This window comes from Pseudomonas sp. PAMC 26793 (assembly GCF_000313235.1).
GTDB lineage: Bacteria > Pseudomonadota > Gammaproteobacteria > Pseudomonadales > Pseudomonadaceae > Aquipseudomonas > Aquipseudomonas yamanorum.
Genome location: NZ_AMXG01000036.1, coordinates 284,680 through 400,022 on the forward strand (window position 1 = coordinate 284,680; position 115,343 = coordinate 400,022).

General features: G+C 59.6%; 96 protein-coding genes (1 of these 96 running past the window's edge). 36 read left to right on the forward strand and 60 right to left on the reverse strand.

Translation table 11 applies throughout. From position 1 onward, the window contains the following. Positions 1 to 10: 10 nt before the first annotated feature. A complete protein-coding gene (gene katB, locus D109_RS0116425; RefSeq protein ID WP_017477839.1) occupies positions 11 to 1,552 on the reverse strand; it encodes a catalase KatB in 1,542 nt (513 codons plus the stop codon). 286 nt (positions 1,553 to 1,838) lie between these two features. Here katB and mscL point away from each other — a divergent pair, with 286 nt between their 5' ends. Then, on the forward strand, positions 1,839 to 2,255 hold the full coding sequence (gene mscL / locus D109_RS0116430) for a large-conductance mechanosensitive channel protein MscL (protein ID WP_003215816.1): 417 nt from the start codon (positions 1,839 to 1,841) through the stop codon (positions 2,253 to 2,255). Positions 2,256 to 2,297: 42 nt separating this feature from the next. Here the strand turns inward: mscL and D109_RS0116435 are convergent, their stop codons facing one another. Continuing rightward, entirely contained in the window at positions 2,298 to 3,074 is a 777-nt protein-coding gene (locus tag D109_RS0116435) for a ferredoxin--NADP reductase (RefSeq protein ID WP_017477840.1), read from the reverse strand. 403 nt (positions 3,075 to 3,477) lie between these two features. Here D109_RS0116435 and D109_RS0116440 point away from each other — a divergent pair, with 403 nt between their 5' ends. Next, positions 3,478 to 4,188 (forward strand): LuxR family transcriptional regulator, encoded by a 711-nt coding sequence (locus D109_RS0116440; RefSeq protein WP_017477841.1) that lies wholly within the window; start codon positions 3,478 to 3,480, stop codon positions 4,186 to 4,188. Between the two features lie 128 nt (positions 4,189 to 4,316). Beyond that, on the forward strand, positions 4,317 to 5,441 hold the full coding sequence (locus D109_RS0116445) for a methyltransferase (RefSeq protein WP_017477842.1): 1,125 nt from the start codon (positions 4,317 to 4,319) through the stop codon (positions 5,439 to 5,441). A 41-nt stretch (positions 5,442 to 5,482) separates the two neighbouring features. Here D109_RS0116445 and D109_RS1000000132905 read toward each other — a convergent pair whose 3' ends face one another. From D109_RS1000000132905 to D109_RS0116460, 3 genes are read right to left on the reverse strand one after another with little or no spacing between them, the layout of a single operon-like run. Then, positions 5,483 to 5,650, reverse strand: a complete 168-nt coding sequence (locus D109_RS1000000132905; protein WP_017477843.1) for a DUF2474 domain-containing protein — start codon at positions 5,648 to 5,650, stop codon at positions 5,483 to 5,485. 12 nt (positions 5,651 to 5,662) lie between these two features. Further along, a complete protein-coding gene (gene cydB / locus D109_RS0116455; protein ID WP_008432810.1) occupies positions 5,663 to 6,670 on the reverse strand; it encodes a cytochrome d ubiquinol oxidase subunit II in 1,008 nt (335 codons plus the stop codon). 3 nt (positions 6,671 to 6,673) lie between these two features. Then, positions 6,674 to 8,113 carry a cytochrome ubiquinol oxidase subunit I gene (locus D109_RS0116460; protein ID WP_017477844.1) on the reverse strand — a complete coding sequence of 480 codons (1,440 nt, stop codon included), beginning with the start codon at positions 8,111 to 8,113 and terminating at the stop codon, positions 6,674 to 6,676. A gap of 1,110 nt (positions 8,114 to 9,223) precedes the next feature. Between D109_RS0116460 and D109_RS0116465 the strand changes: the two genes are divergently transcribed. Together D109_RS0116465 and D109_RS0116470 are read left to right on the forward strand one after the other, a co-directional pair. Continuing rightward, positions 9,224 to 10,462 (forward strand): MFS transporter, encoded by a 1,239-nt coding sequence (locus D109_RS0116465; protein ID WP_017477845.1) that lies wholly within the window; start codon positions 9,224 to 9,226, stop codon positions 10,460 to 10,462. Between the two features lie 146 nt (positions 10,463 to 10,608). Beyond that, complete coding sequence (locus D109_RS0116470) at positions 10,609 to 13,104, forward strand: membrane-targeted effector domain-containing toxin (RefSeq protein WP_256219510.1); 2,496 nt, start codon at positions 10,609 to 10,611, stop codon at positions 13,102 to 13,104. A gap of 62 nt (positions 13,105 to 13,166) precedes the next feature. Here the strand turns inward: D109_RS0116470 and D109_RS0116475 are convergent, their stop codons facing one another. The 4 genes from D109_RS0116475 to D109_RS0116490 all read right to left on the reverse strand — a co-directional run bounded on the left by D109_RS0116475 (position 13,167) and on the right by D109_RS0116490 (position 17,410). Further along, on the reverse strand, positions 13,167 to 15,350 hold the full coding sequence (locus tag D109_RS0116475; protein ID WP_017477847.1) for a xanthine dehydrogenase family protein molybdopterin-binding subunit: 2,184 nt from the start codon (positions 15,348 to 15,350) through the stop codon (positions 13,167 to 13,169). Continuing rightward, a complete protein-coding gene (locus tag D109_RS0116480) occupies positions 15,347 to 16,336 on the reverse strand; it encodes a xanthine dehydrogenase family protein subunit M (RefSeq protein WP_017477848.1) in 990 nt (329 codons plus the stop codon). Before D109_RS0116480 ends, D109_RS0116475 begins: the two co-directional genes overlap by 4 nt. After that, a complete protein-coding gene (locus D109_RS0116485) occupies positions 16,333 to 16,857 on the reverse strand; it encodes a (2Fe-2S)-binding protein (protein ID WP_017477849.1) in 525 nt (174 codons plus the stop codon). Before D109_RS0116485 ends, D109_RS0116480 begins: the two co-directional genes overlap by 4 nt. 106 nt (positions 16,858 to 16,963) lie before the next feature. Further along, positions 16,964 to 17,410, reverse strand: a complete 447-nt coding sequence (locus tag D109_RS0116490; RefSeq protein ID WP_017477850.1) for a DUF4879 domain-containing protein — start codon at positions 17,408 to 17,410, stop codon at positions 16,964 to 16,966. A 200-nt stretch (positions 17,411 to 17,610) separates the two neighbouring features. Between D109_RS0116490 and D109_RS0116495 the strand changes: the two genes are divergently transcribed. Together D109_RS0116495 and trmA are read left to right on the forward strand one after the other, a co-directional pair. After that, positions 17,611 to 18,906, forward strand: coding sequence for an NCS2 family permease (locus D109_RS0116495; protein WP_003215557.1), 1,296 nt, complete (start codon positions 17,611 to 17,613; stop codon positions 18,904 to 18,906). Then, a complete protein-coding gene (gene trmA, locus D109_RS0116500; protein ID WP_017477851.1) occupies positions 18,903 to 19,982 on the forward strand; it encodes a tRNA (uridine(54)-C5)-methyltransferase TrmA in 1,080 nt (359 codons plus the stop codon). Before D109_RS0116495 ends, trmA begins: the two co-directional genes overlap by 4 nt. A 163-nt stretch (positions 19,983 to 20,145) precedes the next feature. Here trmA and D109_RS0116505 read toward each other — a convergent pair whose 3' ends face one another. From D109_RS0116505 to D109_RS0116535, 7 genes are all read right to left on the reverse strand, one after another. Then, a complete protein-coding gene (locus D109_RS0116505) occupies positions 20,146 to 21,474 on the reverse strand; it encodes a TolC family outer membrane protein (RefSeq protein WP_017477852.1) in 1,329 nt (442 codons plus the stop codon). Further along, the gene (locus D109_RS0116510; protein ID WP_017477853.1) at positions 21,471 to 22,802 is read right to left on the reverse strand and encodes an HlyD family type I secretion periplasmic adaptor subunit; all 1,332 of its coding nucleotides are present in this window, start codon (positions 22,800 to 22,802) and stop codon (positions 21,471 to 21,473) included. Before D109_RS0116510 ends, D109_RS0116505 begins: the two co-directional genes overlap by 4 nt. Continuing rightward, the gene (locus tag D109_RS0116515) at positions 22,799 to 24,541 is read right to left on the reverse strand and encodes a type I secretion system permease/ATPase (RefSeq protein ID WP_017477854.1); all 1,743 of its coding nucleotides are present in this window, start codon (positions 24,539 to 24,541) and stop codon (positions 22,799 to 22,801) included. Before D109_RS0116515 ends, D109_RS0116510 begins: the two co-directional genes overlap by 4 nt. Positions 24,542 to 24,628: 87 nt before the next feature. After that, positions 24,629 to 25,249 (reverse strand): heme acquisition protein HasA, encoded by a 621-nt coding sequence (locus D109_RS0116520; protein ID WP_017477855.1) that lies wholly within the window; start codon positions 25,247 to 25,249, stop codon positions 24,629 to 24,631. A gap of 81 nt (positions 25,250 to 25,330) precedes the next feature. Beyond that, the gene (locus D109_RS0116525; RefSeq protein ID WP_017477856.1) at positions 25,331 to 27,991 is read right to left on the reverse strand and encodes a TonB-dependent receptor; all 2,661 of its coding nucleotides are present in this window, start codon (positions 27,989 to 27,991) and stop codon (positions 25,331 to 25,333) included. A gap of 134 nt (positions 27,992 to 28,125) precedes the next feature. After that, entirely contained in the window at positions 28,126 to 29,115 is a 990-nt protein-coding gene (locus D109_RS0116530; RefSeq protein WP_017477857.1) for a FecR family protein, read from the reverse strand. 63 nt (positions 29,116 to 29,178) lie between these two features. Beyond that, positions 29,179 to 29,700, reverse strand: coding sequence for an RNA polymerase sigma factor (locus D109_RS0116535; protein ID WP_017477858.1), 522 nt, complete (start codon positions 29,698 to 29,700; stop codon positions 29,179 to 29,181). Between the two features lie 205 nt (positions 29,701 to 29,905). Between D109_RS0116535 and aroQ the strand changes: the two genes are divergently transcribed. Further along, complete coding sequence (gene aroQ, locus D109_RS0116540; RefSeq protein ID WP_017477859.1) at positions 29,906 to 30,346, forward strand: type II 3-dehydroquinate dehydratase; 441 nt, start codon at positions 29,906 to 29,908, stop codon at positions 30,344 to 30,346. Beyond that, the gene (locus D109_RS0116545) at positions 30,343 to 31,203 is read left to right on the forward strand and encodes a shikimate dehydrogenase (RefSeq protein WP_017477860.1); all 861 of its coding nucleotides are present in this window, start codon (positions 30,343 to 30,345) and stop codon (positions 31,201 to 31,203) included. The genes aroQ and D109_RS0116545 overlap by 4 nt, the downstream gene beginning before the upstream one ends. 157 nt (positions 31,204 to 31,360) lie before the next feature. Here D109_RS0116545 and D109_RS0116550 read toward each other — a convergent pair whose 3' ends face one another. Together D109_RS0116550 and quiC are read right to left on the reverse strand one after the other, a co-directional pair. Continuing rightward, positions 31,361 to 32,026: a TetR/AcrR family transcriptional regulator gene (locus D109_RS0116550; protein ID WP_017477861.1), complete on the reverse strand. Its 666-nt coding sequence runs from the start codon at positions 32,024 to 32,026 to the stop codon at positions 31,361 to 31,363. A gap of 71 nt (positions 32,027 to 32,097) precedes the next feature. After that, positions 32,098 to 33,996: a 3-dehydroshikimate dehydratase QuiC gene (gene quiC, locus D109_RS0116555; RefSeq protein ID WP_017477862.1), complete on the reverse strand. Its 1,899-nt coding sequence runs from the start codon at positions 33,994 to 33,996 to the stop codon at positions 32,098 to 32,100. A gap of 255 nt (positions 33,997 to 34,251) precedes the next feature. Between quiC and D109_RS0116560 the strand changes: the two genes are divergently transcribed. Beyond that, entirely contained in the window at positions 34,252 to 35,586 is a 1,335-nt protein-coding gene (locus D109_RS0116560) for an MFS transporter (protein WP_017477863.1), read from the forward strand. Between the two features lie 5 nt (positions 35,587 to 35,591). On the opposite strand, the gene D109_RS0116565 is transcribed toward D109_RS0116560, so the two are convergent. After that, positions 35,592 to 36,470 carry a DMT family transporter gene (locus tag D109_RS0116565; protein WP_017477864.1) on the reverse strand — a complete coding sequence of 293 codons (879 nt, stop codon included), beginning with the start codon at positions 36,468 to 36,470 and terminating at the stop codon, positions 35,592 to 35,594. Between the two features lie 186 nt (positions 36,471 to 36,656). Between D109_RS0116565 and D109_RS0116570 the strand changes: the two genes are divergently transcribed. The 3 genes from D109_RS0116570 (at position 36,657) to D109_RS0116580 (ending at position 39,060) form a co-directional block, all read left to right on the forward strand. Beyond that, positions 36,657 to 37,073: a hypothetical protein gene (locus D109_RS0116570; protein WP_017477865.1), complete on the forward strand. Its 417-nt coding sequence runs from the start codon at positions 36,657 to 36,659 to the stop codon at positions 37,071 to 37,073. Positions 37,074 to 37,188: 115 nt separating this feature from the next. Beyond that, positions 37,189 to 38,082, forward strand: coding sequence for a neutral zinc metallopeptidase (locus D109_RS0116575; protein WP_017477866.1), 894 nt, complete (start codon positions 37,189 to 37,191; stop codon positions 38,080 to 38,082). Further along, complete coding sequence (locus tag D109_RS0116580) at positions 38,083 to 39,060, forward strand: hypothetical protein (protein ID WP_017477867.1); 978 nt, start codon at positions 38,083 to 38,085, stop codon at positions 39,058 to 39,060. A 134-nt stretch (positions 39,061 to 39,194) separates the two neighbouring features. Here D109_RS0116580 and D109_RS0116585 read toward each other — a convergent pair whose 3' ends face one another. Genes D109_RS0116585 through D109_RS0116595 form a run of 3 tightly spaced genes read right to left on the reverse strand, consistent with a single transcriptional unit; the run spans position 39,195 to position 41,259 of the window. Next, positions 39,195 to 39,782: an HAD family hydrolase gene (locus tag D109_RS0116585; protein ID WP_017477868.1), complete on the reverse strand. Its 588-nt coding sequence runs from the start codon at positions 39,780 to 39,782 to the stop codon at positions 39,195 to 39,197. Continuing rightward, positions 39,779 to 40,648, reverse strand: coding sequence for an acyl-CoA thioesterase II (tesB, locus tag D109_RS0116590; RefSeq protein WP_017477869.1), 870 nt, complete (start codon positions 40,646 to 40,648; stop codon positions 39,779 to 39,781). Before tesB ends, D109_RS0116585 begins: the two co-directional genes overlap by 4 nt. 41 nt (positions 40,649 to 40,689) lie before the next feature. Then, positions 40,690 to 41,259 (reverse strand): GNAT family N-acetyltransferase, encoded by a 570-nt coding sequence (locus D109_RS0116595; protein ID WP_017477870.1) that lies wholly within the window; start codon positions 41,257 to 41,259, stop codon positions 40,690 to 40,692. Positions 41,260 to 41,335: 76 nt separating this feature from the next. Here D109_RS0116595 and D109_RS0116600 point away from each other — a divergent pair, with 76 nt between their 5' ends. Both D109_RS0116600 and D109_RS0116605 read left to right on the forward strand, forming a co-directional pair. After that, positions 41,336 to 42,256, forward strand: coding sequence for a histone deacetylase (locus D109_RS0116600; protein WP_017477871.1), 921 nt, complete (start codon positions 41,336 to 41,338; stop codon positions 42,254 to 42,256). A gap of 172 nt (positions 42,257 to 42,428) precedes the next feature. Next, complete coding sequence (locus tag D109_RS0116605) at positions 42,429 to 43,661, forward strand: TIGR03862 family flavoprotein (RefSeq protein ID WP_017477872.1); 1,233 nt, start codon at positions 42,429 to 42,431, stop codon at positions 43,659 to 43,661. A gap of 117 nt (positions 43,662 to 43,778) precedes the next feature. Here the strand turns inward: D109_RS0116605 and D109_RS0116610 are convergent, their stop codons facing one another. Both D109_RS0116610 and yedA read right to left on the reverse strand, forming a co-directional pair. After that, positions 43,779 to 45,110: a DEAD/DEAH box helicase gene (locus D109_RS0116610; RefSeq protein WP_017477873.1), complete on the reverse strand. Its 1,332-nt coding sequence runs from the start codon at positions 45,108 to 45,110 to the stop codon at positions 43,779 to 43,781. Between the two features lie 48 nt (positions 45,111 to 45,158). Next, positions 45,159 to 46,055 (reverse strand): drug/metabolite exporter YedA, encoded by an 897-nt coding sequence (gene yedA / locus D109_RS0116615; RefSeq protein WP_017477874.1) that lies wholly within the window; start codon positions 46,053 to 46,055, stop codon positions 45,159 to 45,161. A 160-nt stretch (positions 46,056 to 46,215) separates the two neighbouring features. On the opposite strand from yedA, the gene D109_RS0116620 reads away from it, so the two are divergent. Continuing rightward, positions 46,216 to 46,677, forward strand: coding sequence for an Lrp/AsnC family transcriptional regulator (locus D109_RS0116620; RefSeq protein ID WP_017477875.1), 462 nt, complete (start codon positions 46,216 to 46,218; stop codon positions 46,675 to 46,677). 464 nt (positions 46,678 to 47,141) lie between these two features. Beyond that, positions 47,142 to 47,435 (forward strand): DUF6124 family protein, encoded by a 294-nt coding sequence (locus tag D109_RS0116625; RefSeq protein ID WP_017477876.1) that lies wholly within the window; start codon positions 47,142 to 47,144, stop codon positions 47,433 to 47,435. Positions 47,436 to 47,555: 120 nt separating this feature from the next. Here the strand turns inward: D109_RS0116625 and D109_RS0116630 are convergent, their stop codons facing one another. Beyond that, a complete protein-coding gene (locus D109_RS0116630; RefSeq protein WP_026078018.1) occupies positions 47,556 to 48,029 on the reverse strand; it encodes an Lrp/AsnC family transcriptional regulator in 474 nt (157 codons plus the stop codon). A 145-nt stretch (positions 48,030 to 48,174) separates the two neighbouring features. Between D109_RS0116630 and D109_RS0116635 the strand changes: the two genes are divergently transcribed. The 3 genes from D109_RS0116635 (at position 48,175) to pbpC (ending at position 57,006) form a co-directional block, all read left to right on the forward strand. Further along, a complete protein-coding gene (locus D109_RS0116635; RefSeq protein WP_017477878.1) occupies positions 48,175 to 48,804 on the forward strand; it encodes a LysE family translocator in 630 nt (209 codons plus the stop codon). Positions 48,805 to 48,884: 80 nt separating this feature from the next. Next, complete coding sequence (locus tag D109_RS0116640; protein ID WP_026078019.1) at positions 48,885 to 54,728, forward strand: alpha-2-macroglobulin; 5,844 nt, start codon at positions 48,885 to 48,887, stop codon at positions 54,726 to 54,728. After that, positions 54,709 to 57,006: a penicillin-binding protein 1C gene (pbpC, locus tag D109_RS0116645; protein WP_017477880.1), complete on the forward strand. Its 2,298-nt coding sequence runs from the start codon at positions 54,709 to 54,711 to the stop codon at positions 57,004 to 57,006. The genes D109_RS0116640 and pbpC overlap by 20 nt, the downstream gene beginning before the upstream one ends. On the opposite strand, the gene D109_RS0116650 is transcribed toward pbpC, so the two are convergent. The 5 genes from D109_RS0116650 to D109_RS0116670 all read right to left on the reverse strand — a co-directional run bounded on the left by D109_RS0116650 (position 57,007) and on the right by D109_RS0116670 (position 65,324). Next, a complete protein-coding gene (locus D109_RS0116650) occupies positions 57,007 to 58,173 on the reverse strand; it encodes a hypothetical protein (protein WP_017477881.1) in 1,167 nt (388 codons plus the stop codon). Further along, entirely contained in the window at positions 58,170 to 58,751 is a 582-nt protein-coding gene (locus D109_RS0116655) for a LemA family protein (protein ID WP_017477882.1), read from the reverse strand. Before D109_RS0116655 ends, D109_RS0116650 begins: the two co-directional genes overlap by 4 nt. A 135-nt stretch (positions 58,752 to 58,886) precedes the next feature. Then, complete coding sequence (locus D109_RS0116660) at positions 58,887 to 59,555, reverse strand: class I SAM-dependent methyltransferase (RefSeq protein ID WP_017477883.1); 669 nt, start codon at positions 59,553 to 59,555, stop codon at positions 58,887 to 58,889. Positions 59,556 to 59,645: 90 nt separating this feature from the next. After that, entirely contained in the window at positions 59,646 to 63,989 is a 4,344-nt protein-coding gene (locus D109_RS01000000131970; RefSeq protein ID WP_017477884.1) for a glycosyltransferase, read from the reverse strand. A 213-nt stretch (positions 63,990 to 64,202) separates the two neighbouring features. Then, on the reverse strand, positions 64,203 to 65,324 hold the full coding sequence (locus D109_RS0116670; RefSeq protein ID WP_017477885.1) for a DegT/DnrJ/EryC1/StrS aminotransferase family protein: 1,122 nt from the start codon (positions 65,322 to 65,324) through the stop codon (positions 64,203 to 64,205). Positions 65,325 to 65,988: 664 nt separating this feature from the next. On the opposite strand from D109_RS0116670, the gene D109_RS0116675 reads away from it, so the two are divergent. Further along, the gene (locus tag D109_RS0116675; protein ID WP_017477886.1) at positions 65,989 to 66,645 is read left to right on the forward strand and encodes a NeuD/PglB/VioB family sugar acetyltransferase; all 657 of its coding nucleotides are present in this window, start codon (positions 65,989 to 65,991) and stop codon (positions 66,643 to 66,645) included. A 252-nt stretch (positions 66,646 to 66,897) separates the two neighbouring features. On the opposite strand, the gene glmS is transcribed toward D109_RS0116675, so the two are convergent. From glmS to mnmG, 16 genes are all read right to left on the reverse strand, one after another. Continuing rightward, a complete protein-coding gene (gene glmS, locus D109_RS0116680; RefSeq protein WP_017477887.1) occupies positions 66,898 to 68,730 on the reverse strand; it encodes a glutamine--fructose-6-phosphate transaminase (isomerizing) in 1,833 nt (610 codons plus the stop codon). A 10-nt stretch (positions 68,731 to 68,740) separates the two neighbouring features. Continuing rightward, a complete protein-coding gene (locus D109_RS0116685; protein ID WP_026078021.1) occupies positions 68,741 to 69,508 on the reverse strand; it encodes a DeoR/GlpR family DNA-binding transcription regulator in 768 nt (255 codons plus the stop codon). 228 nt (positions 69,509 to 69,736) lie between these two features. After that, a complete protein-coding gene (gene glmU / locus D109_RS0116690) occupies positions 69,737 to 71,104 on the reverse strand; it encodes a bifunctional UDP-N-acetylglucosamine diphosphorylase/glucosamine-1-phosphate N-acetyltransferase GlmU (RefSeq protein ID WP_017477889.1) in 1,368 nt (455 codons plus the stop codon). Positions 71,105 to 71,219: 115 nt separating this feature from the next. Continuing rightward, positions 71,220 to 71,645, reverse strand: a complete 426-nt coding sequence (locus tag D109_RS0116695) for a F0F1 ATP synthase subunit epsilon (RefSeq protein ID WP_008439541.1) — start codon at positions 71,643 to 71,645, stop codon at positions 71,220 to 71,222. A gap of 44 nt (positions 71,646 to 71,689) precedes the next feature. Further along, on the reverse strand, positions 71,690 to 73,069 hold the full coding sequence (gene atpD, locus D109_RS0116700) for a F0F1 ATP synthase subunit beta (protein ID WP_003213545.1): 1,380 nt from the start codon (positions 73,067 to 73,069) through the stop codon (positions 71,690 to 71,692). A 27-nt stretch (positions 73,070 to 73,096) separates the two neighbouring features. Continuing rightward, complete coding sequence (atpG, locus tag D109_RS0116705) at positions 73,097 to 73,957, reverse strand: F0F1 ATP synthase subunit gamma (protein ID WP_003213547.1); 861 nt, start codon at positions 73,955 to 73,957, stop codon at positions 73,097 to 73,099. A 50-nt stretch (positions 73,958 to 74,007) separates the two neighbouring features. Continuing rightward, positions 74,008 to 75,552 carry a F0F1 ATP synthase subunit alpha gene (gene atpA, locus D109_RS0116710; RefSeq protein ID WP_003213549.1) on the reverse strand — a complete coding sequence of 515 codons (1,545 nt, stop codon included), beginning with the start codon at positions 75,550 to 75,552 and terminating at the stop codon, positions 74,008 to 74,010. Positions 75,553 to 75,573: 21 nt separating this feature from the next. Continuing rightward, positions 75,574 to 76,110 carry a F0F1 ATP synthase subunit delta gene (locus tag D109_RS0116715; protein WP_003213551.1) on the reverse strand — a complete coding sequence of 179 codons (537 nt, stop codon included), beginning with the start codon at positions 76,108 to 76,110 and terminating at the stop codon, positions 75,574 to 75,576. A gap of 12 nt (positions 76,111 to 76,122) precedes the next feature. Then, on the reverse strand, positions 76,123 to 76,593 hold the full coding sequence (locus tag D109_RS0116720) for a F0F1 ATP synthase subunit B (protein WP_008439543.1): 471 nt from the start codon (positions 76,591 to 76,593) through the stop codon (positions 76,123 to 76,125). A gap of 56 nt (positions 76,594 to 76,649) precedes the next feature. Further along, a complete protein-coding gene (atpE, locus tag D109_RS0116725) occupies positions 76,650 to 76,907 on the reverse strand; it encodes a F0F1 ATP synthase subunit C (RefSeq protein ID WP_002555987.1) in 258 nt (85 codons plus the stop codon). Positions 76,908 to 77,040: 133 nt separating this feature from the next. Continuing rightward, a complete protein-coding gene (gene atpB / locus D109_RS0116730) occupies positions 77,041 to 77,910 on the reverse strand; it encodes a F0F1 ATP synthase subunit A (RefSeq protein WP_017477891.1) in 870 nt (289 codons plus the stop codon). A 16-nt stretch (positions 77,911 to 77,926) separates the two neighbouring features. Further along, the gene (locus D109_RS0116735; protein ID WP_017477892.1) at positions 77,927 to 78,334 is read right to left on the reverse strand and encodes a F0F1 ATP synthase subunit I; all 408 of its coding nucleotides are present in this window, start codon (positions 78,332 to 78,334) and stop codon (positions 77,927 to 77,929) included. 148 nt (positions 78,335 to 78,482) lie between these two features. Then, positions 78,483 to 79,355 carry a ParB/RepB/Spo0J family partition protein gene (locus D109_RS0116740; RefSeq protein ID WP_017477893.1) on the reverse strand — a complete coding sequence of 291 codons (873 nt, stop codon included), beginning with the start codon at positions 79,353 to 79,355 and terminating at the stop codon, positions 78,483 to 78,485. A gap of 9 nt (positions 79,356 to 79,364) precedes the next feature. Then, on the reverse strand, positions 79,365 to 80,162 hold the full coding sequence (locus D109_RS0116745; RefSeq protein ID WP_017477894.1) for a ParA family protein: 798 nt from the start codon (positions 80,160 to 80,162) through the stop codon (positions 79,365 to 79,367). Between the two features lie 18 nt (positions 80,163 to 80,180). Further along, positions 80,181 to 80,825, reverse strand: a complete 645-nt coding sequence (gene rsmG / locus D109_RS0116750) for a 16S rRNA (guanine(527)-N(7))-methyltransferase RsmG (protein ID WP_003213561.1) — start codon at positions 80,823 to 80,825, stop codon at positions 80,181 to 80,183. Further along, entirely contained in the window at positions 80,822 to 82,720 is a 1,899-nt protein-coding gene (mnmG, locus tag D109_RS0116755) for a tRNA uridine-5-carboxymethylaminomethyl(34) synthesis enzyme MnmG (protein ID WP_017477895.1), read from the reverse strand. Before mnmG ends, rsmG begins: the two co-directional genes overlap by 4 nt. Before the next feature lie 579 nt (positions 82,721 to 83,299). Between mnmG and D109_RS0116760 the strand changes: the two genes are divergently transcribed. The 3 genes from D109_RS0116760 (at position 83,300) to D109_RS0116770 (ending at position 87,285) form a co-directional block, all read left to right on the forward strand. Next, positions 83,300 to 83,806: a sigma-70 family RNA polymerase sigma factor gene (locus D109_RS0116760; RefSeq protein WP_017477896.1), complete on the forward strand. Its 507-nt coding sequence runs from the start codon at positions 83,300 to 83,302 to the stop codon at positions 83,804 to 83,806. Continuing rightward, a complete protein-coding gene (locus tag D109_RS0116765) occupies positions 83,806 to 84,750 on the forward strand; it encodes a FecR domain-containing protein (protein ID WP_017477897.1) in 945 nt (314 codons plus the stop codon). Before D109_RS0116760 ends, D109_RS0116765 begins: the two co-directional genes overlap by 1 nt. Before the next feature lie 93 nt (positions 84,751 to 84,843). Next, complete coding sequence (locus tag D109_RS0116770; RefSeq protein WP_026078022.1) at positions 84,844 to 87,285, forward strand: TonB-dependent siderophore receptor; 2,442 nt, start codon at positions 84,844 to 84,846, stop codon at positions 87,283 to 87,285. Positions 87,286 to 87,313: 28 nt separating this feature from the next. Here the strand turns inward: D109_RS0116770 and mnmE are convergent, their stop codons facing one another. The 5 genes from mnmE to rpmH all read right to left on the reverse strand — a co-directional run bounded on the left by mnmE (position 87,314) and on the right by rpmH (position 91,243). Further along, positions 87,314 to 88,684 (reverse strand): tRNA uridine-5-carboxymethylaminomethyl(34) synthesis GTPase MnmE, encoded by a 1,371-nt coding sequence (gene mnmE, locus D109_RS0116775; protein WP_017477899.1) that lies wholly within the window; start codon positions 88,682 to 88,684, stop codon positions 87,314 to 87,316. 80 nt (positions 88,685 to 88,764) lie between these two features. Then, positions 88,765 to 90,447 carry a membrane protein insertase YidC gene (gene yidC / locus D109_RS0116780; RefSeq protein WP_003213572.1) on the reverse strand — a complete coding sequence of 561 codons (1,683 nt, stop codon included), beginning with the start codon at positions 90,445 to 90,447 and terminating at the stop codon, positions 88,765 to 88,767. A 2-nt stretch (positions 90,448 to 90,449) separates the two neighbouring features. Continuing rightward, positions 90,450 to 90,695: a membrane protein insertion efficiency factor YidD gene (gene yidD / locus D109_RS1000000132915; RefSeq protein ID WP_003213574.1), complete on the reverse strand. Its 246-nt coding sequence runs from the start codon at positions 90,693 to 90,695 to the stop codon at positions 90,450 to 90,452. Continuing rightward, on the reverse strand, positions 90,688 to 91,092 hold the full coding sequence (rnpA, locus tag D109_RS0116785) for a ribonuclease P protein component (RefSeq protein ID WP_026078023.1): 405 nt from the start codon (positions 91,090 to 91,092) through the stop codon (positions 90,688 to 90,690). Before rnpA ends, yidD begins: the two co-directional genes overlap by 8 nt. Before the next feature lie 16 nt (positions 91,093 to 91,108). Then, positions 91,109 to 91,243, reverse strand: a complete 135-nt coding sequence (rpmH, locus tag D109_RS1000000132920; RefSeq protein WP_003213577.1) for a 50S ribosomal protein L34 — start codon at positions 91,241 to 91,243, stop codon at positions 91,109 to 91,111. Positions 91,244 to 91,828: 585 nt separating this feature from the next. Between rpmH and dnaA the strand changes: the two genes are divergently transcribed. The 4 genes from dnaA to gyrB are packed head-to-tail and all read left to right on the forward strand — an operon-like array spanning position 91,829 to position 98,044. Continuing rightward, on the forward strand, positions 91,829 to 93,349 hold the full coding sequence (dnaA, locus tag D109_RS0116790) for a chromosomal replication initiator protein DnaA (protein ID WP_032868695.1): 1,521 nt from the start codon (positions 91,829 to 91,831) through the stop codon (positions 93,347 to 93,349). Positions 93,350 to 93,388: 39 nt separating this feature from the next. Next, positions 93,389 to 94,492, forward strand: a complete 1,104-nt coding sequence (dnaN, locus tag D109_RS0116795; protein WP_017477901.1) for a DNA polymerase III subunit beta — start codon at positions 93,389 to 93,391, stop codon at positions 94,490 to 94,492. A 20-nt stretch (positions 94,493 to 94,512) separates the two neighbouring features. Beyond that, positions 94,513 to 95,616 (forward strand): DNA replication/repair protein RecF, encoded by a 1,104-nt coding sequence (recF, locus tag D109_RS0116800; protein ID WP_003213585.1) that lies wholly within the window; start codon positions 94,513 to 94,515, stop codon positions 95,614 to 95,616. A 4-nt stretch (positions 95,617 to 95,620) separates the two neighbouring features. Beyond that, on the forward strand, positions 95,621 to 98,044 hold the full coding sequence (gene gyrB / locus D109_RS0116805; protein WP_017477902.1) for a DNA topoisomerase (ATP-hydrolyzing) subunit B: 2,424 nt from the start codon (positions 95,621 to 95,623) through the stop codon (positions 98,042 to 98,044). Between the two features lie 317 nt (positions 98,045 to 98,361). On the opposite strand, the gene D109_RS0116810 is transcribed toward gyrB, so the two are convergent. From D109_RS0116810 to D109_RS0116845, 8 genes are all read right to left on the reverse strand, one after another. After that, on the reverse strand, positions 98,362 to 98,934 hold the full coding sequence (locus D109_RS0116810; protein WP_017477903.1) for a TetR/AcrR family transcriptional regulator: 573 nt from the start codon (positions 98,932 to 98,934) through the stop codon (positions 98,362 to 98,364). A gap of 109 nt (positions 98,935 to 99,043) precedes the next feature. After that, the gene (locus D109_RS0116815) at positions 99,044 to 99,754 is read right to left on the reverse strand and encodes an SDR family oxidoreductase (protein WP_017477904.1); all 711 of its coding nucleotides are present in this window, start codon (positions 99,752 to 99,754) and stop codon (positions 99,044 to 99,046) included. Further along, positions 99,741 to 100,061 carry a Dabb family protein gene (locus D109_RS0116820; RefSeq protein WP_017477905.1) on the reverse strand — a complete coding sequence of 107 codons (321 nt, stop codon included), beginning with the start codon at positions 100,059 to 100,061 and terminating at the stop codon, positions 99,741 to 99,743. The genes D109_RS0116815 and D109_RS0116820 overlap by 14 nt, the downstream gene beginning before the upstream one ends. Then, complete coding sequence (locus tag D109_RS0116825; protein ID WP_017477906.1) at positions 100,054 to 100,926, reverse strand: sugar transporter; 873 nt, start codon at positions 100,924 to 100,926, stop codon at positions 100,054 to 100,056. Before D109_RS0116825 ends, D109_RS0116820 begins: the two co-directional genes overlap by 8 nt. 10 nt (positions 100,927 to 100,936) lie before the next feature. Next, positions 100,937 to 102,658, reverse strand: coding sequence for a thiamine pyrophosphate-binding protein (locus D109_RS0116830; protein WP_017477907.1), 1,722 nt, complete (start codon positions 102,656 to 102,658; stop codon positions 100,937 to 100,939). Further along, the gene (locus D109_RS0116835; protein ID WP_017477908.1) at positions 102,655 to 103,848 is read right to left on the reverse strand and encodes an enolase C-terminal domain-like protein; all 1,194 of its coding nucleotides are present in this window, start codon (positions 103,846 to 103,848) and stop codon (positions 102,655 to 102,657) included. Before D109_RS0116835 ends, D109_RS0116830 begins: the two co-directional genes overlap by 4 nt. After that, entirely contained in the window at positions 103,835 to 104,713 is an 879-nt protein-coding gene (locus D109_RS0116840) for an alpha/beta hydrolase (RefSeq protein WP_017477909.1), read from the reverse strand. The genes D109_RS0116835 and D109_RS0116840 overlap by 14 nt, the downstream gene beginning before the upstream one ends. Positions 104,714 to 104,728: 15 nt before the next feature. Continuing rightward, positions 104,729 to 106,384 (reverse strand): GH3 auxin-responsive promoter family protein, encoded by a 1,656-nt coding sequence (locus tag D109_RS0116845; RefSeq protein WP_017477910.1) that lies wholly within the window; start codon positions 106,382 to 106,384, stop codon positions 104,729 to 104,731. Between the two features lie 314 nt (positions 106,385 to 106,698). On the opposite strand from D109_RS0116845, the gene D109_RS0116850 reads away from it, so the two are divergent. The 5 genes from D109_RS0116850 to D109_RS0116870 all read left to right on the forward strand — a co-directional run bounded on the left by D109_RS0116850 (position 106,699) and on the right by D109_RS0116870 (position 111,567). Next, on the forward strand, positions 106,699 to 107,685 hold the full coding sequence (locus D109_RS0116850; RefSeq protein WP_017477911.1) for an aldo/keto reductase: 987 nt from the start codon (positions 106,699 to 106,701) through the stop codon (positions 107,683 to 107,685). A gap of 21 nt (positions 107,686 to 107,706) precedes the next feature. Beyond that, the gene (locus tag D109_RS0116855) at positions 107,707 to 108,861 is read left to right on the forward strand and encodes a hypothetical protein (RefSeq protein ID WP_017477912.1); all 1,155 of its coding nucleotides are present in this window, start codon (positions 107,707 to 107,709) and stop codon (positions 108,859 to 108,861) included. Between the two features lie 10 nt (positions 108,862 to 108,871). After that, complete coding sequence (locus D109_RS0116860) at positions 108,872 to 110,251, forward strand: MFS transporter (RefSeq protein WP_017477913.1); 1,380 nt, start codon at positions 108,872 to 108,874, stop codon at positions 110,249 to 110,251. A 40-nt stretch (positions 110,252 to 110,291) separates the two neighbouring features. Further along, positions 110,292 to 111,122 (forward strand): phytanoyl-CoA dioxygenase family protein, encoded by an 831-nt coding sequence (locus D109_RS0116865; protein ID WP_017477914.1) that lies wholly within the window; start codon positions 110,292 to 110,294, stop codon positions 111,120 to 111,122. 61 nt (positions 111,123 to 111,183) lie between these two features. Then, positions 111,184 to 111,567, forward strand: coding sequence for a hypothetical protein (locus D109_RS0116870; RefSeq protein WP_017477915.1), 384 nt, complete (start codon positions 111,184 to 111,186; stop codon positions 111,565 to 111,567). A 268-nt stretch (positions 111,568 to 111,835) separates the two neighbouring features. On the opposite strand, the gene D109_RS0116875 is transcribed toward D109_RS0116870, so the two are convergent. After that, positions 111,836 to 112,558, reverse strand: coding sequence for a response regulator transcription factor (locus tag D109_RS0116875; RefSeq protein ID WP_017477916.1), 723 nt, complete (start codon positions 112,556 to 112,558; stop codon positions 111,836 to 111,838). A 171-nt stretch (positions 112,559 to 112,729) separates the two neighbouring features. On the opposite strand from D109_RS0116875, the gene D109_RS0116880 reads away from it, so the two are divergent. The 3 genes from D109_RS0116880 to D109_RS0116890 form a co-directional block, all read left to right on the forward strand. Beyond that, a complete protein-coding gene (locus D109_RS0116880) occupies positions 112,730 to 112,981 on the forward strand; it encodes a hypothetical protein (RefSeq protein ID WP_017477917.1) in 252 nt (83 codons plus the stop codon). Between the two features lie 266 nt (positions 112,982 to 113,247). Next, the gene (locus tag D109_RS0116885; protein WP_032868698.1) at positions 113,248 to 114,243 is read left to right on the forward strand and encodes a FecR domain-containing protein; all 996 of its coding nucleotides are present in this window, start codon (positions 113,248 to 113,250) and stop codon (positions 114,241 to 114,243) included. Between the two features lie 18 nt (positions 114,244 to 114,261). Further along, positions 114,262 to 115,343: the 5' portion of a CHASE2 domain-containing protein gene (locus D109_RS0116890; RefSeq protein ID WP_017477919.1), read on the forward strand. 1,210 nt of this gene lie beyond the right edge of the window; only the first 1,082 of its 2,292 coding nucleotides appear in the window; the start codon lies at positions 114,262 to 114,264; its stop codon lies beyond the right edge, outside the window.

A 115,343-nucleotide genomic window follows, 5' to 3' on the forward strand; every position in this document is an offset into this window, starting at 1 on the left:
ACGGGGCCAATCAGTCAGTCAGCTTTTCAGCCAGCGCCTTGACGCGGGCCAGGTCGCCCTTGGCAACTTTGGTCACGCCAGTGCCGTACTCCGGATCCGCCTTGTAGAGGAACGACAGGATGATGTGTTTGCTCTCGTCATCGGTGGTGGCCAGGGAGCCGCCGAAGTTGTCGATCAAGTCCTGACGCTCTTTCTTGTTGAACGAGCGGTACAGGTCGCCGGCCTGCTTGAAGTTCTGCTCACGCTGGATCTTCGCCTGCTGGGTACTGCCCGACAGGGCCGACTGGCTGTAACGCGCGGTTTGCGGCTCTTCCCGTGGCAGCAGGCGGCTTGGCTGGTAGTTCACGCCGGTGGTGGTCTTGCCGAAGTTCATCGCGCCGTCCTGGTTACCGTTGTTGACGGTCACCCGGGGTGCATTGATCGGCAGTTGCAGGGCGTTTGGCCCCAGGCGGTACATTTGCGTATCGGCATAGGAGAACACCCGGCCTTGCAGCAGGCGGTCTTCCGACGGCTCGATGCCCGGCACCAGGTTGGCCGGTGCCATGGCCACTTGCTCGGTTTCCTGGAAGACGTTGGCCGGGTTGCGGTTCAGCACCATCTGCCCGACTTTGCGCTCTGGTACGTTAGGCCAGATCTTGGTGGCGTCCAGCGGGTCAAAATCAAACTTGGCCAAGTCTTCAGGTTTAAGTACTTGCACATACAAGTCCCACTTGGGGAAGTCGCCCTTGTTAATGTGCGTGACCAAGTCATTGGTCATATGGCTGTAATCACGCCCTTGGACTTCAGTGACCTGTTTTGGATCAAGGTTCTTGATGCCTTGCAGGCTCTTCCAGTGGAACTTGACGTAGTGCACTTCGCCCTTGGCGTTAATCAACTTGTAGGCGTGCACACCATTACCGTCCATTTCCCGGTAACTGGCAGGCGTGCCGGAGTCCGAATACAACTCGGTCAACGTACGAGTGGACTCCGGAACATGGGAGAAGAAATCAAAACGACGGGAATCGTCATCCAGGTTAGTGCGCGGGTCTGGTTTAAAGGCGTGAACCATGTCCGGGAACTTGATCGCATCGCGAATAAAGAACGTCGGGAAGTTATTACCGACCAAGTCCCAGTTACCTTCGGCGGTGTAGAACTTGGTGGCGAAGCCGCGTGGATCACGCAGGGTTTCCGGCGAATGGTTGCCGTGAACGACCGCAGAAAACCGCACAAATACCGGCGTGGCTTCACCGGCGGCAAATACCTTGGCCTTGGTCAGGTCGCTGAGGTTGTCGGTGACGGTGAACGTACCGTGGGCGCCGGTGCCTCGGGCATGTACAACACGCTCTGGAATACGCTCACGATCAAAGCGCTGTAGTTTCTGGATCAGTTGCACGTCTTGCAACAGGACCGGGCCATTGGCCCCGGCGGTTTGCGAGTTCTGATTGTCACCAACCGCTGCACCATTATCACGGGTGAGGTTGGCGGCGTGTACGGACAGCGAAAGAAGACTGGCGCTCACTACAAACAGCACCTGTCGCGCAGAAATAGGCCCGCGGCTAATAGGGTTTTTCATCGAGGTATCCTCTGGTTTTTTTAGTGCACATTGAGTTGTGCTTGCCAGAGGCTAGTGACCCGGGAGTCAGAAGATAAATAGAAAAGCCGTACCAACCCGATTAAGAAAATAGTGTGGTAACCCCCTGAAATAGCGGGTATTCCGCGCGCGATTGGTGGCACTTTGCAAACTATTTGCGATTTAATGTGTCGATAAAAACGGACACTGTAAGCAGTTGTGTCGCGCAAGCCGCGCCACACTGTCTTACACTGGCTTCTACCTCCTCATCTGTAACAAGGAATAACCTATGGGCGTGTTAAGTGAGTTCAAGGCCTTCGCGGTCAAAGGTAATGTGGTCGACATGGCCGTCGGTATTATCATCGGCGCCGCCTTCGGCAAAATCGTTTCCTCCTTTGTAGGCGACGTGGTGATGCCGCCCATCGGCCTGTTGATCGGAGGGGTCGATTTTGGCGACTTGGCCGTGACGCTCAAGGCCGCCCAGGGCGATGCGCCTGCCGTGGTGCTGGCGTACGGCAAGTTCATCCAGAGCGTGATCGACTTTGTGATCGTTGCTTTTGCGATCTTCATGGGCGTGAAGGCCATCAACCGCCTGAAGCGCGAAGAGGCCGTGGCGCCTAGCCTGCCGCCGGTCCCGACCAAGGAAGAAGTGCTGCTGGGGGAGATCCGCGATCTGCTCAAGGCACAGAACAGCAAGCCCGAGTAAGCTCGGCAAATAAAACAAAGGCGCCTTCAGGGCGCCTTTGTTTTACCAGTAGTTTTCTACCGCGACCTGGCCTGGGCGGCGGGTCAGGCTCAGTTGCATGTCACGCTGTTTCAGCAACTGGCGCGTGTCGTCGATCATCTGCGGGTTGCCGCAAATCATTACTCTGGAATGCTCAGGGGTCAGCGCCACACCTGCGGCGCGTTCCAGTTCACCGTTCTCGATCAGCGTAGTAATCCGGCCATTCAGCGCGCCCGGATGCTGCTCGCGGGTGACGATGGGAAGGTAAGTGAGCTTGTGGACGTGCTCCGCCAGGTACTCACGCTCACCCAATTCATGGATCAACGACTGGTAAGCCAACTCTTGGGCTTCGCGGGCGCTATAGACGAGAATAATCCGCTCGAATTTCTCCCAGACCTCGAAGTCCTGCAGGATCGATAGAAACGGCGCAATGCCGGTACCGGTACCCAACAGCCACAGATCGCGACCATCCACAAACCGGTCCAGGGTCAAAAAGCCCGTGGCCTGGCGCTCCACCAGCAGGGTATCGCCCTTGCGCAGGCGGCTGAGCTCACTGGTGAACTCACCACCCGGCACGACGATAGAGAAGAAATCCAGGTGCTCGTCAAAGGGCGACGACACCACCGAATAGGCCCGCCACACAATGCTGCCATCGGCCTTGGTCACCCCCAGGCGCACGAATTGCCCGGCGCGAAAGCGAAAGCCCGGATCTCGGGTAGTGCGCAGGGTAAACAGGCTGGGGGTCAGCGATTGCACGTCGAGCAAGGTCTGGCGGGTGTATTTTTCAGCACTGGCCGTCATGGGAAACTCCATTTGCAGAGGCCCCTAGTGTCCCCCAAAGCGCCGCCTGGAAACACCGATGGTTTGTGCTGGCATTGCCGCTACACACATGGGCAACCGCTGGGCGGTACTAAATATTTGGCTATTAGCAGTCTTCCAACAAGCCATTAGATGACAGAATGTAACTAAACATTAAAAAGCTGCATTCATAGCAAGTCCTTAAAAAAAATAGAAAAAGCTTATCGAGCGCCTGAAACTTGTACACCGCAGCTCGGTTGTACAAATGTTATTGGCCTAACGCCCGACTGAACATAACCATTTTTTTATTTCGAGCTGTAGCCGTTGTCCTACACTATTTTTTCATGTCGTAACCGGGGACCTTGGAAGTACCCCATGTAAAAAACGTGCACATGGAGAGTTACCGATGGTCAACTGGCACAACACTCGCTTGCCCAAACTTGAAGGGGAAAGCGAAATAACCAGTATGTACGAAGCAGCCCTCAACCTGACTTACGAGCTTGGCTTCCAATACTGCGCATTCACCCTGAGTTCTCATCTACCCAACAACCAAACGAAAACCTTCAACCTCAACAACTATTCAAATGAATGGAATACGCTGTACAGGCAAGAGCACTACTTCGACCTCGACCCTGTAGTTGCGCATTGCAAACGCTCGGTTCTACCGATCGTATGGGACGAGAAAACCTTTTCCTCGGTACCGGACTTATGGGCTCATGCCCAGTCCAACGGATTGAATTTCGGATGGACCCAATCTGTTCATGACTTCCAGGGTGTTTTCAGCATGCTGAACCTGGGGCGCACCATCGGCCCAGTGGGCCCTGAAGAACTCTATGAAAAAGCCGGACAAGTACTCTGGATTTGCCACGCCATGCACGCGGTGGTGGCTAAAAAATATGCAAACGAGCCCAGTCCGCATGCGCCCAGCAAATTGACCCCGCGTGAAACCGAAATCCTGCAATGGTCGGCCATGGGCAAGACCGCCTCGGACATCGCCACCATCCTGTGCCTGTCCGAACGCACGGTCGGCTTCCATATCAGCAGTGCGATGAAGAAGCTGGGAGTCAGTAACAAGATTGCCGCAGTGATCACGGCAGTGAAATGCGGGTTGTTTTAAACACCGCATGTAATCCAGGGGAAAAAAAAGTAACATTTGCGGCCAGTTCCGGGTGATGACGCGAGCCCCTGATGCGCCTCGCGTCGCCGCTCACCCCGATGGTTCGCTTACCCAGAGTCTCCCCCGCCATGCCCCTGCTCGACAGCCCCTTCGCCCAACTCGACCTGATCCGTCAGCCAGAACAGCACAACGACCCGCTACAAGCGTTTGATGCAGCCGATGAGTATTTGCTCAGCTACCTGGCGGAACAGCAGCCGACGCTTGCGACCCGCGTGCTGGTGCTCAACGACAGTTTCGGCGCGCTGTCGGCCAGCCTCGAAGGGCATGTGCAGGTCACCTCCAGTGGTGACTCGTTCCTCGGTGCCCTGGGCCTGGAAAAAAACCTGGCACGCAACGGCAAGGCCTTCGACGCGGTAACGTTCCTGTCCGCCAGCCAGACACCGACCGGGCCTTTCGACCGCGTGCTGATCCGCGTGCCGAAAACCCTGGCCCTGCTCGAAGAACAACTGATTCGCCTGCAAGGCCAATTGGCACCCGGCGCCGAGGTGATTGCCGGGGCGATGGTCAAGCACTTGCCACGGGCTGCCGGCGAATTGCTGGAGCGCTATGTCGGCCCGATGCACGCCTCACTGGCGGTAAAAAAGGCCCGCCTGCTGATCGCCACCCTGGCCGATCGGCCACACGCTGTATCGCCCTACCCTACACGCTATAGCCTGGAAACTCCGGCCATCGAACTGCTCAACCACGCCAACGTGTTCTGCCGCGAAGGCCTGGACATCGGCACCCGGGCCTTCCTGCCGCACCTGCCGGCAAACCTGGGGGGCGCCCGCGTGGCGGACCTGGGCTGCGGCAACGGCGTATTGGCGATTGCCAGCGCACTGCAGAATCCGCAGGCGCAGTACACGTTGGTGGATGAGTCCTATATGGCCGTGCAATCGGCGGCCGAAAACTGGCGCGCCGCCCTGGGTGAACGCGAGGTGCTGATTCGCCCCGGCGACGGCCTGGCCGATCAGGAAGCGCAGTCACTGGATGTGGTGCTGTGCAACCCGCCGTTCCACCAGCAGCAAGTGGTGGGAGACTTCCTCGCCTGGCGCATGTTCCAGCAAGCGCGGGAAGCTTTGGTAGTGGGCGGCGCCCTGTACATCGTCGGCAACCGTCACTTGGGTTATCACACCAAGTTGGCGCGGTTGTTCCGCGGCGTCGAGCAAGTGGCGACCACGCCGAAGTTCGTGGTCCTCAAGGCACGCAAATAAAAAAGCCCTCCATAAAGGAGGGCAATGGTTACAACGGGATGTCAGTGGGTGGTCAGGCCCGCGGCGTTCATGAACAGGCGCATCAGGCTGGCCACCACGAACAGGGCCAGGACGCTGCCGGTCCAGATCATCGCCAGCCAGCCCAGGCGCTGCCAGAGCGGCTTTTTCTCGGCCTGTTCGATGTCGTGCAACGAAGGTTTGCCGGACATGAGTCAATCCTCCTAGTGATAACCGTCTTCGTGGGTGACCTTGCCGCGGAACACGTAGTAGCTCCAGAAGGTGTAGCCCAGGATGAACGGGATGATGAACAAGGTGCCCACCAGCATGAAGCCCTGGCTTTGCGGCGGCGCGGCGGCATCCCAGATTGATACTGACGGCGGGATGATGTTCGGCCACAGGCTGATCCCCAAGCCGCTGTAGCCAAGGAAGATCAGCACCAGCGTCAGCAGGAACGGCGTGTAGTGCGCATTGCGGGCCACGGCGCGAATCAGTCCGTACATGGTCACCAGTACCAGGATCGGCACCGGCAGGAACCAGAACAGGTTAGGCAGGGTGAACCAGCGCGACGCGATTTCCGGATGGGCCAGCGGCGTCCAGAGGCTGACGATACCGATCACCGCCAGCACCACGAAGGCCAGGGGCCGCGCCAGGTTGTGCATCTTCTCCTGCAAGCTGCCTTCGGTCTTCATGATCAACCAGGTGCAACCCAACAGCGCATACGCCACGATCAGGGCCACGCCGCAGAACATCGTGAACGGCGTCAGCCAATCCAGTGAACCACCGGCAAACTGGCGGTCGACCACCGGGATGCCATCAATGAACGCCCCCAGCGCTACGCCCTGGAAGAACGTCGCCGCCAGCGAGCCGCCGATGAAGGCCTTGTCCCACAGGTGACGCTTGTCGTCCTTGGCCTTGAAGCGGAACTCAAACGCCACGCCGCGAAAGATCAGCCCTATCAGCATCAGCATCAGTGGCAGGTACAGCGCCGAGAGCACCACCGAATAGGCCAGCGGGAACGCGCCGAACAACGCCGCGCCGCCCAGTACCAGCCAGGTTTCGTTGCCGTCCCACACGGGGGCGACGGTGTTCATCATCACGTCACGGTCGGTCTTGCCCGGGATAAACGGGAAGAGAATGCCGATCCCCAGGTCAAAGCCGTCCATGACCACGTACATCATGATGCCGAAGATGATGATCACGGCCCAGATCAGCGGAAGATCAATACCCATGGCTCAGTTCCCCTTGTTCAGGCTGTCGCCGTGATCGGCGTCATGGCTGTCATCGGCGGCCGACAATGGCCGGGCCGGTGTGCGTTTCTGACCGGGGCCACCATGGCTGACCTCTGCACCCTCGTTGATCACCGGACCTTTGCGCACCAGGCGCATCATGTAGCCCAGGCCCGCACCGAACAGCGCGAAGTACACCACCACAAACAACACCAACGTAATGCTCATCTGCGCAAAGCTGTGGTTGGACGAGGCGTCCGCCGTACGCATCAGCCCGTAGACCACCCACGGCTGTCGGCCGATTTCGGTGGTGAACCAGCCGGCGAGAATTGCGATCAGACCGGATGGGCCCATCCACAGCGCCAGGTACAGGAACGGCTTGGACGTGTACATCTTGTCGCCCTTGCGCAGCCAGAGGCTGAACAGGCCGGTAAAGATCATCAGGAAGCCCAGGCCCACCATGACCCGGAACGACCAGAACACGATGGTCGAGTTGGGACGGTCCTCAGGCGGGAACTCCTTGAGGGCCGGCACCTGCTTGTCCAGGGAGTGGGTCAGGATCAGGCTGCCCAGGTACGGGATTTCCACCGCGAACTTGGTTTTTTCAGCCTTCATGTCCGGCCAGCCGAACAGGATCAGCGGCGTGGGCTCGTTGCCGATATTTTCCCAGTGGCCTTCAATCGCGGCGATCTTCGCCGGCTGATGCTTCAGGGTATTCAGGCCATGGAAGTCACCGATGACCGCCTGGATCGGCGCGACGATCAGCGCCATCCACATCGCCATCGACAGCATGGTGCGGATCGCCGGGTTGTCTTTGCCGCGCAGCAAGTGCCAGGCTGCCGAAGAACCGACGAAGAACGCGGTCGCGACGAAGGCTGCCGTGGCCATGTGCATCAGACGATAGGGGAACGACGGGGTGAAGATCACAGCCAGCCAGTCGGTAGGAATCACCCGGCCATCAATGATTTCAAAGCCCTGTGGCGTCTGCATCCAGCTGTTGGACGCGAGAATCCAGAAGGTCGAGATCAGCGTGCCGACGGCCACCATCACCGTGGCAAAGAAGTGCAGTTTGCGCCCGACCTTGTTCCAGCCGAACAGCATGACCCCCAGGAAACCGGCTTCGAGGAAGAACGCCGTGAGCACTTCATAGGTCAGCAAGGGCCCGGTGACGGCGCCGGCGAAGTCCGAGAAGCGGCTCCAGTTGGTGCCGAACTGATAGGCCATGACCAGGCCGGAGACCACGCCCATGCCGAAGTTGACGGCAAAGATCTTCGACCAGAAATGGTAGAGGTCACGGTAGGTGTCGTTGTGGGTCTTGAGCCACAGGCCTTCCAGCACCGCAAGGTAACTGGCCAGGCCGATGGTGATGGCCGGGAACAGGATATGGAATGAGATGGTGAACGCGAATTGAATTCGGGCGAGATCTAGCGCCTCCAAACCGAACATAAGTCTTCCTCTGTCAGGTAATACCGAATGCTGGCTGGAGGCCTGCACCCACTGCCCCCACGGATATGGAGTGTGGCGAATTCAAATTCGTTTCTTTTTATAACCAATCACGCAGGGATTCTGGCCTTGCGGCCGCCAGAGCAATCCCGGCGAAGGTTTTGATCTGGGTCAAGCATTGCTGAAAGAGTAGTCCGATTTTCGCGAGAGCAAGGCGTGGTCTTTTGCCGCGTGACAGGTTGCCTCAGTGGTGAGTGAGCGTTGCCTTTGGTGAGATTGGGCGTGCTTTGGGTGTATATCCGTTATCTGGGTAACGGCCGCCTATGGTTCCGCTCTTACAGCGGCTCACTTTTGAAGAGCGCAAAAGTAAGCAAAACGCTCTTGCCCACCACTCGGCACCTCGCTAATGCTCGGTGTGCCCTCCGGCGTGGTTTAACGGGGCGCCTAAGATCAAGATCAAAAGCAAGAGCACAGCGGCCTACAGGCCGGCTTGAGTGTTGAAGAGCAAAATCAAAATCTAAAGCGGGCACAGTCCAAATGTGGGAGCGGGCTTGCTCGCGAAGGTCGTTAACGATAACGCGGGCATCCTGATTCAACGCGGCGCCCTCAGGTTTTTCGCGAGCAAGCCCGCTCCCACAGAAAAGCAGATCTGTTTTCGCTCTGGTCTTTGCTTTTGCTTTTAACACTCAAGCCGGCCGGGAGGCCGCTGTGCTCTTGCTTTTGATCTTAGGCGCCCCGTTAAACCACGATGGCCGCAAGTAGGCACGGTGGAGCGGCTAAATCGGCAGGGAAGCCGATTTAGCCGCGCCGGGCCATGGATGGCCCGTCGCGGCGGCCCGCGGAATCGGGCCGGAGTGCGGGCATGCCGAGCCTAAGCGAGGCACCGAGTGGTGGGGCAAAGACCTTTTGGTTACTTTTAGCTGGGCCGGCATTCCGGGCGTTTGCCAAAAGTGGCCCGCTGTAAGAGCGGAACCATAAGCCGCCGTGACCGAGGAAACGGATATGTACTCAGTCAGGGGCGCCCATATCTCATCCCCCCCACCCCACCTACGCAACTATTGGTTACAAGTTGGTGATAACCTCACCTTTCCCCCACCCAGACCCGCCTCCCCGATGCCCAGTGAACCCGCGCTGCTGTTACGTCATCACCGCCCTTTCATCGCGTTCTGGCTGGCGCGGATCTTCACCGCCAGCGGCTTCCAGATGCTCACCGTGGCCATCGGCTGGAACCTCTACCAACTGACCGGCAACGTGCTGGACCTGGGCTTGGTCGGCCTGGTGGAGTTCGTGCCACGGGTGCTGTTCATGCTGCATACCGGCCATGTGGCCGACCGCTATGAACGGCGCAAGGTCGCGGCCATCTGCCAGACCGTGCAGGCGTTGATCGCGCTGTCCCTGGCGATTGGCGGGCTGACCGGCAACGTCACCCGCGAGATGATTTTTATCCTGGCGTTCCTGCTGGGTGCGGCGCGTTCGTTTGAAATGCCCACCACCCAGGCCCTGCTGCCGAGCATCGTGCCCACTGCACTGTTTCCCCGCGCCGTGGCGTCGTCGCAGTCGGCACAGCAATTGGCCACTATCGTGGCGCCGGCGTTGGGCGGTTTGTTGTACGCCTTCGGCAGTGTCTGGGTGTATGGCCCTACGGTGGTGCTGTACCTGATTGCCTGCGTGCTGACCCTGAACCTGCCTGCGCGCCAGACGCCGCTGAACAAGGCCAAGGCGACCATGGATTCGCTGCTGGCCGGGATTCGTTTTATCCGCAGCCGGCCGGACATCCTCGGGGCTATTTCCCTGGACTTGTTTGCCGTACTGCTGGGCGGTGCCACCGCATTGCTGCCGGTGTTTGCCAAGGACATCCTGCTGACCGGGCCGTGGGGGCTCGGGCTGCTGCGGTCGGCGCCGGCAGTCGGGGCGTTGCTGATGTCGTTGTGGCTGGCGCGGTTTGCCGTAGACCGGCACGTCGGGCGGATCATGTTTACGGCGGTTGGGGTGTTTGGCGTGGCCACCATCGCGTTCGGCCTGTCGACCTCGTTCTGGTTCTCCCTCGCCGTGCTGGTGGTATTGGGCGCAGCGGACATGATCAGCATGGTGATCCGCGCCTCGTTCGTGCAGCTGGAAACCCCGGATGAAATGCGCGGCCGGGTCAGCGCAGTCAACGGGCTGTTTATCGGCGCGTCTAATCAGTTGGGCGAGTTTGAGTCCGGGATCACCGCTCACTGGTTCGGCACCGTGCCCGCCGTGGTCATGGGCGGCATCGGCACGCTGGTGGTGACCGGGGTCTGGATCAAACTGTTCCCGACCCTGGCCAACCGCGACCGCATGCATGTGCCGCAGGAGCAGGCCAAAGCGTAAGCCGTCCAGGGGACGGTACCGCCTGTTGAGTCAGTGTGTATCAGCCGAGATGGAACGACTTCTTACGTCAGAATCACTCAAGGGTTACGACGTCGCGGGAAAACTCCCGCGATACCGAAAACCTTTAGACCTGGCAGAGAATAAAGATGACCGTTGCTAGCGCATCCATTCGGACAACGCCCCCCACTCAATTGCAGAGCACATCCTGGGATACCCCCAACGACAGCTATACCTTGCCGGCCAGCAAGGATCGGTTCACGGAGCGATTGGCAAACGATCTGAATACCGGGCGCATGAGCCCTGAAGTTAATCAAATGGCGGATGCCATGATGTGGCCGGGCAAAAATGGCCTGCCCAAAGTGCACGTCAAGACGTTCGCTGTCGACGGTATCCAAGCCAAGGACATCGTCTTTATACAACGCGCCCTTCCGGTGCCAGACGCCCCCAACGTCGTACTTTTTATTCCGGAAAAAGAAGGGCGCTCGTTTCATGCCTTCAAGACCGTCGAAGACATGAATCGATGGTTAAAGACACTGGCCAATGACCCCAAGCAACTGGAAGTGTTCAGCCAGCACTTCGCAGAGGGCGCAAGCCCTGCAAAAAAAGCACGCGTCGTCGATACGATGACGCGCTACAAAGACAACGATATCAACGCCATTGTCGGGCCTTATGCCAATGAGGGCGGCGATATTTTCGCGCGCCTGGATAAGGAAATGTCTGCGCCACCGGCGGCTGTTAACGGCTTGACTCATCTTAGACAGGAGCGCACCTCGCCCGAGGGGAGGACGCTCTATTCCGGGCAACGTGCTGACGGTGAAAATGTCTTTTTTGAATATGACGCCTACGGAAACTTTCTGGGCAACGATAAACAGAACAACTTCTATTTTGTTAAAGATGGCCTGAACACTCAAAAGCCACTCTTGGCGATAACGGAGCACGCGTTCAAAACAAAGGTTTTGAATGAAGCCGCCAGTAACGTAGGCGCGAACGATATCAGGGGGCTCTACGATGAGCTTCTCAATCACCTTGAGCACCCCTTTTCCGGTGCCGGGGACGTTTTGCTACAACTGGGCGTGAATAAAAACACCGCAGACACCGTAGACCGATACCTGGACAACCCCTTCAGCGCGCTGCTGCTGGACCTGAACAAGAACAATCAGATTGGCAAGGTGTTCGGTGTCGATAAACAGACCATGGACTCCGAATTAAATGGGGTTGGTGATACCGCCCAGGGGTTTGTCCCTTTCTATGGCCAGGCCAGGGCACTCTCCGCGTTATTGGCGAAGGCCCTTCGAAATGAGCCAATGAGCGATCAGGAGAAAAGAGATCTGGCCGATGGGCTTGTACTGAAACCGAACAGCCCTGCCAGGAAAGGCCTGCCAGGATCGCCACCACGCCGTGAGCCTCACGGCAAGACAAATGAATACACACCCGCCGCCCTTGATGCCAAGCCTACACAGCCTTTCAAAAATCCACGTGAGAACTCTGCCCCCAGTGGCACCGAGCAAGATCCGGCAACGCCGGCGGATCGCCCCAATCGTCTTCGCCCCTCTCAATGGTCAGACATCAGCAGCCACGCCGTGGCGCAGGGTGAACAACTGATCTCGGGGGCTCACGCCAACGCCAGGGGCATATATCAAGTCAAAGGCCCAGAAGGCGCAGACCGGTGGTTTATACGGATGAGCAATGCAGAAAATATCGGCCATGTGTATGAGATCGACGGCAAATTCAAGACCCGTGACGGCTATGTCAACGTTATCGACCCCATCACCAGGAAGACCGTGATAACCGTCCACGCCACCGGGGGCGGCGCCTGGGAGCCGATCAATGGCCCAGGGGGCATAAAGTGGCCATGGCAATCGGCGAGCCCCACGACTAAACCCTTTGACCCCGGTGCTTATGACTATCCAGCGAACGGAGAAGCTTCATCTTCAAAGACGCGCGAAAAAATAGACAAACAGTTGAAAAACGACGCTGGCAGCTATCATAAAAAAGCCGAAACCAAGGAGCGTCCCGTTCACCCCGGACTCCCCCACGATGCTTCCGCGCCAGAGGTCATCAAAACGGTCTACAAAAAATCAGACGGCATGATTGTTGGGGAGGATCACTCCCAATCCGCTGGGCTGCGCCTGCTTATTGATAACGCCAGCGAACTGCAGAATAACCAGGTCAAAACGCTGTACTCGGAGGGCTTCGATCATTCGCTTCAAGCCGACCTGGATCATTTTTACGAAACGGGTGAGTTTTCTGCGCCATTAAGAACAAATTTGAAATTAATTGACCGAGCCCACAGCGGGCACGGTAACTACACCAACCGAGAACTTTTGATAAAAATGCGGGACCATGGCATTCGCGTGAAAGCGATTGATGTGCCCTCTGTCGAACCCAAATCGACGCGCCTTAAAAACATGAACTACTATGCGGCCAAATTGATCGAGAGCGATCAAGCCGCCAACCCCCAGGCGAAATGGGTCGCCCGCGTTGGCAGCGACCATGTGTTCACCTATGACGGCGAACCCCCTGTTCGCGGGATTTCTGAATTGACCGGCGCAACAGGGGTTTGCCTGGATACAGCAATACCCGACAAAGGTCCTTCGGTCATTCAATCGCGAGACAAAACAGAAATCTACATTGAGCTATAAAGCCTGGGGGTGTAATACCGCCGGGTAACGCGTGGTGGCGCAAACTCCATCCGAAGTCGGCGCTAGAGCACCTTGTCCAACGTGACGGGAAAATCCCGCACCCGCTTGCCGGTGGCGTGATACACCGCGTTGGCCACCGCCGCCGCCACGCCCACGATCCCGATCTCGCCGACGCCCTTGGAACCCAGGGCGTTGACGATTTCGTCGTGTTCTTCGACGAACAGCACGTCAATCTCGCCGATATCCGCGTTTACCGGGATGTGGTATTCAGCCAGGCTGTGGTTCATGTAGCGGCCCAATGCGTGATCAATCTGGGTCTCTTCATGCAACGCCATGCCGATGCCCCAGACCACACCGCCGAGAATCTGGCTGCGGGCCATCTTCGGATTTACCACCCGCCCGGCCGCAATCGCACTGACCACCCGACTGACCTTGATGGTGCCCAGGTCTTCATCCACCCGCACTTCGACAAACACTGCCGAATGCGTGGCTGAAGCATAACTTTCGCGCTTTTTATCGGGCTCGCACTCCACCTGCACCTCCAGCGCCTGTTCGCCACTGTCCTGAACCAATTGCGCCAGGGAAATGCGCTGGTCTCCGGCATGCAACTGACCATTCTCGAACCGCGCCGACTCTGCATCTTTAAAAGCCGGATAAGTCTTGCGCGCAATTTCCAGCAGCTTGGCATTCAACGCCTCACACGCCTGCTGCACCGCGCTGCCCACCGATGACACGGTAAACGAGCCCCCCTGCAGCGGTGCGGTCGGCAGTGATGAATCCCCCAGCAGGAACGTCACGTCACCCACCGGAACACCACTGGCCTGGGCCGCAATCTGGGTCATGACCGTGTAAGTGCCGGTGCCGATATCGGTGGTGGCGCTGCTGACCGTGAGCTTGCCCAAGTGATCGATCCGCGCCTTGGCGCTGGCCTTCATTTGCAGCGCTTCCCACACACCGCCGGCCATGCCCCAGCCGATCAGTTGGCGGCCATCACGCATGCTTCGCGGTTCCGGGTTGCGCTGGCTCCAGCCGAAACGCTCGGCACCTTCGCTGTAACACTCACGCAAGGCTTTGCTGGACCAGGGCTTGTCTTCGTTCTGATTGCGCTCGGCATAGTTGATCAGCCGCAGTTGCACCGGGTCGATGCCCAGGGCGCAGGCCAGTTCGTCCATCGCGCACTCCAGGCCGATCACCCCGAGGGCCGCGCCGGGTGCGCGCATGTCCAACGGCGTGAACACATCCAGTGGCACCAGTTTGTAGGTCAGCAGCACGTTATCGCAGTGATAAAGCATGCCGCTCCACTCCACCACGTGCTCGCTGAAGTCCTCGAAGCGCGAGGTCTGGCCGATGGCGGTGTGGCCCAGTGCGAGCAAGCGACCATTGGCGGCCGCGCCCAGTTGCAGGCGCTGCAAAGTGCGCGGGCGATAGCCGAAGGTGAACATCTGCTGACGCGTGAGGGTGACGCGCACCGAGCGCTTCAAGGCCAGCGATGCCATCACCGCCAGCGGCAACTGGTACTGCGGCCGCAAGCCTGAACCAAAGGCACCACCGACAAACGCGGCGAAGACTCGCACCTGGCTTTTATCCAGGCCGAAAACTTTCTGCACGTAAGCCTGGCAGTTCTGCGGGCCCTGGGTCTTGTCGTGGATATGCAGGGTGCCGTCCGGCTGGTAAAGCACGGTGCTGGCGTGGGGCTCCATCGGGTTGTGGTGTTCGATGGGCGTGCTGTAGTGCAGATCCAGGCTCGTAGCGGCGCCGGTCCATTCGGCCTGGAAGTTGCCGCGCGGCTTGGGCGGTGTTTGCGGCGAAGGGTGCGCCTGGTCCTGCAAGGCCAGCAGGTCGGTCTCGGAAGGTTCGGCTGCGTATTCGATCTCAACCAAAGAGCCGGCGTGACGCGCCAGCTCCAAGTTATCGGCAATCACCAATGCCAACGGCTGGCCGCTATACAGCACGCGGTCGTTGTACAGCGGGCGAAATGGCGAGCCGTCGGCGGCATCGGCATCGGCGTAGCTGTCGTCGTAGCTGGCCAGTTTCGGGCGGTTGAGGTGATCGAGCACCATCACCACGCCCGGCAGCGCCAGGGCTTTGGAAGCGTCAATGCGGATGACCCGGCCCTTGGCGATGTTGCTCGACACCACACTGCCGTGCAGCAGGCCATCTTCGGGAAATTCCCCGGCATATCGCGCTTGCCCGGTTACCTTGAGCAGACCGTCGACCCGGTCCAACGGTTTGCCGATCGCGCTCATGATGTGGCTCCCGCAACAGCGGCATCGCTCAGGGCGCGAATGATCGCGCGGCGTGCCAGTTTGATCTTGAAGCCGTTGTGTTCCAAAGGCTCGGCGTCCTGCAGCAAGGCTTCGGCGGCGCTGCTAAAGGTTTCGCGGCTGACGGACTGGCCGATCAGCGCGGCTTCCACCGCGCGATCACGCCAGGGTTTGTGGGCGACGCCGCCCAGGGCCAGGCGGGCGTCGACGATCACATCGCCTTCCAACGCCAACGCCGCCGCAACCGATACCAAGGCAAACGCATAGGAAGCCCGGTCACGGATTTTCAGGTAGTGGCTGTGAGCAGCCAGGTGGTCGGCAGGCAACTCGATAGCGGTGATCAACTCATCATCGGCCAACTGGTTATCCCGCTGGGGCGCATCCCCCGGCAACCGATGGAAGTCGGCAAACTCGATCACTCGCGCACCGCCCCGGCCCTGCACGTGCACCCGGGCATCCAGCGCGGCCAGGGCCACGCACATGTCCGAAGGATGGGTGGCCACGCACTGATCACTGGCGCCGAGAATCGCGTGGATGCGATTCAAGCCGACCCGCGCCGGGCAACCGCTGCCGGGCTCGCGTTTGTTGCAGGGCACGGCGGCGTCATAGAAGTAATAGCAACGGGTGCGTTGCAACAGGTTGCCGCCGGTGCTGGCCATGTTGCGCAATTGCGGCGAGGCGCCGGCGAGAATGGCTTGGGACAGCAACGGGTAGCGTTGTTCGATCAGTGGGTGCCATGCGAGGTCGGCGTTGCTCACCAGGGCACCGATCATCAGGCCGCCTTCGGTGGTTTCTTCCACATCGCGAAGCGGCAGGCCGGTGATATCGATCAGGTGCTCGGGGCGGCTGATGTTTTCTTTCATCAGGTCCAGCAGGTTGGTACCACCGGCAATAAACCGCGAGGCCGGGCTGACCAGGTGCACCGCCTCCTGCACATCCACTGGTTTGCTGTAATGGAAGGGATTCATTGCTCACCTCCCTGCGCACGGCACGCCGGCAAGGCTTCTTCGATGGCATCGCGGATGTTGTTGTAGGCGCCGCAGCGGCACAGGTTGCCGCTCATCAGTTCCTGGATTTGCGCGGTATCGTGGGCACGGCCTTCACGGGCCAGGCCCACCGCCGAGCAAATCTGCCCCGGTGTGCAGTAGCCGCACTGAAAGGCGTCGTGCTTGATAAAGGCCTTTTGCATCGGGTGCAGGTCTTCGCCCGAGGCCAGGCCTTCGATGGTGGTCAATTCGGCACCGTCGCACATCACCGCCAGGGTCAGGCAGGCGTTCACCCGCTTACCGTTGAGCAAAACGGTGCAGGCGCCGCACTGGCCGTGGTCGCAGCCCTTCTTGGTGCCGGTCAGGTCCAGTTGCTCGCGCAGCAGGTCCAGCAGGGTGGTCCAGGGCAATACATCCATTTGGATGTCCCGCCGATTGAGGGTCATGCGTATCGGATGGCTGACGAACGGCTTGGCCGCCGCGCCGGTGTGGGTCGCGCTCATAAACACCTCACGGATTGGTGTGCAATCGCGGCGTTCAGGAAAGTCGCCGTCTTAGCGGTCCGACTTCCGTGGGTTATGAGCGTTCAAGACAATTGATGGGTGGCGATCAGCGAATGCTGAGGGTGGTGACCAACTGGTTGCGCGGCGGGTTGATCGAGGTGTTGCTGTACTGGAACGTGCCGCCGGCTTCGACATCCAACTGGAACGTATAGATGTAGCCCATCAACGTGCCGGCGCCGCTGCATGCCTGGCTGATGGAACCCACCTGGCAGATGGCAGTGCTGGTGCCGGACACCGGCGCACCATCGAAGAACGCCTGGGAGCTGTTGCCCAGGCCGACTTCCATCACGTACACCAGCGTCTGCCCACGGTGCGTGCACATCTGGGTGCTGGCCGCCCGCTCAGGGATGGTTTCCGTGCAATTGGCCGACTGCACCTTGAACACCCGCACCTCGCTCAACGCCGGTGCAGGCGCGCCCCACGCCGGTGCTGCACCGAGCCACAGGCCGATACAACCGAACAGAGCTAGACTCCAGGCGCTGGCTTTTTTCATGCTGTCGATGACCCTGTAATAAACGTCGGCGCAGTATGCCTCAAGGCCATGATCAAGCCTATGCGCCACTGGCCCTCGGCTGCTGGTATGATGCGCCGCTTTTTCCGATCCTCTCTGGAACCACAGCCGCTTGGCGCAGTTTGTGCTTTGACTTAGAGGTCAACAAATAACGACGCAAAATAGCGTCACAGGGAGCAGGCATGCTGGAAAAGCTGTTTCAACTCAAGGCACACAACACGAATGTGCGCACCGAGATTCTCGCGGGCGTCACCACCTTCCTGGCCATGGCCTACATCCTGTTCGTCAACCCGAGCATCCTCGGCGAGACCGGCATGGACAAGGGCGCGGTCTTTGTCGCGACCTGCCTGGCGGCGGCCATCGGTTCCACCGTGATGGGCCTGATCGCCAACTACCCGATTGCCCTGGCACCGGGCATGGGCCTCAACGCGTTCTTCACCTACACCGTCGTCCTGCACATGGGCCATACCTGGCAAGTGGCGCTGGGTGCGGTGTTCATCTCGGCGGTGCTGTTCTTCCTGCTGTCGATCTTCCGCATCCGTGAATGGATCATCAACAGCATCCCGTTGCCCCTGCGCTCGGCGATTGCGGCGGGTATCGGCCTGTTCCTGGCGTTGATCGCCCTGCACAACGCCGGCATCGTGGTCAGCAACCCGGCCACCATGGTGGGCCTGGGCGACCTGAAACAACCGGCACCGATCCTCGCCACCCTCGGCTTCGCGCTGATCGTTGCGCTGGAAGCCCTGAAAGTACGCGGCGCGGTGTTGATCGGCATTCTGGTGGTGACCATCGCCTCCATCGTGCTGGGCTTTACGCCGTTCGGCGGCGTGATGTCGATGCCACCTTCGCTGGCCCCGACCTTCCTGCAACTGGACATTAAGGGCGCCCTGGACATCGGCCTGGTGAGCGTGATCTTCGCGTTCCTGTTCGTCGACCTGTTCGACAACTCCGGCACCCTGATCGGAGTGGCCAAGCGCGCAGGTCTCATGGGCAAGGACGGCCACATGCCGAAAATGGGCCGTGCGCTGATCGCTGACAGTACGGCGGCCATGGCCGGCTCGCTGCTGGGCACCTCGACCACCACCAGCTACATCGAATCGGCGGCGGGCGTGAGCGCCGGTGGCCGTACCGGTTTGACCGCCGTGGTGGTCGCGATCCTGTTCCTGCTGGCGCTGTTCTTCTCGCCACTGGCGGCCAGCGTTCCGGCCTTCGCCACCGCGCCGGCGCTGCTGTTCGTTGCCGTACTGATGACCTCGGGCCTGGCCGAAATCGACTGGGACGACATCACCGTCGCCGCGCCGGTGGTGATCACCGCCCTGGCGATGCCATTCACTTATTCCATCGCCAACGGCATCGCCTTCGGTTTCATCGCCTGGACCGCCATCAAGCTGCTTTCGGGCCGCTACCGTGAGCTGAACCCGGCGCTGGTGATCCTGTCGATTCTGTTTGTGATCAAGCTGGGCTGGTTCAACGCATGACTTTTGACGCCGCAAGCTACACCGTTCAACTGGAAGAAAAGGTCACGCGCTTGCGTGACCTGCTGGCGCCGTTCGACGCGCCAGAGCCTCAGGTTTTCGACTCGCCGTTGCAGAACTTCCGCCTGCGGGCGGAGTTCCGCCTTTGGCGCGAAGGGGGTCAGCGCCACTACGCGATGTTCTCCCAGGACGACAAGCGCACGCCGATCCTCATCGAAGAGTTCCCGATTGCCAGCCTGCGCATCAACCAGTTGATGCCGCAGCTCAAGGCCGCCTGGCAAGCCAGCGCCGCCCTGAGCCACAAGCTGTTCCAGGTGGAGTTCCTCACCACCCTGGCCGGCGACGCGATGATCACCCTGTGCTATCACCGCCCGCTGGACGAGCATTGGCATACGGCGGCGAACAAGCTGGCGGCGGACCTGAACGTCAGCATCATCGGCCGCTCCAAGGGCAAGCGCGATGTGATCGGCCGCGATTACGTGGTCGAGAAACTCGACGTCGGCGGTCGCACCTTCAGCTATCGCCAGCCCGAAGGCGCATTCACCCAGCCCAACGGCACCGTGAACCAGAAGATGCTCAACTGGGCGTACGAAGCCCTGGGCGATCGCAGTGATGACTTGCTGGAACTGTATTGCGGCAACGGCAACTTCACCCTGCCCCTGGCCACCCGCGTGCGCAAAGTGCTGGCCACCGAAATCAGCAAGACCTCGGTGAATGCGGCCCTGAGCAACCTCGATGAAAACGCGGTGGATAACGTCACCCTGGTGCGCTTGTCTGCTGAAGAACTGACCGAAGCCTTGAACGAAGTGCGGCCGTTCCGACGCCTGCACGGCATCGACCTCAAGAGCTACGAATTTGGCAGCGTGTTCGTCGACCCGCCGCGTGCCGGGATGGACCCGGACACCTGCGAACTGACCCGGCGCTTCGAGAACATCCTGTACATCTCCTGCAACCCGGAGACGCTGGCGGCGAACATCGCGCAACTGCATGACACGCACCGGATTACCCAGTGTGCGTTGTTTGACCAGTTCCCCTGGACGCACCACATGGAATCGGGTGTGCTGCTGACCCGGCGTTAAATTCCCAGGACTGCACAAATCAAAATGTGGGAGCCGTCGAGCCTTAGCGAGGCCGCGATGGCGGTAGGTCAGACAGAAAAATGTCATCAGTCCCGCCGCCATCGCAGCCTCGCCAAGGCTCGACAGCTCCTACAATGGATCGGTGTGTTGGCAAATATCGCCATCATGCCGACGGCTGGAAATACCCCGCCAACGCCCGCAGGTCCTGCTCGTTCAGCAACCCCGCAAAATACTTCAGCTGTATCCGCGCCAGCAGGTACGCATGCCGCGCATCCGCCAGGTCGCGGCGTGCCGTGAACAGTTGCTGCTCGGCATCCAATACATCGAGGTTGACGCGCTCGCCACCGGTCACGCTTTTCTTCGTCGCCGTCACCAGGGCGGTGGCCGAGCTGACTGCCATTTCATACGCCCGCACTTTGGCCGCGCCGCTGGTGTTGAGGTTGAATTGCTTGCGCAGTTCGATCAGCGTCCTGGCGGTTTGCGCGTCCAGTTCATATTGGGCCTGGGACAGTTGATGGGCGGCCTGGCGGGTTGACGCCGACACCGAGCCGCCGGCAAACAGTGGCAAGCTCACCTGGATACCGACGCTGTTGGTGTCGTACTTCTGGTTGTAGCTGCTTTCCGAGTCGGAGCTGGTCTGGCGGCTGCTCGCATACAGGCTGACCTTGGGCATGTGCCCGGCGCGCTTGCGCTCCACTTCGTACTCGGCGGCGTCCAGCGCGTGGTGCTGGGATTTGAGTTCCGGGTTGTTGGCCATCGCCAAGTCGCGCCAGGTTTCGAAGCGATTGGGTTCCAGCGGTGGGATGACGAACTGTTGGGTCAGCGGTGCCAATTCGTCGATCTGCAACGGCTGCCCGACGATCGCCTCCAGCTCGCGTAACGCAGCGTCCTGGGTGTCCAGCGATTCGATCTCTTCGGCCTGGGCCAGGCTCAGGCGCGCCTGGGTTTCCAGCAGGTCGGTGCGGGTGCCCTCGCCGCCCTTGAGCAGCCGCTCATTGAGTTGCAGACGCTCGGCATATGCGCGTTTCTGGGCGCGGCTCAGTTCGATCCGCTCCTGGGCCAACAACGCCTGGCTGTAGGCGCTCAACACCCGCACAGCCAGCTCCTGGCTCTTGCCGCGAAAGCGTTCATCGGCAAACAGCGCCTGCGCCGCGCCCTGGCGATAGCGCGCGTAGGCTTCGTAATCGAGCAGCGGTTGCTGCAAGGTCAGGGTCGACGCATAGCTGCGGTAATCGCGGTCACTGGTGACATTGCCCAGCGCTGTCGACTGGGTGACTTCGGACGCGTTGCGCGAGTTGTTGTAGCTCCAGGACAGGTTCGGCAGCAGTCCGGCGCGACCGATGATGCGGTTTTCCTCGCCGGCCTCGCGTTCCTGCATCGCCGCCTGAAACGTCGGATCGTTGCGTAGCGCCAAGTCATAGGCATCAAGCAATCCCAGCGCCTGGACCGAACCGCTACAGGCACAGCACAGACCCAATAACAGCGCCTTCATTCTTCCACCAACGCCATGTGAGTCCGATCCAGCAAAGGTTTGAACAGGTAGTTGAGCATCGAGCGCTCACCGGTTTTGACGAAGGCTTCCACCGGCATGCCTGGGCGAATCTGCAAGCCCTCGAGCTGGCGCATGCCGGCGGCGCTGACCTGGGCGCGCATGGTGTAGTACGGCTCGTCGGTGCGCTCATCGACCTGGCGGTCGGCCGACACCAGCGTCACTTCACCGGCAATGCGCGGCGTGGTGCTCTGGTTGAAGGCCGAGAACAGCAGTTCCACCGGCAAGCCCGGGTGCACCTTGTCGACCATCTGCACCGGCACCCGCGCTTCCACCAGCAACGGTTCGCCCTGGGGCACGATGTCCATCAACGCCTGGCCGGGCTTGATCACACCGCCTTCGGTGTACACATCCAGCCCAACCACCACGCCGGCCGCCGGCGCGCGCACCAGGCTGTTGGCCAGTTCGAACTCAGCCGAGGCCAGGCGGTTACGCAGGTCGTCGCTGCGGGTACGGGTTTCCGCCAGTTGGCCGCGCAGTTCTTTCTGGAAGTCTTCGCCAAGCTGGCGAATGCGCAGGCGCAGTTCAAGGACTTGCCGTTGCAACTGGCCGATGCGGCCGAAATCCTCGGCAATCGCGCCGTCGAGCTGGGCGTAAAGGCGCTCACTTTCCAGCAGCCGATTGCGCGGGATATAGCCGTCCCGCGCCAGCTCCCGCAGGCTTTGCAGTTGTTCATTCATGGCGGTGCGTTGCAGTACTTTGCTGGCCTGGGAATCCCGGGTGCCACGCAGTTGCGCCTCGGCCCCGGCGATGGTTTCCCGCAGGCCTTGCTGCTCCGTGGCCAGGGCCTGGGCGCGGCTGCTGAACAGTTGCCGTTGCAGGCTCAAGGTGGCGGTGGCCTCCGGATCGTTCAGCAGTTCGGGACCGAAGACGATAGCCGACAAGCCTTCACTCTCGGCACTCAAGCGCGCTTCGCTGGCCTGGGACGCAATAAACTGGCTGCGCAACGACTGCATCTGCCCGCGCAACGGCGTTTCCTTCAAGCGGATCAAAACCTGGCCGGCGCTCACCACCTCGCCATCGCGCACTTCGATCCGCTCGACGATCCCGCCCGCCGGGTGCTGCACCGTCTTGCGGTGCCCCGAGACCATGACTTTTCCGGACACCGCCACGCCCTTGTCCAACGGCGCCAGCGCGGCCCAACCGAGGAACCCGGCAAAACCGCCGAGTACCAGCAGCCAGCCCAGGCGCGCGTATTTTTTTTCGTCCAGCGCCAGTACGTTATTCACTGGCGGCACGCTGTTGTCCGCCACAAGCACAGGTCGGTTCATGCTTTTTTTCCTTCACCGAGGCGGTAGCTCATGCTCATCGTCGACACCGGTTTGGGCGGCGCTGCCGCAGGTTTCTGCGTGGCCTCCAACACCCGAACAGTCGGCCCGAACGCTTGCAGCTGGCCGTCCCGCAGAATCAACAATTGATCGGTCAGGGTCAGCACGTTGGTCTTGTGGGTGATCAACACCAGCGTGCGGCGCTGCGCCTTGAGCGAGGTAATCGCCTGGAGCAAAGCCTGCTCGCCGGCTTCGTCGAGATTGGCGTTGGGCTCGTCCAGTACGATCAGCGCGGGCAGGCCGTACAGCGCCCGCGCCAGTGCGACACGTTGCTTCTGCCCACCGGACAAGCCGGCGCCCCCCTCACCCAGTTGGGTGTCGTAGCCTTGGGGCAGTTGCAGGATCAGTTGATGCACCCCGGCCATTTGCGCGGCGGCCAGGACCTTGTCCGAATCCACCGCGCCGAAACGCGCGATGTTGTCGGCGATGCTGCCGGCGAACAGCTGGATGTCCTGTGGCAGATAACCAATGTGCGGGCCGAGTTGCTGCTTGTCCCATTGCGCCAGGTCCGCGCCGTCCAGCCGCACCTTGCCGGCCATTGGTGCCCAGGCCCCCACCAGCAGGCGCGCCAGCGTCGACTTGCCACAACCGGAGGGCCCGATCACGCCCAGCACTTCACCGGCGGGAAGACTGAACCCGAGGTTGGCCAACGCAGGTCGACGACTGCCCGGCGCACACGCGCTCACCTGCTCCACCGTCAACTGACCGCTGGGCGCGGGCAAGCTCATGCGCTCCGTACGCACCGGGTTGGCCGCCAGCATCACTGACAAACGCTCATAGGCCAGGCGTGCCGAACTCCACTGTTTCCACACGCCGATCAACTGGTCGATGGGGCTCAGTACCCGGCCCATCAGGATCGAACCGGCGATCATCATCCCCGGCGTAATCGCCCCTTGCACCGCCAGCAACGCGCCCAAACCGAGGACCAATGACTGCAACGCCAGGCGCACGCCCTTGGACCAGGCACTGATGGCCGCAGTCTTTTCACTGGCCAGGTTCTGCGCCGCCAGAAACGCCTGGTGCTGGGCAAACCAGCGTGCGCGCAAGGTCGCCAGCATGCCCATGGCTTCGATGGTTTCGGCGTTGCGCAGGTTGGACGTGGCCTGCTGACTGGCGCTGATGGACAGTTGCGTGGCCTGGGCCAACGGCGCCTGGCAGATGTGCTGGTTAACCCAGGCGAAAGCCACCAGGATCACCGCGCCGGCCAGGGCCAGCAGGCCGAGCCAGGGGTGGAACAGGAAGATCACCAGCAGGTACACCGGGAACCACGGCGCATCAAAAAACGCGAACAGCGCCTGGCCGGTGGCGAACTGGCGCAAGGCCGTCAGGTCACTCAACGCCTGCCCCGCCGCCTGGGTGCCGCCTTTCAACTGCGCCTCGAACGCGGCGTCGTACACCCGCTGGTTCAGGCGCATGTCCATCTGCGTGCCGAGGCGGATCACCACCTGGCTGCGCACCCACTCCAGCGAGCCCATCAAGCCGAACAAGCCGAGGATCATCAGCGTCAGCATCAACAGGGTCATCTCGTTGCCGGAGGCCAGCACCCGGTCGTAGACCTGCAACATGTACAGCGCCGGGGCCAGCATCAGCAAGTTGATCACTGCCGAAAACAGGCCAATGTTGAGGAAGCCACTTTTATAGGCCGTGAGAGCGGCCAGGGTTTCGTTGCCGGCATGGCGCATCGGGGAATTCTCATGGAGGAAATCGGGAAACACCGAAAGCCGATGAAGGCGTGATCCTTCATCGGCTTGTTTCATGCAGCCAAGGCGTCAGGCGGCCAGGGCGAAGTCCTGAGGCACGTCCTGCACGCCTACCAGGGCCACGTCGGCCGCCGCGAACGACGTCGAATCCGCATGAGCCACACCCGCTGCGGCCAGTTGGTCGAAGATGGAGTTGACCGACAGGCTTGGGTCGATGTCCTTGAGCAGGGAATCGATCGCCGAGGCGAGTGCCGAACTGTCGCCGCTCATCAGGCCGTAGACGATCTGGTGCACCTGGCCCGCACGGCCTTCGGACTGCAGGCTCTCAAGGCCCAGGTTGGTAAAGCTGACTTCCTGGTTGGCGAGGCTGTAGCTACCGCCGGCAGCGCCGCCCGTCAGGACAGTGCCCAGGTTGAGGGCGTCGAGCGAACCCCACAACGTGTGCGACGGCGGGTTGAACAGGGTGTAGTGCAGGTCGCCGTCAGCGACCACCGCCGCATTGCTGACCGTGCTGGACACGCCATATTGGGTACCGTCGAACGGCCCAGGATTGAAACCACCAGTGTTCGAACCCTCTTTGACCGAGCCTTCACGGTGGTTCAGGTCGCCAAAGTAAGCCGACCAGTCGCTCAGGTACTCGGCAACGGTATTAGCGGCATAGGCCGTGCTGTATGAAATAGAAATGCTCATGCAAAACTCCAAGTCATGGGGTGGTAACTCCGCAGCAAGCCAGTGCCTGCTGTGGCTTTGCCCGTCACTGGGCAAAATCGGTCAGAACTGATATTCGACGGCGCCCTGCAGGGTGCGCCCGCGGCCGAGGGTGAAGGCCAGCACGTCGCCCAGCGGCACCAGGTACGCGCGGTCGGTGACGTTTTCCATGGCCAGGCGCAGCGTCAACTGATCAGTAGCGCGGTAGCTGCTGTAAAGGTCGTAGACGGTGTAGGGCTTCCAGTCAGCGGGGTAAACGCCGGTTTGCGAGGTGGTCACGCCGACGCCGCCTTTTACGTAGTAACCGGCGCTGTAGCGGGCGCGGACACCCACATCCAGCTTGCGCTCGAAGAAACGCGCGCCCAGTGTCGCGGTGCCACGGTCCATCGGCATGTGCTCGGAGGAACCGAGGATGGCGTTGCAACCCACGGCGGCATTGGCCACGTCGTCCGGCACCATGGCGTCCACCGGCCTACGGTTACCTGGCCGGCTCTGGATCTTGGTCACGCCGCCGAGCCAGGCGGTGTTGCTGCAGAACTTGTTGCTGCCGAGCATGCGGGTGTAGTTGACCTGGCCGTAGGCAAACCCGGCGTCGTAATCCAGTTGGTACTCGAGACCGCGAAAACGGGTGGTCTCCAGGTTGTTCACATACGCCGCATTGCCAATGTTGGCGATGCCATAACCGGGTGGCTGCACCCCCAAGGCCATATAGGAGAAGTCATCGACGCGGGTGTTGAAGTAGGACACTTTCACGCCCACACGGTCGTCTGCGAACAGCAGGTCTTCCTTAAGCACGTTGAATCCCGCCTCCCACGCCGTGGACTTCTCAGGCTTCAAGTAAGGGTTTGGCAGGATCGATTCCGAGCCACCGCCATGGGGCCGGCCGCTGACCAGGGTTTCGGTGACCGCCGGAGGGCGCCAGCCCTTGCCGTACGTGGCGAACAGCTGCAGCCAGTCGACACCCGGCTTGACCGACAGGCCGAAGGTCGGCGAGAAATGCCCCTCCTCCCGGTCAACGTCATAGGCCACGGGCACGCCGATCTGGCGGGTAGTGCCGATGATGAAGGTGCGGGTGTTCAACCCGGTTTCGCCCCGCAACCGATAGCGGTCGTAACGCAGCCCGGCATTCAGATTCAGCCAGTCGTCGTAGTCGTAATCCAGGCGACCGAACAGGCTGCCCATCGCCCGGTCACCTTTGGGGGTGATGCTTTCCAGCGCGGAAGCGTCAACCGCAGAGCCAGCCTCCACCGGTTGATTGGAGTCCGGCCGGACCTTGTCGTAGAAAAACTCCAGCCCATAGTTAGCCTTGAGCACGGACAGCTCGCTCAAGGCAAAGGTCGAGGTGTTCTGCGCCTGAACACCATAGGTGTCGGTTTGATAGGTCACGTCATAGCCGGGTGTGCGGCCGCGGGCCAGCGTGGACTGGTCATTGCGGGTGTCGACGGCGTAGAGCTTGGCCTTGAAGTCGATCAGCGGATTGTCCGGCGTGTAGCTGTAGTCCAGCGCGAGGTTCTGTGCCTTGACGTTGCTGCTGCCGAGTTTTTCCCATAATTGAGGTTTTTCGGCGGTCATCATGTTGACGTCGTCGTAGTCGACTTCGGTCAACAGGTAGCTCAGTTGCAAACGTTGATCAGCCGGCAAGTTGAGACCGAGCTTGAGCAGACGCGAACGCATCACCGAGCCCGAATAGGCGACCTGGGTATTCTTGATGCGATCCTGACTGGCCGGTATGAACGCCGTGCCGGTACGCAGGTCGCCGATGCTGCCCTGGGTGCCGGGGTCGTAATCCCCCAGATGCCGCTCACTGGCCGCCACCAGCATGTCCCACACATCGGTGCCGACGGCAAACGCCGAACTGCCGATAAAGTGCGTACCGTTGCTGAGCCCGCCGAGGCCCGTGGTGACACGAATGCGCCCGCCGATTTGCTTGCCGTCCTTGAGCAGGTCAGCCGCCTCCACGGTACGAAAGTTGGCAACTCCGCCAATCACTCCCGCACCGCCCATGGTGGAGGTCACGCCCTTTTCGATCACCACCTCGGACAACAACTCCGGGTCGACATACAGCGTGCCGTTACGTTGCTGGTGACCGCTCTGCTGATAATTCTGGCGCATGCCGTCGACCGACATGTTGACCCGGCCATAGTCCTGGATTCCGCGGATATTCACCGACAGGCCTGGGTCTTGCTGACTGACGGCCGAGTAGACCCCGGGCGCCTCTTCCAGCATCTCGGCGGCATGGCGCAGCGGGTTGCGATCCAACTGTTCACGCCCCACCACACTGACCGAGCGCGGCGATGAGTACACCCAGTCATTCTTGTGCTGGCCAGTGATCGTGGTCGTCGCCAATGCCAGCGCAGCGTTGCCCGGCTGTTCAACACGGGTCAGGGTGACCTGGCGGGCGCCGGTAAAGCGGTATTCCACCGGGGCGGCACCGAGCAAACGGCCCAGGCCTTCGTGCACACTGAAGCTGCCCTTGAGCGCGGTGCTGCTCAACCCTTGTAGGCGCTGGCTGTCGAACAGCACCTGCAAGCCGGCCTGGTCGGCGAAGCGCAGCACGGCACTGCCCAAGGGTTGCGCGGCGATGTCGAACATCAAGGTAGAGGGCTGCGATGCACCGGCCGGCGCCTCGGCGGCCTGCACCTGGCAGGCGGAGGCGAACAGCCCCAGGTGGATGGCAAGGGCCAACCGGCTACCGGTGTTGCGCCCCTTGGTGATTACAGACATCGACGTTATCCCTTCGCTGACCATTCTTGTTTATGCGAATACTTCTCACTTAACAGGACGTGTCAGGCGTCGGAACTCAGTAAGGTTTTTTTGAAAGTTTTTTCGAAGGGCGTAAATGGGGCCCGGCGACCCCATCAATAGATCAGGCTCAGCCCCGCCAGATCAAAGCGCTGCACCTGTAATTCTTCGGTCAGGGTGCCGAGGGCCGTGTCGAGCATATCGAGGCGGAACACGCCGCTGACTTCACGGGTGCCGAGGTCGGCATTGGTCAGCACCACCTTGCCCGGCCGGTAGCGGTTGAGCTGCTCGATGACCTTGGCCAGCGGCAACCGGTCGAAGATCAACACACCGCGACGCCAACTGGTGGCGCGCTCCAGGTCGAGCTCGTCGAGGGCGACCACGCCGTTCTCGGGGCTGTAGCGCGCAGCCTGGCCTTCCTTGAGCACGGTTTCTTTCTGCGGCTCCGCTTGCAGCGTGACGGCCACACTGTGTTGCAACACCCCGACCCAGGCCTGCCGGTCGTCCTCACGCTCAACCACAAACCGCGTGCCCAGGGCGCGGGTTTGCCCGCTGGCGCTCTGCACCACGAACGGCCTTTTTTCCTCACCGACCATGGGCGCCACATCAAAGATCGCCGAGCCTTTGATCAGGCTGATGCGCCGCTGCACACCGTCATAATCCAACTTGATCGCACTCGCAGAATCCAGCTGCACGCTGCTGCCGTCCGCCAGGTGCACGGTGCGCACCTCGCCTTTTTGGGTGAGGTAATCGGCCTGCATCCGCAGCAGCGACTCAGGCCCGCGCACCCAGCCGACGCCGGCCACCACCAGCAACAGCGCAACACTCGCCGCCATGCGCCACGGCCTGCGGCGACGAGAGCCGCGCACCGGCGCCGCAGTGGCGGGCGGCCGCTGGCGATGCACCGTCTCATCGCGATGCACCTCGCCCAGCGCCGCCCACGTCTGCTCGGCAAAACGCAGCGCCGCTTCATGGCGGCTGTCCCTGGCTATCCACTGGCGCAGCTCGGCTTGTTCCTGATCGGTCAGGGCACCGGCGTGCAGGCGCACCGCCCAATCGGCAGCCGCCTCGGTAATGCTGTGCTGTTGGGAACCTGGGCTATTCACGTATGAATCTCGAATTTTTCGTTATGTAACGCTGTGACGTTTGACCCCAGGTTTGTCGGTAATTCATTCGTCGGGTGGCCCCGCCTCGCCTTCCTGCAAACGCTGCATGACATACGCCAGCGCCTTGGCCAGGTGCTTTTGCACTGAGCTGTCGGAAATATCCAGGTGCCGTGCAACCTGAGCATGGGTCATGCCCTCAATGCGGTTGAGGCAAAAAATCTGTCGGGTACGCTCCGGCAATTCCGCCAGTGCCTGCTTCAATGCCTGCCGCTGTTGCTGCGCCATTGCCTGAGCCTCCAACCCGGCCATTTCGTCTTCAATCTCGGCCAGCGCCTCGTGGGGCACGGAGTCGGTCTTGCGCCGTGCCTCCTGGCGAATATGGTCGATCAGCAGATTGCTGGCCGTGCGGTAGAGATAGCCCTGGGAGTTGTCGATACGCTCGCCGACCGGCTTTTGTGCCAGGCGCAGGAAACTCTCCTGCACCAGGTCTGCGGCCAACTGCGGGTCCCGTACCTTGCGCGCGAGATACCCGCGCAGGGTATCGGCGTGCTTGAGAAACAGGCCTTTGAGATCCACGTCCGACAAACCGACTCCCTGGAATGTAAAGGAAACAGGCGGGCATCTTAAGCGTTGTCGAGAATTATTTTCAATTGATATCAACTCTGATCTGCACAACGGTGGTTTTCATTCTGCGTTCGGTAATCGAACGGTTCCCACCCGGGTGATTGACCAAATTAACCATTCAGTACATTTTATCGGCATACATAAAAACAACAGTGGAGAACCCTGTATGCCGCCCATCGTGCTGGTGCTCAACGGCCCCAATCTCAACCTGCTCGGCACCCGCGAGCCGGCCACTTATGGCCATGAAACCCTGGCCGACGTCGCCGCCCTGTGTGGCCGCAGCGCCGAACAGCTCGGACTGAAAGTCGAATTCCGCCAGACCAACCACGAAGGCGAATTGCTGGACTGGATCCACGGCGCCCGCGCCCGTTGCGCCGGCATCGTGATCAACCCGGCAGCCTGGACCCATACCTCGGTGGCGATCCGCGACGCGCTGGTGGCCAGTGAAGTGCCGGTGATCGAAGTGCATTTGTCCAACGTGCATGCCCGGGAAGCCTTCCGTCATCACTCCTTTGTGTCACCGATTGCCAAGGCGGTGCTGGCCGGTTTTGGCAGCCATGGTTATCACCTGGCCCTCGAACATTTCAGCAAGACCTTGAAGGGATGAGCCCGGTGTCGAAACGTCGAATTCTCGCCGGCCTGATAGGCGCCGGCATCCAGGCTTCCCGTACGCCGGCCTTGCACGAGCGCGAAGGCGATGCACAGGGCCTGCGTTACCTGTATCGCCTGATCGACCTCGACCAGTTGCAGACGGATACCCGCGCCCTGCCCGACCTGTTGATGGCCGCCGAGCAGATGAACTTCACCGGTCTGAACATCACCTACCCGTGCAAGCAGGCGATCCTGCCGCTGCTGGACGAACTGTCGCCCGAAGCGCGGGGCATCGGCGCGGTGAATACCGTGGTGCTTTGCGACGGTAAACGCATCGGCCACAACACCGACTGCCTGGGCTTTGCCGAAGGCTTTCGCCGGGGCTTGAGTGACGTGGCTCGCAAGTTCGTGGTGCAGATGGGCGCGGGCGGTGCCGGCGCGGCAGTGGCCCATGCGCTGCTGGGCGAAGGCGTGGAACGCTTGAGCATTTTTGACGTGGACGCCGAGCGCGCCCGCAGCCTGGCGGATAACCTCAACCAGCATTTCGGTGCCGGTCGGGCCCAGGCCGGCAATGACCTGAAAAGCGCCATGGCCGAAGCCGACGGCCTGGTGAACACCACGCCGATGGGTATGGCCAAGCTGCCGGGTATGCCCGTACCGCTGGACACCTTGCGCGCCGACTTGTGGGTAGCGGAGATCGTGTACTTCCCACTGGAAACCGAACTGCTGCGCAACGCCCGCGCCTTGGGTTGCCGCACCCTGGATGGCGGCAACATGGCGGTGTTTCAGGCGGTGAAGGCGTTTGAGTTGTTCAGTGGCGAAGTGGCGGATGCCGAGAGAATGCTCGCGCACTTCCAGAGCATGAACATCTAACTGCAGAAACGGGATCAAAAATGTGGGAGCGGCGGTGCGACGATTCGACTTGCTCGCGAAGGCGGTGGATCAGCCAAACATCCGGCGACTGACACTTCGCCTTCGCGAGCAAGTCGAATCGTCGCACCGCCGCTCCCACATTTGCTCAGTGTTGAACTCAGGCCTGCAGGTAGCGCAACACCGACTCGCAGATCATCGCCCGATGCCGCTGCTTGACCGCCTCATCCGACAACTCGATCTGAAAGATCTCGCTGAAGGTGTGGCGGTTGGACACCCGGTAAAAACTGAACGAGTTGATCAGCAGGTGCACGTCCAGCGGCTCCAGCCCTTCGCGGAACAGCCCCATCTCCGCCCCCCGGCGCAACGTAGTGCCGAGGGCTTGGAGGATGTTGCTGTTCATCGCCTTGATCGACGTCGACTGCTTTACGTACTCGGCGTTGTGAATGTTCTCGATGCTCACGATCCGCACAAAATCCACGTTCTGATCGTGGTGATCAAAGGTGAATTCCACCAGCCGGCGAATCGCTTCCCGGGGCTCCAGGGCCGTCAGGTTCATCCGGGTCTCGGTGTTGCGAATGTCGCCGTAGAGCTTCTCCAGCACCTCGACGTAGAGCTGCTCCTTGCTGCCGAAGTAGTAATAGATCATGCGCTTGGAGGTCTGGATACGCTCCGCGATCGCGTCCACCCGGGCGCCGGACAGGCCCTGCTGAACAAATTCGACGATGGCTTCCTGGAGAATGTTCTCGCGGGTCTTTTCCGGGTTGTTCTTGCGGCTCTTGCGCGGCGCAGTGGCCGCGGCGGGAAGCTCGGAAGTCAGGGTCATGGTGCGCTCACGGCCTTAGGTGCAGGCAGTGATTATGGGCCGCACCGCACGCCGAAGGAAGCGCCAGCACCTTACAACCTGGCCTGGCGCGCCGCTCCGCTGCGGGACTTGGCCATGGCCGCCAGGCGCACCGCCACGTTGGCCGCACCGTAACCGGTGTAACCGTTCTTGCGCTGGATGATCTCGAAGAAAAACCGCCCTTCGAACGGCTCGGTGTAGACGTGAAACAGCTCACCGCCCTGGGCATCGCGGTCGTACAGCACGTTGTAGTACGCCAGCTGGCTGAGGAACTCGTCGTCGAAATCAAACCGCGCCGCCAGATCGTCGTAGTAGTTCAGCGGAATATCCAGCAGCGGCACCCCGGCGTCCTTGGCCCGGCTGACCTCGGCGAAAATGTCCGCGCAGTCGAAGGCAATGTGGTGCACGCCCGAGCCGCGATAGCTCGACAGGGCGTGGGAAATCGCGGTGTTGCGGTTCTCGGAAATATTCAGCGGCAGGCGAATCGAGCTGCAACGGCTGCGCAATGCCCGGCTTTTCACCAGGCCGTAGGGGTCGGGCAGCACCACTTCATCGTCGGCTTCGAAATCCAGCAGGCTTTTGTAGAACAGCACCCAGCTGTCGAGGCTGTCGGCGGGCAAGGCCATGGCCATGTGGTCGATACGCAGCAGGCCGCCGCTGGCAGCGCTTGCGGGTTGCAGGTTGAAGTCGGTGTCGTAGAGGCCGCCTTCGTTCTGATCGACGAGGTAGATCAGGCTGCCATCCGGTGCACGAACGGCCGCCAGCTCCAGCTCGTTGGGGCCGACCAGCCCGCGATACGGCTGGCCCTTGTAGGCCACCGCACGCTCCAGGGCTTTGGCGCTGTCCTTTACGCGTATCGCCGTGGCGCACAACGACGGGCCGTGGGCCTCGAAGAAGTTGTGGGCGAAGGAATAGGGTTCGCAGTTGAGGATCAGGTTGATATCGCCCTGGCGCAGCAGGCTGACGCTCTTGGAGCGATGCTGCCCGGCCTTGACGAAGCCCAGGCGCTCCAGCCATGAAGTGAGCTTGGCACCGAGGTTTTCATCCACGGCGAACTCCAGGAACTCGATACCGTCGTATTCGCTGGCGGGCGGGGTTTCAAACAGAATCTCGGGGACAGGTTTGGCTTCCTCCGCCAACCGCTGGCGGGTCTTCTCTTCGAGGTACAGCAGCGAGCGCAGGCCGTCGGCGGCGTTGGCCCGGGTCGGCGCGGCGCGGAAGCCGTCGTTGAAGATTTCCAACGACAACGGCCCGGTGTAGCCGCTCTTGATGATGGGGGCGAGAAAGCCCGCCAGGTCGAACTCGCCCTGGCCCGGGAAGCAGCGGAAATGCCGGCTCCACTCCAGTACATCCATGGCCAGGATCGGCGCGTCAGCCATCTGCACAAAGAAAATCTTGTCGCCGGGAATCTCGGCAATGGCGCTCGGGTCGCCCTTGAGGGACAGGGTGTGGAAGCTGTCGAGCAACACGCCCAGGCTCGGATGATCGATCTTGCGCACCAGGTTCCACACCTGTTGCCAGGTGTTGACGTGTCGGCCCCAGGCCAACGCTTCATAGCCAATGCGCAGGCCACGGCGGCCAGCGTGTTCGGCCAGCAGGCTCAGGTCATCCAGTAGAATGCTTTCATCGCCAACGGAATCGGCTGACGCGTTACTGCACACCAGCACCAGATCGGTGCCCAACTCCTGCATCAAGTCGAACTTGCGCTCGGCCCGCTCCAGGTTGCGGGCCAGGCGATCGCGGCGGCAGCCTTCAAAATCCCGGAACGGCTGGAACAAGGTGATGGCAATGCCGAGGTCGGCGCACATTTGCCTGACTTCACGCGGGCTACCGTCGTAATACAGCAGATCGTTTTCGAAGATTTCCACGCCATCAAACCCGGCAGCCGCGATGGCTTCGAGTTTTTCCGGCAAGGTTCCGCTCAAGGAAACGGTGGCGATAGAGCGTTGCATGGGGCGACTCCCGGCAGATGAAGCAGGTCTTATTTACGGCAAATTATTGGCCGCCAGGTTCATCACAGCAATTGAAATGTACGAACCGGTTAGTTTTATGGGCGATTATCGAACAGAATGGCAATCAGCGAATTGACGATTTTTTAGCCTCTGCGCACCATCGACAACACATTGAGTCCCGCTCCAGTTGAGTGGCCTCGGTTAACCAAGACCCTGAACACACCATAAAAATTTCAAAAAAACGGGTACTTCCTCATGCCTTCGCAAAATCCCGCCGTGGCCGTGCGCCACAGCAATCCCCATAGCGGCATCGGCGACAAAATCCGTGGCGCCATGGCTGTCGGTAAAACCCGCTGGGGCATGCTGGCCCTGGTGTTTTTCGCCACCACCCTGAACTACATCGACCGCGCCGCCCTCGGCGTGATGCAACCGATCCTGGCCAAGGAAATGAGCTGGACGGCGATGGACTACGCCAACATCAACTTCTGGTTCCAGGTGGGTTACGCCATCGGCTTTGTGCTGCAAGGCCGGCTGATCGACCGGGTCGGCGTCAAGCGCGTGTTCTTCTGCGCGGTGCTGCTGTGGAGCCTGGCCACCGGCGCCCACGGCCTGGCCACCTCGGCGGTGGGCTTTATGGTCTGCCGGTTCATTCTCGGGCTGACCGAAGCTGCCAACTACCCGGCCTGCGTCAAGACCACCCGCCTGTGGTTCCCCGCTGGCGAGCGGGCAGTGGCCACCGGGATCTTCAATGCCGGCACCAACGTCGGCGCGATGATGACGCCGATGCTGCTGCCGCTGATCCTCCACGTATGGGGCTGGCAGGCCGCCTTCCTGTGCATGTCGGCACTGGGCGCGATCTGGCTGCTGTTCTGGGGCCTGAAGTACTACAACCCGGAAGACCATCCGAGCGTGAAGCAATCGGAACTGGACTACGTTCAACAGGAAGTCGAACCGGAACAACCCCGCGTGCCTTTCAGCCGAATCCTGCGGATGCGCGGCACCTGGGCCTTCGCCCTCGCCTACTCGATGACCGCACCGGTGTTCTGGTTCTACCTCTACTGGCTGCCGCCGTTCCTGAATCAGCAATACAACCTGGGCATCAACGTGACCCAGATGGGCATCCCGCTGATCATCATTTACCTGACGGCGGATTTCGGCAGCATTGGCGGCGGGATTCTGTCTTCGTTCCTGATCGGCCGTGGGATGAATCCGATCAAGGCGCGGCTGTTGTCGATGCTGCTGTTCGCCTGCTGCATCGTAGGGGTGATCATGGCCGCCGGCTCCAGCCAATTGTGGGTCGCGGTGTTTGCCATCTCCCTGGCCATCGGCGCGCACCAGGCCTGGACGGCCAACATCTGGAGCCTGGTGATGGACTACACGCCCAAACACATGATGAGTACGGTGTTTGGTTTTGGCGGCATGTGCGCGGCCATCGGCGGGATGTTCATGACCCAGATCGTCGGCCATATCCTGACCGTGACCAACAACAACTACACCGTGCTGTTCACCCTGATTCCGGCGATGTACTTCATCGCGCTGATCTGGATGTACTTCATGGCGCCGCGCAAGATTCCGACCGTCGAGGTCTGAATTTCCTACCTGCGCCGCTGCTGCCAGGCAGCGGCCAACCCGCTCAGGCAAATCACCCCGATCCCGACCACCGTGGTCAGGTCCGGGGTGTGATTGAACACCAGCCAGCCCAACAACCCCGCAAACACGATCTGGCAATAGCCGAACGGCGCCAGCAAGGCCGGCGCCGCGAAGCGGAAGGCCTGGGTCAGCATCAAGTGCGCGGTCATCCCGCAACTGCCCAGCGCCAGCATCAACACCCCATGCCACAGGCTCGGCACCTGCCAGAAGAACGGCACCAGCGCACTCATCACCAAGGTGTTGCACAGCCCGGCGAAGAAGTTGCTGGTGGTGGGCGTGTCGTACTTGCTGAGGATGCGGGTGAGCAGTTGGTAGAAACAAAAGAACAGCGCGGACGTCAGCGGCAACAACACCGCCGGGGTGAACAGCTCACCGCCGGGGTGCACAATGATCAACACCCCGATGAACCCGCAAATCACCGCCAGCCATTGGCCACGGGTCACGTGCTCCCCCAGCAGCGGCACCGACAAGGCGGTGACCAGGATCGGCGCAAGAAAGTTGACCGCCGTGGCCTCGGCCAACGGGATAAAGTGCAGCGCCGCGGTGAAGAACAGACTGGTGCCCAGCAGGCACAAGGCCCGTGCCACCTGCAGCAACGGTCGTTTACTGCGCAGCACCCGCAGCCCTGATTGCGGCAGGAAAATCCCGGCCATCAACAGCGTGTGCACCAGGTAACGGGCCCACACCACCATCACGATCGGGTAGAACCCGGCCAGGTATTTGGACAGCGCGTCGTGGCTGGAAAACAGAAAAGTGGCCACCACAATCAGCAAAATGCCTTTGAGCGGGTGGTTGACGCCGGAAAGTGGGGTGCTGAGGGTCATTGCATTCTCTTGAGTGGCAGGCTGAAATGACCGCCGCATACCGCGGCATAATCTAGAACGGGTAAAGCGCCTCGCTCAAGAGCATAACCAAACACTGTTCGAACAGCGCACTAAATTGCGGTTTTCCAGTCCAACGCTTCACGCCGCCCCGCCCACTGCGCGTTTTTTAACCAAGGCCTTCGTACCATGAAAAAAACCCTGTTGATTCTTTCGACCCTGGCGCTGCTCAGCGCCTGCGATAAGCAAGCCGAGACCGCCAAGGCGCCGGCTCCGCCCTCCGTCCAAGCGACGCTGGTACCGGAAGTGCTGCCCACCGACAAATGGGTCGGCAAGTGGATTGGCGTCGAAGGCCTGAACCTGACCATCGCCAAGGATGACAGCATCGGCCGTGGCCACTATGTACTGACCATGAAATACGGCCTGGATGACGATGATTCCGGCACCTTCAAGGGCCAGGCATCCGAAGACGGCATCACCTTTGAACGCCCGGACGGTCCGCAGATCCTGAGCGCCGGCGACGGCGAAGCCACTGGCCTGAAATGGCTGGCCGACAAGAAGGACTGCCTGATCGTCGACACCGGCGAAGGGTATTGCCGCGACTGACACAAGCTTCATACAGGCCGGCCGACACAGCGTTTAGCATCGTCAGACAGCCGGACTGGCGCCAACCCCACACACCAACAACACTGAGCTGCAGAACCATCAAGAGGATTGCCACATGCTATGGAAAAAAGGCCGACGCAGCGACAACGTAGTGGACGCCCGCGATGACAGTGGCGGTGGTGGTGGCGGTGGCATGCGTTTTGGCGGCGGCAAGGGCCTGAGCCTGACGGCCATCGTGCTGATCGTCGGCATCGGCTGGCTGACCGGCCAGGACCCGATGCAGATCCTTGGGCAACTCAGCGGCCAGCTCACCGAGCAAGCGCCCTCCGTCAGCCCGCAAACCCGCCAGGCGCCACCGGCCAATGATGAACAGGCCGACTTCGTACGTGCCATCCTCGGCGACACCGAAGACACCTGGGCCCAGGTGTTCCAGGAAAACGGCCTGAGCTACAAGAACCCCAAATTGATCCTGTTCCGCGGTCGGGTGAACTCCGCCTGCGGTGGCGCCACGTCCGCCAGCGGGCCGTTCTATTGCCCGGCAGACCAACAGGTATACCTGGACCTGGATTTCTTCCGGGAAATGTCCCAACGCTTCAAGGCCGCCGGGGATTTCGCCCAGGCCTACGTGATCGCCCATGAAGTCGGACACCACGTTCAGACGCTGCTGGGCATCTCGGCGAAGATTCAGGCAGCCCGCCAGCAAGGCCGGCAGATGCAAGGCGACGGCGGCCTGTTGGTGCGCCAGGAACTGCAAGCCGACTGCTTCGCCGGGGTGTGGGCCAACCGCGCGCAAAAGCGCCTGAACTGGCTGGAGCCCGGCGACATTGAAGAAGCATTGAATGCGGCCAACGCCATCGGCGATGACCGCTTGCAGCAACAGGGCCAGGGCCGCGTAGTGCCTGACTCGTTTACCCACGGCACCTCGGCACAGCGGGTTCGCTGGTTCAAGACCGGCTTCGCCCAGGGCCAGATCACTCAATGCGACACCTTTACCGCCAAGAGCCTTTAAATGAATAAACGACTGGGTCTGCTGTTAGGTTTGTTGATCACCTGTTCCTCCCCCACCTGGGCCGCCGAGCATGGCGTCAAGGTGGTCAGCCCCGATCGTTTTCACCTGGATGCCGGCGACCTGAGCGTCGGCTTGAGCCAGGACTGGCGCCAGCCGCTGCCTCAAGTCACCCGCGCGCTGATCATCGTGCATGGCCGCCTGCGCAACGCCATGACCTACCTGGACAGCGGCGAAAAGGCCGCCAAAGACGCAGGACAAAACGCCAACACCCTGGTGATTGCGCCGCAGTTTCTCAACCAGACCGACATCAAGCGCAACCAGGTCGACAACCAGACCCTGCGCTGGAACAGCAACGACTGGATGGCCGGCGAGCCGTCCACCGGCCCGGGCCAGATCAGCTCCTACGGCGCGCTGGACCAGATCATCAAGCACCTGGGCAACCGCAAGCTGTTCCCGAACCTGAAGGAAATCGTGGTGGCCGGTCATTCCGGCGGCGGCCAGGTGGTGCAGCGTTTTGCCCTGACCGGGCATGATCACCCGCTGCTGCAAACCGAAGGCATCAGCTTGCGCTACGTGGTGGCGAACCCGTCGTCCTACGCGTACTTCAGCCCGCAGCGTCCGGTGAAGTTCGATGTTTCCAGTTGCCCTGATTTCAATGACTGGAAATACGGCATGCAAAACCTGCCGGCCTATGCCAAGGGGCAAAGTGCCGAGCAACTCGAGCAGGCTTACGTTTCGCGTAATGTCACTTACCTGCTGGGCCAGCAAGACACCGACCCGAATCACCCGGCCCTGGACAAGAGCTGCGGGGCTGAAACCCAGGGCGCGTATCGCTTGATTCGCGGGCACAACTATTTTGACTACCTCAAGCAACGGCACCCGCAGTTGGGCCACAAGCTGGTGGAAGTGCCGGGGGTTGGGCATGACGGGGACAAGATGTTTACGTCGCCTGAGGGGCAGAAAGTACTGTTCCAATAACCACTGAAGAAACCGGATCAACAATGTGGGAGCGGGCTTGCTCGCGAATGCGGTGGATCAGTCAGCATATTTATTGACTGACACACCGCATTCGCGAGCAAGCCCGCTCCCACATTGGATTTTCATCGACCGGACTAAATCATCCGGCGCAATACCGCACAATCTTCGGCATGCCAATCCGCCAGTTCCGGCCACGGGTTATCCGGCAAATTAACCAACACCGTCCTGGTCCCCGCCGCCCGCCCACAATCCAGATCAAAGCGGTAATCACCGACCATCACCATCTCTTGCGGCGCCACTTCCCACGCTCGCGCCAGCTTCAACAAACCACCCGGGTCAGGCTTGGGCGGCGCATCATCACGCCCCAACACATCCTCAACCGCAAAGCAGTCCGCCAGGCCGATCGCCTGCAACGTCACATGGGCCAGCTCCCGCGCATTGCGCGTCAGGATGCCCAGCCGATAACCGCGCCCGGCCAATTCCCGCACCAACTCCACCGCGCCAGTCGCCGCCACCGAGCCCAACGCCAACTCGCGCTCGTGCTCCAGCAACCACGCATGTTTGGCCACGGCTTCATCGGCGGGCAATGCCGCCAGGTGCGTAAGAATGTCGTCAGTCGGCGGAATATCCAGGGCCACGCGAATCGCCGCGAAGTCATGCACGGCCACCGTCAGGGTGCCATCCATGTCGAACACCCAATGCTTCACATCACTCAGGCTCATGCCCAATCCTTGCGATGACGAATCAAGCCTTCCTGGGTGACCGACGCCACCAGCTGCCCCGCGCGGTTGTACACGCTGCCCCGGGAGAACCCACGGGAATTGCCGGCCCACGGGCTGTCCATGGCGTAGAGCAACCAGTCATCGGCACGCAGGTCGGCGTGGAACCACAGCGCGTGGTCGAGGCTGGCGACTTGCATGTCTTTCTGCCACACGGTCTTGCCATGGGGCAGCAGCGATGTGGTCAACAGGCCGAAATCCGAGGCGTACGCCAGCAGGTATTTGTGCAGCGCCGGCGAGTCGGCCAAGGCGCCATCCGCACGAAACCACACGTACTTGACCGGGTCGGACGGCTGCGGGTTATACGGATCTTTCTCGGTCACCGGCCGCACTTCGATCGGCTTGGGGCACAGCAGCTTTTCGCGCATGTGCTCAGGAATCAGGTGCGCGCGCTGTTGGGTCAGTTCCAGCTCCGAGGGCAGGTTTTCCGGGCCGACCACCACGGGCATGGTGGTCTGGTGCTCGAAGCCTGCTTCGTCGTACTGGAACGAAGCGCTGCAGGTGAAGATCGGGTTGCCCTTCTGGATCGCCGTCACCCGGCGCGTGCTGAAACTGCCGCCATCGCGTACCCGGTCGACCGAATACACCACCGGCAACGCCGCATCGCCCGGGCGCAGGAAGTAACCGTGCAACGAATGCACATGCCGCGCCTCTTCAACGGTCTGGCTGGCCGCCGACAGCGACTGGCCGAGCACTTGGCCGCCGAACAGCTGGCGAAAGCCCAGGTCCTGGCTGCGGCCGCGAAAGAGGTTTTCCTCGATCGGTTCCAGGGTCAGCAGGTCCACCAGATCTTCCAACACTTGGCTCATAGAGCATCTCCTACAACAATCTATTGGGCATTCCGGGCTGCTTATCCGTGCAGCGTGTCCAACCATTGGGCGCGGGTGATGCGATACAACACATGATGCCGCACCGGGTCATCCGCTGCGACCTTGGGGTGTTCAAAATCTGCCAGGGGATCGTAATGCATACCGATGGCTTGCATGACTTTTTGTGATGGCAGATTGGCTTCAGTGGTAAACGAAACGATCTCGTCCAGCTTCAGCCGGTCGAAACCACAGCGCAGGGCGGTCCAGGCGGCCTCGCTGGCATAGCCCAGGCCCCAGTGTTCCTTGGCCAGGCGCCAGCCGATTTCCACCGCCGGGGTGAACGGCGCCTCGAAGCTGACATTCAACAGCCCGGTGAGGCCGATGAACTCGCCGCTGTCCTTACGCTGCAATGCCCACAGGCCAAAACCGTACTCGGCGAAATGGCCGCGAATACGCCCGATCAGCGCAGCGCTTTCCAGGCGGCTCAAGGTGGCCGGGAAATAACGCATCACCTGCGGGTCGGCGCACATGCGCGCAAACTCCGGCAAGTCGGCATCGCTCCATTGGCGCAGTACCAGACGTGCGCTTTCCAATTGCAGTATTGGCTCCATTGATCCCCCTCCCTTGCCATGTGCGTGAGTGTAACGCGCTGTTAAGATCCGTCGCTGGTTCCCGTCAGAAATCGCCATGCCTTTGCCACTGATCTACCACGACGACTACAGCCCCGAGTTCCCGGCGGACCACCGCTTCCCCATGGATAAATTCCGCCTGTTGCGTGACCATCTGGTGGAGAGCGGCCTGACCCGGGACAGCCAACTGCTGCGCCCGGAACTCTGCCCAGCCGAGATTCTGGCCCTGGCCCATGAACCTGGGTATATCGAACGCTACATGAGCGGCGAGTTGTCCCGCGAAGACCAGCGGCGCCTCGGCCTGCCCTGGAGCGAAGCCCTGGCCCGGCGCACCGTGCGCGCGGTGGGCGGCTCGTTGCTGGCGGCCGAGCAGGCCCTTGAGCATGGTCTGGCCTGCCACCTGGCCGGCGGCACCCACCACGCCCACTACGATTACCCGGCGGGTTTCTGCATCTTCAATGACCTGGCGGTGATCAGCCATTACCTGCTGGCCAGCGGCCGGGTCAACCGGGTGCTGATCTTCGATTGCGACGTGCACCAGGGCGACGGCACCGCGCGCATCCTCCACGACACCCCGGACGCGATCACAGTGTCCCTGCACTGCGAAAAGAACTTCCCCGCCCGCAAGGCCGAAAGCGACTGGGACATACCGCTGCCGATGGGCATGGGCGACGCCGACTACCTCAAGGTGGTCGACGATGCCCTCAACTACCTGCTGCCGCTTTATCAGCCCGACCTGGTGCTGTATGACGCCGGCGTAGATGTGCACAAGGACGACGCACTCGGCTACCTCAAGCTGACAGACCAAGGCGTCGCCGCCCGCGATGAAAGCGTGATGCGCCACTGCCTGGGCCGCGATATTCCGGTGGTCGGCGTGATCGGCGGCGGCTACAGCAAAGACCGCCCTGCCCTGGCCCGTCGCCACGGAATCCTGCACCACAGCGCGCAGCGGGTCTGGACGTCATCAGGTTGTCATTGAGTTATGCACCTTACCCACAATCGCTGTGGAACTGCCTGTGGATAACCTGAGTGAAAGCCTCTGTAGGCCATAAGCTGCCTGGCCTGCAGGACGCTGTACGTTTTTTGATCAGGCAGCACGGGCATCCTCGGGTAGAATGCTCGGCCTACTTTGCCGAACCGCAGTTATCCCCATGCCCCAGACTCAAACCTCACCTCAACACGCCATCATCATCGGCGGCGGCCCTGCCGGGCTGATGGCCGCCGAAGTGTTGAGCCAGGCCGGGGTCCGGGTCGACGTGTACGACGGCATGCCATCGGTAGGCCGCAAGTTCCTGCTGGCGGGCGTGGGCGGCATGAACATCACCCATTCCGAAGCTTACCCGGCGTTTCTGTCGCGCTACGCCGAGCGGGCACCGTTCATGGCGCCGTTGTTGCGTCAGTTCGGTGCCGAGGCGTTGTGCGAATGGATACATGGGCTGGGGATTGAAACCTTTATCGGCAGTTCGGGCCGGGTGTTTCCTACCGACATGAAAGCCGCCCCGCTGCTGCGCGCCTGGCTCAAGCGTCTGCGGGACCAGGGCGTAGTTATCCACACCCGTCACCGCTGGCTGGGCTGGAATGCCGACGGCAGCCTGCTTATCCACAGCCCCGAGGGCGACAAACATGTGCGCGGTGATGCGGTGCTGCTGGCGTTGGGCGGCGGCAGCTGGTCGCGACTGGGCTCGGATGGGGCATGGTTGAAATTGCTGGAAGACAAAGGCGTGCCTTACGCGGCGTTGCAACCGAGTAACTGTGGCTTCGAGGTGTCGGCCTGGAGCGAATTGATGGTCAGCAAATTCGCCGGGGCACCGTTGAAAAACGTCGCCATCGGGTTAGCGGACGATAAACCTCGGCTGGGTGAATGTGTGGTCACCGCCACGGGCATCGAAGGCAGCCTGGTCTATGCGTTGTCGGCGCCGATTCGTGAGGCGATCAACCGGGATGGATCGACCACCGTGCATATCGACCTGTTGCCGGGCAAGCCACTGGACAAGGTGGTTGCGGCGTTGAGCAAGCCACGTGGCTCACGCTCGATGAGCAAGCATTTGCACAGTCAGTTGGGAGTGGACGGGGTGAAGGCGGCGCTGCTGCGGGAATTGACCCCGGCCGAGCATTTCAATGATCCGGCGCAATTGGCCGTGGATATCAAGGCGCTGCCGATGACGCTGGTGAAAACCCGGCCAATGGACGAAGCCATCAGTACGGCGGGCGGCGTGCCGTTTGAGGTGCTGGATGAACGCTTGATGATCAAGCAACTGCCGGGCGTGTTTTGCGCAGGCGAGATGCTGGATTGGGAAGCACCGACGGGCGGGTATTTGCTGACGGGGTGTTTTGCCAGCGGGCGAGTGGCTGGGCAGGGCGTGCTGGAATGGCTGAAGAACTGATCGTTCCCACGCTCCGCGTGGGAACGCCGCCCTGGACGCTCCGCGTCCGCTTCTGAAGCTGACGCCGAGCGTCACAGGATGCATTCCCACGCAGAGCGTGGGAACGATCCTTAAGGCTTACTTCTTCTTACGCGGGCCAGTATTAAACGCAGGCACCTTGCGCACCGGCTTGATCGACGGCTCCGCCACCGACACTTCACCACTCTCCACCCACTTGCCCAGGTTGCGCTTGCCACCACCGGACGCCTTGGGTTTCTTCGGCTTTTTCGGCTTCTTCACCACCTGACCAGTGGCATCGGTATCCGGCACGCGATGTTCCGGTTCGAAGTCCTGCTCCATCTTGCGGGTCAATGTCTGACGGGTCAGCATCTCGATGGCCGACAGCATGTTTACTTCATCCGCACACACCAGGGAAATCGCCTCACCGGTGTTGCCCGCACGACCAGTACGGCCGATGCGGTGGATGTAGTCCTCAGCCACAATCGGCAGGTCAAAGTTGACCACCAGCGGCAAGTCTTCGATGTCCAGGCCACGGGCCGCCACGTCAGTAGCCACCAGGATCTGCACGTCACTGCTCTTGAAGCGATCCAGCGCGCGCTGGCGAGTGGCTTGTGGCTTGTCGCCGTGAATCCCGTCGGCATTGATGCCCAGGCCCTGGAGTTTTTCCACCAGCGCATCCACGCCGTTGCGGGTCTTGGCGAACACCAGCACTTGCTTCCAGCGGCCCTTGCGCATCAAGTGCACAAACAGCTCCGCCTTGCGCTTCTTGTCCACCGGCACCACCCACTGCTTGACGGTGTTGGCGGCAACGTTGCGCGGGCTGACTTCAACGGTCAGCGGATCAATCAGCATCTGCCCGGCCAACTGGCGGATCTCGTCGGAGAAGGTCGCGGAGAACAGCAAGGTCTGGCGCTTTTTCGGCAGCATGCGGTAGATGTTCGCCAGTTCTTCGGAGAAGCCCAGGTCGAGCATGCGGTCGGCTTCATCCAGCACCAGGGTTTGCAGTTGGTTGAGTTTCAGCGCGTTCTGGCGGAACAGGTCGATCAGGCGGCCAGGGGTGGCGACCAGCACATCAACACCCTTGCGCAGCTTCATCATCTGCGGGTTGATGCTCACGCCGCCGTATACGGCGTACGTGGTCAGCGGCAGGTGTTGAGCGTACTCGGCGACGCTGGCGTGAACCTGTTCGGCCAATTCACGGGTCGGGCACAGGATCAGCGCGCGCACCGAGTTGGCGCTGACTTTCGGCCCTTCCATGGTCAGCAGTTGCAGCAGCGGCACGGCGAAACCGGCGGTCTTGCCGGTGCCGGTCTGGGCCGCAGCCATCAGGTCACGACCGGCCAGCACCGCCGGAATGGCTTGCGCCTGCACCGGCGTCGGGGTCTGGTAGCCAAGCGTCTCAAGGGCGCGCAGCAAGGGTTCGATCAGGCCAAGTGTGGCGAAAGTCATGGAAATACCGTAGGAAAAAGTCAGCGCAAGGTCGCAATGCGCGGCAGTTTACCTTATTTCCGGTTTCGGCTTTCGCCACTGTGGCAGGCTGATCAGCAACACCGCGCTGATGATCACCAACATTGCCAGGGCTTCTTCCATGCCAATGGTCTCGCCGACAAACACTATCCCGAGCAACACCGCCACCGCCGGGTTGACGTAGGCATAGCTGGTGGCCGCCGCCGGGCGTACGTGCTTGAGCAGGTACATATAGGCATTGAAGGCGATGATCGAACCGAACACGGTCAAGTACGCCAAGGCCAGCCAGCCTTCCAGCGGCGGCATGGCTTGCAGGTGTTCGCCACTGACGGCACTGAGCACCAGCAGCACGACACCGGCAATCAGCATCTCCGCCGCACTGGCCATGGCGCCTTGCGGCAGCGGCAAATGCTTGCTCCACACCGACCCGAAGGCCCAGGCCGCCGCCGCAAAAATCAGCAAGGCCGCACCGGTGGGGCTCGATTGCAGGTTGGAGCCCATATTGAGCATGGCGATGCCGATAATCCCCAGCACCACCCCGGCCCATTCCAGACGGGTATTACGCGCGCCCCAGAAATAACCACAGAGCAAGGTAAACAACGGCACCGTCGCCACCGCCAACGCGGCAACCCCGGACGCCACGCCCGTATGCTCGGCCACACTGACCGCACCGTTACCGAAGGTCAGCAGCAAAATGCCGATCTTCGCGGCAGCCTTCCACTGCACCCACGTCGGCGCCGGCGCCCCGCGCCAGCGCAGGAAGGCATACATCAGCGCACCCGCCGTCATAAAGCGAATCCCCGCCAGCAACAACGGCGGCCAATACTCCACACCAATGCGAATCACCAGGTAGGTAGACCCCCAGATCACGTACAACGCAAAAAAGGCAGCGATCAACGGTAAGGGAAAGCGACGTGGGCCAGGCATTGGGCAGCTCTACGGCAGGACAAGGGAGCGTTATTTTAGAAATCCCCGGCCGTAAACATAAGTTACAAAACCTGTTTAAAGCGCCAGTACACTTTTCAAAACATGGTTATCAAGGCTATAAACCGTGCTTTCGAAAGCTATGGATTCCCGGAGCCTTATCATGGACAAATACGACCGCATGCTTCTCAGCGCTCTGCTGGAAGACGGCCGCGCGTCCTACGCGCAATTGGCGCGCACCGTGAACCTCTCGGCGCCCGCCGTGGCCGAGCGGGTGGCGAAACTGGAAGCCAGTGGTGTGATTACCGGGTATCAGGCCAAGGTCGACCTGTCGAAGGTGGGGTTGCCGATCCAGTGCGTGATTGAGCTGCGGTTGACCAACCATGGGAGCCAGAAGGTGTACGACGCGCTGTCGGAAATTCCCGAGCTGACTGAATGCCATCGGGTGACGGGCGATCCGTGCGTGATCATGCAGGCGGCGGTGGGCTCGATGCCGGAGTTGGAGAGTTTGATCAATCGGGTGGCGAAGTTTGGGTTCAGCAAGACCTCGATCATCTTGTCGAGCGCGATAGAGCGGCGAGTGCCGCTGGGGCAGTTGGAGGGGAATGGGAAGAGTGGCAACTGAACACGCCGCTCGACAGCTCGTTCCCACGCTCTGCGTGGGAACGCATCCGGTGACGCTCTGCGTCACGACTTGAAGAGCGGACGCAGAGCGTCCAGGGCGGCATTCCCACGCGGAGCGTGGGAACGATCGCCACGGGCACACTTTTTAGGGCCAGCAAGACGGATCCCTTTCATTTGCAGGACCTTTCCTAGAAAATCCAACCGCCTTGTTTCGGCCGGATCAGGTAGCTAGTCTCGCTCGGTCATCGAACAATCGACGACCGGACGTGCAAGTCCGACTGGCAAGGATATACAGACGCCCTACTCCTCAACGTCCGACGTTATCTGTTATGGCGGCTGTGCGCGGGAGGTCCTCGGATCTGCCGGGTTTTCCTTTGCCCCGGTCTTGCACACCTGCGTACAGCTGCCACCTTCATTCGCGTGCAAGCGAACGGTGATAGCTTCTTACCTCAAAGGAGTTCCACCATGGTCAAAGTCACCCCCGATCCACCAGAGTTTTGCAGCGACAGCCCACTCACCCGCCGCGCCATCGATTACTACCTCAAAGCCTCCGCACCGGACGGCGCACCCTTCGTGCTCAACGACAACATGAGTTTCGAAGACGCCCTGGCACGGGCGGCCGACTTGCTGCATTGCGCCGTGGCAACCGCACAGATACCCGGCGAACCCATGAACGGGCAGCAGCGGGCGGTGATGCATTTGGTGGAGATGGCGAAGGTGGTGGTGGATCGGTCGCTGGACTGCTTACAGCCTCGATAACCACCGCAACTCGTTCCCACGCTCTGCGTGGGAATGCATCCGGTGACGCTCTGCGTCACGACGTTAAGAGCGGACGCGGAGCGTCCAGGGCGGCATTCCCACGCAGAGCGTGGGAACGATCTAGCCGGGAAGATGCCCCAACGGCAACGCCCCCGGGGTCTTCACCGTTTGAATCGCGAAGTTGCTGCGGATATCGCTCACTCCCGGCAACTTCAACAAACTCCCGGTCAGGAACCGCTCATACCCGCGCAAGTCCGGCACCACCACTTGCAGCAGGAAATCCGATTCCCCCGACACCAGAAACGCCGAAATCACCTGAGGCAATGCCGTCACCGCCAACCGAAACGCCTCCGCCTGTTCATCGTTATGCCGCTCCACTTTGACCCCGACAAACACCGTCAGCCCCAACCCGACTTCATCCCGGTCAAGACTCGCCTGGTAACCCCGAATCACCCCGGCCTCCTCCAGCAACCGAACCCGGCGCAAACAGGGTGAGGCCGACAAGCCAATCTCGTCCGCCAGTTGCACATTGCTCAAGCGCCCATCCCGTTGCAGGGCCTCAAGAATCTTGCGGTCAAACGCATCCAGTTTCAGGTTTGGCATAAGTGAAGTATTTCGCCCGGTAAAAGTGGCAGATTGTGCCAAGACTAGACGCTTTTCCGGTTGACTACGCAAGCACCTGCCCCGGCCTTCACCTCTAAAATTGCCCTACGAATCACGTATCGCAAGGGGCAGGCACATGACAGAACTCTGGTTGTTTTTAGTCGCGCTGGCGGTGGTGTACCTGTTGCCCGGCCCGGACATGATCCTGCTGCTGCAAACCGGCGCCCGCCAGGGCAAGGCGATGGCGCTGGCCACGGCAGCAGGTCTGGGGCTCGCGCGGGCCTGCCACGTGGCACTGGCCGGGATGGGCCTGGCGACGTTGTTCAAGGTCGCACCCTGGACCTTCGATGTGGTGCGCCTGGGCGGTGCGGCGTATCTGCTGTGGATCGGCGTGCAGTGCCTGCGCGCCAACCTGCTGCCCAGCCTGAACACCGGGGATGGCCCGGCACCGGCGCATGCCTGGCGTGAGGCCTTCCAACGCGGCCTGCTGACCAACCTGCTCAACCCCAAGGCGCTGCTGTTCTGCTCCGTATTGCTGCCGCAGTTCATTGATCCACACGGCGTTTCGGTGACGGCGCAGTTCGCAACGTTGGGCGCAATTCTGGTGGCCGTCGGCCTCGCATTCGACAGTTGCTATGGCCTGGCCGGCGCCAGGATCGGCCGCTGGCTGCAACGCAGCCCGTCCGCCCAACGCCTGCAACAATGGCTGTTTGGGAGTCTTTTGATCGGTTTTGCGATACGCCTCACCTTCGTACAGCAAGCCTGAGCAAAACGACGTGTTTTGCCGTCATCTTTTGTATTAAAGAGACGTGTAAGATACGCGACACATTGCCAGGGATGCTCACCATGTTTGATTCGTTAAAAGCGACCAGCCGCCGTTTTTTCGGGGCCTTGATCTCAGTGGTGAGTGTTCTGTTCAGCGCCGTTCGATGGGTGGCACGCAGCCTGTTCGGCCAGTGGCAACCGCCGCGCTGGCTGCAAGCCACAGGCAACGGCCTGGTCAACGTCGGCCACAAGGCCCGGGCGTATCCGCGTCAGGCCGCAGGCGGTGTGCTGGCCCTGGCGTTGCTGGTGGCCGCAGGCGTCTATGGCTGGCACTGGTACTCCCACCTGCCGCAACCCCACACCGTGGGCTATTCGCTGCACAAGCCCAACCTGACGGATTACACCCAGCCGCAGCCGGTTGTGGATAACTTGCAGGTGCGCTTCGCCGAATCCGTGGCACCGCTGGCGGCCATTGGCAAGCCGGTCACCGAAGGCATCACCCTCAAGCCGACCATCGCGGGTACCTGGCGCTGGTCGGACGACCGCAGCCTGGTGTTCACCCCGGAAAAAGACTGGCCCGTCGACGCCCACTACACCATCGACCTGGCCAAGAAAAACCTGTTGGCCGACGGCGTACTGCTCAACCAATACACCAGCCAATTCTCCACCCAGCCGTTCCGCGCCACCCTGACGCAAAACGAGCTGTACCAAGACCCGAGCAACCCGACGCAGAAACAGCTGGTCGCGACCTTCCACTTTTCCCACCCGGTGGACGAAGACAGCGTACGCAAGCGTGCTTCGGTCACCCTCGGCAAAGGCCTGGCCTACCGCGACGCACAACTGCCCAACCGTCCGGAAGTCACCTTCGACGAGCACAAGCTCAACGCCTTTGTGCGCTCCGCCGCTCTGGCCACTCCGCTGGAAAGCACCCCGGTCAGCGCCAAGCTCGATGAAGGCCTCAAGGCCCGTGACGGCGGCAATGCCAGCTCGGCGCCGTTGGTGGCCGAAGTCACCGTGCCTGGCCGCTATCGCCTGACCTTTACCGGCGCCGAAGTCAGCTTTGTCGACAACGAACGCGGCGAGCCCGAGCCGGTGTTGATGTTCAGCAGCTCCAGCGCCGTGGCCGACGAGACCATCGCCAACAAGGTGCAGGCCTGGATGCTGCCGGAAAAAGCCGAGGACGATACCCGCCCCTGGAACCTGCAGGACATCGACGACAAGCTGCTGGCCAGCAGCACCAAGGTCAAGCTGACCCATGTGCCGAGCGTCGAACCGCTGAACACCCTGCACGCCTTCAAGTTCAAGGCCCCGCCGGGCCGGGCCCTGTATGTGCGGGTACCGGCCAACCTGGAAGCCATCGGCGGCTACCTGGCGAAAAATCCGACAGCCTCCCTCGTGAGCATGCCGGCCTATCCGCGCACGCTGCAGTTCCTGTCCGACGGCGCCCTGCTCAGCCTCACCGGCGAAAAACGCCTGGGCTTCATGGCCCGTGGCGTACCTGGAGCCCATGTGGAAATCGCCCGCCTGCTGCCCAACCAGTTGCAACACTTGGTGGACCAGAGCAGCGGCAGCTTTGCCCGACCGAATTTTGCCAATGACTACTTCGACCGGATGGTGGAGCGTCAGAGCCTGGACATTCCGCTGTCAGCTGGCGACCCGTCCAAAACCGTCTACGACAACGTCGACCTGAGCAGCTACCTCACAGCCAACGGTGGCCGCCGAGGCATTTTCGTGCTCAAGCTGAGCCCGCAGGACGACCCGGCTGATCGCACCTTCGACTACTCGCGCAATACCACCAGCGACCTGCGTTTCATCGTGGTCACCGACTTGGGCATCATCGCCAAGCGCTCCAGCGATGGCAGCCACGACGTGTACGTACAGTCCATCGGCAACGGCTCGCCGGTGTCCGACGCCCAGGTCGATATCATCGGCCGCAACGGTTTGCCGGTGGCCAGCGGCCATACCGACGCCGAAGGCCACGCGCACTTCGCCAAGCTGGATGAACTGCGCCGTGAGAAAACGCCATTGATGTATGTGGTCAGTCGCGGCAACGACCAATCGTTCCTGCCGATTGCCCGTCAGTCCCAACAGCTGGATTTGTCGCGCTTTGATGTAGGCGGCCTGGAAGAAGACGGTGCGATCAATCGTCTCAGCGCCTACCTGTTTACCGACCGCGGCCTGTACCGGCCCGGCGAGACCGCGCACCTGGGCATGATCGTGCGCAGCGGCGACTGGAAAGGCGCGCTGCAAGGCCTGCCGGTTGAGCTGCAGATCACCGACCCACGTGGCCTTGAGGTGATTCGCCAGCCGTTGAAACTGTCGGCCAGCGGTTTTGAAACCTTCGATTTCCCAAGCAGCGAAGTGGCGCCATCCGGCGATTACACCGCGACCCTGCAACTGATCGGCGAGAAGCAGCGCCGCACTGACCTGGGCAGCGTCAGCTTCAAGGTTCGCGATTTTGAGCCAGACCGGATGAAAGTCAGCCTGAGCTTGCACGATACACCGGTGCTGGGCTGGATCCCGCCAGACCAGGTGGTGGCCAAGGTAACCGCGATGCATTTGTTCGGCGCTCCGGCGGCGGGCCGTCGCGTCACGGCAAAAATGTCCCTGAGCCCGACGCTCGCGGCCTTTGATCGCTACCCGGATTACCGTTTCCGCCTGAATGACTCGCTGGAAGAAGCCAGCTCCGAAGACCTGGCCGAAACCACCGTCGACGACAATGGCCAGGCGCTGCTGGACCTGAACCTGCAACGCTTCGCCAACAGCACCTACCGCCTGCAAGTGATGACCCAGGTGTACGAAGCCGAAGGCGGTCGCAACGTCGCCGCACAAAGCGCATTGCTGGTGTCGGCGGCGCCGTACCTGGTGGGTGTGAAGAGCAAGGATTCGCTGTCCTTCGTCGCCAAGGACGCCCCGCGTGAAGTGCAATGGCTGGCCGTGGCGCCGGACCTCACGCCAGTCGCCGTCGACGGCCTGACCAGTGAAGTGGTCGAGCACCGTTACGTCTCGGTGCTGGTGAAGCAATCCAACGGCACCTACAAATACGAGTCGCGCATCAAGAACATCAACCAGCCGGCCTCGCCGGTGGTGATGACCAAGGACGGCACCAAGCAAACCCTGAATACCGGCACCCCGGGCGATTTCACCCTGCAACTCAAGGACGCCAACGGCAACCTGCTGAACCAGATCGACTACAGCGTCGCCGGCCGGGGCAACACCTCACGCTCCCTGGAACGCAACGCCGAGCTGCAACTGCGCCTGGATAAACGCAGCTACGCCACCGGTGATGAGATCGCCATCAGCATTCGTGCGCCATACACCGGCGCCGGGTTGATCACCATCGAACGGGACAAGGTCTACACCCAGCAGTGGTTCAAGGCCGACAGCACCAACAGCGTGCAACACATCCGCGTTCCTGCGGGGCTTGAGGGCAATGCCTACGTCAACGTGCAGTTCGTGCGGGACATCGGCTCGTCCGAGGTCTACATGAGCCCGCTGTCCTACGGCGTGGTGCCGTTCAGCATCAACCTCGACGCGCGGCGCATGGCGCTGAAAGTCGAAGGCCCGGCGAAGATCGAGCCGGGGCAGACCCTGGATATCAAGGTCAACGCCGACCGCCCTGGCCGCGCAGTGGTCTACGCGGTAGACGAAGGCATCCTGCAAGTGGCGCGCTACCAGACGCCGGACCCGCTGGGCTTCTTCTTCCAGAAGCGTGCACTGGAGGTCGGTACCAGTCAGATTCTTGACCTGATCCTGCCGGAATTCAGCCGCCTGCTCAGTGGGGCAGCGCCGGGTGGTGACACCGAAGGCGCCCTGGCCAATCATCTCAACCCGTTCAAGCGTAAACATCAGCCGCCAGTGGCCTGGTGGTCTGGCTTGGTGGACTTGCCGGCCGGTGAAACGGTGCTGCATTACCAGGTACCGGACAGCTTCAACGGCAAGCTGCACCTGTTTGCCGTCGCGGTGGACAGCGACAGCGTAGGCGTCAGCGAGGCCAACACCGAAGTGCGCGGGCCACTGGTGATCACGCCGAACGTGCCTGCCTTTGTCGCGCCGGGGGATGTGTTCAGCGTCAGCGCCGGGGTGTTCAGCAACCTGGACGCGGCGGCGGACGTGAAGTTTGAAGTGCAGACCAGCGATGGCTTGCAGGTGCAAGGCGACAAGGCCAGCACCCTGGCCCTGCAACCGCGCAAGGAAGGCGTCGCCGAGTTCAAGATCAAGGTTGGGGAAAACCTCGGCTCGGCCGACTTGCGCTTCGTCGCGGTGCTGCCGGATGGCAAGCGGATCCAGGTGGCGGAAACCACGTCGATCCGGCCATTGAGCGAACATCGGGTGGCCCTGAGCCTGGGCCGTTTCGACAGCGCCAGCAAAGAGCTGAAACCGACCCGCGACCTGTTCGGCCAGTTGCGCGATGTGCAATTGGGCGTCGCCGCTTCGCCGCTGGTCTGGGCCAACGGCCTCAAGCATTACCTGGATGACTACGGCTACGCCTGCACCGAGCAATTGGTGTCCAAGGCCATGCCGGCGTTGATCTGGGGCGGTAATGCGCCGGAGGCCGAGCAGGCCTTCAGCGGTGCGGTGCGCATGCTGCGTCAACGGCAGAACCAGGCCGGTGGTTTCGGCTTGTGGGCGGCCAACCCGGATGTGGCGCCGTACGCCAGCCTGTACGCCACCGACTTCCTGATCGAAGCCAGGGAGCGCGGGCTGCCGGTACCGGAAGATCTGCTGCAACGTTCCAACGCGTACCTCACCGACCTGGCCAACGGCCCGAGCGAAGGCCTGTCTGAATTGCGCAACCGCGCCTATGCCAGTTACCTCCTGAGCCGTCAGGGGATTCTGGTGAGCGGCGCCTTGAGCGATATCCGCGAACGCTACGAGAGCTACTTCAAGGACACCTGGCAGAACGACATTGGCGCCGCATACCTCGCCGCCAGCTACAAGTTACTCAAGCAGGATCGTCAGGCCGACACGCTGTTCCGCAAGGTGCCGTGGCTTTCCCTGTCGGATAAATGGAACAGCGACGGCCTGTATTACGACCCGCTGGTGCACGACGCGGAGCACCTGCATTTGCTCGCCCGTCACTTCCCGGAAATGCTCGACGATGTGCCGGCAAGCCTGCTGGATAAACTCGGCAAGCGCCTCAACGAGCAACGCTACAACTCGCTGTCGGCGGCACTGTTGCTGCGGGCCCTGGACAACTATGGCCAGCGCGCGCAAAGCGACATGACCCTCAAGGCCACCGCGTGGCTCAGCGACAAGCAGCAACAGTTGTTGCAGATGGCCGGCCAGCCGCCACGTGCAGCAGTGCCTGCCGGTACGCAAAAACTGCAGATGGAAAAATCCGACGGCCCGGCGGCGTTCTACATGCTGAGCGAAGCCGGCTATGACAAGGGCGCCAACCTCAAGCCGATCAACAACGGCCTGGAAATCATCCACGAATACCTCGACCTCAAAGGCAATCCCGTCAGCAAGGTCGCGGTAGGCGATGAGTTCCTGGTGCGCCTGCGCTTGCGCGCCACCGACCGTGATCAGGTGCAACAAGTGGCGGTGGTCGACCTGCTGCCGGGCGGCGTCGAACCTGTGTATAACTTGCCGCCGGAGCCGGAAGCGGCCAGCAGCGAGGAAAGCGAAGGCGACGATTCGGAGTACGTTGAAACCAGCGAAGACACCGAAGAAGCCGACGCCTGGCAGGCGCCGATCGGCGAGACCGACTTGAGCAACTGGCAGCCGGACTACGTCGATGTGCGTGATGATCGGGTAGTGTTGTACGGCACCGCGCTGCGGGATGTAGGCACCTTCGTGTACCGCGTGCGCGCCACCAACGCCGGTACCTTCAATACGCCACCGGCCTACGCCGAGGGCATGTACGAAACCACCCTGCAAGGACGCGGCAAAGTAGGCCAGCTTGAAATTACCAAGCCTTAAAAGCCTGACGCCGCTGCTGGCGGCGGCGTTGATTCTGGCGGGGCTGCGACTGTGGCCCCATGCACCGCTGGAACAGGCAGCCACCTCCTCACGGGTGGTGCTGGCCGATGACGGTTCGCTGCTGCGCATGACCCTGGCGGCTGATGGGCAATATCGCCTGTGGCTACCCCTGGAACGGATTTCTCCGTCGCTGGTGGAGGCGCTGCTGCTCAAGGAAGACCGCAATTTCTACTGGCACCCGGGGATCAATCCCCCGGCGTTGTTGCGGGCGGCCATGGCCACCTATAGCGGCGGCCAGCGCCAGGGCGGTTCGACCTTGAGCATGCAGCTGGCCAGGCGCCTGTGGGATCTCAATACCCGCCGGGTGCCCGGCAAACTGCAGCAGATGGCCCTGGCGTTGTGGTTGGAGGCGCGTTACAGCAAGCACGACATCCTCGAGGCCTACCTCAACCTGGCGCCCATGGGCGGCAATATCGAAGGTGCCGAGGCGGCCAGCCGGATCTATTTCGGCAAGTCAGCGGCGCAGTTGTCCTTGTCTGAAGCCCTGGCGCTAGCCGTGATCCCCCAGCAACCCGGCCGCCGCGCGCGCTTCGGGCCATCGCTGCAAACCGCTCGGCAACGGCTGATGGCGGACTGGCGGGAAACTTATCCACAAGACCCGCGTAACGAGAGTTTGCTGGACCTGCCGCTGGAAGCCCGCAACCGCCAGCAGATCCCATTTCTGGCGCCGCACCTGAGCGAACAGTTGCTGGCCTCGCAAACTGGCAACGAGTTGAACAGCACCCTCAACCTGCCGCTGCAACAATTGCTGGAACGCCTGATCACCGGCTTTATCGCCGAGCGCCGCAGCAGCGGTGTGGAAAACGCCACGGCGATCCTGGTCGACAGCCGCGACCAAAGCGTAAAAGCCCTGGTGGGCTCGGCGGATTACTTATCCACAGGCATCCATGGCCAAGTCAACGGTGTGCTGTCGCGGCGCTCGCCTGGCTCCACCCTCAAGCCATTCCTGTATGGGCTGGCGCTGGACCAAGGGGTGATCCACCCCATGAGCATCCTCAAGGACATGCCGAGTAACTTCGGCTACTTCCAGCCGGAAAATTTCGACGGCAGTTTTGTCGGGCCGGTGACAGCCCGCGATGCGCTGATCCGCAGCCGCAATATCCCGGCGGTGTGGCTGGCCAGCCAAACCCGCTCGCCGTCACTCTACGGCTTGCTGCAACGGGCCGGGATCAAGGGCCTGCGAGGCGAAAGCCATTACGGTTTGGCCCTGGCCCTGGGCGGCGGCGAGATGACGCCCGAGGAGCTGGCGCGGCTGTACGTGATGCTGGCCGGTGACGGACATCTGCGACCCTTGCGCTATTTGCAGGAACAGCCGCAAACCACCGGCCCCCAGTTGCTCACCCCACAAGCGGCCTTTATGGTGCGCGACATGCTGCGGCGCAACCCGCGCCCGGACGGCCTACCGGGACGCCACTGGCGCACGGCCTGGAAGACCGGCACCTCATGGGGTTTTCACGATGCGTGGAGCGCCGGCATCGTAGGCCCTTACGTGCTGGTGGTGTGGGTGGGCAACTTCGACGGCCGTCCGAATCCGGAATTTATCGGCGCGAAAACCGCCGCACCGCTGTTCTTCCGCATCGCCGACGCCCTGCCCCTGGCCTTGCCCAACGTGGTGATCAAACCCAACAAGCCGCCCGCCGGGCTGATCCGCATCGACGTCTGCGCGGCCTCCGGCGACCTGCCCAACCGCTGGTGCCCGCGCACCCGCAAGACCTGGTACATCCCCGGCGTGTCACCGATTCGTGTGTCCAACCTGCATCGCCCGGTGCTGATCGACACCCGTACCGGCAAGGCCGCGTGCCCGCCGTTCGACCCGCAGTACACCCGTGAAGAAGTCTTCGAATTCTGGCCCAGCGATGTGCAGCGGCTGTTCCGCGCCGCCGGGCTGCCCCGGCGTACGCCGCCCAATGTGCAGAAAAGCTGCCAACCCAACCGCGTCGGCGACCAGAGCGAAGCGCCGCAGATTCGCTCGCCGCTGACCCAGGTCAGCTATCACCTGCGCCTGTCCCAGCCTCAGGAAAGCATTCCGCTGAACGCCAACGCGGCCAGTGATGCGCTGACGCTGTACTGGTTCGCCGACCAGACCCTGATCGGCCAGGGCCCGCCGCAAACCACGCTGAACTGGCGGCCGGGGAAGTCGGGGGAGTATCGGTTGCGGGTGACTGACGATCAGGGACGTAGCGCCAGCCGGGGATTAAAGGTGGAGTTTGTGCCTTGATCAGGCGTCTTCGTCGCCGAAACTCGCAGCGCCTGCGTCTTTCGTAAAATGCTTGTACGCGACCCCCAGCTTGCGTTGCTCAAAGATCGAAAACACCAGGGTGCCCAGCAGAATCATCATCCACACCAGGAACACCTTCATGGTGTCCACCTGAGCCACCACCAGCAGCAACGTCACCACGCCGCCAATCACCATGCCAAAGCCCATCCAGGCGCCCAGCACACGGCCCACCGCCAGGCGCATGCCCTTGGGCAGCAACAGCCGCAGCGCGAGCAACACCACAAACATCGTCAGCAGGAAGCCAAACGCGGCCATGAAAGGAATCACGAAGCCATTGTCACGGTACAACCAGGCCAGAAAACGATAGGCGGGATTCAGCTCTGCCATTTGCTGGTAGGTGGCAGGGCCCGGTAGATGCAGTTGGGCAAAATGTTCCGGGGTCATGGCCATGATGCCGACACCGATCAAGCCCACCACCACCGCATAGAAACCACCGGCACGCCACAACGGCGCCAGCACACGGCGATTCTCCACATCCCTGGTCTCGGCCACGCCGAACACTGCGTCACGTTGCCTGCCCTGGGCAATCACCGTCTTGCCGTCACGCTCGCAGGCGTCGCCAATCAGCATCACCTGCATAGCCTGGGTGAGGAGCAGTTCGCCCTGACGGCGGGAGTTGCTGATCGATTCATGCTCGTCAGGGCGCTTGTTGCCGAACAGGTCGATGCCTTCGGCAATCACCGTCACTTCCCCGGTGGCGTCCTGCACGCGGAAGTCATTGCAGCGAGCCTCGGCCGAGACCTGGCTCCAGCTCCAATCGCCGTCTTTGTCTTTGGTGCCTTCCTCGATGATCCACACGTAACCCGCACAAGGCTTGCCGTTGACCGGGGAAATCAGCGGTGTGTCGACGATCACCTTGCCCTTGACCTCCACCAGGCCCATGGCCAAGGAGCGTATCTGGCTGGTGGCCAGGCGCTGTTCGGTGCGATAGAAGTTGGGGCCGAAGCTGGCCAGCAGGCCAATCAAGATGCAGACGGGGAAAAACAGCGCCACCAGGATCGTCGGGGCATAAACCATCAAGCCGATGAAGCCGGCGAGGAAGACCAGCGCCGCCAAGGTTTTCCAAGCCGGCTTTTTCGCGACAACGCCCGCCTGGGTCGTTTTCATGCTCCCGGCACCTCAAGCTTCACGCCCTCGTAGCGGGTTTCTTCGGCACTGATGGCCAGCAGCGGGATGCGCTGGTAGCCAAGCATCTTGGCGAAGAACAGATCAGGGAAAATCGCGATGGCGATGTTGTAGAGGTTGACCGACTCGTTGAAAAACTCGCGGCGGTCGGCGATGCGTTCTTCAACCGCCGAGATCGCCTGCTGCAACTCGGCCATGTTGGGGCCGGAGATCAGCGTCGGATAATTCTCGGCCACTGCAATCACCGACTTGAGTGCCGTATTGAGCTGGTTGGAGGCATCGACCTTATCGGTGAGGCTGCTGGCGTTGAGGTACGCGGTGCGGGCGTCGCTGAGGCGGGTGAACAGCGCGTTCTCATGGTTCATGGCGGCTTGCACCACGCGCATCAGGTCGGGAATCTGGTCTGCCCGTTTCTTGAGCAATACGTCGATGTTGGCGAAGGCTTTATCCACATCGTTGCGGCGCATCACCAGGCCGTTGTAGACCCCCACCAGCCAGCCGACCAGGCCGACCACAATAATCAGCACCACGATACCGGCGATCAGCAGTTCGATGTTCATGGGGCGGCATTCCCTGGCTAGTTATCCACAGAGCGCATTCTAGGGGTAAAGCGGGGGAATACCTCGGAATTAGTCCACAGAAACGCTAAGAGCTACCTGCAGCAACCATCAGACCCGTTCACTTCCCATCAAAGCCTACATTCGTTGCAGCACGTAACTGTTCTCGAAGCCATGCACGCTGCCCAGCACGTTGAAACCTTGAAAGAACCCTGTTGCTCTCAGCAGGTCGACAGTCGGGCCCACCTCTGGCGAATGCTCAAAGTCGCGGTAGTCGTCCAATACGATAAAGCCGCCCGAGACGACGCTTGGCGAATACAGCAAGAAATCCAGCACCACGTTGCGACGGGTGTGGCCACCGTCGATATGCAACAGCGCAACGTTGGGCGCGAGGTTGTAGAAACGTTCAGCACTCAGTTCCGAAAAGCCACGGATCACCTGCGCATTAGGCAACATCAGGTCCTTGTAGTAACTGAACTCTTCGAACTGGTTTGGCAATTCGAACGGGTCAATACCAATGATACGACGCTCGTGGTTGCATACCTCGTTCATCAGCATCAACGATTTGCCCTTCCACACGCCAATTTCCACCACATCACCCGGCAGCTCGGCAATCAGAAAGGTAAGGTAGCCCAATAGACGTACTTGATCATGGAACGACAACTCGCGACGCTCCATTGCGAGCTCAGCCGGCAAGCTATCTTGCGCCTGCTCGAAATGCTGGCCGATAAACTCCCAGATCTGCGTGATGTTGTCGGTCAATTCCGGGTCGCTGGTAAATTCGTTGAGCGCTTGAATAGTGATCATGGTTTTCTCTGCTTACTTCCAATGATTACGAGGGAAGCTCTGAAAAAGACTTCCAGAATTGATAAAACGTTGAAATAACAAGCGAATCAGTCAATCCCTAAACCATGCATTTCGCCAAGCATCCAAGTGTTCATCCCGGAGCATCCATTTATCGACTACAGCGCTGCGTAGAGCATCTCCGGCAAGAGCACTGGCGCGTGGTTCAGCAAGATGTTCGCGGATAGCGTCAATCCATTCTTTTGACGTGTTCTTGACCCGAGTCACTGGCAAGTCACCACGATAACAAAGGATGTCCGAGCAGATTACGGGGAAGCCGCAGGCGCCATATTCCAACAACCGTAAGTTGCTTTTACAGGCGTTGAAAAAATTGTCTTCCAACGGCGCCAACGCCAGGTCCAGATTCAAGTCGGCCAGCCGTGCGGGATATTTCTCGATATTGACGCCCTTATGGAACTCATGGACATACGGACGAAGCTCAGGTGGGCACATGCCCATAAATACCCATTCCACTTCGCCAGCCAGTTCACGAACGACATCGGCGATCACTTGCAAGTCACCGCCGTGGCTCGACCCGCCCGCCCAACCAACCCGAGGTTTCCGGCCTTGTTGACGGTAGCTCATCAGCCCGCTCCACCACTGACTTGGCAGGCGATTCTCTAGGACACGAATGTCCGCATTAAAACCCTTCAACGCACTGGCCAGTGGCTGGGTCGACACCACCAGCCGGTCGCACATACCGACCGCTTTCTTCAGGCGCTTGGCGATATCCTTGGGGAACAGTTCTCGGCTTGGATTGCTGTTGGGTATCTTAAGAATATAGTCATCCAGCTCGTAAACCTTGAATGCCCTGGAGAATGCCTTGGTGTTCTGGATGGTTTCCAGCTGAGGCGTCGTGCATTGCCGTTGGAAAATGATCGTGTCTGGCGCCAAGCGATGCAGCTCCACGGGATGAAGCAGGCCATCGCTTATCGTACCCTCTATCAGGCGTGCGGCTTCAAGGGCTGCGAAGGGCTGGCGAACCCGATAGTTTCCGCTGCCGAAAGCGTCGGCGGGACAGCACAGCGCGTAAGGCAAAGAGCGACCGGCCAGCGGTTCCCAGGCGACCTCGCTACGGCATTCGTAGCCAAAGCCGCCGCCTTCCAAGGTCAGGTTGGGGTTGTAGGCAGGGTCACTGGCGAGCCGGGGCAGCCAATTCTTGTACATCACCGATTGCTCGCGCTTGAAACGCTCTTGCTTGGCTTTCAACTTCGTCTTGTCGACCTTATTCTGGCTGACGTTAGCTTCGTGCATGAGCACCGCATAAGGCGTCCAAACGATCAGTTGCCCGGCCTGGCCGACTTTCAGGCACAGATCGACATCGTTATAAGAAACCCCCAGGTTGATCTCGTCCATTCCACCCACCTGGCGGTACAGCTCGGTGCGGATCATCAGACAGGCGGCCGTCACGGCGCTGTAATTCTGGTCAACCTGGAGACGGTGCAGGTAGCCATTGGACTGCATTGGAGAGCCGATGAATGCGTGGTCTGCCAAGCCACGTAAGCCGAGCACCACACCTCCATGCTGAATAGTCCCGTCGAGGAATAGCAATTTGGCGCCGACTATCCCAACTTCTGGCCGCTGAGCGTGATGGAGCAGCGAACCCAGCCACTCCCCATCAATGACGGCAGTGTCATTGTTGAGCAACACAAGGTAATCACCACGGGCGTGTCTGACGGCAAAATTATTGATCGCCGAATAATTGAACACGTGGGGATAACGCAAGATGCGCACCTTTTCGCTGTTCAGACGCTCCATACCCGCGAACCAATTTTTTGCTTCAACCGTTTCACTGTTGTTGTCGACGATTATGAGTTCGAAGTTCGTGTAAAGGGTTTTTTCCATCACGCTTTCGACGCAACGCATCAGCATCGGCAGTTGGTCTTTAGTGGGAATCACTATGGACACCAACGGCTGCGAGGTGTGCTGGTAAACCACCCGGTTGACCATCGGTAAAGGTCCCGGGCGCAACTCGTGAGCGACGCCCAGGCGCTGCAGGTGCGCCTCGACTATAGTCGCGGAGTACTTAACGACCTGGGGTTCGACCAGCCACTGGCCCAAGTTGATTGCATGATGCACCAGCACTTCACTGATGTGTCCGACGGTGCCCAGTCCATTAACCTCAATCAACCGATAAAGCAGGTCGTGGGGGGCCAGTTCGGCGAAAGCGAGATCGAAACCATGGACACCCAGCGCGGCGGCTCGGCTGAAGGCCAACGCTCGGCCGACATACGGATAACTGCGCAACAAGTCCAGGTTCAGGTCCGGCTTGAATATCGGGTCTTGGCAACCATTTGCGGTAAGCGTGTCTTCATCGCTGTAGCAAACGCTGATACCAGGGTTCAGGGCTATACCCTCCGCGAGTAGCAGCAGAGCGTGGGGGTCGAGTTGGTCTCCTCCCCGAAGCAAGTAGCACCAGTCGACATCGATCTCATGCAGCAGCTCATTCAGCTGACTTGGCCAGCATTCAGCGAGCGGCAACCACACCAGGTTGTCGGAAGCTTCTACCCCTACAGGCTCGACGTTAGAAAGCACCGCAATGGCTGCCGCGCCGTAAAGCTGGCGATCAATGCTTTCCAAGCTGGAACGTAACTGCGCAATGTCACCTGTGGTATCAGTCAATACCACCAGAATGTTTGTGTGTTGCGGCCAATTCGCAAGCCGTGCGGGTAAACCTTCGAACTCAGCCGCAGACAGTTGCCGGGTATCCAGCCAGCGACGATACAGATTGATATCGCGTTGCTCTTTACCAACATTTGCCAACACGCCGAAAAACCGTTCCACGGCGTGGGCCATGGTGCCGTCCAACTGACCGCATTCAGGCTCAAAGTCTTTGTCGGTCAATTGCATCCGTTCTAAGTGCGCCAGCACCTCGGTACGCACAAAGAACATGGTACCGCCAAAAAAATCGGCCTGGTCCATTCGTTGTGGATCAATGCCAGCACGCTTAGCCAGGAAAAGTAGGTGAGAGCGGTTTTGTCCATTAAGGTTTTGGGTTACGGGCTGCCGGAACGCCTCAGTGCCGATCAGCGGGTGGTGCATGGGATCAGCCAGGTATTCTACCGATTGGCTGAAGCGCGCCGGGTTTAGCAGATCATTGAAAAGGTCTTGGGCCCAGGAGTCTTCCACACCCATGTGCAGCGAGCGCTTGGTGTGGAGTTTGATCAGCGTGTGGATGTTGTCTGCACGTAAAAACGGCAACACTCGCAGGAACGGCAAAATATCCCTGCCGTGATTGGGTACCCGATACAACGAATAGCTCAGCCCGCTCGCTGCCAGCAGGTGGCGCACCTCTTTATCAGCACCTCCCACGCAGGTTACGTACAGGTGCAGGTGTTCATTCAATTTAATCAATCGAAGCAAAATTTCTTGCAGCACATCCGGGTAATACGCATGGATAACGACACCGACTGGCGGCTTACCGTCTTCAAGCGAAGGCTGACCTGAGAAGAGGACTTCGCACTGCTCGGCAAAGGGGGTAATGCTGCTGGCGGTATAGAGGTTCTGGGTATCAGGTGCCAGGTAAGCCTCTCGCAAACGAAACAGTTGAAAGGCCTGATCGGCTGACAACGGCGCACGGCGCACTTGCTTTAACGGCTGTGGGTTATACAGTCCCAGGGCATGTATCTGATTGATAAATCTTGCATGACCCTCTGCGAACAACGCTGGCATGTCTGGCTGTTTCTGGCGCTGTTCGGCGTGATGGCGAAAGAGCGACAGAGGCTCACTTAGAAACGCTAAGTGGCCGCGTTGAAGTAAGTTCACATACAACGACAGGTCGTTGATAGCATCAACGAGCACGCCTCCAAGGGCGCAAATATTCGGAACTTTGTCTACCAACTGAGCCCGTCGAAACATGACGGTGGTGGGTTCGCCGATGAAGTTAACGGGCCAGTCACAGAGCAGTGAAATAAGGTCTGCACCATGGAGGCAGACATCTTCGCCAAATACTTCAGACGTCTCGAGGATGTCTGGCAGCGTCTCACCTTGGGCATCGATCAAACGGCGCCGCGAGGTGACCAGCGAGATGTCCGCGCGAGCATCCAGCACCGCGGCCATGCGCGTTACACAATCTGTCAGTAATACGTCATCGTCGTTGAGAAACTTGATGTACTCGCCCCTGGCTTCTTCCAGCCCACGGGTGAGGTTAAGCAGGCCGCCCAATTGCTGTTCGTTTCGCAGGTAACGGATCGGCACCGTAGTCTGTGCAGCAAGACGTTCGCTGATCAAACGAATACCATCGCCGCGACAATCATCGTTGATCACGATTTCGATATTCGCGTAGCACTGGTTGAGCGCACTGTTCAGCGCGGCTTCGAAGAAGCGCGGGTTGTAAGCCGGTATCGCGATGCTGACAAGCGGCAAGCGCTCAGCCAAGAGGGGATTTGTCATGCTCATACCAATTTGCATAAGGGACGAAGGTAGAACTCGCTTAAGCCGCTTTCACTGCCTGGGCGGTTGCAGGTACGGCCTGATCGCATACACGGTGCCAGTAATTGTTCTTGGGTCATTGGCGTATACCTGAGCGAAGTAATTCCATGAGCTGATGATTTGCCATATTGGCGCCAGTGACTATGACGACCAGAGGCTTTTCACAAGGCATAACGGTCATCAACTCACCTGCTTTTCAGCAAGCAACTCAGCCAGGCAATCGATAACTCTTTGGATGCTTGCATCGTTCAATGAAAGATGGAATGGCAAACCCAACAGACGTTCAGCCAGGAGGTCAACCATTGGCAGCGGGCACTTCGCGAACGCCTGAAAGGCCGGGTGGTCTTGCAGGGGGGGGCAGTACCAGCGGCGGGTTTCGATGTCTTTGCCCAGCAGCCGCAGTTGAATATCAACAGCCCGGAATCCCGGGGGCAGTAGCACCAGCATCAGGCTGTAAACGCCATCCATGGGTTTGACCTGAAGTTTCAGCGCGGGAATTTTTTCCAGAAGCTGCTCGGTGTAGTGTTGATGCAGGTTGCGTCGTGCTTCAGCAGTGGTTGGCCAGTTGTCCAGGGCAGCCAGTGCAACGGCGGCGTGATATTCGCTCATCTTGCCGTTCTCACCCGCCTCGAACACCAGCCCGCCGCTGTGTGCATCGATACCGAAGTTACTCAACGTCCTCATGCTTTGGGCATAGGCATGGTTCCGCGAAGCGACGAACCCCCCTTCTCCACCACCAAGGGCCTTAGTGGCGTGCAGGCTGAAGGCGACTTTGGTGGTCAGGCCGATCTTCTGGTTACCCCAGGCACCTGCGGCGTCGATAACCACAGGGATGCCGGTTTCGGCACTGAACAGGTCCCAGCCTGCGACATCCTGGGGGCAGCCGTAAGTGGATACTGGCATCACTGCGTCAAATGGCATTTCAGCGAGTGCTGCGCGTGCGATAGCAGGCGTCAGTAACCAGCTTTCGGAGTTTACGTCGCTGATCAAGGGAGTGAGCCCTGCCCTGATGATCGCTGTTGCCGTGGCAACGAATGTCAATCCGGGCACCAGGACGCGCGACGCGCGGCGTAGCTTCAAAGCTTCCAAAGCTATTTGCAGCGCACAGGTACCATTCGCCATAGATACGACGTGTACTTGCGTTGGCTCCCGACTAAATGAGAGCGACAGCCGACGTTCGAGCTCGATTACAAGCGGGCCGAAGTTGGTGTACCACTGGTTTTCATCGATTTGCTGCCAGTAAGTGAGGATCTGCTCGACTTTAGGCACCTCAGGAACTAACAACTTGATGATGTTTTTCATGGTACACACTGCCGTCAATGAAATGTCGTCCCGTATTATCCAAAGAAGGCTTAAGCAGAAATCGCGCCAACTTCTAACTACCCTACCGTTGACGGGCTAATGGGCCCTTACACAGAACTGCATTATTTGACATGGGACTGTTGATCCATTCAGCTGCCGCCATCCTTCAGCGAGAAGGCCGGCGACACGCATTACCCTACTGGATGCCAAAGGCGAACCCCGGGACAACATTCCACGGTTGACGTGCTTCTCCAACCCGACAATCAAGCTACGGTATCTGCTATGGGGCGGTGAACACCAGGCAGGCAGAGCATCCATGCTTCCCTATTCAATTCCCTCCGAAATCCACTTCCTGGATGTGGAGCGCTTATTTCGAGGCATCACGGTGTGCCTGCGCGACGGCAACTTCGTCCCGTGCTTGCGCTGGAAAGCGCAATTGCAACATCCAGGGGGTTACGCAATACTCAGCCAACCCAATATGTTTGGAGCGCAAAGCGAGAAGGGATGGTGAGAAAAACTCAACGAATGCTGGAGACGCTTTAATCCGGAAATTATAAGTAAGTTATTTCGAGAACAGTGCACTAGACCACTCCAGACACTGGCAACTTTCGGCTGTAGAGTCGCTCAGACCAGGAATGATTCATAAGAACTCTCAGGAGCTGAGATGAAAATTTACGCAATTGTAGGCGCAGGCGGTTTTGGGCGTGAGGTTGCACCGCTGGTCAACACAATGCCGAGCGTGATAAATCAAGATAACTTCAAAATTATCTTCGTGGTCGATAATTCGAAAGAGAAGACCGTGAATGGCTATGATGTGGTGAGTAGCGAGTCTTTCTTAAGCATGGAGGGGGATAAGTTTTTCAACATCGCTATCGCGGATAGTAAACCGAGGCAGGAAATCTCCGAACGCCTTATTTCGGCGGGCATAACTCCCTTCACTATTTCAGCTCTGAATGCCCTGAATTTAAGCAACAATATTATTGGTCAAGGCGCGATCCTCTGCCCATTTACCACTATCACTGCGAATGCAAAAATCGGTGACTTCTTTCACGCGAACATTTATTCGTATGTTGCCCACGATTGTGTGATTGGTAACTTCGTGACGTTCGCCCCTAACGTGCATTGCAATGGACGCGTTGTAATCGAAGATCATGCCTACATTGGGACTGGCGCGATTATTCGTCACGGCTCTCCCGACAGACCAATCGTCATTGGTGAGGGCGCCGTTGTTGGGATGGGATCCGTTGTTACGAAAAGCGTGGCACCTTACACAACAGTATTTGGTAATCCAGCAAAGCCATTGCGCACGACTCAACAATAATCAACGCGAATAAACCACATAAAAAAGTCTAGTTTTAAGACGTCGCTCTGAGCGATAGCCGGCCGCGTAACTCAGGCTGAATCCCCCGAGCAAGCGCCTCGACGTCATGCTTCGCGCCTCACGTCGCGGATTCATAGATCACTCGTTGAACGAGCCAGCCCTGATTCCAGCTGTGTCACGTGAGGCGCCGCCCGAGATCAAGCGGCACCTGCGACGGTTTTGATTCTCAAAAAACCATGGTTCGGGTGAGGCTTATTCCACCGTCACCGACTTCGCCAGGTTACGCGGTTGGTCAACGTCCGTGCCCTTGAGCACAGCGACGTAATACGACAGCAACTGCAGCGGGATGGTGTAGAGGATCGGCGACAGCGTGTCGTGGATGTGCGGCATGTTGATGACGTGGGTGCCTTCGCCATTGGTCATGCCGGCCTTTTCGTCAGCGAACACGATCAGTTGGCCGCCACGGGCGCGCACTTCCTGCAGGTTGGACTTGAGCTTCTCCAGCAGTTCGTTGTTCGGCGCGACGGTAACGACTGGCATGTCGTCATCCACCAGGGCCAACGGGCCGTGCTTGAGCTCACCGGCTGGGTAGGCCTCGGCGTGGATGTAGGAGATTTCCTTGAGCTTGAGCGAACCTTCCATCGCCACCGGGTATTGCGCGCCACGGCCTAGGAACAGGGTGTGGTGTTTGTCGGCGAACAGCTCGGCGACTTTTTCCACGGTGCTGTCCATGGCCAGTGCTTCGCCCAGGCGGGCCGGCAGGCGGCGCAGTTCTTCGACCAGGTGCGCCTCGACGCCTTCGCCCAAGGTGCCGCGAACCTGGCCCAGGGACAGGGTCAGCAGCAACAGGCCGACCAACTGGGTGGTAAAGGCTTTGGTGGAGGCGACGCCGATTTCACGACCGGCCTGGGTCAGCAAGGTCAGGTCGGACTCGCGCACCAGGGAGCTGATGCCGACGTTGCAGATCGCCAGGCTGCCGAGGAAACCCAGTTCCTTGGCGTTGCGCAGGGCGGCCAGGGTGTCGGCGGTTTCGCCGGACTGCGAGATGGTGACGAACAGGGTGTCGGGCTGCACCACCACCTTGCGGTAGCGGAATTCGCTGGCGACTTCGACCTGGCACGGGATGCCGGCCAGTTCTTCCAGCCAGTAACGGGCAACCATGCCGGCGTGGTAGCTGGTGCCGCAGGCGACGATTTGCACGTTGCGCACTTTGGCGAACAGTTCGGCGGCTTGCGGGCCGAAGGCTTGCACCAACACCTGGTTCTGGCTCAGGCGACCTTCCAGAGTGCGTTGCACCACGGCCGGTTGCTCGTGGATTTCCTTGAGCATGAAGTGGCGGAACTCGCCCTTGTCGGCGGCTTCGGCACCGTCACGGTACTGCACGGCTTCACGTTCCACGGACTGGCCGTCAACGTCCCAGATTTGCACGCTTTCGCGGCGGATCTCGGCGATGTCGCCTTCTTCCAGGTACATGAAGCGGTCGGTTACCTGGCGCAGGGCCAGTTGGTCGGAGGCGAGGAAGTTCTCGCCCAGGCCCAGGCCGATCACCAATGGGCTGCCACTGCGGGCGGCGACCAGGCGGTCGGGCTGGCTGGCGCTGATCACGGCCAGGCCATAGGCGCCGTGCAGTTCCTTGACGGTGGCCTTGAGGGCGTTGGTCAGGTCGCCGAGGTCCTTGAGCTTGTGGTTCAGCAGGTGGGCGATGACTTCGGTGTCGGTGTCCGAGGTGAAGACATAACCCTGGCCCTTGAGCTGTTCACGCAGCACTTCGTGGTTTTCGATGATGCCGTTGTGGACAACCGCCAGGTCACCGGAGAAGTGGGGGTGGGCGTTGCGTTCGCACGGCGCACCGTGGGTGGCCCAACGGGTGTGGGCGATACCCAGGCGGCCTACCAGCGGTTCACCAGCCAGTGCTTGTTCCAGTTCGCTGACCTTGCCCGGGCGACGCATGCGCTCAAGCTTGCCGGCGTTGGTGAAGAGCGCCACACCGGCGCTGTCGTAGCCACGGTATTCCAGGCGTTTGAGGCCTTCGAGCAAAATAGCGGTGATGTTTCGTTCAGCGACTGCGCCAACAATTCCACACATGGTTTCTCTCCTAGATGACTGCCGCGCAAATCAGCGTGATGCCGCGGGCTTGAATCTGGTCGCGGGCCTCAAGCGGCAGGCGATCATCGGTAATAAGGGTATGGACGCTGCTCCAGGGCAGTTCCAGGTTGGGGATCCTGCGGCCAATCTTGTCGGACTCGACCATCACCACCACTTCGCGGGCGACCTCGGCCATGACGCGGCTCAGGCCCAGCAATTCGTTGAAGGTAGTGGTGCCGCGCTCCAGGTCGATGCCATCGGCACCAATGAAGAGCTGGTCGAAGTCGTAGGAACGCAATACTTGTTCTGCGACCTGGCCCTGGAATGAGTCCGAATGCGGGTCCCAGGTGCCGCCAGTCATTAACAACACCGGCTCGTGTTCCAGTTCGCTCAAGGCGCTGGCCACGTGCAAGGAGTTAGTCATCACCACCAAGCCGGGTTGCTGGCCCAGTTCGGGGATCATGGCGGCGGTGGTGCTACCGCTGTCGATGATGATGCGTGCGTGTTCCCGCAAGCGCCGGACGGCCGCACGGGCGATGGCGCGCTTGTAGGCAGAAATGGGCTGGGCCGGATCACCGACCAATTCCTGGGGCATGGTGATGGCGCCGCCGTAGCGACGCAGCAACAGGCCGTTACTTTCGAGGGCGGCCAGGTCCTTGCGGATGGTCACTTCCGAGGTTTCGAAACGTTTGGCCAATTCGTCCACGCTGACTTCGCCTTGCTCGGTGAGCATGGCAAGGATGTTGTGGCGACGTTGGGGTGTATTTCGTTTCGACATGGTGATGATAAGTTTCGTTTCGAAAGATAACGAAGGCAATCAAAACCTATTCACTCAAAATGGTCAAGCATGCGACTGAGTTTTTTGAATCAACGCAGATAAAAATGTGGGAGCGGGGTTGCTCGCGAAAGCGGTGTGTCGGTCAGCACATGTATCAACCGAAAGACCGCCTTCGCGAGCAAGCCCGCTCCCACATGAGTACTACAGCGTTTCAGGGTTGTGGATAACTCAGGTTTTCTTGATTTTGACCGGGCGCTTCCAACCGTCGATGTTGCGCTGGCGGGCGCGGGCTACACCGAGCTGCAACTTATCCACAGCCAGATTGATGGTCGAGCCGGCGGCAGTGGTGGCGCCGTCGTCAACCGTCACGGGTGCTACGAGGGAGTTGTTGGAGCCGATAAACACGTCTTCACCGATGGTGGTCTGGTGTTTGTTGGCGCCATCGTAGTTGCAGGTGATGGTGCCGGCGCCGATGTTGGTGCGAGCACCGATCACAGCGTCACCCAGATAGGTCAGGTGACCCACTTTCGCCTCATCGGCCAACCGGGCGTTTTTCAGCTCAACGAAGTTACCCACATGAGCTTTAGCGCCCAGCACGCTGCCCGGACGCAAACGCGCGAACGGACCGGCATCACTGCCCTCGCCCATCACCGCGCCGTCGATATGGCTGTTGGCCTTGATCACCACGCCTTTGCGCAGGGTGCTGTCCTTGATGACACAGTTCGGCCCGATCACCACGTCGTCTTCAATGACCACGCGACCTTCGAGGATCACGTTGATATCGATCAGCACGTCGCGGCCTACGGTGACATCACCCCGCACATCGAAACGTGCTGGATCGCGCAGCGTCACGCCCAGCGCCATCAGGCGGCGGCCTTCACGCAACTGGTAGTGACGCTCCAGCTCCGCCAGTTGCTTGCGGTCGTTGGCGCCCTGCACTTCCATCGGGTCGTGGGGCTGTTCGGTAGCGACCACCAGGCCATCGCTGACGGCCATCTCGATGACATCGGTCAGGTAGTACTCGCCCTGGGCGTTGTTGTTGGACAGGCGGCTCATCCAGTCCGACAGGCGATCGGCCGGAACCGCGAGGATGCCGGTGTTGCCTTCGGTGATGGCACGCTGGGCTTCGCTGGCGTCTTTATGTTCGACGATGGCGGCGACCTTGCCATCAGCGTTGCGCACGATGCGACCGTAGCCGGTCGGGTCGTCCAGCTCTACGGTGAGCAGACCCATCTGGCCTGGCACTACGTGTTTGAGCAGGCGCTGCAAGGTTTCCACTTCGATCAACGGCACATCACCGTAGAGAATCAGCACGGTGTCGGCCTTGATGAACGGCACGGCTTGCGCAGTGGCATGGCCGGTACCCAATTGCTTGTCCTGCAATACGAAATTCAGGTCATCCGCCGCCAGACGCTCACGCACCACATCGGCACCGTGGCCGATCACCACGTGAATGCGCTGTGGATCCAGCTGCCGGGCGCTGTGGATAACATGGCCAAGCATGGAGTTGCCAGCAACCGGGTGCAGCACCTTGGGCAGGGCCGAACGCATGCGGGTGCCCTGGCCTGCGGCAAGAATTACGATTTCGAGAGACATGAATGGCTACCAATCCTGGGCGGTCAGACTTCAGACCAAAGAAGTGTTTTGCAAAAAAAGAAAAAGGGTAGCCGAGGCTACCCTTTTTAATCAATCACACATGAGGTTTAACGGCTTAGCCGCCAAACTTCTTGCGGATCTGCTGGACGGTGCGCAGCTGAGCTGCGGCCTCGGCCAGACGTGCAGCAGCAGAACCGTAGTCGAAATCTGCGCCTTTTTCGTTCAGGGCCTTCTCGGCAGCCTTGACGGCTTCCTGAGCGGAGGCTTCATCCAGGTCGGCAGCACGTTGCACGGTGTCGGCAAGTACCTTGACCATGTTCGGCTGAACCTCAAGGAAACCACCGGAGATGTAAAACACCTCCCTTTCCCCGCCCAGCTTGGTCAGAGTGATCGGACCAGGCTTCAAGGATGTAATCAATGGCGCGTGGCCAAAGTTAATACCCAGGTCGCCCAGTTCGCCGTGTGCAATCACACTCTCGATCTGACCGGAGAAGATTTCCCCTTCCGCGCTGACGATATCGCAATGGAATGTCATAGCCATCTGCTTGCCTCAACCTGATTAGCGCCCGTTACCGGGCGCCGGAATTACAGTTTCTTGGCTTTCTCGATCGCTTCTTCGATGCCGCCGACCATGTAGAACGCTTGTTCTGGCAGGTGGTCGTAGTCACCGTTGAGGATGCCTTTGAAGCCAGCAATGGTGTCTTTCAGGGAAACGTATTTACCCGAGGCACCGGTGAAGACTTCAGCCACGAAGAACGGCTGCGACAAGAAGCGCTGGATCTTACGAGCGCGGGATACCAACTGCTTGTCGGTTTCCGACAGCTCGTCCATACCCAGGATCGCAATGATGTCCTTCAGTTCTTTGTAACGCTGCAGAACGTACTGGACGCCGCGAGCGGTGTCGTAGTGTTCCTGGCCGATGACGTTCGGGTCCAGCTGGCGCGAAGTCGAGTCCAGTGGATCGACCGCCGGGTAGATACCCAGGGAGGCGATGTCACGGGACAGTACGACTGTGGCGTCCAAGTGGGCGAACGTGGTCGCTGGCGACGGGTCAGTCAAGTCATCCGCAGGTACGTATACCGCTTGGATCGAGGTGATCGAACCGTTTTTGGTCGAAGTGATACGCTCTTGCAGAGTACCCATCTCTTCGGCCAGGGTCGGCTGGTAACCTACTGCGGAAGGCATACGGCCCAGCAGTGCGGATACTTCAGTACCGGCCAGGGTGTAACGATAGATGTTGTCGACGAACAGCAGAACGTCGTTACCTTCGTCACGGAACTTCTCGGCCATGGTCAGGCCGGTCAGTGCTACGCGCAGACGGTTACCCGGCGGCTCGTTCATCTGACCGTAAACCAGTGCCACTTTGTCCAGAACGTTGGAATCCTTCATCTCGTGGTAGAAGTCGTTACCCTCACGAGTACGCTCACCCACACCGGCGAACACGGAATAACCGCTGTGCTCGATGGCGATGTTACGGATCAGTTCCATCATGTTTACGGTTTTGCCTACACCGGCACCACCGAACAGACCGACTTTACCGCCCTTGGCGAACGGGCAAACCAGGTCGATAACCTTGATGCCGGTTTCCAGCAGGTCGTTGCCGCCCGCTTGTTCCGCAAAGGAAGGCGCAGGACGGTGAATGCCCCAGCGCTCTTCGGTGTCGATTGGACCGGCTTCGTCGATCGGGTTACCGAGGACGTCCATGATCCGGCCCAGGGTCGCTTTACCGACCGGGACGGAGATGGCTGCGCCAGAGTCAGTGACTTCCAGACCGCGCTTCAAGCCTTCGGTGGAACCCATTGCAATGGTACGAACCACGCCGTCGCCCAGCTGCTGCTGAACTTCCAGGGTGGTGCCTGCATCGCTTTTGACTTTCAAAGCGTTGTAGATGCTCGGTACGCTGTCGCGTGGGAATTCCACGTCGATAACGGCGCCGATGATTTGAACGATACGTCCGCTACTCATAGCTGGATCCTCTGAATATTTGAACCGTTAAACCGCGGCAGCGCCGCCGACGATTTCCGAGATCTCTTGGGTGATCGCAGCCTGACGCGCCTTGTTGTAGATCAGCTGCAAATCGCTGATCAAATCACCGGCGTTGTCGGTAGCGTTCTTCATCGCGATCATCCGCGCAGCTTGTTCAGCCGCGTTGTTCTCGACCACCGCCTGGTACACCTGCGACTCCACGTAGCGCACCATCAAGCCGTCAAGCAGCTCTTTGGCGTCTGGTTCGTAGAGGTAGTCCCAGTGGTGCTTGAGTTCTTGTTCCGGGGCCGCCACCAATGGAATCAACTGCTCCACGGTAGGCTGTTGCGTCATGGTGTTGATGAACTTGTTGGACACCACGGAGAGGCGGTCAATCCGGCCTTCCAGGTATGCATCCAGCATCACTTTGACGCTGCCGATCAAATCATTGATCGACGGTTCTTCACCCAGGTGGCTGATAGCTGCAACGACGTTACCGCCGAAGTTGCGGAAAAAGGCCGCACCCTTGCTACCGACCACACACAGATCGATCTCGACGCCTTTTTCGCGGTTTACCGCCATGTCCTTGACCAGGGCCTTGAACAGGTTGGTATTCAAACCACCGCACAAACCACGGTCACTGCTCACCACGACGTAACCGACGCGCTTAACTTCGCGATCGATCATGAACGGGTGGCGATATTCCGGGTTGGCGTTGGCCAGATGACCAATAACCTGGCGGATACGCTCCGCGTAGGGACGGCTAGCAGCCATGCGCATTTGTGCCTTGCGCATTTTGCTGACCGCCACTTTTTCCATGGCGCTGGTGATCTTTTGCGTGCTTTTGATGCTCGCAATCTTACTGCGAATCTCTTTTGCGCCTGCCATGTAACACCTATCAGGTTAGCAAGCGGGAGCCTCGCGGCCCCCGCTGCGGCTTACCAGGTTTGGGTGGCCTTGAACTTCTCGATACCGGCTTTGATGCCAGCGTCGATGTCGTCATTGAAGTCACCCTTCACGTTGATCTTCGCCATCAATTCGGCGTGATCGCGGTTGAAGTAAGCAATCAGCGCTTGTTCAAAGCTGCCGACCTTGGTGATTTCAACGTCGGTCAGGAACCCACGCTCAGCGGCATACAGCGACAGCGCCATGTCAGCGATCGACATTGGTGCGTATTGCTTCTGCTTCATCAGCTCGGTAACGCGCTGACCATGCTCAAGTTGCTTACGGGTCGCTTCGTCCAGGTCAGAAGCGAACTGGGCGAATGCCGCCAGTTCACGGTACTGAGCCAGAGCGGTACGGATACCACCGGAGAGCTTCTTGATGATCTTGGTCTGAGCGGCACCACCCACACGGGATACCGAAACACCGGCGTTCACTGCAGGACGGATCCCGGAGTTGAACATGGCCGATTCCAGGAAGATCTGACCGTCGGTGATGGAAATCACGTTGGTCGGAACGAACGCGGAAACGTCGCCAGCCTGGGTTTCGATGATCGGCAGTGCGGTCAGGGAACCGGTTTTGCCGGTCACTGCGCCGTTGGTGAACTTCTCTACGTACTCTTCCGAAACGCGGGATGCGCGCTCCAGCAGACGGGAGTGGAGATAGAACACGTCGCCTGGGTAAGCTTCACGGCCTGGTGGACGGCGCAGCAGCAGGGAAATCTGGCGGTAAGCCACTGCTTGCTTGGACAGATCGTCATAAACGATCAGCGCGTCTTCACCGCGGTCGCGGAAGTATTCGCCCATGGTGCAACCGGAGTACGGTGCCAGGAACTGAAGTGCAGCGGATTCGGAAGCACTGGCGGCCACGACGATGGTGTTAGCCAGGGCGCCGTTTTCTTCCAGCTTGCGAACCACGTTGGCGATGGTCGATTGTTTCTGACCAATTGCTACGTAGACGCAGAAAATCCCGCTGTCTTTCTGGTTGATGATCGCGTCGATCGCCAGAGCGGTTTTACCGATCTGACGGTCACCGATGATCAGCTCACGCTGGCCACGGCCGACAGGAATCATGGCATCGACAGCCTTGTAGCCAGTCTGTACAGGCTGGTCTACCGACTTACGCCAGATCACGCCTGGAGCAACTTTCTCGACCGCATCGGTCTCGGTGTTGTTCAGTGGACCTTTGCCGTCAACTGGGTTACCCAGTGCGTCGACAACGCGACCCAGCAGTTCCTTACCAACCGGAACTTCCAGGATGCGGCCTGTGCACTTGGCGCTCATGCCTTCAGCCAGAGTCTGGTAGGAGCCCAATACAACGGCACCTACAGAGTCTTGCTCCAGGTTGAGAGCCATACCGTAGACGCCGCCCGGAAACTCGATCATCTCGCCGTACATTACGTCGGCCAGACCGTGAATCCGCACGATGCCGTCAGATACGCTGACGACAGTGCCTTCGTTACGGGCTTGGGAGGTCACATCGAGCTTGTCGATGCGGCCCTTGATAATTTCACTTATTTCGGAAGGATTGAGTTGCTGCATTGCTCTGCTGCCCCTTCAAACTCAAGATTTCAATGCTTCGGCAAGATTCGCGAGTTTGCCGCGAATCGAGCCATCGATAACCAGGTCGCCGGCGCGAATGATGACACCACCAATCAGGGTGGCATCCTCCGCAACTTGCAGGCGCACTTCCCGGTCGAGTCGTGCACTGAGAACCTTGGCGAGTTTGTCTTGCTGTTCTTGGTTCAATGCAAAAGCACTGGTCACTTCAACGTCTACCGATTTCTCTTGTTCGGCCTTGTACAGGTCAAACAGAGCGGCGATCTCCGGCAGAAGCGGGAGACGGTCGTTTTCGGCAACGACGTGGATGAAGTTCTGCACTTTCACATCAAACTTGTCGCCGCACACGTCAATAAACGTGGCGGCCTTGTCTGCGCTCGTCAGTCGCGGGGCCTTGAGCACGCGCTGCATGGTGTCATCTTGCGACACTGCTGCAGCCAGGCCGAGCATGGCTGACCAAGAGGCCAGCTGCTGGTGGGCCTGGGCGTGCTCGAAGGCTGCCTTAGCGTAAGGTCGGGCCAACGTGGTCAATTCTGCCATGATCGCCCTCGCTTAAATTTCAGCAGCCAGTTTGTTTACCAGCTCCGCGTGCGCGTTTTGATCGATTGTGGCACCCAGGATCTTCTCAGCACCGCCGACGGCCAGAGCACCCAGTTGGGCACGCAGCGCATCTTTGACACCGTTCAGTTCCTGCTCGATCTCGGCTTGAGCCTGAACCTTCACACGGTCAGCGTCGATACGGGCTTTTTCAACAGCCTCTTCAACGATCTGGTTACCGCGTTTCTTGGCTTGCTCAATGATTTCAGCTGCCTGAGCTTTCGCTTCGCGCAGTTGTTGACCCGCTTTATCTTGGGCCAACTCCAGGTCGCGAGCTGCTCGTGCGGCAGCGTCCAGTCCATCTGCGATCTTCTTCTGACGTTCGTGCAAAGCCGCGATGACCGGAGGCCATACGAACTTCATGCAGAAAACTACAAAAATCAAGAACGCTAAGGACTGACCAATAATGGTTGCATTAATGTTCACGCCAATACCTCGCTCGTTCGTTGCACAACACACCAATCACTCGAAAAAACGAGTGATTAACCGGCGAGTTGACCAACGAAGGGGTTCGCGAAGGTGAAGAACAGAGCGATACCAACACCGATCATGGTCACGGCGTCGAGCAGGCCGGCGACGATGAACATTTTAACTTGCAGCATTGGAACCATTTCTGGCTGACGCGCTGCGCCTTCCAGGAACTTGCCGCCCAGCAGGCCGAAACCAATGGCAGTACCCAGGGCGCCCAGGCCGATCAACAGTGCAACAGCGATAGCGGTTAGACCAACTACAGTTTCCATCTTTCCTCCCGACTTTTACGTCGTATGGTTTAGGTTTTTTAGATTTTAAAGCGGTAAAACAAATCGTTTCATAGCCCTTCAGGGCTACCCTCCCGTTTGACCGAGAGGGACATCAGACTAGCCGAGACTGGTCTTAATGGTTCTCTTCGTGCGCCATCGACAGGTAGACGATGGTCAGCATCATGAAGATAAACGCCTGCAGGGTGATGATCAGGATGTGGAACACAGCCCACGCCCACTGCAGAACAATGCCCAGGCCGCTAAGCCAGAGCAGACCACTGCCGAACATCACAGCGATCAGAATGAACACCAGCTCGCCGGCATACATGTTGCCGAACAGTCGCAGAGCCAGGGAAATCGGCTTGGCGATCAGGGTCACGAATTCCAGCAGGAAGTTCACCGGGATCAGCAGGGCTTGAACGAAGATGTTCTTGCTGCCGAACGGGTGCAGGGTCAGTTCGCCGATGAAGCCGCCGATGCCCTTGATCTTGATGCTGTAGAAAATGATCAACACGAACACCGACAGGGCCATGCCCAGGGTAGCGTTCGGGTCAGTGGTCGATACGGCACGGAATGGAATGTGCGGATCGCCGGAGATCGCCATGGCCAACTGAGGAATCCAGTCGACCGGAATCAGGTCGACGGCGTTCATCAGGAACACCCAGACGAAGATGGTCAGTGCCAACGGTGCGATCACCGCGCTACGACCATGGAAGCTGTCTTTCACGCTGCCATCGACGAATTCGACCAATACTTCAACGAAGTTCTGCAAAGCACCCGGCTGACCGGAAGTCGCCTTCTTTGCCGCCATGCGGAAAATCAGGACGAAGATCAGACCCAATGCGACAGACCAGCCCAGAGTATCCAGGTGGAATGCCCAGAAGCCCATTTCTTTGGCTTCTGCTGCGGTGTGGGCAAAGCCCCAGCCGCCGTTGGGAAGCTGACCGAAGGTCAGGTTCTGCAAGTGGTGCTGGATATAGCCCGAAGCGGTTGTTTCTGCCATGGTTGCCTCAAACGCCCTAAGGTTTCGAAAGTCTTGTTTTCATTAGCAGGGGAGCGAACCAGCTGACCAGTTGGGTCAACACGAAGACGCCGAATACAGCCAGCGGCGCCAATGGCTTCACACCTGCAAAGGTCAGTGCAAACAGCACTGCCGTCAAAATCAATTTCCCCGCCTCGCCAGCATAAAAAGACCGGACGATGGCTTGGGCTGCTCGGGCGCCGGAAAACCGAAAGGCCCTGTGAGCAAAATACATATTGGGCAGCAAGGCTATCAGGCCTCCGCAGAGTCCCGAGTATCCGGCTACGACTCCATGCCAGTACCAAAACGCCAAAGCGGCGATCAGCAAGATGACAAATTGAGCCACTAAAACCGGGAAAACGGCCAAGCGATGGAACGGCAACGTGTTTGGCGTGCGGGTTTCCATCACTCTTGCTCCTCAATGGTCGGCTGCCGGAAATCAATAACTTGGCATAATTTGTGCCGACAAAATGCGCGCAGAGTATAGGGGCGGTTCTGCCCCTATTCAACTGCCGGGTAGTGATTTCCGACTGCGCGCTACAGAAGCAATTGTTTCAGCGGATGTGGGCAAGGACGCCCTGAAGCTCATCCAATGAGTTATATCCGATGACCAATTGCCCTTTACCTTTCTTGCCGTGACGAATTTGCACCGCAGAGCCTAGGCGTTCGGCCAGGCGCTGCTCCAGGCGCGCAATGTCCGGATCAGGTTTGGCGGTTTCGACCGGTGCAGGTTTGCCACTGAGCCACTGGCGAACCAGGGCCTCGGTCTGACGAACGGTGAGGCCTCGTGCGACAACGTGTCGCGCCCCTTCAACCTGTTGATTTTCCGGCAAACCGAGCAAGGCACGGGCGTGACCCATTTCCAGGTCGCCATGGGAAAGCATGGTTTTGATGACTTCCGGCAGCGCGATCAGGCGCAGCAGGTTGGACACGGTCACCCGGGATTTGCCCACCGCGTCCGCGACTTCCTGCTGAGTCAATTTGAATTCCTGCTGCAAACGCTGCAGGGCGATCGCCTCCTCAATAGGATTAAGGTCTTCGCGCTGGATGTTCTCGATCAACGCCATGGCAATGGCGGTTTCATCCGGCACATCACGCACCATCGCCGGGATGGTGTCCTTGCCGGCCTGTTGGCTCGCGCGCCAGCGGCGTTCGCCAGCGATGATTTCAAAGCGGCCAGCACCAATCGGGCGCACCACGATCGGCTGCATCACGCCCTGGGCCTTGATCGAATTCGCCAATTCTTCCAGCGCCTGAGGGTCCATGTCCCGGCGCGGCTGGTATTTGCCGCGCTGGATCAGGTCCAGCGGCAGGTGTTGCAGCTCGCGCTCGTCGGCCTGCACTGCCTGTTCTTCAAGCGAAGTGACAGTCGGACCACTCAGCAGTGCATCCAGTCCACGTCCGAGACCTCGTTTCTTGACGGCCATGGGGATTCCTTAAGTTGGCTGGGCTGCAGCGGTGCGTGAATTGCGGCGTTGACGACGAACCATCTCGCCGGCCAGCGCCAGGTAGGCAATGGCGCCGCGGGATGATTTGTCGTACGCCAGCGCGGGCATGCCATAGCTTGGCGCTTCGGCCAGGCGGATGTTGCGTGGAATCACGGTGTCGTACAACTGGTCGCCGAAGTGTTCCTTGAGCTGCGCCGACACATCGTTCATCAGGCTCAGGCGCGGGTCATACATGGTCCGCAACAGGCCTTCGATTTGCAGGTTCGGGTTGAGCAACTCGGCAATACGCTTGATGTTATCCACAAGGTCGCTCAAGCCTTCGAGCGCGAAGTACTCGCACTGCATGGGGATAATCACCCCGTCGGCGGCAACCAGTGCGTTCAACGTCAGCATCGACAGCGACGGTGGGCAGTCGATCAAAATGTAGTCGTAATTCTCGCGGATTGGCGCCAAGGCGCTGCGCAGACGGCTTTCTTTCATCTGCATTTCCAGCAGCACCACTTCCGCCGCAGTCAAATCGCGGTTGGCCGGCAGCAGTTGATAACCACCGTGCTCGGAATAGTGCATGGCCTGGGCCAGGTCGCACTCGCCAATCAGCAAGTCGTAGACCGAGTTTTCCAGGCCGTGTTTATCCACACCGCTACCCATGGTGGCGTTGCCCTGTGGATCGAGATCGATCAACAGCACCCGACGCTTGGTAGCGACCAGGGATGCTGCGAGGTTGATGCAGGTGGTGGTTTTGCCCACGCCACCTTTCTGGTTCGCTATCGCGAATACCTTAGCCATTCTTGCTTGTGTTCCCAATCATGCCGTGCGGCGCAGTATCAGCAGATGGCGTTGGCCTTGGCAACCGGGTACGGCCAAGGCGTGTTCGCTATCGAGGTGGAAGTCTGCCGGCAATGCTAACAGCTCGTCGCTTGGATGAACGCCCTTCATTGCCAGCCAACGGGTATCGCGGTCGCCGAGGTGGCGGGTCCAGTTGCTGAAATTCTCCATGCTGCTGAACGCCCGGGAAACAATTCCGTTGAAAGGCTGTTCAGGTGTGAAGGCTTCGACGCGACTGTGGATAACTTGTAGGTTATCCAGCTTGAGTTCGAGTTTGACCTGGGTCAGGAAGCGGGTTTTCTTGCCATTGCTGTCCAGGCAAGTCACTTGCGACTCGGGAAACAGGATCGCCAACGGGATGCCGGGCATGCCGCCGCCGCTGCCAACGTCGAGCCAACGGCCGTTTTCGATAAACGGCATCACGCTGAGGCTATCGAGCAGATGGCGAGAGACCATTTCGTCTGGATCACGCACCGCAGTGAGGTTGTAAGCCTTGTTCCATTTGATCAACAGGGCCAGATAACCCAGCAGCAACTCGTGCTGGGCTTCGGTCAGGTTGACGCCAAGCTGGCGAGCACCTGTGGATAACTCTTCGGCGTGTTGCGAGGTGACCAACGAACTCAAGCGCTTTGCTCCAACTGACGGCCCGCGCCGCGTTTTTTCAAATGAATCATCAACAGCGAAATGGCTGCCGGCGTGACGCCCGGAATACGGGACGCCTGGCCCAGGGTCTCTGGTCGAGTTATCCCCAGCTTGCCTTGAATCTCTTTCGACAGCCCGGAAATGTTTGTGTAATCGATATCCACAGGCAGTTTGGTGTCTTCACTGGCCCGCAGACGAGCGATCTCATCCTGCTGGCGGTCAATGTAGCCGGCGTATTTGGTCTTGATTTCGACCTGCTCGGCGACCTGTGGATCTTCTGCTCCACCGCCGGTGACCGAGATCAACCCAGCGTAGTCGATTTCCGGACGGGACAGCAGGTTCAGCAGGTTGTATTCGTGAGTCAGCGGCGTGCCGAATTTTTCGGCAATCGCGTCGCCTTGCTCGGTGCCCGGGCGAACCCAGGTACTTTTCAGGCGCTGCTCTTCCAACTCGATGCTTTCGCGTTTTTTGCAGAAGGCAGCCCAACGCACATCGTCGACCAGGCCCAGCTCGCGACCTTTTTCGGTCAAGCGCAGGTCGGCGTTGTCTTCCCGCAGGATCAGGCGGTATTCGGCCCGGGACGTAAACATCCGGTACGGTTCCTGGGTACCGAGAGTAATCAGGTCATCGACCAACACCCCGATGTACGCCTCATCGCGACGCGGGCACCAGCTGTCTTTGCCCTGTGCACGCAGTGCCGCGTTGGTTCCGGCCAGCAAACCCTGGGCGCCTGCTTCTTCGTAACCGGTAGTGCCGTTGATTTGGCCAGCGAAGAACAAACCGCCAATAACCTTGGTTTCCAGGCTGTATTTCAGGTCACGCGGGTCGAAGTAGTCGTATTCGATAGCGTAGCCAGGTCGCACGATGTGGGCGTTTTCCATACCGCGAATCGATTGCACGATCTGGATTTGCACGTCGAACGGCAAGGACGTGGAAATCCCGTTTGGGTACAGCTCGTGGGTAGTCAGACCTTCCGGTTCGATAAAGACCTGGTGGCTTTCCTTGTCGGCAAAGCGATGGATCTTGTCTTCGATCGACGGGCAGTAGCGTGGGCCAATACCTTCGATCACACCGGAATACATCGGCGAACGGTCGAGGTTCGCGGCAATGATTTCGTGGGTGCGAGCGTTGGTGTGGGTAATCCAGCAACTGACCTGCTTCGGATGCTGTTCCTTGGAACCCATGAACGACATCACCGGGATCGGTGTATCGCCGGCTTGCTCGGTCATCACCGAGAAATCCACAGACCGGCCATCAATTCGCGGCGGCGTGCCGGTTTTCAGGCGACCAACACGCAGTGGCAGTTCGCGAAGGCGCTGAGCCAGGGCAATCGACGGCGGATCACCGGCGCGGCCACCGGAATAGTTCTGCATGCCGATGTGGATAAGTCCGCCGAGGAAGGTACCGGTGGTCAACACCACGGATTCTGCGAAGAAACGTAGGCCCATTTGCGTGACAACACCGCGTACCTGGTCTTGTTCGACGATCAGGTCATCGGCTGCCTGTTGAAATATCCACAGGTTCGGCTGGTTTTCCAGGGTTTCGCGGACAGCGGCCTTGTACAGGATCCGGTCGGCTTGAGCACGAGTGGCTCGCACGGCCGGGCCTTTGCGGCTGTTCAATACGCGAAATTGAATACCACCCTTGTCAGTAGCCATGGCCATCGCGCCGCCCAGGGCATCGATTTCCTTGACCAAGTGGCTTTTGCCAATCCCGCCAATTGCGGGGTTGCAGCTCATGGCGCCGAGGGTTTCCACGTTATGCGTCAGCAACAGGGTTTTTGCCCCCATGCGTGCTGACGCCAGTGCTGCCTCGGTACCGGCATGACCGCCGCCGATGACGATCACTTCAAACGGGAAGGGAAATCCACCACGCACCTCGTGCCTGCTTCTGTAGGTAATTAGGAATGAGCGTTCGAGATCAGGTTTTCGAACGAGTCGGCAAGTATAGGGACTTCGCCCTTCCTAAAGAACCCTTTGCACAAAATTTAACCAGCTGTGGATGAATCACGAACAATAGAAATTAAAAGAGAGAAATTTATTAAATCTTTGTTTTTATGTTTATTTCTACTGAGGCATGTTTCTGTGGATAGATCTCTACAGGCCTTTATTTACTTTATGTACAGAGCTTCAAAAGTCTGTGGTTAGGTGCCAAGGAGGCCCTTGGATAAGTGGTTTAAGCCTGTGGATTAAACAGGTGGTTATCCACAGATGGGGTTTTACTCAGGTTTCAAGCCTTGTTATCAACCGGGCACAGGGGCGGTTATTCACAGGGCTTAATCCACAGAAAATGCGGATTCCGATAAGTTTCAGGCACGCAGAAGCCTCCGAAAATCCTCGGTCAAGCAGGAAACAGTTCATTTGCATTTGTGAAACGGGTTGATGGCAGGGCTATTGTGAGAAAGCGTCACGGCAGTTAATAATAGTTATTATCATTAACCCACCTTGTCACCTCTCATGGCCCTCCCCTCGCATACCGTTGCAGTCCAGCACATCTATGAGCAGCACCATTCGTGGTTGCACAGCTGGCTCAAGGGAAAGTTGCATAACGCCTGCGATGCAGCGGACGTGGCACACGATACGTTCGTGCGGATCCTGGGCGGCCGCAATGCGACGCAGATCCTCGAACCCAGGGACTATCTGGCCACGGTTGCCAGGGGACTGGTGATTGACCGCTATCGCCGCCGCGCCATTGAGCAGGCCTATCTGCAAACCCTGGCAGACCGGCCAGAAGCGACCGCAATCAGTGAAGAAGACAAGGCCATCATCATTGAAACCCTCGTGGCTGTGGATAAAGCCTTGTATGGGCTGGGTGAGCGGGCCCGGCGAATTTTCATGCTGTCCCAGGTCGAAGGCCTGACTTATCAACAGATCGCCGATCAACTGCGTGTCTCGCTGACTACCGTCAAGAAACATATGGTTCGGGCCCTGACTGAATGCGCCCTGATCATGGCGGGCATGTAATGGCTGCTCCGGATCGCAAGACGTTCGAAGCCGCCGCCAGCTGGTACGTGCAATTTCAATCGCAACCACCCACACCTGCGGAACACAGTGCCTGGCAGCAATGGCTCAACGGCGATCCTTCCCATCAGGCGGCCTGGAACCAGATGGAGCAGTTGCAACGTGACCTCGGTGCGGTCCCCAAGGACTTCACCCGTCGTGCGCTCTCGGCCAGTCAACAACGGCGGCAAGTGCTCAAGCTGATGCTGACGCTCGGTGCCGCCGGGTACTTGGGGTGGAACGTTCAACAACACACGTCCCTGGGCAACCTCTGGGCTGACTATCGAACCAAGGTCGGCGAACGACGGCGAATCGGGCTGGCCGACGGCACTCAAATTGATCTCAATACCCATACCGCCATCGACGTACTTTTCGATGGACAGCAGCGATGGGTCCGTTTGCGTGAGGGGGAAGTACTTATCCACACCGGCAAGTCGGGGCGACAAACACCGTTTTATGTCGAAACCCGTGAGGGTCGTGTTCAAGCCTTGGGGACGCGGTTCACTGTTCGCCAACTGCAAGGGGCGACGCGGGTTGGTGTGCTGGAAGACCGGGTCAGCGTGCAACCCGTCGACCAGCCGGGCCACAGCCGAGTGCTCGGACCCGGTGAGAGTGTCGACTTTGGCACGCAAGACGTAGGCCCCAGCCATATTTATCGCGGGAACCAAGCTGCATGGGTCGACGGCCAATTGATTGTTCTGGACGCGCGATTGGGGGATGTCATCGACGAACTCGCGCGCTATCGGCCGGGCGTTATGCAGTGCGATGCCGCATCGGCACGGCTGCGGGTGTCCGGCACGTTCCGCCTGGATTCCACCGACGCCGTATTGGCCAACCTGCAGGTCACGCTGCCGATCCAGGTGAAGTATTTCACCCGCTACTGGGTTGCCGTCACGCTTACAGGTTGATACCGAAAAAATACTCTCAGCAGGGGTTATCTTTTTTTTACCTGGCGCGGCCCTACAGGTAATCACGATGCTACCTTCAGGGCTTACTCACACATGCGCCTTCCTACAAAACTTCGCCAGCGTATCTCCTATCACGGCATTACGTATGGCTTGCTGCTGGCCTCGGCAGCGACTGCCAGCACCTTGCTATGCAATCGGGCCATTGCTGCCAGCCCAGTGCAACATTACGTGATCGCCTCCGGGCCACTCGACAATGCCTTGAGCCAATTCGCATCGAAGGCCAATGTGATTCTGTCATTCTCGCCGCAGCAGACCGCGCGCTTGCAAAGTCCTGGGCTGGAGGGTGACTACTCGGTGGAGCAGGGGTTTGCGTTATTGCTGCAAAACTCGGGATTGCAGGCGGCGGCTCAAGGCCCCGGCAGCTACGCGCTGCAGCCGGCCACGAGCGGGGGACAACTCATGTTGGCCCCGACAACTGTCAGCACTTATCAACAGACCGGTTTCAATCAGGACATTGCCGGAGACGTCGGTTACAAGGCGCAAAACAGCCGAATCGGTACCAAGACCAGCACACCATTGTCGGAAACTCCGCGCTCGGTATCAGTGGTGACCGGCCAGCGCATCAAGGATCAAAAATCCCAGACGCTTACCGAAGTGTTGGGCTATGTGCCGGGAATCTTTGCCCCACCCTTCGCTGCGGGCGATGGCCTGGCGGGTGATCTGTTCTTCATTCGCGGCTTCAACGCCACGGATTATGGCTACGGCCTGCTGCGCGATGGCTTGCGAGTACAAGGCAACCGGTATGACACCACCAGCGAACCTTATGGGCTGGAACGGGTAGAAATATTCCGTGGTCCTTCTTCCCTGCTCTACGGCGAAAACGCACCCGGTGGTCTGGTCAACCTGGTGAGTAAACACCCGACAGCTACACCCCAAGGCGAGGTTCAGCTGACCTACGGTTCGAATAATCGCCGCCAGATGGGTGTGGATATCTCCGGCCCATTGAACGACAGCGACAATATTCTTGGACGCGTGGTGATGCTCGGCAGGAAGTCCGACACCCAAACCGATCACGTTCCCGATGACCGCCTGTATATCGCACCGTCCCTGACCCTCAATTTCGACGACTACAACACCCTGACGCTGCTGGCCAACTACCAGAAAGACCACACCAATCTAGAACTTGGCCTACCTGCCGCCGGCACATTACTGACCAACCCCAACGGGAAGCTTTCCAAGCACACCATGCTCGGTGACCCGGACTGGAACACCTTCGAACGGGAAACCTGGAGCACCGGCTACGAGTTCAGCCACAGCTTCAACGATGACTGGCAGTTTCGGCAGAACTCGCGCTACATGCAGTCGCGAATCACCCGCCATGAAACCTGGCCAGGCAACCTGAATAATGCGGCGTTCGGCACCCAGCTGAACATGAATGCCTACGACCGCTACAACAAATCGATGGTCTACTCGCTGGATAACCAATTGGAAGGAAAATTCCAGGTAGGCGGCCTGGAAAATACTGTGCTGTTCGGTGCCAGCTATGACCGGACCTCCTTCAGCCAGGATTGGAATGCCGGATTTGCAGGCACGATCAATGTGTATAACCCGGTGTACCTGAGGGACCCATTGACGCCTCTCGCGGTGCAAAACACGTTGCTCGAACAGCAGATGAAAGGTGTTTATGCACAGGTCCAGAGCAAGTATGACCACTGGTTATTCTTGCTCGGCGGACGCCAGGACTGGGTCGACAGCGATTTCCGCGACAAGGTGGCCAAGGCCGGCAACATCAGCTCTGAAGACCGCAAATTCACCTATCAGGGCGGGATCATGTACCAGTTCGACAACGGCCTGACGCCGTATGTCAGCTACTCGACTGCGTTCGTCCCGGTACAGCAGATCTCCAATGCTGGCACGCCACTGGACCCGATCACCAGCAGTCAATACGAAGTAGGCCTCAAGTACGAGCCGATCGGCTGGGACACGGCGATGACGTTGTCGGTCTATGACTTGCGCAAGCAGGACGACACGTACCTCGACGCCACTACCAATACCTACCGCCAGGTGGGCGAAAGCCGGGCCAAGGGCGTGGAAGTGGAGGTCAACAGCAACCTCACCCCTAATTTGAACGTGACTGCGGCCTACACCTACACCGATGCTCGGATTACCAAGGATTCGGCAACGTCGCTCGTGGAAGGTCACCAAATGACCGGTGTCCCACGTAATCAGGCTTCGGTCTGGGGCAAGTACCGCTTTCTTGATGGCCAACTCAAGGGCTTGTCCGTCGGCGGCGGCATGCGCTACTTCGACAGCACTTTCGCTTACACCGCGCCTTCCCTTTACGGGAAGCTGGATGCTGGAAGCGTAACGTTGGTGGATACCGCCATCGGTTACCAGATTGATAAGCACTGGTCGGTGGACGTGAACGCAAAGAACTTGTTCGACAAGGAATATGTGTCCGGCTGCAACGATGCAGGCCGCTGCTATTGGGGTGAAAGCCGGACGCTACTCGGAACAGTTTCCTACAACTGGTGACATGCCAGCCCAGCTGTGGATAACCTGGCTATTTCCCGATACAGAAGCTTGAAAAAATCCGCCCCAACAAATCATCGGAGCTGAATGCCCCGGTGATCTCACCCAATAGCTGCTGCGCCTGACGTAAATCTTCAGCCAGCAGCTCACCGGCGCCTGCCAGCGTGAGCTGTGCGCGGCCATGCTCGAGGGCTGCACTGGCATGCCGCAGCGCCTCCAGGTGCCTGCGACGAGCGCTGAAGCTACTTTCCGAGGTCTGCTCGTAGCCCATGCACGCTTTCAGATGATCGCGCAGCAGTTCCAGCCCCTCTCCCGCTGACTTGGCACTTAAGCTGATCGTCACGTGGCCATCCTCACTGACTTCCAGGGCAATCGCCTCGCCCGTCAGGTCAGCCTTGTTGCGAATCAGCGTGACCTTGGCCGGGTCCGGCCGTTGTTCGAGGAATTCCGGCCATAGCGCGAACGGGTCTTCAGCCTCTGGCGCGGTGGCGTCCACCACCAGCAGCACACGGTCAGCTTCCGTGATGGCCTTCAACGCGCGTTCCACACCGATCTTTTCCACCTGGTCATCGGTGTCACGCAGCCCCGCCGTGTCCACCACGTGCAGGGGCATGCCATCGATGTGGATATGTTCGCGCAAGATATCCCGCGTGGTGCCGGCGATCTCGGTGACGATCGCGGCTTCTCGCCCGGCCAGAGCATTGAGCAGGCTCGACTTGCCGGCGTTCGGCCGGCCGGCAATCACCACCGTCATACCGTCACGTAGCAAGGCTCCTTGCCCCGCTTCGCGCAGTACTGTGGATAACTCGTCGCGGACTTTATCCAGCATTGCCAGGACATGGCCATCGGCGAGGAAGTCGATTTCTTCCTCCGGGAAATCAATCGCGGCCTCAACGTAGATGCGCAAGCTGATCAATTGCTCGGTGAGGTTATGCACACGCAGGGAAAACGCACCCTGCAATGAGCGCAACGCATTGCGCGCGGCTTGTGCAGAACTGGCTTCGATCAGATCGGCAATCGCCTCGGCCTGGGCCAGGTCGAGTTTGTCGTTGAGGAACGCGCGTTCGCTGAATTCACCCGGTCGTGCCAGGCGGCAACCCAACTGCAGGGAACGCTGCAGCAACATGTCCAGAACGATCGGGCCGCCGTGGCCTTGCAGTTCCAGGACGTCTTCACCGGTAAAGGAGTTCGGCCCCGGGAAGTAAAGGGCAATGCCTTCATCCAGCACCTCGTCATCAGCGCCTAAAAATGGCCCGTAATGCGCATACCGCGGCATCAGCTCCCGCCCACTGATGGCCTTGGCTGCCACGCCGGCGAGCGGACCGGAAATACGAACGATACCGACACCACCACGACCTTGAGCGGTGGCGACAGCGGCGATGGTTTCACGAGGAGCGCTCATGGCGGGTACCCGGATAAAAGTGACGGAAAGCAAAACGCCCCACTAGGGGGCGTCTTGAGTGGTGTTATCCACAGAGTAAATTACGCCTCGGCTTTTTTGGTAGCCGCTTCGATTTTACGTGTGATGTACCACTGTTGGGAGATCGACAGGCAGTTGTTGACCACCCAGTACAGCACCAGACCAGCCGGGAACCACAGGAAGAAGAAGGTGAAGATGATTGGCATCATTTTCATTACCTTGGCCTGCATCGGGTCCGGCGGCGTCGGGTTCAGACGCTGCTGGATGAACATCGTCGCGCCCATGATGATCGGCAGGATAAAGAACGGGTCTTTGATCGACAAGTCAGTTATCCACAGCATGAACGGAGCCTGGCGCATTTCCACGCTTTCCAGGAGCACCCAGTACAGCGACAGGAACACCGGCATCTGCACCAGAATCGGCAAGCATCCACCCAACGGGTTGATCTTCTCTTTCTTGTACAGCTCCATCATGGCCTGCGACATTTTCTGCCGGTCATCGCCATGTTGTTCTTTCAACGCGGCCAGTTTCGGGGCCACGGCACGCATACGCGCCATCGACTTGTAGCTGGCAGCCGACAGTGGGAAGAAGATCCCCTTGATCAGCATGGTCAGCAGGATGATCGAGAAGCCCCAGTTGCCGACGATGCTGTGGATATGTTGCAGCAACCAGAAGATAGGTTGGGCAATGAACCACAGAATGCCGTAATCCACAGTCAGTTCCAGACCTGGGGATAACTCTTTCAGCACAGCCTGGCTCTTCGGACCGGCGTACAACGTAGCGCTGGCTTCGGCCTTGGCACCTGGAGCGACGGTCAACGTCGGGCCAGTAAAGCCAATGATGTAGTTGCCTTGGCTGTCTTTGCGGGTTTGAACCAGGTTCGCATCACCCTTGTTCGGGATCCATGCGGTCACGAAGTAGTGTTGCAACCAGGCAACCCAGCCACCTTGAACGGTTTCTTTCAGCGCGCCCTTGTCGATATCTTTCATCGACACTTTTTTGTACGGCTCGCTACTTGTCCACAGGGCGGCGCCCAGGTAAGTCGCGGTGCCGGTGGCGGTGCTGGAAGAAGGATCGGCGCTGTTGTCACGCTTGAGCTGGGCAAACAGGTTGCCAGTCCACGGCTTCGCGCTTTCGTTGTCGATCAGATAAGTGACTTTCAGATCGTACAAACCGCGGGTGAAGCTGAAGCGCTTGATGTAGTTGACGCCGTCGTGACTGAATTTCAGGTCGACGTTCAACTGGTTCTGGCCGTCAGCCAGTTGATAAGTCTTCTGTTCAGTCGAATAAACCGGACGACCGGTAGCACGAGCATCCGGACCGTCAGTGCCGGTCAGGCCACTTTGTGCCAGATATACACGTTCGCCGCCGTTATCGAACAGCTGGAACGGAACATCCGGGTGGTCTTGGCGACGTGGATACAGCGGCAGTTTCAGCTGGGCGATGTCACCACCCTGTGGATCGATTGCCAGGTCCAGTACATCCGTTTTTACATGGATGAGGTCTTTATTGGTGACGACCGGGGTTTCTACCGGGGTGCTGGTATCGGCATTCGCGCTGGGTACATCGGCACTGGCGGCAGCATTGTTACCCAGTGGCGTATCCGGAATAGCCGGCGCCGACTGATTGGTAGCAACATTCTGAGTCGGCAGGGCAGCTTGGCCATAATCCTGGTTCCACTTAAGAACCATAGAGTAGGACACGATTGCCAGGGCGACGATCAGGATCGTGCGTTTAATATCCATGATTACTCGGCCATCGAAGAAGAACGGGAGGTAGGGATAGGTGGAACCGGGTCATAACCACCGGGATTCCACGGATGACAGCGACCTAAACGACGAAAGGTCAGCCAGCCACCGCGCAGAAGGCCATGATTTTCTATGGCTTCCAACGCGTAGCAGGAACAACTGGGGTAGAAACGACAGTGATTTGCCATCAGGGGACTAATGGCATAGCGGTAAAACTGGATCGGAACGAGGGCCAGTTTACGCATCAGTACTGTCTACCCCTACAGTTTCGGTGCTGACAGCTGGTGCTGGCTTGTTGGTACGAGCCAAACGTTTCCAGAGCTTGCCGAAATGCTGAATCAATTCGGGGTTTTCTACGTCCCCCAAGCCTTTGCGCGCGACGATAACAATATCCCAACCAACCAGAGACTCCTGGTGGAGGCGAAACGATTCGCGCATCAGACGCTTGAGGCGATTGCGCTCAACGGAGAGCTTTACGCTCTTCTTGCCGATCACTAACCCGAGACGGGGGTGATCCAGATCGTTGTTACGCGCAAGGAGCAGGAGATTTTTCCCCGGAACCTTGCCGGTGGGGGAGTCAAAGACTGCCTTGAAATGCCGGGGGGTTAGCAGACGCTTTTCCCGACTGAAGTCCTGACTCACCACCAGTACCGGATTATCAAACTGCCAGACGCGCACGACCTTTGGCGCGGCGACGCGACAGGACAGCACGGCCGTTCTTGGTTGCCATGCGAGCACGGAAGCCGTGAGTACGGGCGCGTTTGATGGTGCTTGGTTGGAAAGTACGTTTCATGGCGTGTTACCTGGTTCGTCCACAACGGGCCGGAATGGCCCCCGTTTTAAGAGACCGGCGATTCTAGAGAAAGCAAGCCTCTAGGTCAATTTCCAACCAGCTTTTCCTTTAATTAGATATCTGGAGGCCCTTGGACCGAATCCGAGCGGTTCGGCTTTCACGAGCAATGCCATAGATATAAAAATAAAGAAGGAAGTTATTTAAAGCTTTTCTGTAAAGCTTATAAAAGCTAGGGAGGTGATCTTCTGTGGATAACTGCCTTAAGGCCATATTCCACGTGCTGTACAGGGGATGACAACACGGGGGAGAAACGGTGCTCTGCCTGTGCTGCGCTATCGGATAAGCTGTGTGTGGAATGGCTACTTATCCACAGGCCAGTTACCCACAGACTTTCGACCCCACTTGTACAACGGGCTTAGGGGCGCTTATCCACAGAGCTTATGCACAGACCATTTGTCGCCTTTTTTACGGTTAAGGCATTGATTCTTGGCGCCCTGTGAGCAACCTACATGTGGATAAGTGGACGGCTGGCCGCTACAATGGCGGCTGTTTTTGCCTCACCGGCTTTCAACTTAGGGGATATCCGTGTCAGTGGAACTTTGGCAGCAGTGCGTGGAGCTTTTGCGCGATGAGCTGCCTGCCCAGCAATTCAACACCTGGATCCGTCCGCTACAGGTCGAAGCCGAAGGCGACGAGTTGCGTGTCTACGCACCCAATCGTTTTGTTCTCGACTGGGTCAACGAGAAATACCTGAGCCGCGTTCTCGAATTGCTCGATGAACATGGCAACGGGCTTGCTCCGGTGCTCTCCTTATTAATAGGCAGCAAACGTAGCTCGGCACCTCGTGCTGCGCCGAATGCACCGTTGGCAGCCAGTGCCTCCCAGGCTCAGGCCGCGGCTGCACCTGTTAATAACTCGCCGGCCCCGGTTGCCCAGACGCCTTCGAAATCGTCGTCGCAGAAAAACGCGCCTATAAATGAAGAGCCGTCCCGCGACAGCTTTGACCCAATGGCCGGCGCCAGCTCTCAGCAGGCCCCGGTTCGTGCCGAACAGCGCACTGTCCAGGTAGAAGGTGCGCTCAAGCACACCAGCTATCTGAACCGCACGTTCACCTTTGAGAACTTTGTCGAAGGTAAATCCAACCAGCTGGCCCGTGCGGCTGCCTGGCAGGTTGCCGACAATCCCAAGCACGGTTACAACCCGCTCTTCCTTTATGGCGGTGTTGGCTTGGGTAAAACTCACTTGATGCACGCTGTGGGTAACCACCTATTAAAGAAGAACCCGAATGCCAAGGTCGTGTACCTGCATTCGGAGCGCTTCGTCGCCGACATGGTCAAGGCGCTGCAGCTCAATGCGATCAACGAGTTCAAACGGTTCTACCGTTCCGTTGATGCCTTGCTGATCGATGACATTCAATTCTTCGCCCGGAAGGAACGTTCCCAGGAAGAGTTTTTCCACACGTTCAACGCGTTGCTTGAAGGTGGCCAACAAGTCATCTTGACCAGTGACCGTTATCCGAAGGAAATCGAAGGCCTGGAAGAGCGTCTGAAGTCGCGCTTCGGCTGGGGCCTGACCGTTGCGGTAGAACCGCCGGAGCTGGAAACACGCGTCGCGATCCTGATGAAAAAGGCCGACCAGGCTAAAGTCGACCTGCCTCACGACGCCGCATTCTTCATCGCCCAGCGCATTCGTTCCAACGTGCGTGAGCTGGAAGGCGCACTCAAGCGGGTCATCGCTCACTCCCACTTCATGGGCCGCGATATCACCATCGAGTTGATTCGTGAATCCCTGAAAGACTTGTTGGCGTTGCAAGACAAGCTGGTGAGTGTGGATAACATCCAGCGCACCGTGGCCGAGTACTACAAGATCAAGATTTCCGACCTGCTGTCCAAGCGCCGTTCGCGCTCGGTAGCACGTCCCCGTCAGGTAGCGATGGCGCTCTCCAAAGAGCTGACCAACCACAGCCTGCCGGAAATTGGTGATGTGTTTGGCGGTCGCGACCACACCACGGTCTTGCACGCGTGCCGCAAGATCAACGAACTTAAGGAATCCGACGCGGATATTCGCGAGGACTACAAGAACCTGCTGCGTACACTGACTACTTGATGAACACCAGCGCAGCTTATTAAGGCAAGGGACTAGACCATGCATTTCACCATTCAACGCGAAGCCCTGTTGAAACCCCTGCAACTGGTCGCAGGCGTCGTCGAGCGCCGACAGACCTTGCCGGTGCTTTCCAACGTATTGCTGGTTGTCGAAGGCCAGCAATTGTCCTTGACCGGTACCGACCTGGAAGTCGAACTGGTCGGTCGTGTCCAACTGGAAGAGCCCGCCGAGCCTGGCGAGATCACCGTGCCGGCGCGCAAGCTGATGGACATCTGCAAAAGCCTGCCTAACGACGCACTGATCGACATCAAGGTTGATGAGCAGAAGCTGGTGGTCAAGGCCGGTCGCAGCCGCTTCACCCTGTCGACCTTGCCAGCCAACGACTTCCCGACCGTGGAAGAAGGTCCTGGCTCGCTGACCTGCAGCCTGCAACAAAGCCGACTGCGCCGTTTGATCGAGCGCACCAGCTTCGCCATGGCCCAGCAGGACGTGCGTTATTATCTCAACGGCATGCTGCTGGAAGTCTCCGAAGGCATCATCCGCGCCGTAGCCACTGACGGTCACCGTCTGGCCATGTGCTCGATGAAAGCCGATATCGGTCAGCCGGATCGCCACCAGGTGATCGTGCCGCGTAAAGGTATTCTGGAACTCGCGCGCCTGCTGACCGAGCCGGATGGCAATGTCAGCATCGTCCTGGGCCAGCACCATATCCGCGCAACTACCGGCGAGTTCACCTTCACGTCCAAGCTGGTTGACGGCAAGTTCCCGGATTACGAGCGTGTTCTGCCTAAAGGCGGCGACAAGCTGGTGATCGGTGATCGTCAGGCCCTGCGTGAAGCATTCAGCCGTACCGCTATTCTCTCCAACGAGAAGTACCGTGGTATTCGCCTGCAATTGGCCAACGGCCAGCTGAAAATTCAGGCGAATAACCCTGAGCAGGAAGAAGCGGAAGAAGAAGTGGGCGTCGACTACAACGGCGGTAACCTGGAAATCGGCTTCAACGTCAGCTACCTGTTGGACGTGCTGGGCGTGATGACCACCGAACAGGTTCGCCTGATTCTGTCTGACTCCAACAGCAGCGCCCTGGTGCAAGAATCCGACAACGATGACTCGGCTTACGTTGTCATGCCGATGCGCCTGTAATCATGTTCAGCAGAAGCTAGATGTCCCTCAGTCGCGTCTCGGTCACCGCGGTGCGCAATTTGCACCCGGTGACCTTCTCCCCTTCCCCTCGCATCAATATCCTGCACGGCGCCAACGGCAGTGGCAAAACCAGCGTGCTGGAAGCCATTCACCTGCTAGGGCTAGCCCGTTCCTTTCGCAGTGCCCGCTTGTTACCGGTGATTCAGTACGAGCAACTGGCGTGCACGGTATTTGGCCAAGTCGAATTGGCGGAAGGCGGTCATAGCAGCTTGGGGATTTCTCGTGATCGTCAGGGGGAGTTTCAAATACGCATCGACGGGCAGAATGCTCGCAGTGCCGCGCAACTGGCGGAAATCCTGCCGCTGCAATTGATCAACCCGGACAGCTTCCGCTTGCTGGAAGGCGCGCCAAAAATCCGCAGGCAATTCCTCGATTGGGGAGTGTTCCACGTGGAACCGCGTTTCATGGCCACTTGGCAGCGCCTGCAGAAGGCCCTGCGGCAGCGGAACTCATGGCTGCGGCATGGTACACTTGACGCCGCTTCGCAAGCGGCCTGGGACCGGGAACTGTGCCTGGCCAGCGCTGAAATAGATGAATACCGCCGCGCCTATATCAAAGCCTTGAAACCAGTCTTTGAACAGACCTTGAGCGAGTTGCTTGAACTCGAGGGGCTGACGTTGAGCTACTACCGTGGTTGGGACAAAGATCGGGAACTGAGTGCAGTGCTCGCGACGTCCTTACAACGGGATCAGCAAATTGGTCACACCCAGGCCGGACCACAACGGGCTGATTTGCGCCTTAGATTAGGCGCACATAATGCTGCGGACATCTTGTCCCGCGGTCAGCAGAAGTTGGTGGTCTGTGCCCTGCGTATCGCCCAGGGGCATCTGGTTAGCCAGGCCCGGCGCGGGCAATGTATTTATCTGGTGGATGACTTGCCGTCCGAACTGGACGAGCAGCACCGCCGCGCGTTATGCCGCTTGTTGGAAGACTTACGCTGCCAGGTGTTTATCACCTGTGTAGACCACGAATTATTGAGGGAAGGCTGGCAGACGGAAACGCCAGTCGCTTTGTTCCACGTGGAACAAGGCCGTATCACCCAGACCCACGACCATCGGGAGTGAAGGCATGAGCGAAGAAAATACGAATACGTACGACTCGACCAGCATTAAAGTGCTTAAAGGTTTGGATGCCGTACGCAAACGTCCCGGTATGTACATCGGTGATACCGATGATGGCAGCGGTCTGCACCACATGGTGTTCGAGGTGGTCGATAACTCGATCGACGAAGCTTTGGCCGGTCACTGCGACGACATCAGCATCATCATCCATCCGGACGAATCCATCACCGTGCGCGACAACGGTCGCGGTATCCCGGTAGATGTGCATAAAGAAGAAGGCGTTTCGGCGGCAGAGGTCATCATGACCGTGCTCCACGCCGGCGGTAAGTTCGACGACAACTCCTACAAAGTATCCGGCGGTTTGCACGGTGTAGGTGTTTCCGTGGTGAACGCCCTCTCCGAACTGCTGGTGCTGACCGTGCGTCGCAGCGGCAAGATCTGGGAACAGACCTACGTTCACGGCGTTCCGCAAGAACCGATGAAGATCGTCGGCGAAAGCGAAACCACCGGTACCCAGATTCATTTCCGTCCTTCCGACGAAACCTTCAAGAACATTCACTTCAGCTGGGACATCCTCGCCAAGCGAATTCGTGAACTGTCCTTCCTCAACTCCGGTGTGGGTATCGTCCTCAAGGACGAGCGCAGCGGCAAGGAAGAGCTGTTCAAGTACGAAGGTGGCCTGCGTGCATTCGTTGAGTACTTGAACACCAACAAGACTGCGGTCAACCAGGTGTTCCACTTCAACATCCAGCGTGAAGACGGCATCGGCGTGGAAATCGCCCTGCAGTGGAACGACAGCTTCAACGAGAACCTGTTGTGCTTCACCAACAACATTCCTCAGCGCGATGGCGGTACTCACCTGGTGGGTTTCCGTTCTGCACTGACGCGTAACCTGAACACCTATATCGAAGCGGAAGGCCTGGCGAAGAAGCATAAAGTCGCCACCACCGGTGACGATGCCCGTGAAGGCCTGACCGCGATTATTTCGGTCAAGGTTCCGGATCCGAAGTTCAGCTCCCAGACCAAGGACAAGCTGGTGTCTTCCGAAGTGAAGACCGCCGTTGAACAGGAAATGGGCAAGTACTTCTCCGACTTCCTGCTGGAAAACCCGAACGAAGCCAAACTGGTTGTCGGCAAGATGATCGACGCGGCGCGGGCTCGTGAAGCGGCGCGTAAAGCCCGTGAGATGACCCGTCGTAAAGGTGCGCTGGATATCGCTGGCCTGCCGGGCAAACTGGCTGACTGCCAGGAGAAAGACCCTGCCCTCTCCGAACTGTACCTGGTGGAAGGTGACTCTGCTGGCGGTTCCGCCAAGCAGGGTCGTAACCGTCGTACCCAGGCCATCCTGCCGTTGAAGGGTAAGATCCTCAACGTCGAGAAGGCACGTTTCGACAAGATGATTTCCTCGCAGGAAGTCGGCACCTTGATCACCGCCTTGGGCTGTGGCATCGGCCGCGACGAGTACAACATCGACAAGTTGCGCTACCACAACATCATCATCATGACCGATGCTGACGTCGACGGTTCGCACATCCGTACCCTGCTGCTGACGTTCTTCTTCCGTCAGTTGCCGGAGTTGATCGAGCGTGGCTACATCTACATCGCCCAGCCGCCGCTGTACAAAGTGAAAAAGGGCAAGCAAGAGCAATACATCAAAGACGACGATGCCATGGAAGAGTACATGACGCAGTCGGCCCTGGAAGATGCGAGCCTGCACTTGAACGACGAAGCCCCGGGCATCTCCGGTGAAGCGTTGGAGCGCCTGGTAAACGATTTCCGCATGGTGATGAAGACCCTCAAGCGTTTGTCGCGCCTGTACCCTCAGGAGCTGACCGAGCACTTCATCTATCTGCCTGCCGTCAGCCTCGAGCAGTTGGGCGATCACGCTCATATGCAGAATTGGCTGGCCCAGTATGAAGTCCGTCTGCGTACCGTTGAAAAGTCCGGCCTGGTTTACAAAGCCAGCCTGCGTGAAGACCGTGAACGTAATGTCTGGCTGCCAGAGGTCGAACTGATCTCCCACGGCCTGTCGAACTACGTCACCTTCAACCGCGACTTCTTCGGCAGCAACGACTACAAGACGGTTGTTACCCTTGGCGCGCAACTGAGCACCCTGCTGGACGACGGTGCTTACATCCAGCGTGGCGAGCGCAAGAAAGCGGTCAAAGAGTTCAAGGAAGCCCTGGACTGGTTGATGGCTGAAAGCACCAAGCGCCACACCATTCAGCGATACAAAGGTCTGGGCGAAATGAACCCGGATCAGCTGTGGGAAACCACCATGGACCCAGCTCAGCGTCGCATGCTGCGTGTGACCATCGAAGACGCCATTGGCGCGGATCAGATCTTCAACACCCTGATGGGTGATGCGGTCGAGCCTCGTCGTGACTTCATCGAGAGCAATGCCCTGGCGGTGTCCAACCTGGACTTCTGATCAGGTGTAGGTTCAGAGTTTAACTGCGTTTTTTACAAATAGATGGTTCGGCTAAACCTTACCGATTAGCCGACCATTCCAAAGAGAGCCCGCTGAAAGCGGGCTTTTTTTCGCTTCAATTAAAGTGATTTCAGAGGCAGTGAGCACGGGAAGCTCTCCTGAAGCCGTGCCTGATAAAAGGATGCCGGACCAGGTGGTTTTTTTGCCGACCAAGCCCACAGGACCAGGACCGATCCCAGTGACATCGAATTGAAGCTGCTGGCCGTTAGTTAGCCCGGCAGGCGCGCCTCAGACATCGCTGCACACCGCTAAAACGCTCAGCGAATCTGTTTGCCCATGTTAAATCGAAGCAACATCAGCGCCGCATCGCAAGCATCGCCGGCAAAGTGGCTTTTGCTGAAGGCCTGGGCATTCACCGTGGCCCCGTCGAGCAGCATCATGATGTAGGTCGCGAGGGTCTTCGCCGTATCGGGGGTGTGATGGCGTGCTAATTCGTGCTCTACAAGCGCATGCAGTTTGTGCTTGTAGTCGAGGGCGATCTCCCGGATGTCGGAGTGCTCCGGGTACTCGGCGACTGCGCGGCCGAACAGGCAGCCGGCGAAACTGGTGGAACAGAACCACTGGCCACGCCAATCGAAGATCGAAATGATCTTTTCTTCCAGGCTGGGCTTTTCATCCATACGCGTCTTCAATTGCTCGATCAGATGTGACGAGCGTTGCGTCAATACGGTTTTGACGAGGTCTTCCTTACCGTTGAAATTACGGTACATCGTCATTCTGGCGACGCCCGACGCTTCGATGATCCAGTCGACCCCTACGGGGTGGAAACCATGCTGGGAAAACAGGCTGGTAGCAGTGTCGACGACATGCTGCTTCTTCGATACGGACAACTCGGAACTCCAGGTTCAAGTAGTTGGGATGGGCGAAAACCGTAACATTATGATATAGACCAGTCTATCTCAGTCTCGATTCGGTGTTTCGCCCATATGTCGCAAAAACTTACGTAAAACTCACGGTATCCCCGCCGTCTACGGCCAGTACAGTGCCGCTGATCATCGGGTTGGTGGCCAGCAACAGGGCCGCCGAGGCGATGTCTTCAGGCCGTGCTATGCGTTTGACAGGAAGTGATTGGCTGCGTTGGCGCATTTTCTGTACCAGTGCATCGGGGTGCATGCCAGTGTCGACAAACCCCGGGGACAGCACATTGACGCGCACCGGCGAGAGTTCGCTGGCCAGCCCTCGGGCAAAGCCTTCGACACCGGCGTTGACCGCGCTGATCAGTGCTGTCTGTGGCCCGGCCCGCTGGGCAAAACGCCCCGAAACCAGGGTCAGCGAGCCGTCCTCGTCGAAAGGTGCCAGCCTGGCAATGTGGTACGCCGCCCAGAACTTGCTGTCGAAGATGCGCTGCGCATCCTCCAGCGCAACGCTGCGCACCGGCCCGAACGTCAGCGAGGCGGCGGTGACAATGATGTGCGTCCAGCGCGTGGGCCGGGCAAAAAAGCGCTCCAGTTCGGCCGGCTGCGTGACATCCAGTGGCACGGTGGCAACATCGGCGCCGATGTCGTGCGCCGCCTGGCTTAGCCGCGCTGCACTGCGCCCCGCCAGTGTGACCGTGGCACCTTGCTGGTGGAACAGTTTGGCGATGGCAAAGCCGATACCGGCGGAGCCGCCGATGACCAGGACCTGGGTGGTAGGCTCAAGCGTAGGCATGGCGGTCTTCCTCCTGTGGCAAAGGGCTTGGGAGCGGGTAGTCGAAAATCAACATCTGGCACAACGCACGCAAGCGGGGGCGAAAGCCTGCGTGCAATGGGTGTTCTCGCCAGCTGGGGAGCACGGACTCGTCGGAAAACGTGAGGATAAAGCCCTGGTCGTAACCCAGCGAACGGTCGCCGCTGTCGGCAATCACCTCCACCGCGACCAGGCCGGGCACACGGCCAGGAAAGCCGTGCAGTTCCTGTAGCAACGCCGAGACGGCCGGGGCGTCAGGGCTTTTGAGCAAAACGATACGCTTATACATGGAGGTTCTCCCATTCGATCAAGTTGCTCAGGCGCGGGCCGCTGTCGAACTCGCACACCACGGTATCGCCGTGGCTAAGGTGGATACCGGCGTCCGCACTGTTGCGATCGGCGCCCATATAGAGGTAGATCAGCGTGCCGGGCAGACGCAGTGATGGGTGCTGCCACAGGGTGTCGAACAGGTCATCGGCGTCATAACACAGGCAGGAAAGGCCGGTGCTGAAACGCTGTTCCCAGTGCAGGTCGCCCGCGCGGTAGATGGAGGTTGTGCCCCTGATCAGGTCGGGCAGAGGCTGCCAGTACAGCAGGTGGGAAATGGCACTGGGCTGCAGCTTGGCGTAGGCCAAGTAGTTGCGTTTGGATTTGGCCAGGGTGATATCGGTAAGGTCGTTGCCGAAGGTGTAGCCGATGTAGTCCGGGCGGCCGTTGTCGGCCACCAGAAACAGCGCCACCACTTCCGCCTCCTCACACGCCGACAGCGCGCCGCGACTCATGCGCAGCACGTCGCCGCTGCGCTTGAGCGTGTCGGCAAAGCCCTTGATAAAAAAGGCCGGGCGCTCGTCGCTTTCCGGTGGCTGCGCGACTTTGCTCTGGTGGGTCAAGCCAAAGCCGCACACCACGCCCTGGCGCGGGTCAGGCGGCAGCAGGCATGGCAGTAACTCAAAGCCTGCGAGGTCGGTAACCGTCAACGGCGCTGGCGAGTGTTCGCGCAGATACGCCAGTGGCCCACCGGGGAATTCATGCGCCGATGTGTCGCGCAACAACGCATAAAGGTTGGAGACCGGGTAGAGACTGTACTGCCCGCTGGTGCTGGGGCTGGTGACATAGCGCTGGCCGTCCCGCATGCATTCAAAAATGATCGACATGGGCAAGCTCCTAGAGGGTCTTGATTTCAAGCAGGGCGGGTTTTCCGTGGGTTTCCATATAGGCCAGGCAGTCGGCGATCTTTTCTTGAATCGCCGCTGGGGTGTCGGCGCTGCCGGGGCTATAGAGGTCGAAGGTTTTCGCCAGGGCGACAAAATCCACTTCGTTTTCAAGGAAGCTGGTGCCCAGGTTGGACAGGTCGCTGGGCCGCTGGCGCAGGTCGGCAATGCGTTCGGCGTGTTGCTTGGAATTGAGGTAAAGGCGGTTATTGATCACCAGCACCAGCAAGGGAATGTCGTAGGCCGACAAGGTCCACAGGGCGCTCGGGGTATAGAGCAAGTCGCCATCGGATTGCAGGTTGACGCTCAGCCGGCCAGTGCCTTTGTGGGCAACGGCCGCGCCGATGGCTGCACCCAGGCCATAACCCAGCCCGGCGCCGCCGCTCATGCCGATGTAAGCCTCGCTACGTTCGATCGGCCAGAGCTGGCGCACCAGGGTGTCGATGGTCACGCTGCCAGTGTTGGTGAGTACCCAACGCTGATGGCCGATGGCCTCATGGATCGCGATCAGCGCCTGGGCGATGGTCAGGCCATCGGCAGGTTGGGTGACCTGCGCAAGCAACGCTTGGCGGCGCACCTGCTTGTGCGCCGTAATACGCGCGATGCGCTCATTGACCAAGGCCTGTGCCGTGCTATCGCGCTGTTGAGCGGATGCCTGCACCGCCTCGGCAATACGTGCGATGGAGGCGACCACGTTGGCGTGCAGGGCCAGGTCGGCGCACACCAGTTTCTGGCTGTCGGCCACCCAACTGCTGATGAGCAGCGAGTGGGTGCTCAGGGTGGCGATGTACAAACCTGGGTGGGGTTTCTGCCCGGAGTTGGCCAGCAGGCCATACAGGTCCTGGACTTCCAGGGCCAACAGAAAGTCGCATTCGCCCAGCAGGTGCGCATCATGGTCCTGGAAGACCAGAGGGTGGGTATTGGGCACGTTATACCGGCCATTGCGTGAAATCACTGCGGCGCCAGTGAGGCTGGCGATGCCCAGCAGCTGTTCGGCCTGCTTATCGTCGAGTGCGGCGTAGTCGATGGCGATGATGGGGTGCCGCGCGTTCATCAACTGGGTGACCAGTTCGGCCAGTTGCTGATCGTCCAGCGCCGGCAAGCGTTCCGGACGCACCGGCCCGGCGGGCAGCGAGAGCCCGTCGGCCAATGACTCTTCCTGAACCGCACTGTCGATGGCGACATAACACGGTGCATGGGGCTCGGCGGCGCAGAGTTTGAGCGCGCGTTGCACCGACTCCAGGGTGGCGGCCTGGGACACGGGCATGTCCGTCCATTTGGTGTAGCCCGAGAGGATTTTATCGATGCTCTGGGATGTGTGAATCCAGTCGATCCACGGGCGACGCAGGGCCGCATCGATCGGGCCATTGCCGCCCAATACCAGCAACGGTACGCGGTCGCACCAGGCGTTGAAGATGGCCATGCTCGCGTGCTGCAGGCCGATATTGGCGTGCACCAATACCGCCATGTGTTTGCCGCTGGCCTTGTAATAACCGTGGGCCATGGCCACCGAGATTTCTTCATGGCAGCACATCAGGATGGCTGGCACGGCAGGGTCGGGGTGATGCACCAGCGAGTCATGAATGCCGCGAAATGATGCGCCGGGGTTGAAGCAGACGTACTCGATGCCCTGGTTGATCAACAGATCCACAAGCAAATCGGAAAAATACTTCATCGCGCACGCTCCATGTGGTGGGGTAAATAGGTGTGTTGGTCTGCGCCGATGGCGCAGCGGTAGGGCTGTACGTGGGCGGTCAGCCGCCCGCCAAGGCCTGGTTGCATTTGAGCTGGCAAGTGAATGGCGTTGTGTTGCCGGTCTATCGCCGGCATGGGTTCGAGCAGGTGGTCGTCGAAAAAGCGGTCGTGCTGGCCGGCCTCCACGCCGATAAAACCGTCGAAGGCCACCAGCAGTGCGCGGTGGGCGGCAATCAGCGGGCCGACTTCAGCGACCTGCACACCCAGGTAAACCGGCAAGCCCCAGCTGCGGCATTGCTCGACCATTTTTGCGCTGCTGAGCAAGCCACCGCATTTGGCAATCCGCAGGTTCACCGCATCCAGCGCCTGGTGTTGCCAGGCGCGCTCCAGGCTCAGGGGCGAGGTGACCGACTCGTCGAGCATGATCGGCACGCCATGCTTGAGGCGCGCCTGGCGGTAATCCTCCAGGCTGCCGCGCGGCAAAGGCTCCTCGAATAACGCCACGCCGAGCTCGCCAAACTGCCGGGCGCTGCTGTGAAGTTGCGTGGGTGACCAGCTCATGTTCGGGTCGACATACAACGCCAGGCTCGGCGCCAGCGCCCTGATGCTGTCCAGGCGCTGTTGATTGGCCCGGGCATCGCTGGCCAGTTTGAGCTTGAGCGAGCGCAATGGTTTGCGCTGTTCGAGGAACGCGTGCACCGGTTGCGACAGGTCGAGCACCTGGGTGATGTTGACCTGGTCGGGCAGCGCGCGGCGCGCCGTCGGGGGCGCCTCGCTGATGCGCAGCAGGAAGGCGGACAAGGGCAGGCCGGCCTGTTGCGCCAGGGTGTCGAGCAGTGCCATTTCTACCAGGCAGCGGGTATTGTTGCCCAGGCTTGCATCGATCTCGCCGGGCAGGCCGTGCTCATAAAGCGCGCGGCCTCGGTCGACCGGATCGCCGCTGGCCAATGCTTTTGCCAAGTACGCGAAGTCAAGGCTGCGCAGTTGGGTCAGCACCGACTCGCAGTCTTCGCCGGTTACGTAGCGGCGCGGCGCGCATTCACCGATCCCGGTAAAGGCACCGAGCGTCCAACTGAGCACCACGCTGTCTGAAGTGAGGCGTCGGTGGGCGCCATGCACGAACGGATTGGCCATGGGCTGGCGCACGAGGTAGACCTCAGGCGGCGTCATAGGCGTAGCGTCCGTTGGCTTTGACGAAGTCGGCGGTGAACTGCACGACCTGCCCCATGGCCGGGGTAAAAAACAGGTAGTGCTTGTCTTGATTCACCAGCAGGGTCGAGCCGTTGCGGCACAGGCGCTGGAAGTGGCCCACCGTGGCATTTACGTCTACCAGCGGATCTTTATTGGCGCAGATAAACAGGCTGGGTGCGTCGATAGGACGGGCGTCGGCCGCCAGGTAAACCTTCTCCAGGGCCAGCAATTTCTTGCGTTCGCGATGCTGCAGGTGAGTGGTCGCCAGTGCATCGTTACGGATAAATTCGACCAGGTGCGGGTTGGCGGTGAAGTCTTCGGCGTCGAGCCCCGAATCCCACAGGCTCTGCCGGTCGTCCAGGTCGATACTGGCGCGCTCCTGCTCACTCAGCCGGTCGTGCATCTTGCCCAGCCACGCCGAGCAGATGACCAGATTGTCATAGGGTAATTGCGGGTAAGTGCTGCTTGCGATGGCGGCCAGCACCGACCCGCCCAGGCAGTGGCCGAACAGGCACAGCGGAATGTCGTCGGGCACTTCACGGCGAATGTGCTCGATGGCCGCCGCCGCATCTTCTTGCAGCGTGCGCACATCCGGGAAGCCATGTTTCTGGCCGCTACTGATGCCGCACCCTTCGCGGTCGAGGGCGTAAAACGCGATGCCCAGGTTGGCGAAGGCGTTGCCCACCGACCACAGCCAGCCAGCGTGGCTTTGCAGGCCATGAAAATACAAAATGGCGCCTTGCGGCCGCTGCGGACGCCAGGCGTGCAGGGCCATGCGCCGATCTGCCTGAGCCAAGTGGTGGACTTCACGCGCAATGCTGTGTGCAAACAAGTGCATATTCATGAGTGCCTCTCAAAGTCAGAAGTGCTGGATGCCCAGCAGGGACAGGTCCGGTTGGAAGGGCTTGTATTTGATCTGCAGGGTTTTTCTCGCGGCCTTCTCGCGCTCGATGGCCATGGAGATCGCGTTGCAAGGCACCGTGATGACCTTGATTTGCCCCAGGCGCTTGCTGGAGCGCTTGGACTCGTACTCGATATTGATCGCCTGCAAGTGCCCGTCGAGCAGCTGGCTGAGGGTCTGCGACTCGGCGCACGACGTGCCGCTGGCCTCGATGGCGACAGCGTAGTAAGGCGTTTCGTGCCAGACCGGGGCGCACAGGTATAGCCCGGCATTGGGAATGCCGCACATCTGCACGGCTTCGTGCAGCTGGGTCTCGGTAATTTTTTCGCCGGTAAAGGAGTGCATGACGCCGTTGCGCCGGCTGAAACTGATGCGCGGTACGCCACGGTAGTAGCCGTGCACGCGGTAGATATCGCCGGTGTACATGCGGACCATGCCGTTGCCCTGCCACATGACCAGGTGGTATTCGTCGCCTTCTTTGAGTTGGTCCAGGGCAACGGTTTCCGGTTGTACCTGGTCGCGTACCAGCGCATCCATGTCCACCGACACGGGGATGAACTCGAAGAACGCCTGATCCACCGCCAGCGGCTGGCTGTCCTGGTCAGCGTCCACCGGTAGGGTCACCACGCCTTCGGTACCGCACGACATGAAGGGCAGCACCTTGGCCTGTCCCATGATCCGTTCCAGCTGAGGCTTGTAGAGTTTGGCCGATGCTGCCGTCCAGCAACTGAAGCGCTCAAGCCCCGGCCATACATCGGTCAGCGACACCCCGTCAGCGGCGAGCACAGCCTCCAGCCGTCGCGCGGCAGCCGGGTCGGCTGCGCGCAAGAGGTTGCCGGTATGGGCGCCGTCATGCAGGTCACGCAGCAGACGCTCGCGGTTTTCCAGCAGGCTGTGGTGCAGGGAAAGTAAGGTGCTAGGGTTGATGGCGGTGAGCAGTCTTACGTCTTCGCCCAAGGTCCACAGCAGCCGCGCGTACATCTTCTGCTCATGGCTGGCATCTTGGGTCGGCGTGAACCACGGGGCTTCATACCAGGGTGGGTTCCAGTCGCCGCTGCCGATTTGCGGGTGGCGGTTGCTGATGGCCTGGTAGGGCAGGCCTTCCACGTACTCGTTACTCGGGTCACGCACGGTCTGGGTGTCCAGCGTGGCCCAGGGGTTTGCATGCAGCGCCGGGTAGTCATGGCCAAAGAAGCCCCACATGGCCTGGATGGCGGGCACCCGGTACTGGCGGATCCAGTGCAACGTGTAAGGAATTCGTTTGGACTGGCCGGTGGTGCCGCTGGTCTTGAGCCAGCGCACCACCGGGCTGCAGCTGAGTATCCCGCCTTTTTGCTGGCCTTCACGCACCAGGATTTCGCGGAACCCTTCGTAGGTCATGACCGGGATGTTGGTGCGGGTGATGCGGCCGTTGCAGTGGCTGACCTGAAAGCCGTTTTCCTTCCAGAACAGTGATTTCTGGCACACCGAAATGATGTCCTCAAGCACGTGCTCCTGCGTCCTGAGGGGTTTGTCGAGCCTTTCCAAATAGTTCGCTTGCGCTTGGGCGCATTCAGCTTTGAAGGTCGGCACCCTGCGTTCCCAATGGCCGATCCAAGAGTCCATCTTGCCCATGCGTTCGTCCTCGATCACGTGAAAGGAAAGAGAGACTGGTATGTCTCTGTTTGGAGTGTTTAGTCTCTCGAAATTTATGTGTCAATATGTTTCTTGTTATTGGATCCAATCATTTGGTTTGTATGACGAGATTAATGAAACGTTTATTTTAGTGACCAACTATTTGTTATTTAGAGATTTTTAGGTGATTTTTCGGGGTGTGCTTTCGACGTTGAGCCAAAAATTAAATTTTATTTATTGAAATTTTGTGTTGACGGAGAAGCGATAATTTGAAAATTATGTAGAACGATCAGTATCACAAGGAGGGCGATTCCATGGTTTCCAGGATCATGTTGGGTACTCAAGGGCTGCGTGTTGGCCGCATTGGCCTTGGCTGCATGGGCATGAGCCAGTGGTATGGCGCGACGGATGACAATGAATCGGTGCGCACCCTGCACCGCGCGCTGGAGCTGGGTGTGGACTTCTTCGATTCGGCCGAGGCGTATGGGCCGTTTACCAACGAGCGACTGTTGCAGCGTGCGTTTGCCGGTCGGCGTGAAGAAGTGGTGATCGCCACCAAGTTTGGTTTCCGCATCGTCGACGGTCAGATCATTGGCGTCGACAGCTCCCAGGGCAATCTGCAAAAGGTTGTCGAGGCCTCCCTCAAACGGCTGGGCACGGACCACATCGATGTGCTGTATCAGCACCGGCTTGATCCCACTATTCCCATCGAAGAGGTGGTAGGCGCGATGGGGCGTCTGGTTGAGCAAGGCAAGGTCAACTACCTGGGCTTGTGTGAGGTGGGGACAAGCACGATCGAGCGCGCCCATAAAACCCACCCGATATCCGTGGTCCAGGGCGAGTACTCGTTGTGGGAGCGCAATGTCGAGCAAGAAATCTTGCCGCTGCTGCACAACCTGGGGATCGGCTACGTCGCATTCTGCCCCTTGGGCCGTGGGTTTTTGACCGGCAAGGCCGTCAGCGCCATGCACTACGACGCCAATGACTTCCGCCAGCAGGACCCGCGCTTTCGCGAAGAAAACTTCGCCGCCAATACCTTCCTGACCGAGTCGATTCTGGCGCTGGCCGCCTCTTGGTCGATGACACCCGCGCAACTGGCGCTGGCCTGGTTGCTGACGCGCAGCCCGCACTTGGCGGTGATCCCCGGCACCAAGCGTGTGGCCTACCTGGAAGAAAACGTAGCTGCCGACGACTGCGTGCTCAGCAATGAGCAGCTTCAGGCGATCGAGGCCTTGCTGGGGCAGTGGGCGGTTGCCGGTGAGCGCTACGAGCAGCGAATGATGCAGTTCATCGACCGATAGGCACTGCCAGGGAGGCTAGCCATGCAATCGCACCGCTTGCTCGACGAAACGGAACAGCGCTTTCACCAGAACTTTTTGCAACGTAACGGCAACACGCAGGTGACCTCGTTGCTGACGGTGCCTGGGTGTGTGAGCCCTGTGCAGGCCCGCAAAGCGTTCGCGCAGTTGGTGGCGGAGTACCCGTTTCTGCACCAGAAGATTGTGCCTGTCGGTGACGGCCAGTACGGGTTCGTGCCGGTCGAAAATCACGTGCAGTCGTCGACCAGCACGACGCCACCGTCGCGGCGTACCGACGTGTTGCTCAAGCTTGAATTGAACCGCTTGCTGGGGGATCAAGAGGGCTGGCGCGCGTTAGTGGTTGCCGATTCCGAGATCAACCAGACCCATATTCTGTTGACGCGTAACCATGCGATCTCCGACGGCTACAGCACTGCCAGGCTGGTCAACAGCCTGGCAGGTTACCTGGGCGCGACGCCCGCGAGTCACGATAGTCGGGTGTCGCAGGCGTTCCATATCCGCCTGAAGCATTGGCGCGGGTCACCCCTTGAAACCGGTAAAGCCAGCTACGCCGATTTTGTCCAGTTGCAGGTCAGCAGCCAGGCCGCAGAACGCCTGGATCAACTGCGCGCGGCGTCTGGCTTCACCACCAATACCATTTGGGGTGGGGTGCTGGCGCACAGTTATCTCAGCTACGCGGATGTGCCGGCGTTCGACTTGTTCACCGCGTATTCATTGCGTGAACCCGCCAGCCATGGCCATCCGTTGACCAAGGCCTGCCTGATCGATGTGCGCAAAACCACGTTTGCGCGCCAAAACCCAGGCGTGCTCGGCTGTATTGAGCGCTATGCGCAGGCGGTCGCCGAAGGCCGGGCGCAACTGGGCGCACCCTCGGCCAGTGCGGCCGACAGCCCGCGGCCCGCGCTGGCCTTTACCAATACCGGGCCGCTGGACCGCTTCTTGACTCACCCCGCGCCGGCCGTGCTCGGGTTTTCAACTTTGGTTAACCGCTCCGGCGGCAACTACGACTTCGTCCTGCACCTGGGCAGATTCAATGGCAACTGGCATGCGGCGCTGGCGTTCAGTTCGCTGAAAGTCGAGCGCGCTACGGCACTGGCGTTCAAGGCGCAGATCGAGGCGACCCTGGAGTCGCTGCCGGCTGCGCTCCACACCTCCTGAGGAATTGATGATGGATACTTCCAGTAACAAGAAGCTGACGCTGTTCGCCACCTGCCTTGGCTTTGTGGTGGTGCTGCTCGACGTGAGCGTAGTCAACGTGGCCCTTGAAAGTTTCAAGGCCGAGTTCGCCACCGACGTGCTGCAACTGCAATGGATCGTCAACGCCTACACGCTGTTGTTTGCCTCGTTTTTGCTGACCGGCGGCGCGTTGGGTGACCGGTTTGGCCACAAGAAAATCTTCTTGTGGGGGTATGCGGTCTTTACCTTGGCCTCGCTCGGCTGCGGCCTGGCGGACACCTTGCCTGCGCTGATCGGCTTTCGCGCGCTGCAAGGCATTGGCGCGGCACTATTGGTGCCTACTTCCCTGGCGCTGGTGCGAATTACCTTTGAGGTGCCCGCCGAACGCAGCAAGGCCATTGCCTTGTGGGCGGGCGTTGCCGGTATCGCGCTGGCCGCCGGCCCGGTGGTGGGCGGCTTGCTGATTGGTGTGTTCGGCTGGCGCAGCATCTTTTTCATCAACCTGCCCATTGGCCTGATCGGCATTGTGCTGTGCCTGGTCAATGCGCCACGTATCCCGGCCAACCACAAAGGCGGGTTCGATTTGTGGGGGCAGTTGCTGGCGTTGTTTACCTTGGCCAACTTGACCTACGCGGTGATCGAGTTGGGCCGCCAGAATGGCGTCGACCTTCGCGTCGCGGTGCATGCCGTGTGCTTTGTCGGCGGCTTGCTCGGGTTTTTGTGGGTCGAGTCGCGCACTGCCCGGCCGATGGTGCCGCTCACGGTGTTCAACAACGCGGCGTTCAGCCTGGCCTCGATCCTGGGCGTGATCGTGAACTTCGTGTTCTACGGGCTGATTTTCGTGTTCAGCATTTTTTTACAGCAGGTAAATCACTACTCGGTGATCAATACCGGGCTGGCCTTTATCCCCATGACCGGCGTGCTGTTTTTCGGCAATCAACTGGCTGCCCGCTGGCTGCCCAAGTTGGGTGAACGGCGCCTGCTGGCGCTGGGCCTGGCCATCGCGTTGCTCGGCGTGGTTGCACTGACACCCTTCGTGGGTGGCGCGCCTTACGTCAACATCGCCGTGCAAATGTTTGTGATCGGCTTCGGTATTTCACTCACGGTGCCCACCTTGACCGCCACCGCTGTCAACCACGTCAGCAGTGATAAGTCCGGCGTGGCCTCGGCCATCGTCAATGCCTCGCGTCAAGTAGGTGGCCTGATCGGAGTGGCCATCTTCAGCCTGTTGATCAACGTGACCGATGCAGCCCAGTTCGGCCACGGGTTCGCCCAAGTTATCGCCTTGTCCTCGCTGCTATTGGCAGCGGGCTGGGCGTTGACGCTCGTGTTGTTGCGCAAGCAACCCCTGGCCGCGCAATCGGCCGCCTGAAGCAGTGCTCAATAAACCCTGGAAGCGATGGAGATTGAACATGCAAGCAGTCATGAAGACCGAGGCAAATTCCGGCTACGCGCCGCGCCAACTGGATGCCCAGCAAATCCTGGATTTTCGGGCCAATGGGTGGATGAAGCTGGAAAATGTGATCAACGCCGAGACGGTGCAGATGTTGCTCCAGGAGGCCAAGACCCGCATGGGCGAAGTGGCGCGCACGGTCGATCGCGACGACCCGGGCAAGCAGATCGAGAATGCCTACCGTTGGTATGCGCGTTGGGATGAAGTCTCCAGCACCTGCCCGCAGATCAAGGCGCTCAGCCATTCGCCTCAGTTGGCCAGCATTGCTTCGCAACTGGTGGGCGAGGAAGTGCGGTTCTATTCCGACCACGTGTTTGCCAAGAACCCCGAGTCCGAGGCCGGTGGCGACACCCCTTGGCATCAGGACTTTCCCCACCATCCTTTGGATCGGCAGGGCGCGCTGAATATCTGGATCGCATTGGTCGACCTGACGCCGGAGATGGGCACCATGCAGTTTCTCAGCCGCAGCCATCGGGCGGGCATGCTAGGGCGTTACTTCAACCGCCGCGATAACGTGACCTTGCTCGACGAGCATCCTTGGGTTCTGGACGAGTTCGAGATGTCGCCGCCGATTGCACTCAAGGCCGGCGATGCCACGGTGCACGACATGAACGTGATCCATGCGGCGCCCGCCAATAGCTCCAATGTGCCGCGCTGGGTGTATTCCACCCTGTGGCTGCCGGTTTCGGCGCGCTACACCGGCGCCTCGAACCATCGTACCGATCCGCTTGGGCTGACGCTCGACATGCCCATGGAGCACCCCAAGTTTCCCGTTATCCCGACCCGTTGACAGCCTTGTACTCCGACCGGCGCTTGCCGGTCGGCGTTCTATTACGTGAGGGGAACTGAACATGCCACATGTCTATCTTGAGTACACCGCCGGGGTGGCTGACGAGGTTGATTTCAAAAGTGCCTGCCAGCGTCTGCATCGAACACTGGTGGAGGTGTCGGGGTTGCGACTGGACCTGGTCAAAACCCGTCTTGTCAGCTACGACCACGCGTTCGTTGGCGATTGTGACGAGCGCCAGCATTTCGTCCACCTCAACGTCTCCACGGTGACCGGCAAGGCCGGTGACGATGAGCAGCGTCGCGCGATCAGCACGGCGCTGCTGGAGGTGATGGCCGATATCTTCGCGCCTGCGTTGTTGCGACATAAAGTTGATCTCTCGGTGCAAGTCACCGAGGTTCCGGCCAGTGGCTATGTGCGCAAACGATCGACGACCTTGCTGCCGTGAGTGCGATGTAAATAACGAAGGCCGTTATTCACAAAATTGTTCAGTCGCAGTCAGTTCGATGAAAAGTTTTTTGGGAGATCTCAAATAGCCGCCGCACACTTTGCCAAGGGGGGAAGGAGTACGCCTTTATTAAGCTACTGACGAGAGATCTTTCGACTGCCTGCCTTCGGAGCAACCATGAGGCGGCGTGCCCACGTTCCACGTGGAACCAAATATTGTGTGAGGCGAACAGGCGTTTCTTATGTATAAATGCTCCACGTGGAACATCTCACTCGTCGGAGGCAGCTGTCACGCTCTCCAACCGATACCCATACCCATAGATGGTGAGCAACTGCCAACCCCGATCCGCAGTCAGCCCGAGCTTATTGCGCAGCCGATAGATATGCGTATCCAGCGGCCGCGAAGACACCATTTCCTCATGGGTCCAGAACCGCTCATACAGATACTCCCGAGACAGCGGCCGCGCCAGATTCTCAAACAGACAGCGAGCCAGGCGGTATTCGCGCTCCGTCAGGCTGATGGGCTTCCCTGCCCTGCTTACCGTGAGCTCAGCATCATCAAAGGTCAGGTCGTTGAAGGTCAGCACTTCGCTCGCCGCGGACTTTTGCAGGCCGTGGCGCCGCAGCACTGCATTGACCCGCGCCTTAAGCTCGTTAGGGCGAAACGGTTTGCTGACGTAATCATCGGCGCCACTGTTCAACGCCTGGACGATATCGCTCTCGGCATCGCGGCTGGTGAGCATGATGGCGGCCGGGGGAGCTTCCATGTGCTCGCGGGTCCAGCGCAATAATGCCAGGCCGCTGAGGTCAGGCAGTTGCCAGTCCAGGATCAGCAGGTCAAAGGTATCCCGGCGCAATTGGCGCAGCAGGTCTTCTCCACGCTCGAAGCAGTGCAGCGTCCATGGCTGATCCGCAGCGCTGGGGATTTGTCGCAGTGTCTGTTCTACCCGCCGCAGTTCAGCAGGTTCGTCATCCAGTATTGCGACACGCATGGCAGGGTCCTTTCTTATTGAAGAATGCGGGCATGAATCTGAACAATTATGGCCAGATTCTCAGGCCGTCTGAATCTCTCGGTACGCTGATATCAAATGGCCGTAGCCATTGGAAATCGTCAATACCCAAGCTGGGAAGATACCGGCTCGAGACCTTCAGGAAAAGGATCAATGGCAATCTGGTTTTATGCTGTTTCGAGACGTGTGATTGTTCTGGAAAAGATTAATGTGTGGGGGCGATTGGTATTGGTGGTAATGGCGGCAACCTTGGGGACCGAAACGGTGGGGGCATCGAAGCCTGTGATACCTGCATCATTCGATGAGCGTCAAACCCTGAGTGAACCCGGTAACGGCATGGGCTTCGCCAGCTCACCCTTTGAGCCGCTCAGCGAACAACAGCAGAACCAACGCTGGGTGTTTTAAGCAACGCCAAATCTGAACAAATGTTGCGAATCGATCCGATGCACCTATCTTGTAGGTAAATTCGCTGTCGCTGGATGACACACGGATTGGAGCGAGGGAATTGCTCCGGCACAGGGATGTGTCATCTTCTGCATAGATCCCACGCCCCAGACATTTCGGCTATCGACTGGATACCTCATCGAGTATCGTAGGCGGTATTCAAGGTCTTCCCGCGCAAGACGCTTCCTGAACGTGCTTTCTGATGACCCATTAGAACTAGAATCTTGATGAGCGCCATGACCTTTTTCCCATGCCGATTCCGCTTTGCCGTTTCTACCCTGTTGGGTTCTGGCTTGATCATTACGCTTGGCGTAGTGAGTCTGTCGGCCTTGGCACGCCCCGCCCCTCCCCGCGCCCCCTATATCGATGACAATCAGATGTGTCGCGCGCAGCCTCTGCCGGCGGCGGTGCAGCACCTGACCGGCGAAGCCTGGAAACTGGATGCCAAGGGGGTGTCCACGGCCCTGGAAGAAGGCATGCTCGTTGATGAACAAGAGAGCGTGAAAACCTCACCCGGCGCGTTTGTCAGCCTGTTGCTGGGGGACGGTTCGCGGATCGTCTTGCCGTCCAGTTCTCAGGTCCGATTGCACCTGGTTGAAGAACAGTCCATTCCCCAGGTGATTCTTGAAGAAGGTCAGGTCGAGGCTTACGTGATCAAGCGTGCCAGCGACTATGACCGTTTCCAGATCATGACCCCGGTGGGCGTCCTGGGTGTGCGCGGCACGCATTTCCGTGTGCGCAACGATGGCGAACAATCGCTGGTGGAAGTGCTCAATGGGCAAGTAGCGGTCAATCGTGATGACGCTCTGCCGACCCCGCGGCCCATCAAGAAGAAGCCGATTACCGGGCCGGTTGCTGGCGAAGTAAAAGTCGACGCGCGACAGGGGCTGGCGTTCAAAAAACAAGGCGAACTCAAACCCGTGGAACTGCTTGATGCACCACGGTTGGTCGGCCAGGACGGCCAGAAGGGCGATGCGCCGGTTTGGACCCTGTTCCTGCGTCCCTTGGCCGGTGCCCAGCGTTACAGGGCTCAGGTCGCGACCGATAAGGAGTTTCTCAACATCAAGCAGGAAAACTTTTCCGACAAGCCGCAAATGCACTTCACTGGGCTCAAAGCATCGTTCTATCACGTTCGTTTGTCAGCCTATGATGAACACGGGCTTGAGGGAGAAACCGGGGTCTATGACATCTTCTATTACCCGCCCGCGAACCGCGTGCAATAGCGCTCCGGACGCTCGCCGGTGAGGCTGTGGCACAGGGCTGAAAAGCGCCAACCGACTCAGGCTCAGCGCCTGTTCAATGGCCTGGTGCGCGAATGGCTCTGGGTCAGCCTGTTGCTGTTACCCATCACGGCATTCCTGTCCCTGAGCCCGGGCTTTTCTCTCAACAACCTGCTGTATGACAGCCTTCGCCGACTGGCGCCTTTGCCGGTGGATCCACGCATTTTGCTGGTGACCATTGATGACCGAAGCCTGAAGGAACTCGGCCAATGGCCGTGGTCCCGGCGCGTACACGCCGACCTGCTTGATCGGCTGAGCGCCGCTAAACCCACGAGTATTCTGTTTGATGTGATCTTTAGTGAGCCCGCCCGGAAGCCGGCCAATGACCTGCGCCTGGCCGAGGCGATGTGCAACGCCGGCACTGTTCTGTTGCCGTTGATTCGCGAAGGCACGCCCCGCTACGACCAACCTGTGGCGCAAATCCTGCCGGTGCTGCCCTTGCGCGATTGTGCCAGGGGCGTCGGCCATATCAACGTTGAAGCTGACGGCGATGGTATCGTTCGAAGCCTGTATTTGCGCGAAGGCCCGCCAGGCAACATGACGCCCCAACTCGCTTGGTTGGCGTTTGAACTGAGTGGCCAGCCATCCGTCATGCCGGGAGCGCTCGGTCTGACGGACATCAACACCTGGCAGCGTGAAAATTCCATTCGAATTCCGTTCATCGCCAGCCATGCCGGCTTTCCCAGCGTGCCATATGTCAGCGTATTACGTGGCGAGGTGCCGCCTGAGCTGCTGAGAGACCGCTTGATCCTGATCGGCGCCACTGCGCCGGGGATGGGCGACCGGTACGTCACGCCGCTGTCAGCCAGCGTCGGCACCACCCCCGGTGTGGAGATCCAGGCCAACATCCTCAATGGCTTGCTGCAAGGGCGTAGCATCGTCGACTTGCCCGCGTGGATGGCGACACTGCTGGCCACTGGCATGGTCGCGCTGCTATTGGGCTCACTGTTGTTTCGTCCGCGTTATGCACTCTGGCTAACCCTCGGTTGCATGGGCGCCGCGCTGCTCGGTTCTTGGGGGCTGTTGCGCCTGGGCCACTGGTG

Coding starts and splice junctions, on each gene's coding strand:
- D109_RS0116495 (WP_003215557.1), top strand. CDS start 17,611: ATGCTGGAAAAGCTGTTTCAACTCAAGGCACACAACACGAATGTGCGC.
- D109_RS0116625 (WP_017477876.1), top strand. CDS start 47,142: ATGGTCAAAGTCACCCCCGATCCACCAGAGTTTTGCAGCGACAGCCCA.
- D109_RS0116735 (WP_017477892.1), bottom strand. CDS start 78,334: ATGGAAACCCGCACGCCAAACACGTTGCCGTTCCATCGCTTGGCCGTT.
- yedA (WP_017477874.1), bottom strand. CDS start 46,055: ATGCCTGGCCCACGTCGCTTTCCCTTACCGTTGATCGCTGCCTTTTTT.
- D109_RS0116475 (WP_017477847.1), bottom strand. CDS start 15,350: ATGAGCGCGATCGGCAAACCGTTGGACCGGGTCGACGGTCTGCTCAAG.
- D109_RS0116770 (WP_026078022.1), top strand. CDS start 84,844: ATGCGCCTTCCTACAAAACTTCGCCAGCGTATCTCCTATCACGGCATT.
- D109_RS0116655 (WP_017477882.1), bottom strand. CDS start 58,751: ATGAACATCGAACTGCTGATCGCCGGTATCGTGGTGCTGATTATTGTG.
- D109_RS0116585 (WP_017477868.1), bottom strand. CDS start 39,782: ATGAGCCTGAGTGATGTGAAGCATTGGGTGTTCGACATGGATGGCACC.
- D109_RS0116650 (WP_017477881.1), bottom strand. CDS start 58,173: ATGAAAACGACCCAGGCGGGCGTTGTCGCGAAAAAGCCGGCTTGGAAA.
- D109_RS0116435 (WP_017477840.1), bottom strand. CDS start 3,074: ATGACGGCCAGTGCTGAAAAATACACCCGCCAGACCTTGCTCGACGTG.
- D109_RS0116560 (WP_017477863.1), top strand. CDS start 34,252: ATGCCTTCGCAAAATCCCGCCGTGGCCGTGCGCCACAGCAATCCCCAT.
- D109_RS0116480 (WP_017477848.1), bottom strand. CDS start 16,336: ATGAATCCCTTCCATTACAGCAAACCAGTGGATGTGCAGGAGGCGGTG.
- gyrB (WP_017477902.1), top strand. CDS start 95,621: ATGAGCGAAGAAAATACGAATACGTACGACTCGACCAGCATTAAAGTG.
- yidD (WP_003213574.1), bottom strand. CDS start 90,695: ATGCGTAAACTGGCCCTCGTTCCGATCCAGTTTTACCGCTATGCCATT.
- D109_RS0116460 (WP_017477844.1), bottom strand. CDS start 8,113: ATGTTCGGTTTGGAGGCGCTAGATCTCGCCCGAATTCAATTCGCGTTC.
- glmS (WP_017477887.1), bottom strand. CDS start 68,730: ATGTGTGGAATTGTTGGCGCAGTCGCTGAACGAAACATCACCGCTATT.
- atpA (WP_003213549.1), bottom strand. CDS start 75,552: ATGCAGCAACTCAATCCTTCCGAAATAAGTGAAATTATCAAGGGCCGC.
- D109_RS0116445 (WP_017477842.1), top strand. CDS start 4,317: ATGCCCCTGCTCGACAGCCCCTTCGCCCAACTCGACCTGATCCGTCAG.
- D109_RS01000000131970 (WP_017477884.1), bottom strand. CDS start 63,989: ATGAGCATGACAAATCCCCTCTTGGCTGAGCGCTTGCCGCTTGTCAGC.
- D109_RS0116835 (WP_017477908.1), bottom strand. CDS start 103,848: ATGACGCCGCCTGAGGTCTACCTCGTGCGCCAGCCCATGGCCAATCCG.
- aroQ (WP_017477859.1), top strand. CDS start 29,906: ATGCCGCCCATCGTGCTGGTGCTCAACGGCCCCAATCTCAACCTGCTC.
- D109_RS0116875 (WP_017477916.1), bottom strand. CDS start 112,558: ATGCGTGTCGCAATACTGGATGACGAACCTGCTGAACTGCGGCGGGTA.
- tesB (WP_017477869.1), bottom strand. CDS start 40,648: ATGAGCCAAGTGTTGGAAGATCTGGTGGACCTGCTGACCCTGGAACCG.
- cydB (WP_008432810.1), bottom strand. CDS start 6,670: ATGGGTATTGATCTTCCGCTGATCTGGGCCGTGATCATCATCTTCGGC.
- D109_RS0116740 (WP_017477893.1), bottom strand. CDS start 79,355: ATGGCCGTCAAGAAACGAGGTCTCGGACGTGGACTGGATGCACTGCTG.
- D109_RS0116825 (WP_017477906.1), bottom strand. CDS start 100,926: ATGTCGATCATTTTTGAATGCATGCGGGACGGCCAGCGCTATGTCACC.
- D109_RS0116440 (WP_017477841.1), top strand. CDS start 3,478: ATGGTCAACTGGCACAACACTCGCTTGCCCAAACTTGAAGGGGAAAGC.
- D109_RS0116870 (WP_017477915.1), top strand. CDS start 111,184: ATGCCACATGTCTATCTTGAGTACACCGCCGGGGTGGCTGACGAGGTT.
- D109_RS0116685 (WP_026078021.1), bottom strand. CDS start 69,508: ATGTCGAAACGAAATACACCCCAACGTCGCCACAACATCCTTGCCATG.
- D109_RS0116715 (WP_003213551.1), bottom strand. CDS start 76,110: ATGGCAGAATTGACCACGTTGGCCCGACCTTACGCTAAGGCAGCCTTC.
- atpD (WP_003213545.1), bottom strand. CDS start 73,069: ATGAGTAGCGGACGTATCGTTCAAATCATCGGCGCCGTTATCGACGTG.
- D109_RS1000000132905 (WP_017477843.1), bottom strand. CDS start 5,650: ATGTCCGGCAAACCTTCGTTGCACGACATCGAACAGGCCGAGAAAAAG.
- D109_RS0116550 (WP_017477861.1), bottom strand. CDS start 32,026: ATGACCCTGACTTCCGAGCTTCCCGCCGCGGCCACTGCGCCGCGCAAG.
- rpmH (WP_003213577.1), bottom strand. CDS start 91,243: ATGAAACGTACTTTCCAACCAAGCACCATCAAACGCGCCCGTACTCAC.
- D109_RS0116865 (WP_017477914.1), top strand. CDS start 110,292: ATGCAAGCAGTCATGAAGACCGAGGCAAATTCCGGCTACGCGCCGCGC.
- mscL (WP_003215816.1), top strand. CDS start 1,839: ATGGGCGTGTTAAGTGAGTTCAAGGCCTTCGCGGTCAAAGGTAATGTG.
- D109_RS0116610 (WP_017477873.1), bottom strand. CDS start 45,110: ATGACTTTCGCCACACTTGGCCTGATCGAACCCTTGCTGCGCGCCCTT.
- D109_RS0116815 (WP_017477904.1), bottom strand. CDS start 99,754: ATGCCTACGCTTGAGCCTACCACCCAGGTCCTGGTCATCGGCGGCTCC.
- D109_RS0116765 (WP_017477897.1), top strand. CDS start 83,806: ATGGCTGCTCCGGATCGCAAGACGTTCGAAGCCGCCGCCAGCTGGTAC.
- D109_RS0116745 (WP_017477894.1), bottom strand. CDS start 80,162: ATGGCTAAGGTATTCGCGATAGCGAACCAGAAAGGTGGCGTGGGCAAA.
- D109_RS0116595 (WP_017477870.1), bottom strand. CDS start 41,259: ATGGAGCCAATACTGCAATTGGAAAGCGCACGTCTGGTACTGCGCCAA.
- D109_RS0116640 (WP_026078019.1), top strand. CDS start 48,885: ATGTTTGATTCGTTAAAAGCGACCAGCCGCCGTTTTTTCGGGGCCTTG.
- dnaN (WP_017477901.1), top strand. CDS start 93,389: ATGCATTTCACCATTCAACGCGAAGCCCTGTTGAAACCCCTGCAACTG.
- quiC (WP_017477862.1), bottom strand. CDS start 33,996: ATGCAACGCTCTATCGCCACCGTTTCCTTGAGCGGAACCTTGCCGGAA.
- D109_RS0116605 (WP_017477872.1), top strand. CDS start 42,429: ATGCCCCAGACTCAAACCTCACCTCAACACGCCATCATCATCGGCGGC.
- yidC (WP_003213572.1), bottom strand. CDS start 90,447: ATGGATATTAAACGCACGATCCTGATCGTCGCCCTGGCAATCGTGTCC.
- D109_RS0116545 (WP_017477860.1), top strand. CDS start 30,343: ATGAGCCCGGTGTCGAAACGTCGAATTCTCGCCGGCCTGATAGGCGCC.
- katB (WP_017477839.1), bottom strand. CDS start 1,552: ATGAAAAACCCTATTAGCCGCGGGCCTATTTCTGCGCGACAGGTGCTG.
- D109_RS0116510 (WP_017477853.1), bottom strand. CDS start 22,802: ATGAACCGACCTGTGCTTGTGGCGGACAACAGCGTGCCGCCAGTGAAT.
- D109_RS0116855 (WP_017477912.1), top strand. CDS start 107,707: ATGCAATCGCACCGCTTGCTCGACGAAACGGAACAGCGCTTTCACCAG.
- mnmE (WP_017477899.1), bottom strand. CDS start 88,684: ATGAGCGCTCCTCGTGAAACCATCGCCGCTGTCGCCACCGCTCAAGGT.
- D109_RS0116570 (WP_017477865.1), top strand. CDS start 36,657: ATGAAAAAAACCCTGTTGATTCTTTCGACCCTGGCGCTGCTCAGCGCC.
- glmU (WP_017477889.1), bottom strand. CDS start 71,104: ATGTCTCTCGAAATCGTAATTCTTGCCGCAGGCCAGGGCACCCGCATG.
- trmA (WP_017477851.1), top strand. CDS start 18,903: ATGACTTTTGACGCCGCAAGCTACACCGTTCAACTGGAAGAAAAGGTC.
- D109_RS0116670 (WP_017477885.1), bottom strand. CDS start 65,324: ATGAAAAACATCATCAAGTTGTTAGTTCCTGAGGTGCCTAAAGTCGAG.
- D109_RS0116470 (WP_256219510.1), top strand. CDS start 10,609: ATGACCGTTGCTAGCGCATCCATTCGGACAACGCCCCCCACTCAATTG.
- D109_RS0116515 (WP_017477854.1), bottom strand. CDS start 24,541: ATGCGCCATGCCGGCAACGAAACCCTGGCCGCTCTCACGGCCTATAAA.
- D109_RS0116525 (WP_017477856.1), bottom strand. CDS start 27,991: ATGTCTGTAATCACCAAGGGGCGCAACACCGGTAGCCGGTTGGCCCTT.
- D109_RS0116600 (WP_017477871.1), top strand. CDS start 41,336: ATGCCTTTGCCACTGATCTACCACGACGACTACAGCCCCGAGTTCCCG.
- D109_RS0116840 (WP_017477909.1), bottom strand. CDS start 104,713: ATGAATATGCACTTGTTTGCACACAGCATTGCGCGTGAAGTCCACCAC.
- D109_RS0116850 (WP_017477911.1), top strand. CDS start 106,699: ATGGTTTCCAGGATCATGTTGGGTACTCAAGGGCTGCGTGTTGGCCGC.
- D109_RS0116820 (WP_017477905.1), bottom strand. CDS start 100,061: ATGTATAAGCGTATCGTTTTGCTCAAAAGCCCTGACGCCCCGGCCGTC.
- D109_RS0116880 (WP_017477917.1), top strand. CDS start 112,730: ATGGCAATCTGGTTTTATGCTGTTTCGAGACGTGTGATTGTTCTGGAA.
- D109_RS0116695 (WP_008439541.1), bottom strand. CDS start 71,645: ATGGCTATGACATTCCATTGCGATATCGTCAGCGCGGAAGGGGAAATC.
- D109_RS0116860 (WP_017477913.1), top strand. CDS start 108,872: ATGGATACTTCCAGTAACAAGAAGCTGACGCTGTTCGCCACCTGCCTT.
- D109_RS0116485 (WP_017477849.1), bottom strand. CDS start 16,857: ATGAGCGCGACCCACACCGGCGCGGCGGCCAAGCCGTTCGTCAGCCAT.
- D109_RS0116675 (WP_017477886.1), top strand. CDS start 65,989: ATGAAAATTTACGCAATTGTAGGCGCAGGCGGTTTTGGGCGTGAGGTT.
- D109_RS0116760 (WP_017477896.1), top strand. CDS start 83,300: ATGGCCCTCCCCTCGCATACCGTTGCAGTCCAGCACATCTATGAGCAG.
- D109_RS0116465 (WP_017477845.1), top strand. CDS start 9,224: ATGCCCAGTGAACCCGCGCTGCTGTTACGTCATCACCGCCCTTTCATC.
- D109_RS0116620 (WP_017477875.1), top strand. CDS start 46,216: ATGGACAAATACGACCGCATGCTTCTCAGCGCTCTGCTGGAAGACGGC.
- D109_RS0116565 (WP_017477864.1), bottom strand. CDS start 36,470: ATGACCCTCAGCACCCCACTTTCCGGCGTCAACCACCCGCTCAAAGGC.
- atpG (WP_003213547.1), bottom strand. CDS start 73,957: ATGGCAGGCGCAAAAGAGATTCGCAGTAAGATTGCGAGCATCAAAAGC.
- D109_RS0116580 (WP_017477867.1), top strand. CDS start 38,083: ATGAATAAACGACTGGGTCTGCTGTTAGGTTTGTTGATCACCTGTTCC.
- D109_RS0116490 (WP_017477850.1), bottom strand. CDS start 17,410: ATGAAAAAAGCCAGCGCCTGGAGTCTAGCTCTGTTCGGTTGTATCGGC.
- D109_RS0116885 (WP_032868698.1), top strand. CDS start 113,248: ATGAGCGCCATGACCTTTTTCCCATGCCGATTCCGCTTTGCCGTTTCT.
- D109_RS0116635 (WP_017477878.1), top strand. CDS start 48,175: ATGACAGAACTCTGGTTGTTTTTAGTCGCGCTGGCGGTGGTGTACCTG.
- atpE (WP_002555987.1), bottom strand. CDS start 76,907: ATGGAAACTGTAGTTGGTCTAACCGCTATCGCTGTTGCACTGTTGATC.
- D109_RS0116830 (WP_017477907.1), bottom strand. CDS start 102,658: ATGAAGTATTTTTCCGATTTGCTTGTGGATCTGTTGATCAACCAGGGC.
- D109_RS0116660 (WP_017477883.1), bottom strand. CDS start 59,555: ATGATCACTATTCAAGCGCTCAACGAATTTACCAGCGACCCGGAATTG.
- recF (WP_003213585.1), top strand. CDS start 94,513: ATGTCCCTCAGTCGCGTCTCGGTCACCGCGGTGCGCAATTTGCACCCG.
- D109_RS0116575 (WP_017477866.1), top strand. CDS start 37,189: ATGCTATGGAAAAAAGGCCGACGCAGCGACAACGTAGTGGACGCCCGC.
- D109_RS0116505 (WP_017477852.1), bottom strand. CDS start 21,474: ATGAAGGCGCTGTTATTGGGTCTGTGCTGTGCCTGTAGCGGTTCGGTC.
- atpB (WP_017477891.1), bottom strand. CDS start 77,910: ATGGCAGAAACAACCGCTTCGGGCTATATCCAGCACCACTTGCAGAAC.
- D109_RS0116845 (WP_017477910.1), bottom strand. CDS start 106,384: ATGGGCAAGATGGACTCTTGGATCGGCCATTGGGAACGCAGGGTGCCG.
- D109_RS0116520 (WP_017477855.1), bottom strand. CDS start 25,249: ATGAGCATTTCTATTTCATACAGCACGGCCTATGCCGCTAATACCGTT.